We start from the raw sequence: 105017 nt of genomic DNA, 5'->3' as shown, positions 1-105017 counted from the left end.
CGGTTGTGTTTGAGGACCTGGTCTACGGCTCGTTGTCTTCCCTCAACGGTCAGTGGGGCGTTACGGTGGGTCATGGAACGGGTCTCCTTTCGGACGACGGATGTTTTCGACACCACCCATCGTGCCGGTCAGAGGCCCGTTCCTTCTACCCACACTCCGGTGGCCACAACGTCATGGCCCACAACATCTAGCAGCACCGGTTCGCACCAAAAACAGCGTGGGCCGGTGCCCGAGCAGCACCGGCCCACACGACATGTGCCACAGTTGGCGGGGCTATTGTGCGGCGCGTTCGAGAATGATTTCGCGCACGCGGCCGGCATCGGCCTTGCCCTGCATGGCCTTCATCACCGCACCGATGATCGCACCGGCGGCCTGCACCTTACCGTCGCGGATCTTTTGCAGCACATCGGGCTGGGCCGCGAGCGCTTCATCCACTGCGGCAACCAGTGCGCCGTCGTCTGACACCACGGCGAGGCCACGGCTGTCGACCACCTCACGCGGCGAACCCTCACCGGCAAGCACACCCTCGAGCACCTGGCGGGCGAGCTTGTCGTTCACAACGCCCTCGCTGATGAGCGCCTCGATTTCGGCAACCTGCGCGGCGCTCGCGAGTTCGGTGGGGTGTACCTGACGCTCGTTGGCGATGCGGCTGAGCTCACCCATCCACCATTTTTTGGCACCCGCTGCCGTGGCACCAGCGGCGACGGTGTCGGCAACCGCGTCGAGCAGGCCGGCATTGACGATATCCATGAACTCCTGGTCGCCAAAGCCCCATTCGCCCTTGAGTCGACGGCGGCGCAGCACTGGCTGCTCGGGGAGCTCGGCGCGCAGCTGTTCGACCCAGGTGCGGTCGGGGCGCAGCGGCATCAGGTCGGGTTCGGGGAAATAGCGGTAGTCGTCGGCGTCCGACTTCACCCGACCCGGCGAGGTGCGCCCGGTGTCTTCGTGCCAGTGGCGCGTTTCTTGCGTCACCGTACCGCCGGCTTCAAGGATGGCGGCCTGGCGCTGAATTTCGTAGCGCACGGCTCGTTCGATCGAGCGGAACGAGTTCACGTTTTTTGTTTCGGTGCGGATGCCGAGCTTTTCGGTGCCGCGCGGTCGCAGCGAAACGTTGGCGTCGCAGCGCAAGTTACCGCGCTCCATGCGCGCTTCTGAAACACCCAGCGCACGCACGATGTCGCGAATGGTGGAGACGTAGGCGGCGGCGAGTTCGGGGGTGCGGGATTCGCCGCCGAAGACCGGCTTGGTCACGATCTCAACGAGTGGCACACCGGCGCGGTTGTAGTCGACGAGCGAGTGATCGGCTCCCTGGATGCGGCCGGTTGCGCCACCGATGTGGGTGAGCTTACCGGCGTCTTCTTCCATGTGGGCACGCTCGATCGGCACCGAGAACACCGTGCCGTCCTCGAGCTCAACCTCGACCTCACCATTGAACGCGATCGGGTCGTCGTACTGCGAAATCTGGTAGTTCTTCGGGTTGTCGGGATAGAAGTAGTTCTTTCGCGCAAAACCCGATTCTTCGGCGATTTCGCAGCCGAGGGCGAGCCCCAGGCGAATCGAGTGCTCAACCGCCTGCTGGTTTACCACCGGCAGCGTGCCCGGCAGGCCGAGGTCGACCGGGCCCACGAGCGTGTTGGGCTCGGCATCGTCGTACTTGCCATTGGCGGGGTTGGGCGTGGGCGAAAACATCTTGGTGTCGGTGTTGAGTTCAACATGCACCTCGAGGCCGATAACCGGCTCGTATTTTTCGAGCGCCGCCTCGTAGTCCATCAGATCGGGACGAGCCATTATCGTGCGCCTTCCTTGAGCTCGGGAGCGGCGGCCAGCAGCGTGCTACCGCGCTCGGTGTCGAGCGCGCGTTCGATCGCAGCGCCCACAGTGTAGAGTCGGGCATCTTCGCGGGCCGGGGCCATCAGCTGCAGCCCCACCGGCAGCCCGTCAGCAAGCCCCGAGGGCAGCGACAGGGCTGGCACGCCCGAGAGGTTTGCCGGGATAGTGGTGAAGTCGGCGTAGTACATGGCGGTGAGGTCTTCCACACGCTCGCCGAAGCGGAACGCCACCGAGGGCGAGGTGGGCGCGGCCAGCACATCGACCTCGCTGAACGCACGCTCAAATTCGCGCTGCACCAGCGTGCGCACCTTCTGAGCCGAGCCGTAATAGGCGTCGTAGTATCCGGCCGACAGCGCGTAGGTGCCGAGCAGGATGCGGCGCTTGACCTCGTCTCCGAACCCGGCCGCGCGGGTTGCCGACATGACGGCTTCGACATTGGCGGCGCCGGCGTCGTCGACGCGCAGACCGTACCGCACCGAGTCGTAGCGAGCGAGGTTGCTCGATACTTCGGCGGGCATCAGCAGGTAGTAGGCGGCGACGGCGTATTCGAATGTGGCGGTGTCGATCCAGCTGATTTCGGCGCCAAGTTCACGCAGCGTCTCGAGTGCTTTTTCGAAGCTCTCGCGCACGCCCGGCTCGCAGCTTTCGGCATCGGCGAGCTGCTTGGGTACGCCCACGCGCAGCCCCTTGACTGCGCCCGGCTCGTGTCCGGCGCGGGCAGCGTCGGCAAATGACGGCCACTCGGTGTTGAGTGAGGTCTGGTCGCGCTGGTCGCGACCACCGATGATGTCGTGCAACAGTGCGGCATCGAGCACGGTGCGCGCGGCGGGGCCGATCTGGTCGAGCGACGACCCCATGGCGAGTGCCCCGTAACGGCTCACGCTGCCGTAGGTGGGTTTCATGCCGACGGTGCCAGTCAGGGATGCCGGCTGACGAATCGAACCACCGGTGTCGGTGCCAAGCGCGATCGGCGACTCAAATGCCGCCACAGCCGCTGCCGAGCCACCGCCCGAACCGCCTGGGGTGCGGTCGAGGTCCCACGGGTTGTGGGTGGGGCCGTAGGCCGAAAACTCGGTCGAACCGCCCATCGCAAATTCATCGAGATTGGTTTTACCGATGATCGGGGTGCCCGCGGCACGCAGCTGCTCAACGACGTGGGCATCGTACGGTGGTTTCCAGCCCTCGAGGATGCGGCTGGCTGCGGTGGTTTCAAGACCGCGGGTGGCGATATTGTCTTTCACCGCCACGGGCACACCGGCCAGCGGTGAAAGCGTTTCACCGGCAGCGAGACGACGGTCAACTTCGGCGGCCTGTTCGAGCGCGCCCTCGGCATCGACCTTGAGAAATGCGTGCACCGCGCCGTCGACCGCGTCGATGCGGTCGAGGTGGGCCTGGGTGACCGCAACCGAGGTGGTGTCGCCGGCGCGAATCGCGGCGGCGAGCTCGGCGGCAGAGCTGCGAGTGAGTTGTTCAGTCATGCGCCTACTCCCCTACTGTTCTTCGCCAAGGATTGCGGTGACCCGGAAACGGGTTTCGTCGTGGTCGGGTGCTCCCGCGAGCGCGGCATCGCGGTCGAGGACCTGGCCCACTTCATCGGGCCGAGTGACGTTGTATTCCACCAGCGGGTGGCTTGCCGGGGGCACCTCGGGGGTGGCTACTTCTTGCACTTTTTCGATGATGTGCTGCAGGTCGACGAGCTGCTCGGTCATACGCGCCACCTCTTCGTCGGTGAGGTTGATTCGCGCTAGGCCGGCCAGGTGCTCGACGTCGGCCGCGGTGATGTCAGACATTGCGCTCCGTAATCGATATCGGATGGGAACTGGTCAATTCTAGTTCGCCATCTTCGCGATGGAGCTTAATGCGGCTGATACGGGGGCGGGGGCTGCTGGCCAAACGGACCGTAGGGGTTCTGCGGATGCTGCTGTGGGCGCGCTTGGCCCGGCTGCTGCTGTGGCCCAGCCTGCTGTTGCTGCCCAGCCTGCTGCTGTGGCCAGGGAGCTTGCTGCTGTGGCCCGGCCTGCTGTCCGGCCCGCTGTGGGGGCCAGGGCGCCTGTCGCGGCGGCTGTTGCGGTGGATACGGCTGGTTGAACCGCTGCTGCGGCCCAGGTACCTGTTGTCCGGGTGCCTGTTGACCGGGTACCTGTTGCTGAGGCTGCTGTGACTGCCACGACTGCTGCGGAGGCCACGATTGCTGCCCCGGTGTGGGTTGGGAGGGCGCTGCCTGGAATGCCCCGGGCTGCCCCGGTTGCCCAGGCGCCGGCTGGAATGGTGCTGCCTGGAATGGCGCTGGCGGTCGTGGCTGCGACCACTGCTGCGGCGGCTGATCAAACTGTTGCTGGCCAGGCTGCGGGCGCGGGCCCGCGGGTTGCTGGCTAGGCGATTGCGACCCGGGCGGTTGGAAGAATTGTTGCGGCTGACGCTGCTGTTGCGGTAGCTGCGGTTCTTGCGGCGGACGCTGCTGCCCTGAACCCGGATGCTGCGGCAGCGGTGGCAGCTCGGGCAGCCCCGGCATTGCGGGTTGGCTCACCGGCGCAGGTGCCGATGGGGGCGAGACCGGCTCGGGTGCCGATGGCGGCGCTGCCGGCGGTGCTGGCGGTGCTGCAGTCGGGTTCGAAACCGCAGGCTGCGCATCGACAACCCCAAAAATATCGGTGGCGGTGAACGCCGGCTCATCGGCATCATTCTCGGCCGGCTCATCCAGCTGCGGTGCATTTATAGGCGTGGATGCAAAAACAAATGGTGAGGGACCAAATGGCGATTCGTCGTCGAGTTCAAATTCCGCGACCATTCGCTCGGTCGACTCGCGCGCCGAGCGCTGGTCGACCGCATCCTGTTCACGATTGATCGACAGGATGCGTCCCTCGGCATCGAAGGTGGCGATCACCGTGCCATCGGCAACTGAGACGCGCATCCCGTTCTCATCGAACGTTTCGCTGGCGGCACCCAATTGTTTGAGGTAGGCCTCGAACGCGGCACGATGCCGGTCGCTGATCTGCAGCGCAACACCGCTCATCACAATGTCGACCAGTGCGTTTGCGCCGGGCGTTTCAAGCTCGCCGGCAGCCACGCTCAGCACTGCCAATTTGCCCGGCTCGGTCTCAATGCGTAGCCAGTGGGATGCATCACTCAGGCTCTGCGCCGCCAGTTGCAACGGCAGCGAGGCGGTTTCGTGCAGCTGCACCTGCGGGGTGGTCAGCGGCGCAATTGCGCGCTGTTCGCCAACCTCGCGTACGCGACGGGCGAGCTGCAGCACCGCGTCGGAAACCCCGATGGCTTCCTGCCATGCCCAGGTCCACATCCCCGCGGTTTGATCAATAGTGGCGATGAACTGTGCCGGAAAATCGTGCGAGGTCTCGCCGAGGTGAACCGTCACGGCTGCGTGCGCGGGGTTAAAAGTCCAGGTTGCGTCAGGGAAGCGTTCGGCCAGCTCACGCTCGGCCTGGACATGCGCGAAGATCGCGTCGGTAGCCAGGTCGATCAGCGACTCATCCTGCACGTTGCGCTCCCCTCTTATCCGGCGTGGTCGAACCTCGGCAAGGGTATCGAATAACCTCGGCTCAAGGCTCGGCATCAACCGATAACTGGCGGTGAGAGAATAGAACAACTCCGTCTGTGTTGTCGAAGGAGATCGCCGCCATGCACGACCGCATCACGCTTCGTTTTCTTGCCGCTCCCACCGACGAGACCCGTGATGGGCTGAGCATTCAGGCGGGGCGCGTTCTCGAATGGATCGACAAGGCCGGTTACGCCTGTGCCGCCGGCTACAGCGGCCACTATTGCGTGACCGCGTACGTCGGCAATGTGCACTTTTCGCGACCGATCCGCCCCGGCGAACTCGTTGAGGCAACCGCGCAGCTCATTTACACGGGACGCACCAGTATGCACGTGCTGGTTACCGTCGAGTCGGCCAGCCCACGCACGGGCGAGTTCTCGCTGGCCACGCGATGTCTGCTCGTTTTTGTCGCCATGGATGACGACCGCAAGCCCGTCGAGGTGCCCAAGTGGCGACCCCGTACCAGCGAGGATGAACGACTCTCGGCGGATGCCGTCGAACGGCTCGAAGCCCGCAAAGAGATCCACCAGATCACCCTCGACCAAAAATTCAGCGACGAGGGCACGACCCCGTCACTTACGCTGCGGTTTTTGGCGAATCCGACGGATGTGAACTGGGGCGGGAATGCGCACGGTGGCATTGTGATGCGCTGGCTCACCGAGTGCGCGCAGACACTTTCTACGAGCTTTGTCGGTAAACAAACGGTGTGCGTGTACACCGGCGGTATTCATTTTCAGGCACCGGTGCACATTGGTGATGTCGTGGAGGTTGATGGCCGAATCATCCACACCGGTCCGCACTCGGTGCACATGTCGCTGCGGGTACGTTCGACCGATCCGCGCGATATGCGGTTCAGGCTCACCACCCGCTGCACCATGGTGTTTGTGCGCGTGGATGGGGACGGTAAAGCCGCCGAGGTGCCGCAGCTCGAACTCAAGAGCGAAGAAGACCGCCGGCTCGATGCACACGCGCTCGATCTCATCGCCCGCCGCAAACGCCTCAAGCCGCTACCTACGCCGCGCCGCTGAGCCCGACTCAAACCGACTTGCCGTTATTGGCCAGCCTTGCCGTTATTGCCCCGCCTAACCGTTACTGATCAGGTGCGCGACCGCATCCGGCCCGCCCTCAACCAGCAACGCAAAACCGGCCGCATCCAATACCGGGATGCCCAGCTCTTCAGCCTTCGCGAGTTTTGAGCCGGCACCCGGACCGGCAGCAACATAATCGGTCTTTTTTGACACGCTTGATGCTGCCTTACCGCCGGCCTGAATAATCGCTTCTTTTGCCGATTCACGCGAGTAGCCCTCGAGCGTTCCGGTAGCCACCACCGTCAGGCCGCTCAACGGGCCGCCGGTCTGCGCCGCAGCGCCCGGCCCCGGATGCCCAGGAATTTCCCACCGCACCCCGGCTGCGGTCCAGCGCTCAATAATTTCGATATGCCAGTCGACCGCGAGCCATTCGGTAATCGACTCGGCGATGATCGGCCCCACGCCCTCAACCGAGCTCAGCTCGGCAACGCTCGCCGCACGAATCGCCGCCAGTGAACCAAACCAGTCGGCCAGCGCTCGAGCCGCGACCGGGCCCACGTGGCGAATATTCAGCGCCACCAACAGTCGCCACAGCTCTTTGGTCTTCGCTTTTTCGAGCTCGGCAATCAGTTTGGTTGCCTGTGCAGACGGTTCGATAATTCGATGGTCTTTTTTGATGCCTGCCTGGCGCCGCTGCGCCGCGGTCATCCCCTCGGCCTCGGGCGGGTACTCGAGCCGCGAGCGCTGGAATGGCGCGCGACGCACCGGCTCACCGCTGTCGTCAACGCGCTCCTCACCGGTTTCGCCGTCGCGCACCACCACCACGATCGGCACGAGCTCTTCGACAGTGAGATCAAATAGCCCGGCCTCGGTGATCAGCGGCGGCTCAGCGGGATGCTCGGGCTGGGTCAGCGCGGCCGCGGTCACCTCCCCGAGCACCTCCACATCGAGCGCTCCCCGCGAGCCAATGTGTTCGATTCGGCCGTGCACCTGAGCGGGGCACGAGCGAGCGTTCGGGCAGCGCAGGTCGATATCGCCCTCTTTCATGGGGCGCAGTTCGGCGCCACACTCTGGGCAGTTTGTGGGCATCACAAACTCGATTTCGCTGCCGTCACGGGCTGACATCACCGGGCCGAGGATCTCGGGGATCACATCCCCCGCCTTGCGCAGCACCACGGTGTCGCCGATTTTGACGCCCTTGGCGCGCACCACATCCTGATTGTGCAGGGTCGCCTGCCGTACCACCGTACCGGCAACCTGCACCGGGGTCATCACGGCATACGGGGTGGCACGGCCCGTGCGGCCCACACCGATGCGGATGTCTTCGAGCTTCGTGTGCACCTCTTCCGGCGGGTACTTATAGGCGATCGCCCAGCGCGGCGCACGCGAGGTGGCGCCGAGTTTGCGGTGCTGCTCCAGTTCATCCACTTTGACGACAATGCCGTCAATTTCATGCTCAATGCTGGCGCGCTGTTCACGGTACTGTTCAACAAAATCCACCACCGCATCCGCGTTCGGCAGCACTCGCACATGCGGGCTTGTTGGCAGCCCCCAGCCGGCCAACAGCTCATAAATCTGCGATTGCCGCTGCTGGGGCGGATTGGGCCAGTCGCCGATACCGTGCACGAACAGCTGCAACGAACGAAGTCGCGCCACACCCGACTCATGTTCGAGGCCGGTTTTTTTGTCGATCTGCTGCCGCAGACCACCGCTTGCCGCATTACGCGGGTTGGCAAAGGCGGGGAAACGGTTTTCGGCGCGGCGCTGTGCCTGTTTTTCGGCAGCAGCGTCCCACTCGCCGCGATGCTGCGAACGCAGCTGCGCCACCACTTTGTCGCGCAGCTCAAGCTGCAATTGGTTCAGCTTTTCGAAAGCGGCCACCGGGATGAATACCTCGCCCCGCACCTCAAACGCATCCGGGTGCCCATGACCTTCGAGCCGCTGCGGAATAGCCGGAATATGCTGCACATTCGCGGTGACATCTTCACCCGTGACGCCGTCGCCGCGAGTGGCTGCGCGCACAAGCCTGCCGTGCTCGTAGCGCAAATTGATCGCCAGGCCGTCAATTTTGAGTTCGCTCAGCCACTCGACCTCGCCACCAATAGCCGCCTGGGTTTTCACCAGCCAGTCACGCAACTCGGCAACCGAAAACACATTGTCGAGCGAAAGCATCCGCTCACCGTGCACCACCGGCGCGAACAGTTCTGCCACGCCACCGCCCACGCGCTGAGTTGGTGACTCGGGATCAACCAGCTCTGGATGCTGCGCCTCAAGTTCACGCAGCTCGGCCATCCGTGCGTCATATTCCGAATCGGGAACGATCTGCTCATCACGCTCGTAGTATGCCGCTGACCACTCGTCGAGCTGGGAACGCAATTGGCTTGCGCGGGCCGAAGCTACCGCGCGCTCATCCTGCAGCTGATCGCTCATACACCGGTCCGCTCGTCAAGGAAGCCGGTGAGCTGCTTGCGGCCCGCGCCAAGCAGCCACTTGGCTTTTTGGTCGGTCTTTTTTTCGGCGTGCGCGGCGTTGGTGGTGTCGTAGTAGACATAGCCCACTCCGATACCAAAGATCGCCACGGCCACCCCCACAAAAATCCAGAACCAGAGCATGTCGGGCTGCATCAGCAAAATCGACAGTGCCAGCACGATGCCCGCAACAATCAGCCACATCAAAATCGCCGCGATCCAGTCGACCACGGCAAATTTGCGAGCTTTAGGGGTGCACTTCGCCGCGAACTCGCCGGCGGTCTCGGTGAATCGTGCCTCATAGTCAGCTCCGGCACGTTCGCGATCATGGGGATGCGGATACCGCTTTGCCCAGCGCTCAACCTGCGTCAAAAACTGGTCGAGTGCCTCGCCATCACGCAATTGTGGGGCACCCTCGCGCGCTCCCCCGGTGCTCATTGACACGGTCGCAAACCCATCCCTTCCCGCTCGGCCCGGCGACGAACAGTGTCGCCACGCTCGGCCAAGTCTAGTCGGCCCCCCGACAAGTTTTGCTGCCGCTCGGCACCCGACAAACGCCCGCTCGGCGGCCGCAGTCAGGCCGCCGGCGCTGATTCGCCGGTTTCGACGGCCGACTCGGTTCGGTCGATGGTGAAGGCCCCCACAACGCGTTCGCCGTCGTACACGACGGCCGTCTGCCCCGGAGCCACACCGTGAATCGGCTCGGCCAGCCGCACCGCCACCTCGACTCCGGGTTCGGTCGCGTCGGGGCGGGTGGAGATCTCGGCGGCACGTCGGATGAATACCCCCGGCACAGCTTCGCCGTGCGCGCGTACCTGCACGAGGCAGTCAAAACGATCGGCCTGCGGAGCCGGGCCGGCCCAATTGAACCGCTGCCCCGAAACCTCGCCGATCGCGAGCGCAGCCCTCGATCCCACCGTCACCTCGTTGCGTTCGGTGTCGATGCCAAGCACAAATCGCGGCGAACCATCGGGGGCGGGACGACCAATATTGAGGCCCTTGCGCTGGCCAATGGTGTAGGCGGCGGCCCCAGCATGTTCACCGATCTGGTTGCCTTCCGCATCCACGATGGCGCCGGGGCGCATCGGGATGTGGTCTCCCAGCCAGGTGCGGGTGTCACCGTCGGGGATAAAACAAATGTCGTAGCTATCGGGTTTATTGGCCGTCACAAAGCCTCGACGCTCAGCTTCCGCCCGCACCTGTGCCTTCGACTCGTCATCACCCAGCGGGAACCAGCAGTGCTGCAGCTGCTGCTCATTCAGCACCGCCAGCACATATGACTGGTCTTTATCGTGTTCGGCGGCACGGCGCAGCTCACGAGTGCCATCGGGCTGCTCAATCAACCGGGCATAGTGCCCGGTGACCACGCAGTCGAAACCAAGATCGAGCGCTTTTTCGAGCAGGGCCGCAAACTTAATTTTTTCGTTGCAGCGCAGGCACGGGTTGGGAGTGCGCCCCTGGGCGTATTCCGAAATGAAGTCGTCGACCACGTCTTCGCGGAACCGCTCCGAAAAGTCCCACACATAGAAGGGAATATCGAGCTCATCCGCAACTCGGCGCGCATCCACCGCATCTTCAATAGTGCAGCAACCGCGCGACCCGGCACGCATGGTGCCACCGGCGCGAGAGAGCGCCAGATGCACACCAACCACGGCGTGCCCCGCGTCGACGGCGCGCGCAGCTGCCACCGACGAATCGACTCCACCGCTCATTGCCGCCAGTACCTTCATAGGTACCAGTGTAAGAGCCGCTACACCTCGCGGTACGAAAAACCTGCCTTGCGGGCGCGCTCATACGCCTCGGGCAGCACTTTGGCGAACGTTTCGAGTTCGTCGTCACTGGTCTGCTCACCCACGGTCATCCGCAGCGCGCCAAGCGCCTGCTCGTTCTGGTAGCCGCAGCCAATTACCGCGTGGCTCGCCTCGGGGATACCTGCATGACATGCCGAACCGGTTGATACCGAAACACCCGCCATATCCAGCAGGTACACGAGCGAATCGCCCTGACAGCCGGGGAAAAGAAAATGCGCATTACCGGGCACTCGCGCCGGAACCTCAACACCACTGTCGTTGAGCAACGCATCCGGGTCGGCACCAGTCAGCGTGGCATCGGGCACCGCCTGGCGCACGATTTCGATCATCCGGTCGCGCCGCTCACGCACTCGGGCAGCGTGTTCGGCCAGCCACTGCTCATCAGCAATGAGCTCGGCAACGGCACCGAACGCCACCGCGCCGGCCATGTTCTGGGTGCCCGATCGCAGTCCGTACTGCTGTCCACCGCCGTGGATGAGCGGGTCAAGTTTGGTGCCGCGGCGCAGTGCCAGCGCGCCGATTCCCACCGGGCCGCCAACCTTGTGCGCTGAAACCGCAACCGAGGTCACACCCCACTCGTGCAGCGACACCGGCAATGAGCCGTAGCTCGCTACCGCGTCGATGTGCACCGGCACTCCGGCCGCGTTCGCAAGTTTGGCGACCGAGCGCACCGGCTGCACCGTGCCGATCTCATTGTTGACGTGCAGCATGGCCACCAGTGCCGTGCGATCGTCAAGCTCGCGCTCCAGCGCATCCAGATCAATCACACCGGTCGTGTCAACCGGCACGATCACCACCTCGGCTCCGTGGTGGTCACGCATCCAGGCCACCGTGTCGAGCACGGCATTGTGTTCGATTGCAGTGGTGATGATGCGTGGCCGCTCGGCATCGCGGTTGCGTGCATGCCACAGCCCCTGAATTGCGGTGTTATCGCTCTCCGTGCCGCCCGAAGTCAAGATCGTCTCGACGGGCTCGGCTCCGAGCGAAGCCGCAATCGAGGCACGGGCCCGCTCCAGGGCCCGACGGGCGTGTTGGCCGTGCGTGTGGATCGACCCCGGATTTCCGATCTGATCAACCGCAGCTACCAGCGCGGCTTTTGCAGCCGGATGCATCGGTGCGGTCGCGGCGTAGTCAAGATAAGCAACCATGCATGACATTCTGACACCTGCAGCCGGTTAAACTCTTGCGGTGTCCGCTGACGGCCGAGCAGTTTGGCCGTGACGTGCTGAGGATTTTCATGACCACACCAGACTTTGCCGATCTTGGCGTTACGCTCACCGAGTTTGGCGGCCGCCTGCGAGTGTGGAGCCGCCACGCCACCGCGATGGATCTCGTGCTTTTCGAGGGCGGCGCCGAACAATTTTCGCTGCCCATGCAGCGCAGCGGCGAAACCTGGGAGATCACCACCGCAGAACTGCGCCCCGGCCGCCGTTATGCGCTGCGGGTTGACGGACCCGAGGGCGAACAGCATCGCTTCGACCGCTTCACCACGAGCCTCGACCCTTACGCTCGCCACGTCGAAAACATCGGTAGCGCCAGCACTCCCCGCTGGGTTGCCGTCGTGGTGGCCGATGACAAATTCGATTGGGGTGAAACGCCTCGCCCCAACACCCCGATGCGTGACGCCGTCATCTACGAACTCCATGTGCGCGGTTACACGCAGCTGGCGCAGTTCGTGCCCGAACCGCTGCGCGGCACCTACGCCGGCCTGGCCAATGAACGCGTCATCGCACATCTCAAGAACCTCGGTGTCACCGCGGTTGAGCTTCTTCCCGTGCAGGCGTTCGGTAACGAGCAACACCTGCGCCAGCAGCAACTCACGAACTACTGGGGCTACAACACGCTCGGTTTTTTTGCGCCGCACGCACCCTATGCATCCGAAGCCGCCCGCCAAGCCGGACCCGAAGCAATTGCGCGCGAATTTAAGCAAATGGTGCGCACGTTCCACGAGGCCGGCCTCGAGGTCATCCTCGATGTGGTGTACAACCACACCGCCGACGAGCACGACAACGCCCCACAGGTGCTTTTCCGCGGAATCGACAATGCCGTTTACTACCGGCTCGGTGAAAACGGTCGGCTGAACGATGTCACCGGATGCGGCAACTCGGTAAATACCTCACAGCCGGTGGTGCAACAGCTGGTGATCGACTCGCTGCGATACTGGCACGAAGAGTTCGGCGTTGACGGGTTCCGTTTCGACCTCGCCCCGACGCTCGGCCGCGACGAACACCACGAATATCACCGCGACCATCCGCTACTGCAGGCAATCGCTTCCGACCCGCGGCTGGCCGACGCCAAAATTATTGCCGAACCCTGGGATGTGGGCTTCGGCGGTTGGCAAACCGGCAATTTCCCACTGGGATGGTCGGAGTGGAACGACCAGTACCGCAACCGCGTGCGCCGGTTCTGGGTTTCAAGTTTTGCCCAGGCCCGCATCACCGGCCACCACCGCGAGGGCGTCGGCAAACTGGCAACCGCGCTGGCGGGCTCATCCAACCGCTTCGCCGACGAGCGGGGCCCGGTGGCGAGCATCAACTTTGTCACCGCGCACGACGGGTTCACCATGCAAGACCTGGTGAGCTACAACACCAAACACAATCTGCTCAACGGCGAACTCGGCCGCGACGGCAGCAACGACAACCACTCGTACAACTTCGGTTACGAGGGCGACACCACCGACGAGCAGACACTCTTTTTGCGCCGACTGGCCGTGCGCAACCTTTTTGGCACACTGCTCATCTCGGCCGGAGTACCGATGATCACCGCTGGCGACGAGTTCGGCCGCACGCAGCGAGGCAACAACAACCCTTACAACCAGGACAATGAACTCTCGTGGGTGCACTGGGATTGGAATGAACAGGCCCGCGAGCGCATCAACCACGTGCGGTTGCTACTCAAAATTCGTGCCGAGCATCCGGTGCTGCGCCCCACGAATTACAACCACGGCCGCGAGCTGAGCGACCACTCCACCACACTCGAATGGTTCGACGCGCTCGGCGAAACTATGCCCGAGTGGGAGTGGAACTCACCACAAACCCGTTCGGTGCAATATCTCGCCTCGATGAAACTCGCCGAGGGTGTCGACCGGCTGCTCATCCTGGTGCACGGCGTCAACGATCCGGCGCCCTTCCGGCTTCCCAACATCGACGGTATCGCGGAATACCGACTGCTGTGGGACTCGGCCGTCGATGATGTGCAGCACCTGCACACCGATTCGATGGCAATCGCCACGCCCGGCCAGCGAATGCACGTTACCGGCCCCTCGATGCGGGTTTACGCCGTGCGCCACCGCGCCATCACCGGGAACACCGCACCGATCCAGTTGCCATAGTGCGCGTTCAGGTAGCGCCCATGCGCGGTCACCCGAACTTGCTAGCGTCGAAACCGTGGCTGAAACACCTGCATCGAACCAGTTCCATCCCAGTCTTTCGCTGAACCGCCCCGCAACGAGCGCAGCGACCGAACCGAATGCGGCATTCCCCGGCAGCGGATACGAGCCGGTAATGGGGCGCATTCCGATCCTTGAGCTGCGCTCCCAGATCACCGACAACCTCTTCCCCGCCAAGGCCTACCAGGGCGAAGTGGTGCCGTTCTCATGTGTCGCATTCCGCGAGGGACATGACGTAATCGGTACGCAGCTGGTGCTCACTGATCCGCACGGCGAATCACGTCGCATTCGGATGCACGCGGGTCGCCCGGGTCTCGACGAGTGGGTGACCACCGTTCAGGTGCGCGAGACCGGCGACCACCACTGGTATGTGGAGGCGTTCGGCGACGACTACGCCACCTGGATGCACAACGCCACTATCAAGGTGCCCGCCGGTATCGATGTGGAACTGATGCTCGAAGAGGGCGCCCGCGTCGTTGAGCGAGCGGCCGACAACCGCGAAGCCTTCGCCGCTGCTCCGGCCATTGGCGACCAGCTGCGCGACGCCATCAAACAGGCCCGCGACACCTCCATCCCCGCAAACACCCGGCTGGCAGCGCTCACCACCGCGGCGATCCAGCGGCACCTGCGCGAACACCCGGTGCGGTCGCTCGTGACAAAGTCGGCCGAGCGCGTGCTCAAAGTCGAGCGCCTGCGCGCCGGATTCGGTGCCTGGTACGAGTTTTTCCCCCGCTCTGAAGGAGCCCGCCCCAATGGCGACGGATCGTGGACCTCGGGCACCTTCGCCACCGCCAGCAAGCGCCTCGACGGGGTCGCCCAAATGGGATTTGACGTGGTCTACCTGCCACCGATTCACCCCATCGGGCTCACCAACCGCAAGGGCCCGAACAACACCCTCACCGCCGGGCCCAACGACCCCGGATCGCCCTGGGCAATCGGAGCCGCAACCGGTGGGCACCGGGATGTGCATCCCGACCTCGGCACCATTGACGATTTTGTTGCCTTCCGCCGTCGCGCCGAAGAACTCGGCCTCGAAATCGCACTCGACCTCGCGCTGCAGGCAACCCCAGACCACCCGTGGGTGAGCGACCACCCCGAATGGTTCACCACTCTCGCCGACGGCAGCATCGCCTACGCCGAAAACCCGCCGAAAAAATACCAGGACATTTATCCACTCAACTTCGATAACGACCGCAACGGTCTGTACACCGAGGTGCTCGAGACGGTGCAGTTCTGGATCGAGCACGGCGTAAAAATTTTCCGCGTCGACAACCCACACACCAAGCCGTTGCAGTTCTGGGAGTGGCTCATCCACGAAATCAATGCCGAACACCCCGAGGTGATCTTCCTCGCCGAGGCCTTCACCCGACCGGCCGTGATGACCTCCCTCGCCAAAGCCGGGTTCCAACAGTCGTACTCGTACTTCACCTGGCGCAACAGCCGCGACGAACTGCACGAGTTCATGAACTGGATTTCGCACGAAACCAGTTCATTCATGCGGCCCAACCTCTTCGTGAACACCCCCGACATTCTCACCGAATACCTTCAGCACGGCGGCCGCCCCGCCTACGAAGCACGCGCGGTAATCGGGGCGATGGCCGGCACAAACTGGGGGGTGTACTCGGGCTTTGAACTCATCGAAAACGTTGCCCGCCCCGGCTCAGAAGAAAACATCGACAACGAAAAGTACGAGTACAAACAGCGCGACTGGGAAACCGCCGAAGCCACAGGTCAATCAATTGCACCGCTGATTCGCCGGCTCAATGAAATCCGCCACAGCCAACCGGCGCTCGCCCAGCTGCGCAACTATGTGGCGCACTACGCCGATACCGACCAGATCTACGCCTTCTCGAAGCACCTCGCCGGCGCCCACACCGAATCGGGCGCCCCGAACTCGATCATCGTGGTCGTCAACCTCAACTTCCGCGACACTGTCGAATCGAGCCTGCACCTCGACCTCACCAGCTTCGGCCTCGTACCCGGCAGCCGCTTCCTGGTGGAAGACCTGCTGTCTGGTTCGGTTTGGGAGTGGCACGACGCGAACTATATTCGCCTCGGCCCCGGCCAAGCCCACATCCTGCGCGTACAGCACTAATACGCATCCCTAACCGAGCGCCGGGCGGCTGCAATCGTGGTCGGCCGGCGCTCAACTGCGAACGCTAGCCTGAAGTCAGATGCTGACGAGAGGACTCCCATGAGCACAACACCGAACCTCACCCCTCCCCTCATCCCCGACGCCGAGCTGCTCGCGCTCGGTGAGGGGCGACACAGCGGCCCGCACGGTGTGCTCGGTCAGCACCTGCTCGATCCCACCGATGCGGTGGGTGACACCGCGGCCCCGGTAGTGCTGCGAGTGCGTCGCCCGCTGGCGGAGTCGGTCACCGTCATACTGGCTACCAGCGGCGAGCGGGTCACTCTCAGCCACCTCGCGCACGGTATCTGGCAGGGCACCCACATCCACGGCCTCGACGACTACCAGATCGCCACCGAGTATGGCGATGGCGTCGAGCACCTCGAAGATGACCCCTACCGTTTCCTACCCAGCATCGGCGACCTCGATCTTTTTCTCATCGGCGAGGGCCGGCACGAACGGCTCTGGGAAGTGATGGGATCGCATGTGCGTGAGCACTGGGGCACCCACGAAGCGGTCGCCGGCACTTCGTTCACGGTCTGGGCCCCGCACGCCGCCGCCGTGCGAGTGGTCGGCTCGTTCAACGACTGGGATGGTGCCAAGCACGCCATGCGCCGCCTCAACGAGGGCGGCATTTGGGAGCTATTCATCCCCGGTGTCAGCGCACACGCCACCTACAAATTCCAGATCCTCACCGCCGAAGGCGTCTGGATCGATAAGGCCGACCCGATGGCCCGCCACACCGAACGTCCGCCACACACCGCATCCGTTATCGCATCCACGAACGAATACGAGTGGAACGACAGCGACTGGATGAACCGGCGCGCCGCCACCGACCCGCACAACTCGCCCATGAGCGTGTACGAGCTCCACGCCATGTCGTGGCGGCCGGGGCTCAGCTACGTCGAGCTCGCTGATGAGCTCATCGAATACCTCGACCAAACCGGTTTCACGCACGTCGAGTTCATGCCGCTGGCCGAACACCCCTTTGGCGGCTCGTGGGGCTACCAGGTCACCGGCTATTTTGCGCCCACCTCCCGGCTCGGCTCACCCGACGAACTGCGCTACCTGATCGACCGGCTGCACCAGGCCGGTTATGGCGTGCTGATGGACTGGGTGCCCGGACACTTCCCGAAAGACTCGTTCGGTCTCGCCCGCTTTGACGGCCAGGCGCTCTACGAGCATCCCGACCCGCGTCTGGGCGAGCAGCTCGACTGGGGCACGCTGGTGTTCAACTACGGCAACTCGCAGGTCCGTAACTTCCTCGTCGCTAACGCGCTGTACTGGCTGGAGGAGTTCCACATCGACGGCCTGCGCGTCGACGCGGTCGCGTCAATGATCTACCGTGACTATTCGCGGAATGAATGGCTGCCGAACGCTGACGGCGGCCGCGAATACTACGAGGCCATCGACTTCCTCAAAGAAGTCAACGCCACCGCCTATAAGCTCTACCCCGGCATCGTGATGATCGCCGAAGAATCCACCAGCTTCCCGGGCATCACCCGCCCCACCGACTGGGGCGGCATCGGATTCGGCCTCAAGTGGAACATGGGCTGGATGAACGACAACCTGCGCTATATTTCGCGCGACCCCATCCACCGCAGCTACCACCAGGGCGACCTCACCTTCTCATTCGTGTATGCCTGGAGCGAGCAGTACATGCTGCCGATTTCACACGACGAGGTGGTGCACGGCAAGGGCTCAATGTGGACAAAGATGCCCGGTGACGACTGGCAGAAAGCCGCAAACATGCGCGCGTTCTACGGCTACCAGTGGGGTCATCCCGGCAAACAGCTGCTGTTCATGGGGCAGGAAATCGGCCAGCCCAACGAGTGGAGCGAAGAGCGCGGCATCGACTGGTGGTTGCTCGAAAATCCCACTTTTGCGGGCATCCAGCGGTGGGTGAGCGACCTCAACCAGCTCTACCGCGACACCCCGGCTATGTGGGAGCTGGACAACGATCCCGCGGGGCTGCAGTGGGGGTCAGCCGATGACGCCGGGCACAGTGTGATCACCTTCATCCGCCGCGACCGTTCCGGTGGCGAGCTGCTGTGCGTGTACAACTTTTCGAACTCGGCACTCGACGACTACCGCATCGGTGTGCCCACCGGCGGTGCCTGGCGCGAGGTGCTCAACTCGGACGATCTGCGCTACGGCGGCTCGGGGGTTGTGAACCCGAGCGATCTGCTGACCGACTCGGCGATGCCGTTGCAGGGCCACGCGCAGTCGCTGGCGCTGCGCATCCCGCCGCTGGGCGCGACGTTCTTGAAGCCGATCGATTAGCCTGGCAATTGGTTGACGAGCGACCGTAGTCGCTCGCAAACAATTGGGCCGGTTCCGCGAGTTGGATGCGGAACCGGCCCAATTGCGTTCAGCTGCGAACTAGGCGAACAGCAGGTTTGTCAGCTGCTGCCGCGCCCGCTGCACACGCACATCCTCATTACCGACCACCTCGAAGTATTCGAGCAGTCGCTCACGAATCGCCGTCTTGCCGTCTACATCCACGCTGCTAAACAGCGACAGCAGTCGGTTGCAGGCGTCGTCAACGTGCCCGCCCGATAGGTCGAGGTCGGCAACCTCAAGCTGAGCTTCGAGGTCGTTCGGGTTTTCAGCCGCGCGCTCACGAATCTCAGCGAGGGTCTTCCCCTGCAGGCGGCCCAGCAGCCTCACCTGCGCGAGCCCGGTGCGAGCGGCATCATCGCCTGGCTGTTCGGCGAGGGCTTTTTCATAGGCCTGCTGCGCGGCAGCAATATCGCCGCGCTCAAGCGCATCCCGTGCCGCCTGGTGAAGCGGGGGCAGTTCGGGTTCGGGAGCCGGCTCTTCCGGCGCTGCTCCGGTGGCAATAGTTGCGGTCATGCCGCGCTGAGCGGCCGCCTGGATCAGCTCGGCCACGAGCTGCTCGATCTGTTCGCGCGGCGGGTTGCCATTAAAGAGCGGCATGGGCTGGCCGCCAAATAGCGCGATCGTCTGCGGTTGTCGGCCAAGATGCGGGTGTGCATCGAGGTTGATGCGCAGCAGTGCGATGCGGCCATTAGCGGCACGAACAATTTGTTCGAGCACCGGCACCAGCTCGGTCGATTCGTGTGACCATCCCGCATGCATCTGCACCAGCACGGGCAGCAGGCTCGACAACTGGGCGAATTGCTCGAGCTCGGTGTCAGAGCCCTCGATAACCACATCCGGCAGCGGAATTTGCTGCGAGCCGCCGGGCTGTCCCGGGTGCTGGGATGCGCCAGCCGGCTGTGGCGCGGGCTGCTGGGGCCGAGCCTGAGCTTCCTGCGCGCCTGCAGCGCCAGCAAGCGTGCTCAGATCAACCGCTCCCCCGCTTCCAGCAATCGCTGCCGAGCGGTCGTTTACCTGTTCATCAGCCATTCGTGTTGACCTCATCCTTTGTCAGTTGACGTGCGCTGGTCATCGCCTGCGAAGTGCCGAGGAACGACACCTTGCCACCGGTTGCTTTCGGGGGGATGTAGAACAAAACCTGGTCGGTGTAGACCCGCTCAAAACCAAACTCTGAAGTGTCGGTGCCCGCGAGCGCGGCCGTGCGGCCAGCCACCGATATACGTGAGCGGTCGTTAACGGCGCTGAGCGTTTCGGTTTCGTGGATCGAAACCGCCACGATCGCACCACCATCAAGTGCGGTTACGCCGACGGGTTCGCTATCGGTGGCCGCATAGCTGAAGTCGAGTTTGGCGACCTCGGCATCGAGACCGTCGCGTTCGCTCTTGCGATAGTCATCGTTCACCTGTTTGCGCAGTGCGTCATGTTCGGCAGTGAAATTCTTTGCGTGCTCCGACTTATCGCCCTTTGCGATGATGTCGGCGTAGGCTGCGGCAATTTTGTCGGGGTTCTGGGCGAGTCCGTCTGTCAACTCCGGTAGCGGTGTGGCACCGATCTCAACCGGTGCAGCATCGGGTAGTTGCACGCCGGGTTCAAATTGCACCAGCGAAGTGATTCGATATCCCTCGCGCGGTGATTGCTGCACCAGCATGGCGCCGAACGGCACGGCATCGGCCGAACCGTCGGAGGTGGCGTTGACCACAGCGAATGCGGTGCGCGGCCACTCCTGCGTCGCATCCGGAATCAAATATGCGACTTTGCCCGTGGGAAAAGGCACCGGCCCGGGGAGCTCACCGTCGGCGCTCTGGGCCTTATACAGTGCCTTGCGCTCGGCGAGAGCATCACCGGTAAAGCGCGGCTCGAGCAGCTTCGCGTCGCGGTTTTTGTCGGCTTCTTTGGCGCGTGCCCCAGCATCAGCAATGATTTTGTCGGCCCGCTCTACCGAGAGCACCGGATAGTGCGCACCCTCATCGATGATGGCCGCGTCTGCCTCAGAAGTCGGGGTGCCGGTGGGGGCAATTTCGGTGCCGGTCCATGATTGCGGCCAGTACTGCGGCGCACAGCCGGCGAGGGTGAGTGCTCCAACAAGCAGCGCGGGCGCCACAAAAAACACCCGTTTCGGCGCCTGCGAGCGATTACGGCCGCGGGGACGTTTCCACTTCGATTCATCGTCGTCAGAACTGGGCGCGGCGGGGGTTTCGATGACCGGCTCCGGTTTGTCGGCAGATTCTGGACTGTCGGCAGGTTCGGGCTCTTCGGCCTGCGTTTCGGGCTCGGGCTCGGCTTGTGGCTCGGTTTGGGGTTCCGGCTCAGCCACGGGCGCTGCGGAATCGGTAGCCGACTCGGCCGCATCCTGTGCACCCGGTTCATCAACCACGGCCGGTTCATCAATCACGGCCGGTTCAGCGTCGTCGCTCGCCGCATCCTGTTCGTTCGCTTCCGGTGCAGCACTGCGGATGATCGGAATCTCTGAGGTCGGCAGCGGCTCTTCCTCGGCATTGCGCGGTTGGAATGGTTCGGAAAGGTCAAGATCGGGCGCTGATTCAAGCTCGGTATCAATCTCGTGATCACGCTGCGCGTCCGCGGCAGCGGCCACGACGCTCTCGGCCAACTCGTCGTCCCACTGCACCGCCGTCCATTGCTCGTGGTCGCGAGCGGCGTGTTCCCGCTGCGCAGCGTCCACGGGCTTCGCTGGCGCCACGGGCGCAACCACCGCGCGACGCTGCGCGCGTCGACGCCCGGCAAGCGCCCACCACAGCAACAGTCCGGCTACCAGCAGCAGCACCGCGCCCGCAACAATCAACGGCCCCGAAAGGGGTGCGTACCCTCCGAATGGCCAGGTGATGGCGACCTTATTTGGTGCCGGATGCGCACCGTCGCTAGCGATCAACATCGAATAGCCGGGAGCCACCACGGTGTTGATCGTGAGCTCACCATCGCCCTCGATCGTTTCCATCCACAGATCGCTATTGAGCGGATCTGGTACTTCCGTTTCAGAACCGGTGACAGTGAACTCCAGTGATTCTTGATCGGGATGCCCGTCAACACTCGGTCCGACACTGATCGCGTCATGCTTGGCCTCGCCAACCCAGCCGTGCACATCATTCGTGCGACCAATCGCCACGGTAATCGGGCCGTCACCAGAAATCACGATTGACTGCGCCCCGGCGTGCGATGACAGCACCTTTTCATCAAGCACCATCACCGGCGCATCAGACTGCGATTCGCCGCTGGCCGTAATCGAATCGATCGCGGCCGCCTCCGAGAACTGCAGCAGCCCAATCATCAAAAGCACGGCACCGGCCACCGCAGCAAGCGCAGACAGAATAAATCGCACCAGTTCTCCTCCGTATCCGTCCGATTCGGCAGTGAGCCCCAGCTTTTGATTACCGAACGGATGCTCAATTTTAGACCAGCGCCCTGTTTCCACCTGGGCGGGCAGTCAATATCACCGGAGGCGATCAATTCTGCGCGCGCATCCAAACTTCGTCGGAAGGTCGCACTAGGCTTTTGCCAGAGCGTGGACGCAGGGCGTCGACAACGTGACCGGGAGGTTTGATTCGAGTGAATGGCTTCAATTTCACCATGGCTATGCGCGGGTACAGCCGTGAAGAGGTAGATGAGGCAATCGCGCAGCTACAGCAGCGCATCCAGCAGCTCGAACAGCAGTCACAACAAACCTCCCGCACACTAGAAGAGCGCAACAACGAGCTCGAGCAGCTCACCAGCCGTGCGGACGAGCTGCAGCGGGCCCTGAAAGAAAGCGATGCCCCAACCTATGCCGGGCTTGGCACCCGCCTTGCCGGCACCCTCGCCACTGCGGAAGAACAGGCGGCCCGGCTGATTGCCGACGCGAACCGCGAAGCCGACCGCATCCTGAGCGAGGCCCGCCAAAATGCGCTCAAGGTACAGGAAGACGCCAACGACTATTCCGAGCGCGTGACCAATGAAGCTGACGCTTCCGCCCGCCGAATCCAGGCCGAAGCGCAGTCAACTGCCGACCAGCTCGTCGAAAATGCCACCCAAGAGGCCGAACTCACCCGCCAAAACCAAGAGAGCGAAATCGAGTCGGTAAAAAACCAGATCACCGCTGAGCTGCGCGAGCGGCGACACTCAACCGACCGTGAAATCGCCGCCGCCCGCGCGGTAGCGAACGAAGAAATCGCTCGCCAGCGCCAACAGCACGAAACCGAGCTGGCCGACTCGCTTGCCAAGCTCGCCGAACAGCAGCGCGGGTTCGAAGAGTTCAAACTCAACGGTACTGCCGAGGTTGAGCAGGCACGCGAAGCAATGCAGCGCGAGCTGGTCGAACGCCGTGCCGAACTCGAAAACGAGCTGGCACAGCGCCGGCACCAGCAAGAGCAGGAGCTCGGCGAAGCCAAGACTCGGTTCGACCGCGAAACCAGCACCGCACGCGAAACTCTTAACGCCGAACTGACTCGCCTGCGCAGCGAGGCCGAAACCGACGCGCAGTCACTGCGTGAGCAGGTCGAGCGCGAGACCACCGCGCTGCGAGAACTCGCCGAGCGCGAAGTGGCAGATCTGCGCGCCCAAGCAGAGCTCGAAACCGACGAGGTGCGCCGCGCGCTCGAGCGCGAGCAGAATGAGCTGCGCAGTCGCCTCAACGCAGAACTTGGTGAGCAGCGCGAAACCGTCATGCGCGAACTCGCTGAAGCGCGCTCGGCGCAGGAGGTCGAGCTGACCACCAAACGAAACGAATTCGAAAAGCAGCTGGTGGCTGCCGGGCGCAATGCCGAGGCTGCGGCCAAACGCATGATCGACGAGGCTACCGAGCAGCTCGCCGACCTTAATCAGCGCAGCGAACAGGTGCGCCGCGACTCAAGCAAGATCTCGGCCGATGCCCGCGCCCGCGCGCAAGAAACCATCGAATCGGCCGAACGCCGTGCCGCAACCCTGCTCGAGCAGGCGAACCGGCAGGCGCGCGAGCGCGCCCGTGAGCTCGAAGAGCGTAGCCGCACCGAAACCGCCGATGCCGAGCGCCGTCTGCGCGAACTGCAGGATGAACGCGACGAGGTAATCGGTTACCTCGACCAGATGCGCGCGGTTTTCCAGCAGCTCAATATCCCCACCCCGCAGCAGACCACCCAAACTTCGGAGCCAGCGACTGAAAAACCCGCTGCAGCTAACGAAACCGACGAGTCATAATGCAGATCGAAAACCCCGTCCGCGTCGGATTTTTCGGCGCAATCGGTGTGCTGCTGGCAATGTTCCTCGCCGGCATGCTCACCTCGTTGTCGACAGTGCTCACCTATATCGGTGCCGCACTCTTCCTCGCGCTCGGGTTCGAGCCGCTGATTTCATGGCTGGAGCGGCGCCGCTGGCCGCGGCCCGTAGCCATGTTGGCCACAATCGTGTTCGTCGCCGGAGCGGTGGCGCTCGTGGTGTGGGCAATCGTGCCCTCGGTGTCCGAGCAGGTGAACGAGATCGGCGTGCGCTACGGCGCTATCGTGAACGATCTCATCAACTCCAACATTGCCGATTGGGCTCGAAACACCTTCCCGCTACTCGATATCAATAAGATCATTGCCGAGGCCACCGCCTGGCTGCAAAAAAATGCTGGCGCGATCACCGGCGGCGTCCTGCAGGTGGGTGTGGGCATCGTAAACGGACTGTTCGGCGCGATGATCGTGTTCATCCTGATGACCTACTTCATCACCAGCATGAACTCGCTCAAGCGGGCGTTCTATCGTCTGACTCCCGGCTCCAAACGCGCAACCGTCGCCAAAATCACTGAAAAGGTCACCGGTTCGGTGGGCAAATATGTGATGGGACAGATTGGTCTCGCCGCGGTTAACGGTGTGCTGTCGTTCATTTTCCTCACCATCATCGATGCGGCCATGCCGATGGTGTTCGCGGTGCTGGCGTTCGTCGGTTCACTCATTCCGATGGTGGGTACGATTTCAGCCTCGGCACTCATCGTCCTCGCCCAATTGCTGTTGGCCCCGCCGGGAACCCCGGTGTGGTGGATCTGCGCCATCTACTACCTCGTGTACATGCAGATCGAGGCCTATGTGATTTCTCCGCGCATCATGTCGTCAGCGGTGAAAGTGCCCGGCTCGGTTGTGGTCATTGCTGCGCTCACTGGAGGTACGCTGCTGGGCCTACTCGGTGCCCTCATCGCCATTCCGGTCGCGGCCAGCATCATGATCATCATCGAAGAGGTCATCATCCCGGTACAGGACGAGCGCTAGCCCAGCCGCAACCCCGCAGTCGCTACCAGCGCTGCCAGCACGGCGTGTGCCAGTGTCGCCGATCTGCCAGTGCCGATTCTCATCCCCCAGCACGCTATCGGCGCGCCACACCGCCACATGGGCCACACCCACACCCACCTCTCTGCCGCACCCGGGGCAGCGATAGGGCTTCTGGGCGCGTTCCGAACGGATTTGCTGCACCGTCCACTCAGCCCCGTGACGTGCCTCGACGCGCCGGGTCGCGCCCCGAATCCGACCAATGTCAAGCGGTTCGGGTTCGACTTGCCACTTATTGTGCCGTCGCCTACCGCCGCGACTCGACCGGTTACGCTGCCCTGACATGGCTGCCAGTGTACTGAGGCCGCATTAGAGACAGCACCGACAAAAAACTCGGGCACAGCGTTGCTGTGCCCGAGACAAAGGAGTTTCGCGTGACGGCCTAGTACCACCCGTTCGCGTTGCTGTGTGCAAGCGCTCCGTTCCAGCCGCCGTAGCGCGCATTCACGTAGCCATTGCCCCAGCGCAGCGCGTCAACCGGGTTGTTCCATTGGCCCGGGATCTTGCTGCACGGCAGTGCTTGCACCAGACCGCAAGCACCACTCGATGCGTTCATTGCGTCTGGGTTCCAACCCGACTCGCGTGAAATCAACGCGTCAGCGGCGCCCCACTCGTTTTCAGGAATTCCCGCGGCAGCCATCCACTCGCTCTTCGAGCCGCCGCCGCTGTAGGGAACGTAGGCCGGCTCGGCCGATTCTTGACCAGCGTCATCGCTCGCAGTAGCCGAGCTATCCGAACTGACAGGCACCGGCTCGGGCGTGGGCTCGGGCTCAAGTTCGGTAGTAACCGCTTCTTTTCGCTCAACCGATGCCACCGCGCCGAGGTTCGCCTGGTACGACTGCGAATTTGCCGCCGAAATATCGGCCACCGAGGGCAGCTCAACTGCCTGAGCGGCAGGAGCCGGAGCGCTCGCCTGGACGATCGCAGTGAGGGCGATACCGGCGGTCACACAGGCGCCGATCGACCCTGCGATGACACGATTGCGGCGGGCCGCAGTGAGAGCAGCAGGACGCGCGGCTCGGGTCGCACCGGTACGCTGCAGCTGGCTCATATGGGGTCACCTTCCGTTTGGGAGCAACACTATCTACGGTAACGGAAAGGTCACGGAATGACAACGGAATGGTAGCCACCACGGGGAACTCTCAGGATGCAGCCCGGTGGATACGCTCCGCACCGAACGCCGGTCAGATCTCGCTAACGAATCGCAAGCATCACGTCGACGAGCGCATCAATCAGCAGATCTACCTGGCCCTCGTCATAGCCGCGACGCTTTGAGGTGAATGCCACACCGCGCGCCTGGCGCAGCGTCATCGACTGCTTGCCACGCAAAAACTGGTCGATCTGGTCACAAAACTCATCGACCTCATCCACTGAGTAGCCGCGCTGCAACACCGAAACCCGACGAAAACGCTCGCCCTTCTGGCGCTGCACGCGCTTGAGCACCGCGCGAGCGGCCTCTTTCACCTCAGAGTCAAATTGCTGGCGGCCAAGCTGTGAGATGCGCTCCTCGCGCTCACGCACCGCAACCGCATCCTCGAGCCGCTCGAGCGCCGCATCCACATGCGGAGCCGAATAACCACGCTTACGCATGGTGAAAGCCGTGTGACGGATACTCTTCGCGGTCAGACGTTTGCCGCCCGAACCGTTGTCAAAATTCTCATAACGTTCGCGAGCCACTCGCAGCGCCCGATCGACCTCATCACAGTCGTATCCGAGCTCGCCACGCGGCGCGATGGGAAACGGAGTTTGATTCGTCACGGTCCTATTGTGCCATTCCTCAACTAGGCAACCACTCGCATCAGCGGTGCCGACCAAAAATACAGCGCGAATGCCATCGCACCCGAAGGCAGCATCGAGTCAAAACGGTCAAAAAATCCGCCGTGGCCGGGCAGCCAATCAGAAATGTCTTTGATGCCCAGATCGCGTTTAACCATCGACTCGGTGAGATCACCCGCCACCGCCGTGATGGTCAGCATCGGCCCCATGATGAGACCGAACCACCACGGCAGATCGAGGATGAACGTGCAGGCGATCACGGCAGCCACCATGGCTGTGATGCCACCACCAATGATGCCTTCCCAGGTTTTGCTTGGGCTGATGCGGGGAGCCAACGGCGTGCGTCCAAATCGCATCCCGAACACATAGGCGCCGGTATCAACACACACCACCACAGCGCCGAAGGTCAATACCCACAGCTCGCCACGTGGCTGGGCTGCCAGCAGTACGGTGAATGACCCGAGGAAGGTGAGGTAGAGCTGCACGAAGGCGCTCGACGAAATATCCAGCCCAATCCCCCGCCGAGTGCGAAGCGAGGCATCAAACCAATTGGCGGCCAGCCGCCAGGCACTCACCAGCAGCAACCCCAGCAGCAGTCCCGCCCACTGCCAGGAGGGGCCGTAGAAGTAGCTGAGCGGCACCACCGCGATGGGCACCAGAGCCGACGGGATGCGCGGCACATACAGTCCCACCCCGCGCATCGCGGTGCTGAGCTCCAACACCAGCGCCAACACAAACGCGGTGCCGACCAGCACAAACCAGCGCTTATCAAACACCAGGCTGACGGTCATAATGACGATCAGCCCGATCCCCACCGCAATGGCTTTGAACAGATCACGGCCACTGCGCTCGTTGACGCGTGAATTAAATGAGCGCACCCGAGCAGCGATTCGCTGCCGCTCGCCCACTAGCGGGCTGCGGTTCATATCGGGTGCGCTCATGTAGACGGTCCTGGCTGGCTGCTAAACCTCGAGCAGGTCGGCTTCTTTAGCCTTGAGTGCCTCGTCGATCCGGTCGACGTACTGCTTGGTGATCTTGTCGAGTTCTTTTTCGGCGCGAGCAATATCGTCGTCGCTGATCTCACCCTCGAGTGCCTCGAGATCAGTCTTTGCCTTGCGACGCACGTTACGGGCGGCGATGCGAGCATCCTCAGCACGGTCGCGTGCGAGCTTCACGTACTCCTGGCGACGCTCCTTGGTGAGTTCGGGCATCACCACGCGGATCAGATTGCCGTCGTTGGTGGGGTTCACGCCCAGGTTCGGTTGCGCAACGATTGCCTTCTCGATCTCCTTGATGACTGACTTGTCATAGGGAGTGATAACGAGCATCCGAGCTTCGGGAACCTGCAGCGAGGCGAGCTGACCGATCGGGGTCGGGGTGCCGTAATAGTCGACCGGGATCTTGTCGAACAGGCCGGGGTTGGCGCGGCCGGTGCGGATGTTGCCGAATTCATCCAGGGCGTGCTGGACAGCACCTTCAAGCTTGTCTTTGGTCTCGGCAAGAATGTCGGAGATCACTGATATTCCTTTCGCTGCAGCGGATGAAGCCATCCTAATCATTAGCACAGCCTCAGCGAGTCATTGTGGGGGTTCAGTTGGGTCTTCCGAGGGCACAGAGCCAGTGTTTGGATGCGGCTGGGCCGACTCGGGTAGACCAAAAAGCCGGTCAAACACCCACGCAAACACATAGGTATAAATGAGAAAAAAGACGAGCACGCCGGCTTCCAGCACCAGCGCCTCCCAGAGCGAAATACCGAACCAGAGCGCAAAAAACGGCACGATCATCAGTGCCAGCCCGCCCTCAAACCCCAGCGCGTGCAGGATGCGCCGGCCGATACTGCGACCGCGCCGCGTTTGCCGCGCTTCCCAGCGTTCAAATAGCCAGTTGAACACCAAGTTCCAGAACACCGCGGTGATCGAAACGACTGCGCTCGCCAACGCCGAGGCCCCGAGATCCTGGCCCATGGCCATCATGTAGCCGGTGGTGAGGATGAGCGCGATCAGCTCGTAGGCCGCCACATAGACAATGCGGCGAACCGGCCCCTGCAGTGAATAGATCATCGCTCAATAGCGACACCGGGCCAGCGGTGCGCTGACAGCACCGCTGGCCCGAATGTGCCGAACTAGACTGTTTCGATTTCGGATACCGAATTGGATACCAGTGTGCCGATATCGGCGCCGCGAATGGCCCGATCAATATTGCCCTCAGGCTGCATCCCGAACACTCGCATCGACATATTGTTGTCTTTGCAGAGGCTGAAGGCGGTCGAGTCAACCACCTTCAGGCCGCGCTGTAGTGCATCCTGGTACGAAATTTTGCGGATGAGTTTTGCATCTGCATCCGTGCGCGGGTCGGCGGTGTAAACACCGTCCACGCCATTTTTGGCCACGAGCATGACATCGGCGTGAATCTCAAGTGCGCGCTGTGCCGCAACTGTATCGGTCGAAAAATATGGCAGCCCGGCGCCGGCACCGAAAACAACCACGCGCCCCTTTTGCATGTGCCGCTCGGCTCGCAGCGGAATATAGGGTTCGGCAACCTGCCGCATCTCGATAGCCGATTGCACGCGCGTGGGTGCCCCCGCCTGCTCGAGAAAATCCTGGAGTGCAAGCGCATTCATTACGGTGCCCAGCATCCCCATATAGTCGGCCCGGCTGCGATCCATCCCGGCATCGGCCAGCTGTGCACCGCGGAAGAAGTTGCCGCCACCAACCACGATCGCGATTTCCACCTCTTGCACCGCGCTCGCGACTTCCTGGGCGATCGCACGCAAGGTGTTGGGGTCAACACCGAGTTTTCCACCACCGAACGCTTCACCCGAGAGTTTCAACATGACGCGTCGACGTTTGCCATTGATCGACATAGATCTCCTTTGCTGCGCCGCGGAATTCGTGCCGCCTTTAGGCGCACGTTCCGCAGGGTGTTCGTTTTCGAGCCTACTCAGTGCTTCCGAGCCACTTGCTCAGCTAGCGGTGAGCAACCCGGCTCGCACTCCTAATAGCGGAAGGGGATGCTCTGCAGAACATCCCCTTCCGGCCAGTTGCGTCAGATTTACGCTTCGTCGGCGGTCTCGACGCCGGCGCCCACCTTGAGGCGCGCGAAGTCAATGACCTTGATTCCGGCCTTGTCGGCAACCTGAGCAATCGTGAGCTTCGGGTCACGAGCGTATTCCTGCTCGTTCAGCACGATCTGCTTGAAGAAGGCGCCGAGGCGACCCTCGACGATCTTCGGCAGTGCAGCTTCGGGCTTACCCTCGGCACGGGTGATCTCTTCAACAACGCGACGCTCGCTGTCGATCGCGTCCTGCGGCACATCCTCACGGTTGAGGTACGAAGGGTTCGCGAAGGCAATGTGCTGCGCGATACCGTGTGCGGTCTCGGTGTCGTCACCCTCGTAGCCAACAACCACACCAACCTGCGGGGGCAGGTCCTTCGAGGTGTAGTGCAGGTAGATGTCGAACTTGTCGCCCTTAACGAGGCGGACGTTGCGCAGTTCGAACTTCTCGCCGATAACCGCAGCAACCTCGTCGATCAGCTCGGCAACAGTCTTGTCGCCAGCCGGCGCGGCAAGCGCAGCCTGGGCGTCAGTGGCGCCGGCAGCGGCGGCAGCTTCAAGCACCTGGTTGGCCAGTTCGATGAACTTGTCGCCCTTGGCAACGAAGTCGGTCTCGCAGTTGAGTTCGATGATGGTTGCGGTGCCGTTGCCGTTTTCCTTGACGGCAATCAGACCCTCAGCGGCCGAGCGGTCAGCGCGCTTGGCGTTACCCTTGGCACCCTTGAGGCGCAGGATTTCCGTGGCCTTTTCGAGGTCGCCGTCGGCTTCCTCGAGGGCTTTCTTGGTGTCGGTCAGGCCGGTGCCGAGCTGTTCGCGCAGCGCCTTTACGTCAGCAATCGTGAAGTTCGCCATAAAAGTTGGTCTCCCTACTTGGTTTCGTCGGCCGCGGCAGCAGCCTCGGTCGCGGTTTCAGTCTCGGGGGTTTCGGTTGCCGGCTCCTGAGCGGCCTCGCCCTGCTTGAGCAGTTCGAGTTCCCACTCGGCCATGGGCTCGGCAGCTTCACCGGTTGCGCCGTCCTTCTGGTGACGCTTCATCAGGCCCTCAGCCGCGGCGTCAGCCACGATGCGGGTGAGCAGTGCCACCGAGCGGATGGCGTCATCGTTGCCCGGGATCGGGTAGTCGACGTCATCGGGGTCGCAGTTGGTGTCGAGGATGGCAACCACCGGGATGCCGAGCTTCTTGGCTTCGTCGACCGCGAGGTGTTCCTTGTTGGTGTCGACGATCCAGATGGCCGAAGGGGTGCGGCTCATGTTGCGGATACCACCCAGGGTCTTTTCGAGCTTGTCGCGCTCACGACGCTGGATGAGCAATTCCTTCTTGGTGTAACCGCTCGAGGTGTCGTCGAAGTCGACCATGTCGAGTTCCTTGAGGCGGTTGAGACGCTTCTGAACGGTCTGGAAGTTGGTGAGCAGACCGCCGAGCCAGCGCTGGTTAACGTAGGGCTGGTTGACACGGGTTGCCTGCTCAGCAATGGCTTCCTGGGCCTGCTTCTTGGTGCCCACGAACAGGATGGTGCCACCGTGCGCGACGGTTTCTTTCACGAAGTCATATGCCTTGTCGATGTAGGCAAGTGACTGCTGCAGGTCGAGGATGTAGATACCCGAGCGCTCGGTGAAAATGAAGCGCTTCATCTTGGGGTTCCAGCGACGGGTCTGGTGGCCGAAGTGCACACCAGCGTCAAGCAGCTGACGCATTGAAACGACTGCCATGGTCGTTCTCTCCTTGTTGTTTGGGCGCATCAAAGGATGCGCAGATGCGGTTATTACTCCCGAACCAGCCGGGAATCCTGGTGTTCGATGCCGTCACCGCTCAGACGCCGTGCGAATGAGACCGTTGGTAGCGACACGTTCCGAACACGCGAAGTCAGCTCGCCGGAGCGAACTGCTGGGTTGATTCTAGCCTGCCCGCAGGGGCTGTGGAAACCGCTTTACCCAAAGAGAGTTCCCCCACGCCCGCGCCGCGACCGAATTTCGACCACGCTTTGCGGCATGCACTCCCCACAACACACTCGGCTAGCTGGCGCAGTCTGGTGCGCGCTGGCGTTGTATTTCTGCCTGTCCCCACCGCAATTAGCGTTCGCCGCGGCATCCATTTCATTGCCCACACCTGCCATCACAACCGCAGCGCCGCGGCCGCAAGAAATGCCGGCCGCCCGCTGGGAGTGGCCGGTGCCACACCCAGCTCGTGTCACCCGCACATTCAATCTCCCCCACCGCTATGCGGCGGGCCACCGCGGCATCGATCTGGCGGCCGAGCCCGCATCAACCGTTACCGCGGTTGCCGACGGCACGGTTCGCTTCGTCGGCAGGGTGGTGGATCGACCAGTGCTATCTATCCAGCACTCCGACGGACTCATTTCCACCTATGAACCGGTGACCAGCGACCTTCGACGCGGCCAGCAGGTCACCGCTGGGCAGCCAATCGGCAAAGTCGCGATGCATCCCATCCATCAGCCCGATGGCGGCTTGCATCTCGGTGCCCGAATCGGTGACGACTATCTCGATCCGTTGACGCTACTTGACCGCCCGCCGCGAGCAGTGCTGCTGCCGCTGCACGACTAGCAACCACGCCATTTGTTCGCCAAACCCAAGATCCGATTCATTCCAGCTACCGCCACCATTTGAAAGGAATTCCCCGTGTCCAGTATTTCTGACCGCCTCCCGGTGAGTATTAATCGTCCGGTCAGCGTTGTCGTTTTTGCCATCTCTACCCTGCTCGCTATTCCGCTATTTGTGTGGCTCGGTGCGAACCCGGCCCTGGCCGCCGAGCGTGGCCCCGGTTACGGCCTCACCGCAGCCCTGAAATTTGCGGATGCAAATGCCTACTGCGTGCAACTTTCCCAACCTTCGCCCGTGGGCAAAGAAACGCGGGAGTTACGCGCCGACGAGCCCCTGCCCGAGCCGCTCTCTGGTATGACCGAGGATGATCGTGCCCGACTGCACTGGGCGGTGGCAACCACCGGAGCTTCAACCGACCCACGCGATACCGCGGCAGTCGCACTTTACGCCTGGCACCTGGCTGAGCCGCGGGTGTTCAAGAATTACGGCGCCGATACTGGCGCGCTCATGAACGCAATTCCCGCCAATGAGGTGGAACAGGTGCGTTCTCGCTTCAAACAGCTACAAACAGACGGCAGCAAAATGCGCGCGGCACGAATCTCCGGTTCGGTAACGGTGCAGCTGCGCCGTATCGATGGCGAGCTGCAGCTGCACGTGTCACAGCCGCCCCGGCACTCCGAGGTGCGGGTAGAACTTGTCGGGGCAGAGTTCCCCGACGGCGTTCAGCAACGCAGCTTTGCCAGCGCCACAACAGTGGCACTGCAGCAGCTGGCGGCCGAGCCGACTATCGCGACGCCGCTACACACGAGCACGACCGACGGGACGCACAATGGAATCGTCGCGCGGGCGCAGGGAGAGCGGACAGTGACGGCCAGCTATCAGCTGCAGTACGCGCCCGGTTATTGGTCACCGGATGTGCGGCCGCTGGTTACCGATGATGCGCAGCTCATCGTGGCTGCGGCGGATGGATTCCCGAAGCAGCGAATCGAGGTGAAAGAGGAGTCAGCGCCGGCACCGACAGCAACGCCAACTCTGACGCCGACCCCTACCCCTACCCCTACGCCCACGCCCACAGTAACGCCGACTCCAACAACGACGGAACCGACCGGCGACGATGGTGATGCGAGCGCGGTGCCAGAGCCGCCGGCGACCGAAACCGAAACCACTGCACCACCGGAGCCCGAGGTTTCGACGCCTGAATCCACGCCGAGCGAAAGCGTGCCGGATGAGAACGTGCCGGATGAAAGCACCCGGGCTCCCGAGTCTGCCGAACCGGACAGCTCTTCCGAGGCACCGCAGCCACCGGCAACCACCGAGCCGGCCGCGCCGCACACTTCCGATCCCGCGCCCATTTTGACCTCGCCAGCGGTGACGCCCACCGGTCAACCCGAGCCGCAACAAACGAGTGCGCAGTCGGGGCACACCGAGGAACGGCCCGGGCAGCCCTCTGCTGATGCCCCACAATCGCAGCTTCCCGAAACCGGTGCGAGCTTCGACTCATCCAGCATCATGCTGCCGCTGGGGTTGGCGATCGCACTGATTGCGCTGGGCGGTTATGCACTCACCCGTAATCGTGCCGCCGGCGCCGACACAGATAGCGGCTGGTAGCGGCAGCGGTTCACCGCATCCGATCGCTGTCGCCTCGGGTTTGCGCACAGTGTTGCGGGGCCCGAGTCGACGGTGATCGGTTCGCTCTCACGCACAGCACCTGTGTCTTAGGCGCGAGGATGCGCCCGCCGGTAGGTCTCCCGTAGCCGCTCACTCGACACATGCGTATAAATCTGTGTGGTGCCGAGATTGGCGTGACCGAGCAATTCCTGCACGCTGCGCAGATCGGCACCGCCATCAAGCAGATGCGTCGCCGCGGTGTGCCGAAACGTGTGCGCACCGGCTGGCCCCGACCCCGGTGAGTGCTCGAGTTCACGACGACTGAGTTCATACACGGTTCGCGGGTTCAGGCGGCCGCCCCTGGCACCGAGAAACAGTGCCTCGCCAGAGCGGTCATTGGCGATTTCGGTGCGGCCGCGAGCGCACCACTCGGCCAGCGCCTCCGCGCAGGGGCGCCCAAACGGCACCACCCGCTCGCGGTCGCCCTTGCCGATGACTCGAACCGTGCGGCGTTCAAAATCAACCGAGTCGAGGTTCAGGCCGCATAACTCGCTGACTCGGATACCCGTGGCGTAGAGCAGCTCGACGATGGCTTCATCCCGTAGCGCCACCGGATCGCCCGTGGCGCTACGCGCTCGCAACTCGGCAAAAATTGCATCCATATTGTCGGCCGACACCATACGCGGCAGCGAACGACCGATTTTGGGTGAGCGAAGTCGACGCGCCACATCCTCACCGCGCCCGCTTGTGCGCAACCAGGCAGTGAACCCACGCGCGCTCGATGACCGACGGGCCAGAGTGCTGGCGGCATGGCCCTGTTCAGACTCGTGCCACAGCCAGTCACGAAAGAGCTCGAGGCTGAGATCAGCCAGGTCGGATGCGCCCTGGCCGTTCGCAAAATCTGCAAACCGGCGCAGATCGCCACCAATCGCTCGAATTGTGTGGGGCGAGCGACCCCGTTCAAGATCGAGGGCCCGCAAATAGGCATCGATGGCGGTGGCTAACGAACTCATACCCCCAGTCTGACAGTGTCGGCGGGCCAACCCATCACCCGCGCGCCAGCGTGGCGGCAGACCTTGCGGCTGACGCTGAGCTCCCAGCAAAACCCACCCACGCGCGCACCAGCGCGACGGGCACCGCCACTAATGGCGTTGCTCACCACGCCGCCAGCCGGTGTCGCACGGCACCGCCAGACCACCCATTTCAAGTTCAACGAGTGCGGCTCGCACCTCATTCATCGACATCCCGGCGTGGGCTGCGAGCGCTTCCGGCGGTTTGGCACTGCGTGGCCGCAGCGCGTCGTAGATGCGGCGAGCAGCATCACTGTGCGCTGTCGCGAGCCGGGCATAGTCGCTGCGCTGCGGTGTGGCCGGTTCGTCAATGTCGAGCTGCAGTTCGGGACTGCACCAGCCGAGCCCAGTGCTTTCTCGCCAAAGCTGCATGATGTCGTCGGCGCCGGTGACCAGTTGCGCCAGCCCATCACGAATGAGCTGATGACATCCCGCTGAAGCAGCCGAGTGAATCGGGCCCGGCACTGCCCCCACCGCGCGGCCGATCTCGAGCGCGCTGCGTGCGGTGTGCAGCGCGCCCGAACGCCGCCCGGCTTCGACGACGACGGTGACTGCTGCCAGTGCTGCGATGATGCGATTGCGTTGAATGAATCGCCAGCGCTCGGGGGCCTGCCCCACGATGAGCTCTGATATCACGGCACCCGAGCCGATGATTTGGGTAAAAAGCCCGCGGTGGGCGGCGGGATAGAGACGATCGACACCGCCAGCGAGGACGGCCACGGTCGGGGCATCGCTGGCGATTGCGGTGCGGTGCGCGGCCGCGTCAATGCCGTAGGCGCCGCCCGAAACGATCGTGCAGCGCTGATCACTCAGCCCGGAAGTCAGATCGGCGGTGGTTTCGACACCGTAATTGGATGCGGCGCGGGCACCGACTATGGCGACGCTCTGCTCGCATCCCGCGAGCGCATCAAGCTGGCCGCGCACCCACAGCGCGTGTGGCTGGCTCTCGCCGAGCGCATCCAATCCCTTGGGCCAGGCCACATCGCCCGGCACCACCACTGTGGCATTCACCTGGGCGGCATTGCGCAGGGCGGCATAAATTCGCTCGGGATGCAGTCGCGGTCGCCAGCGCGCAAATGCCGCCGGCCAATCATGCTCGTCGTGCAGCTGATATTCGCTGAGTGCTTCAACCACCACTCCGTCATGGCCGGCCAACAGCGGGAATATTGCCTCAGGCCCGAGATTTGCAATCAGCGCTCCGGCGGCGCGGTCACCGGGTTCGCAGATCCCTGACCAGCACACTCTGGCGAGCAGTGCTGCCGGATCAACAGCCTGCAATTGTGTGCGCAGCGGAACCAGCAGCGGCTGTGCTGCGGCGAGTATCGGGGCGGCGTCGCGCAGGAACGCGTCGGTGTGTGATTGCCGGGTTTGAGCGGGCATGTTGGTCCTCTCTGAGAGCGCTGGCGACTCGGGTTAGTGCCGTGAGGCGGTGCGAAACCACAGCGATTCGCTGATGTGGTCGCGGTTGGGGCGGTCGGCGCCGGCGAGGTCGGCTATGGTCCAAGCGGTTCGCTGTGCGCGCGTGTATCCGCGCATGGTGATGAGCCCTCGTTCAAGGGCTCGGTCGAGCGGCTGGCCGGCGCCCGGTTCGGGGCGCAGTTCCACGCGTCGCAGCGCCGCCGCGTCGATCTCGGCATTCACTCGAAATCCGAGCGGGCTAAGCCGGGCAGCGGCTCGTTCGCGAGCGGCAAGCACCTGTTCGGCGGCGATCGCCGTTGACACACTCCCCTGGCTACCGGCTGCTGCCAGCCGCATTGCCGCGACGCTCGGTGGCACCACGCGCACTTGCAGGTCGATGCGGTCGAGCAGTGGCCCGCTCAAGCGCCGCAAATAACGGTGCCGCACACTCGGTGCGCAGCTGCACTCGGCACCCGGCACGTCGGCATTGCCGCACGGGCACGGGTTAGCAGCCAGCACAAGCAGTGGGTTTGCGGGGTAGGTGGCGCTTGCGCGTGCGCGGTGGATGGTGATTTCGCCCGACTCGAGTGGTTGGCGAAGTGCGTCGAGCACACTGCGCGAAAACTCGGGGGCTTCATCAAGAAAGAGCACTCCGTGGGACGCGAGCGAAATCGCACCGGGGTTGATGCGGTTACCGCTGCCTCCCCCGACGAGCGCGACCTGAGTGGCGCTGTGGTGCGGAGCTTGGAGGGGCGGGGTGCGGTTGAGTTCGGTTCCAATCGGGATACCGCACAGCGATTGCAGGGCGGCGACGGTTACTGCGGCCTGGGCATCGAGTGGTGGCAGGATGCCCGGCAGTCGTTCGGCGAGCATAGTTTTACCGCTTCCCGGCGGGCCGATCATGCTGAGGTGGTGGCGTCCCGCTGCCGCGATCAGTAGCGCGCGCACCGCGTCATCCATGCCCAGCACATCGGCCAGATCTTTCGGACTGCAGGTGGGGCTTGGCGGCACGATCTGGGTGAGTTCATGTCGCTGGGGTGCCGGCACCTCGATGTCAGCTCCGTAGTGTCGGGCGAGCTCGTGCAGCGAACCTACTGCCACCACTCGAATCCCGGTCACTAGTTCGGCCTCAGTGGCGCAGGCCCGTGGCACCACCACGGTGCTGAAGCCGGCTTCGCGAGCCGCGACCACGGCTGGCAATACCCCGCGCACCGGCAGCACGGCACCGTCAAGCCCGAGCTCACCAATGTGCACGGCACGCTCGGCCACCTGCGAATCAATTACACCGCTCACCGCTAATAGTGCCACCGCCATCGCGAGATCGAATCCGGCGCCGTGTTTGGGAAGATCCACCGGCGAGAGATTGAGGGTGATGCGATGCGGCGGCAGCGTTTTGCCGAGCGCACCAAACGCCGCGCGGATGCGGTCGGTGGCCTCACCGATTGCCACGTCCGGCAGCCCCACCACAATGACTCGCGGCAGCCCCGACAGCACCACCGCCTGCACTTCAATGGGCTGTCCGCCCAGGCCCTGGAGCGCCATTGCCCAGGTGCGTACCGGCACCCCGAGCATCAGTTTCGTGCTCCCAAACCGACGATGTGACGCAGCTTCGGTTCGCCTGCTCGAGTGAGCAGCACTCCGATGGCGTCAAGGCGCAGCAGTCCCGAAAATTCGGGATGCTCACCTCGCCACGCGAGCGCAAGATCGCGCATCCGGGCGAGTTTGTCTGCGGTGAGCGATTCGAGCGGGTCACCAAAACCGATGCCGCTGCGAGTGCGCACCTCTACGCAGATGAGGTAGTGGGCGTCGCGGGCAACGATGTCGATTTCACCGGCCCGGCAGCGCCAATTCCGGTCAAGGATCTCGTAGTTCGCGTCTTCGAGGTAGGCGAGCGCGAGGTCTTCCCCGCGACGGCCGAGTGCGATGCGTTGGTTCATGACACCTCCTGGATGAATGTGCCAGCAGCTTGCCGCAGCAGAAACGTTTGGGAGCATCGCGCAGAGGTCTCTGTGGATAAGCCTCTTTCCACACGACCAGCGAGCGCTCGACACAAAGGGTGGCGGCGCCACCGCGCGAACCGGCGATGTGCATTAAGCGAGCTATGCGCATCGGCAAGTGAAGTGCATCCGCAACATCATCAATCAGATAATTCTCAATTAGTGAGAATTATCTCTGGTTGGCAGGAGACAGGATCCCTATTCTGATCGCATCGCAGCCGAAGCAGTCTGTGCAAAAAATCGGAGCAAAGGAGCCAGCGTGAGCACACACGAAACGCATCGCCGCGTCACCGACCGTGTGCTCGCAGTACTCAACGCACTGTCAAAAGCAGACGATCTTGACGTCCACGAACTCTCCGAACGCACCAAAATCCCAGCCAGCACCATCTACCGCATCCTCGCCGCCACCAATGACGCCGGATTTACCCGACGGGTCGCAACCGGGCGCTATTCGGCCGGGCCGGGCTCAATCCCCCTCGCGCAGCGGTATCGCGAACACGCTCTCAAACACAGCGCGGTGGCGCCGCAGCTCGAAAAACTCGTTGCTGATAGCGGTGAATTGGCTGCTTTTCTCATCCCCTACGGCAACGAAGCGCTCTGCGTTGAGGCGGTCGAAACACATCGCACCCTCCGCTGCAGTTTTTCGACCGGCGCCACGCAGCCGCTACTGCACGGCGCCACCGCAACGGCGCTGCTGTCACGGCTCTCGCAGGCTCGTCGTCAGCGCACCTACGCCCACTATGACCTCGATACGTCAACTATCGAAACGATTGAACACGAGTGCAATCGGGCCATCACCGACGGTTATGCCGTCAGCACCGGAGTGCTCGATCCCGGTGTGTGGGGCGCGAGTGCACCGGTGATCGACGCCGACGGCGCGCTGCTCGGTACCGTCACCATCATGGCGCCCGAACTGCGCGTCCAGGGCCGAACAAACCGCTTAATTGACATGGTTTGCAGAACTTCCGATGAACTGAGTGGAGGAAAAGCATGACCCGAATCGAACCAAACCGGTGGACCGGGCGGGATGATGGCCCGGGAGCACCGCACGCACGCTGGCACTCAACAATCCGCCCCTATTCTGAAGCCGACGCATCCGGCGCGGTGCTCATCGGCTTCGCCAGCGACGAAGGGGTACGCCGCAACGGCGGCAGAGTCGGCGCAGCAGACGGCCCCGAAGCGCTGCGAAAGGCGCTTGCGCCACTGGCGATTCACGATGACCTCCGCCGCTACGACGCCGGCAATATCGTCGTTGACGGCACCGACCTCGAAGCAGCCCAAGCTGAACTGGGCGAAGCGGTCGCGCAGGCGCTACAGGCCGGCCACTTCCCTCTCGTTCTCGGCGGCGGTCATGAGGTGGCCTACGCAAGCTATCTCGGTGTCAACGCCGGGCTCGGCATCGATCGCCGGCGCACCCTCGGTGTGCTCAACCTGGATGCACATTTTGATTTGCGCGCCGCCGACCAGCCAACTTCGGGAACGGGATTCGCCCAGATTGCGGAGGCTGAGCTTGCTCACGGCCGCCAGGTGAAATACCGCGTGATTGGCATCGGCCGCGCAACAAACACCCGCACGCTCTTTGAGCGAGCAGACAGCATCGGGGCACGATACCTGCTCGATGACGAGTGCCGAATTGACCGGATCGATCAGGTGCTGGCTTTCGTTGATGACCACCTTGCCGAGATCGATGATCTGTATCTCACCATCGATCTTGACGTCCTGCCGGCCGCGGTGGCTCCAGGTGTGAGCGCGCCCGCAGCCCTCGGCGTGGTTCCCGAAATAATTCAGGCGGTCGTCGACCGCGTGGCATCGTCTGGCAAGCTCCGCATCGCCGATATTGCTGAACTCAACCCCCGTTTTGACATTGATGGTCGCACGGCACGCATTGGCGCGCGCCTTATCGACCGCATCATCTCGCAAAGGAATTGCACATGACCGTTGAAGTCAATCTCGTTCAAACAACCGCACTCGCGCTACTGCTACTCGTTTTGGGTGAATCAGTGCGCGCCCGATTTGCGGTGCTGCGCCGTTTTGCGATTCCCGGGCCGGTAATCGGCGGGTTCTTTTTTGCGCTGCTAACCCTGGTGCTGCATCAGACCGGCGTTGCCAGCTTGGAGTTCGACACCTCGCTGCAGACCCCGGCAATGGTGGCATTTTTCACCACGGTGGGACTGGCCGGTAGCTTCGCCCTCTTGCGCAAGGGCGGACGGCTGCTCATCGTCTACCTCGTTGCCTGCTGGACCCTCGCCATCATGCAAAACCTCATCGGTATCGGCATGGCACAGGTCGTCGGTGTCGACCCGCTGCTGGGCATCATGGCCGGCGCGGTCAGCCTTGAGGGTGGACACGGCGCGGCAGCAGCGTTTGGCCCCGAGGCGGAGGCAATGGGCGCGCAGGGTGCAAACGCAGTCGCACTCGCCGCGGCAACGTTCGGGCTGATCGCCGGTGGTCTGCTCGGTGGCCCGATTGCCGGCTGGCTCATCGAACGTCGGAAGATCGAAATCCCGAAAGCCACAGCGCAGGTCGCAGCGGGCCACCACCAGCATGTACGTGGCGCGTCGCTACCGGCTAGTGCCGGCACCCGCGCGATCGAAACCGTGGATGAGGAACTCGGGAACTTTGAGGACGCCGAATTTGAGGATGCTCCCGAAAAGGGTGCCTTCTACCGCCCGCTGCTGAACGCGACCGTGGTGATCGCGGTCATTATGGTGCTCGGCACGCTGTTGGGTGAATGGTTTAGCGACGCCACCGGTTTTTCGCTGCCCGGATACGTAGGGGCTATGGTCGTTGCCGTCGCCTTCCGCAATATCAACGACCTCACGAAACTGGTCAAACTCGACGATGCGGCGCTCGGGCTGATCTCCAAATTCACCCTGGGCTTTTTCTTGACGATGGCGATGATGACGCTGCGGATTTGGGACCTGGCATCGCTCGCGCTGCCGCTCATCATCCTGCTGGTGGTGCAGGTGATTTTTATCATCCTGTTCACCCTCTTCGTCGTCTTCCCGCTACTCGGTCGCAACTACGACGCCGCCACTATGGTGGCGGGCATGCTCGGCCACGGGCTCGGTGGCACACCGAACGCAATGGCAAATATGGATGCACTCAACCAGCGTTTCGGGGTGCGATCTGAACGGGCATTCCTGATCGTGCCGCTGGCAGGTGCGGTACTCATCGACATCGTCGCACTGCCCTGGATTGTGTTCTGCATGAACTGGGTCGGCTAACAACATCCCGACACCTGACAGTTCGCAGCGAACACGAAAGATTCTGTTAACAGGCTGTACCCGCAATCAACTGATTCGGGTACAGTCTGCACAGAACAATTCCGCAACGACGCGAAATTCAGGAGTCACTATGCCCACGGTCGCCGAGCGCGTTGCCCGGGTACTCGCCGCCCACGTCTCCGAAGTGTTCGGACTGCTCGGCAATGGCAACGCTTTCGTAGTGGATGCACTACTGCAGCACACCGATGCCCGCTATACCGCGGTTCGGCACGAGGCCGGAGCCGTCGCATCCGCCGATGCCTACTGGCGCGCAACCGGCAAGCTTGCCATCGCCACCACCACCTATGGCGCGGGTTTCACCAACACGCTCACGGCCCTCGCTGAAGCTGCCCTTGCTCGCAGCCCCATGATCGTGCTGGTCGGTGATGAACCCACCGGCGGTCGGCGACCGTGGGATGTCGACCAGGCCGCGCTCGCCTCAGCCTGCGGTGTACCCACCGTCACAGTCACCATCGACACACCCGGTGCCGACACCGTGCACGCACTCAGCAGGGCGCTGCGCGAGCGCACCCCGGTGATACTTGCGCTTCCCTACGACCTGCCCACTGTCGAGACTGCCGAGCCCGAGTTCATCCCCGAGCTCGCACCCGGAAACCTCCTGTTGCCGGACGCTGACGCGCTCGCAAAACTTGTCGGCCGGCTGCGTGAGTGCAAGCGTCCGATCATCCTGGCCGGCGTGGGTGCGCGCGACGCCGGGCCCGCGCTTTCCGAGCTCGCCGACCGTATCGGCGCAATTACGGTCACTACCGCTCCCGCACGCGGGCTCTTCGCGGGCCGGCAGCTCGACGCCGGCGTGTGTGGCGGATTTTCGTCGCCACGCACCGCGGGCTATCTCGCGCAGGCTGACCTGGTCATTGCCTTCGGCGCGGGCCTCAACCAGTTCACGATGGGGTTCGGGCGTCTTTTCCCGCAGGCTGAGCTCGTGCAGGTGGATATTGCCAAACGCCCCACGCATCCGGCCGTGACCGCGCACATTCGTGCCGACGCGAGCGCCACTGCGATGGCACTGTTGACCGAGGTTGCCTCCCGCGAGAGCTGGCCCGGCGTCGACCCGGCTGAGGTGGTGGACGCCCAGTTCGATCGCGGCGATACACCCGAGTTCGCGGAGGATGGCCGTCTTGACCCGCGCGGGCTCATCGCCGCCATTGACGCGCAGCTACCGGATGCGCGGCTGGTGTGTACCGATGGCGGCCATTTCATCGGCTGGCCGAACACCCACCTGCGGCTGCCGAGTGCCGGCAGCATGCTGCTGGTGGGCACCCACTTTCAGTCGATCGGGCTCGGGTTCCCGGCCGCTGCTGGTGCCGCCCGAGCGGCCGGTGAGCGGATGCTAGTGGTAGCCACCGGCGATGGCGGCGGGCTGATGGGCCTGGCCGATCTCGACTCGCTCGTGCGCACCGCCCGGCGTGCCACCGTGATCGTATTTAACGACGCCGCCTACACCGCAGAAACCACCCAGTACGGTTCACTCGGGCTTGATGAGCGCCCGATGCGCATTGACGAGGTGGATTTCGCGCAGCTCGCACTCGGCGTCGGCGCCCACGCTACCGTGGTGCGACGACTGAGCGATCTCGACTCATGGGCCACCTGGTGCACCGCCCGCGGCGAGGGCACCTGGGTGCTCGACTGCCGCATCTCGGGCAGTGTCATCGCCCCTTATCAGCTTGAGATCATGGCGAATCTGCGCGATGCGGTAAACCATCCGGCCGCCGACTAGTCGTCGAGTGAGAGTTCTTTCGGCAGCTCAAAATCGTGGGCGTTGAGCTCTTCAACGTTGACATCTTTGAAGGTGAGCACCCGCACCTGTTTCACGAAGCGGTCGGAACGGTAAATATCCCACACCCACACGTCGCGCATGGTGAGCTCAAAGTAGAAGTCGTTGGCGGCATCCTGACGAGCAAATTCCACCTCATTGGCAAGATAGAACCGGCGCTCGGTTTCGACAACGTATTTAAATTGGTTGACGACATCGCGGTATTCCTGAAAAAGCGCAAGCTCGAGCCCGCGCTCATAGTCGTCGAATGCCTCTTCGTTCATAACTTTCGATGGTACGCCAGCGCGCAGCCGCCGGCCAGGATGCGTTAGATGATCTTCGTGAGCCAGGTGCGTCGATGCTGGGGGCAGGGCCCGTGCTGCTGAATTGCGGTGCGATGTTTGACCGACCCATAACCAACGTTGCTATCCCAGCCGTACACCTGCCACTCGGGTTGGGCGGTGAGTAGTTCGTTCATGTGCCGGTCACGAGCGACCTTGGCGATCACCGATGCTGCCGCCACGGATGCGCAATCACGGTCGGCTTTCGGTCGTACGATCACCGGCAGCGGATGCTGCATCGCGCCGGTGAGCCAGTCGTGGGTGCCGTCGAGCAGGATGACCGCACGGTCGACCGGGATGCCCTGCTGCCACAGCTCAGCGAGGGCGCGAATGGCGGCGCTGGCAAGGCAGCTGCCGATGCCGTACTCGTCGATTTCGGCGGCGCTCGCCCACCCCAGTGCGCTCGCGAGCGCCCAGGCACGCGCCTCGGGTTCGATAGCGAGGCGGCGTTTGGCGGTCAGTAGCTTCGAATCACGCAGACCGGCGGGCGCGCCCTGTTCGAGTTGGGCGGCGCCGATCACACAGGCTCCCACAGCTACCGGCCCGGCGAGGGCTCCGCGCCCCACCTCATCGACCCCGATTACGAGTTCGTGTTCGGTGAGCAGCTGCCGTTCAATTTCGAGTGTGGGCTCGGTCACGGCTGCGGCTCGCGCGATGGCACATTCACGAATGTTTGCGACGAGCTATCAATCCAGCTAAACCGGTCGAGTGGCCAGTTAATAACGAAAGCCTGCCCGACAATATCGTCATAGGGCACGAACCCGCGTGTCGGGGTATTTTCGTGAAAACGAGAGTCTTCTGAGTTGTAGCGGTTGTCGCCCATCACCCAAACCGACCGTTCAGGAACCGTCACATCAAAGTTGATGCCGCTCGCGTTTTCGCCACTGGGCCGAATGATGTAGGGCTCATCGATTGCCACATCATTAATTTCGAGCTGCCCGTATGCGTTGCAGCACACAACGTGGTCACCGGGCAGACCGATGACACGTTTAATCAGGTGGCCGGTCGATTCTTCGGCTTTCAAACCAACAAGCTCGAGCGCGCCATCAATGATGGCTGTAGGGAAGGGCTTTTCGGGCTGGGACATCTCCGGCAGCCAGCCGCCGGGGTCTTTGAACACGATCACATCGCCACGATTGATGTCGATGACGTTCGGCGAGAGCAGATTGACCAGTACGCGGTCGCCTTCAACGAGCGTGTTGCGCATCGACCCGGATGGGATCGCGAAGGGGCGCAGGAAAAACGTTTTGACGACAATCGAGATCACGATTGCCAGCGCCATGATCACGAAGACATCCCGCAAAAACGAGCCGCCGCCGTCGGCCCGGGTCACTTTGCCGTTCGCGTCAAGCTGCAGGTGTTCGTTCGCGCGGTGTCGGTTGCCGACACCGTGCCGGTACGGGGCGAGCAAGTCTGGCCCACCGGGTTCATCCGGCGACAGCTCAGGCAATTTGTAGCCGTCGCTCAATCCATCTCCTCGCTCTTAGGTGGCCACCGCAGTCTAATGTAAAGCGACGGCCACCGCGGGTATTGCTGCGGTGGCCGTCGATTTTTTGTTGGATACCGAATGAATATCGGCATCCCAAGCAACTAGTTGGCGCGCTTCTCGCGAATCTTCGCAGCCTTGCCGTGGCGGTCACGGAGGTAGTAGAGCTTCGCACGGCGAACGTCACCGCGGCTAACAACCTCGATCTTTTCGATGATCGGCGAGTGAACGGGGAACACACGCTCCACACCCACCTGGAAGCTCACCTTGCGCACGGTAAAGGTCTCGCCGATGCCGGCGCCCTGACGGCCGAGCACAACGCCCTGGAACACCTGGACACGCGAACGGTTACCTTCAACGATGTTGACGTGCACCTTGACGGTGTCACCGGGACGGAAATCGGGGACGTCCTTCAGCGACTGTGCGTCGATCTGGTCAATGAGATTGGCCATTTTGGTCATTCACTCTCTCGCCCGCCTCAGGTCGGCGCGAATAAAAAGACTGGTGTTGTGCGCTCGTCGGCTGATTGTCCCCTGAGGCAGAGTCGAGCCGCGGCACAAGCGATTATTCTTCCACAATTTGCAGGCTCGAGGCAAGAGCTGACGGGGGCTTATTGCCCCAGTCGGAGGTAAATAATCGCCCTAGCTGTCGCGGTGAGGGCGCGCCGTCCACTCATCCGGATCGTCACCGCGTCGGATGCGCGGGTTGGGTTCGTCAATGATTTCACCATCGACCACTTCCATTTGGTGCCCCACCGAGTCGCCCCGGCGGGTGGGAGTGGTGTTGATGGTGATGATGCGAGCGTGCCCCCAGCCGGAGGGCGAATCGGCCGCCGGGTCGCCAAATTGATCCGAGCCACCCTGCTCAAAGCGGTGCCGCATGGCGTTAACGTTTTCTTCCTGCGCGCTGCGACCAATGCGGTAGATCGCCACCGCACCCACGAGGAATGCCAGAATCTGCACCAGCCCCGCCGCCGCCGCTGAGGGCATCACCGCTCCGATCAGCCACAGCGCGAATGTGCCGAAATACCAGAGCAGGTCTTCGGTGCGGTAGCTGCCTGACAGCCGCGCACTCGGCCGCAACCAGAACAGGAAACCGAGGGTCGCCAGCTGCAAAAACCCGACCGGCACCGTAATAAACAGCGCGAGGAAGCCGGTGGCACTCTGTCGCATCACGAGCCATGCACCCACGGTCCAAATCGCAACAATGAACGGCGCCGCCGGACGCATGAACTGCATCACACGCGCCATAGCCGAAGAACGAGCACCGGAAGTCATGCTTTTACGCTACCCGCCCATCCCGTGTGCCGGCGGCAATTTTCCCCAGTTTCGCTCTGGGCACAGTCCATTTGTTGCCGTGCTACTGCCGCAGTGCGGTGCGCATCGCCTCAATCATGCCGCTGCGACTGTGCGTGCGCATCGGGCTGCGCTGGTGGTCGGCGCCATTACTCTCCGCAACGGCCAGTGAGTTCACCAGTTTTGAGTCGCATCCCAAATCGTTCGCGATCGGCAGCAGCTCGTCGATTCGCCGCGCCATCAGATCACGGCCCGGCTCGAGCCCACCGTCGGCATTGATGATGAACTCGGTGTCGAGCCCGTATCTGGCCGCCCGGAATTTGTTTTCAATCACCGCCCACTCCGGCAGCGCCCGCAGCGGCCGACCGCGCTCGAGCGCTCGCACCGTTTCTTCAACGACGCACTGCACGAATGCGGCTGCCGCGCCGACCTCGGTTACGGTCGACGGCGCATCAAACACCCGCACTTCAAGGGTGCCGAAACGGCCGGCTGGCCGCACGTCCCAGCGCAGTTCACGCTCATCCAAGAGCGCACCCGAGGCGAGCATCCCCGAAACGGTGCGGTCAAGCTCGTGCCAATCATCCAGCCGCGGTGGCAGCCCCGCCGATGGCAGCTGCTGAAACAGCATGCTGCGATGCGAGGCAAAACCGGTGTCTTTCCCCTCCCAGAACGGGCTGGATGCGGTGAGCGCCAGCATCAGCGGCAGGTCGGCCAACACCGCGTGCATCGCTGGCACTACGTGATCGCGCGAGGTCAGCCCAACGTGAATGTGCAGTCCCCAAATCGAAAGCTGCCGCCCCCACTGGCGGGCTCGATCAACGACGCGCAAATAGCGGTCGTCGGGGGCGAGGGTCTGCAATTGCCAATCGGCCCAGGGATGCGTACCGGTGCCGATTGCGCCGAGACCCAGGCGGTCAAGCGTGACCATCAGCTCATCACGCAGCTGGCGCAGCTCGGCGGTAGCTGCCGGCACGGTGTCACACACACCGGTAACCAGTTCGACCGTGTTGGTGAGAAATTCGCCGGCGATGTGCTGATTGGCTGCGGCTGCCACAACCTCGGCGCCGCGCCCCACCAGGTCACCGGTTACGGGGTCGACCAGCGCCAATTCCCACTCAATCCCGAGAGTGGAACGCCGTGAATTCGCGAAATGCATGACATTCATCGTAGGCGCTCATGCACCGCGTTCGTTTTGGTCTGGCAGAACTGGGTGGAAATCTGCAACAATAGACAGCTGAGTCTGTGTCAACGACCCTCTCTTCGTAACGCGCAGCAGTCCAGAGCCCCAGAATGATGGCGCCCCACGCCGTTGATTGTGATGCTCAGAATTTTTCATCAACACCTACAGGAGACACGTGTCTGTCAAGATTCGTCTGAAGCGGTTCGGTAAGATCCGGTCACCGTTCTACCGCGTCGTTGTGGCCGACTCGCGCACCAAGCGCGACGGTCGCGTTATCGAAGAAATCGGCAAGTACCACCCCACCCACCAGCCTTCGGTCATCGAGATCGACTCGGAGCGCGCTCAGTACTGGCTTTCGGTCGGCGCTCAGCCCACCGAGGCCGTGCTCGCACTGCTCAAGCTGACCGGTGACTGGGGTAAGTTCACCGGCGAAGGCTCGACCGAGTCGACCGTTCAGGGACAGCCCGAGAAGGAGATCTTCGAGGCTGACGCCAACAAGAAGCCGGTGCTCAAGCCCAAGGCTGAGGCTGAGGCTCCCGCCGCTGCCGAAGAAGAAGCAGCTGCCGAGGGCGAAGCCGAAGCTACTGAAGCAACTGACGACGCCGAGAACACCGAGGCGTAGTCATGCTCGCGTCCGCACTCGAACACCTGGTACGAGGCATCGTCAATCGACCTGACGATGTCCGAGTGGACGCGCGCGAAACCTCTCGCGGCGAGGTCCTCGTGGTACATGTCCATCACGAGGACCTCGGCCGCGTCATCGGCCGTCAGGGCCGCACCGCCAAGGCGTTGCGTACCCTGGTGACCGCGCTCGCCGATGGCCGCCGCGTCCGCGTCGACGTGGCGGATGACTAACCTTGACTCCCAAGCAGTCCGGTATCACGCAGCTTCGCGTCGGCCGGCTAGTCAAGGCTCACGGCCTCAAGGGCGCGATCAAGCTCGAGCTGTACACCGATGAACCCGAGCGTCGTTTCGTACCCGGAGCCTCGTTCTCGCTGCAGGTGCCCATCGATTCACCCTGGCGGGGAAAGTCGATTGTGCTGCGCGAGTTGCGCTGGTTCAATGACGCGCCGGTTGTTTTTTTCGAGGGTGTCGAAGACCGCACCACTGCCGAGACGCTCATCCGCGCGATTCTCTGGGTTGATAAAGACGACACCGAAGAGCTTGACCCCGACACCTGGTACGACCACGAACTGATCGGCCTCACCGTCATGGTTGCCGGCGAGGCCGTGGGTACCGTCGTCCGCGTCGACCACTTCCCCGCCCAAGACCTCATCGTGGTCAAAACCGATACCGGCGATGTCTTCGTGCCGTTTGTCAAAGAAATTGTGCCCGAGGTCAACATCTCAAACAGCACCATTACCGTGACTCCGCCCGGGGGACTGTTCGACATAAATACCGACTAGTGTTGCTACCAGCACTTTCTCAGGAAGCGCTTTCACAAGAAGCACTTTCGCAGGAAGCACTTTTACAGATAGATCGGTGAGTTGACGGATGCGTTGGGTTACGTTCGCGACAGTGGGCTCTGGGGTGCTCGCCTACGTTGTCGTATTTATTGCAGCGACCACGCTCACGGCCGATCGGTTCACCGAATTCATCGTGCTCTGGTCGCTCTGTTTCGCGGTAATCGCCTCGTTGCAGGGTTTTATGCGCACTACCTCGGCCGGTGTGCGCCGCGCGGGCGCGCAGCAGGGCCGACCGATCATTGATGCAAATGACAACGGCATCGACGACGCCGAAGAACTCGTTATTTCAAGCGGTCCGCTCGGTCTCACGGTTATTGAAGATCGCACCGCCGATGAAATCCTCGCGGGGCGCGAACGAACCGTTCCCGACCCGTTTCCGACCAGTCCAAACGAGCCCGGCGCGCGGCCGGTGGTTGCCGCACTGTGGGCGGGCACGCTCGTAACGGCACTGACCGCCGCTGCATCCCCGCTGTGGGCGCCGGTGCTGCTTGTGGGAATGGCGCAGCCCCTGGCCACCCTGCTATTTGCAGTTTCGGCGGGGCTGGTGGTGCTGCAGGCGGCCCTGGCGGGACTGCTCAGCGGCACTGGCCGCTGGCAGGCGTTCGGCTGGTTGATCAGCGCTGAGGCTGCCGCGCGGCTGCTCGTGGTGATTGTTGCCGCCTGTTTTGGCGATATTGTTTCGGGGCTCATGTATGCCGCGATCGCCGGCGCCATCGTCACTCCGATCATGCTCTTTGCCACACCGGCCGGACGAGCCTGTCGTAAGCTGCGCACCGATCTGCCGATGCCGCAGTTTTTGCTGGTTGCACTGGCCGCCACTGGTCGGTCGGCGATACCCAGCGCACTGATTGCCGGGGCCCCGGCTCTGCTGCGGTTTTTGCAGCCGGATATCGAACCGCTCGTACTCGGAAACCTGATGCTCGCACTCACCATGGTGCGCGGCGCTATGCTCACCCCGGTAACCTCCTTCCAGAACGCGCTCACCGCCTACTTCCATGAGCGACAGCACCGCGGGATCGCCGCACTGTTGGTCCCAACGATTTGGGTGGTCGCGCTCGGTCTCCCGGTAAGCGCCCTGCTGTGGTTCCTCGGCCCGATCCTGCTGCAGCTGTTCGGCCCCACCTATTCGCTCAGCGGCGAGGCCATTTTGTTGCTCAGCCTCGGTGCGGCGGCAACCGCGATGCTGTACATCACCTCGGCCGCGGTGCGCGCCCATCACAACTATCGGGCCGATACTGCCGGTTGGTCGGTAGCCCTGCTCACCACCGTCGCGGTGCTGCTGGTGGTGGCAGATCCGCTCACCGCCACTACTACTGCGCTGCTCACCGGGGCACTTGCCGGCGTCATCACCCAGCTTGCCACCGGGATGCGTGACGGCATCACACCGGTCACGCCCCACCCCTCCCCCTCGCCCGAACCCGCCAAATATTTGAGTCACTAATGCGCGTCGATATCATCACGATCTTTCCCGAGTTTTTCGACATCCTCGACATTTCGCTTTTGGGCAAAGCGCGCGAGCGCGGCATCATCGACCTGCACGTGCACGACCTGCGCGATGCCACCCACGATCGACACCGCACCGTTGACGACACCCCCTACGGAGGTGGTGCGGGCATGGTCATGAAACCCGAGCCGTGGGGTGAAACACTCGATGCGATCTTGCAGGCGAGCGAGTCGGACGAGCCGCCGCTGATTGTTTTTCCATCCCCCGCTGGCGAAGTGTTCCGACAGCCCACCGCACGTCGATTCGCCGCCGAGTCGCACATCATTTTTGGATGCGGCCGCTACGAAGGTATTGATCAGCGCGTGTTCGATTGGGCGGCCACTCGCGCACGGGTCGAACTGATTTCACTGGGCGACTATGTGCTCAACGGCGGCGAGGTGGCGGTGATGGCCATGATCGAGGCGTTTGGGCGGCTGGTTCCGGGCGTGGTGGGAAACCCCGAATCACTCGTTGAAGAATCACACGAGCAGGGGCTGCTCGAATATCCGAGCTACACCAAGCCTGCCCAGTGGCGCGGCTACGAGGTGCCCGAAGTGTTGCTTTCGGGGCATCACGGTCGGGTGGCGCAGTGGCGTCGCGAACAGCAGGTTGACCGCACCCGACGTGTGCGCCCCGATCTCTACGAGGCCTGGCAGCGCGAACAGCAGTAGCCGAGCTGCTTCGCTACTGCTTGAGGAAGCGCTGCAGTTTTTCGAGCTCTTCCGGGGTTGGTTGACCCGATGCGGCACCAGCCCCGGCACCGGCACCAAAGGCGCTGCCGCCAAATGCCGCACCAGACTGCTTCGTCGCGGCTTGTTCAGCGGCCGCCTCGCGCTTGGCGGGGTTGCCTGACACTCGCCGCCCCTTGCCCTTGTTTTTTTGTTTCGCCGCCTGCTTGCGCTGCGCGGCACGCCCGCCGCCGGGCATCCCCATCCCCGGCATCCCGGGAATCTGCGGCATTCCGCCACGAGCGACGTTTTTCATCATTTTTGCCATCTGCTCGAAGCGCTTCACAAGGTCGTTGACCTCGCTCACCGAGGTGCCCGAACCGCGGGCGATACGAGCCCGGCGCGAACCGTTAAGCACCTTCGGCTGTTCACGCTCGAGCGGGGTCATCGACTGAATAATCGCCTCGATGCGCACGAGTGCCGATTCGTCGAAGTCGTCAACCGCGGCCTTCATTTCTTTTGGCACGCCCGGCAGCATGGCGATCATCTTCTTGAAGTTGCCAGCCTTGCGGATCTGCTGCATCTGCTTCAGGAAGTCATTCAGCGTGAACTGCTCATTGGCAAGTTTTTCGGCGGCTTTGCGCGCCTCTTCCTCATCGAACGCCTTTTGCGCCTGCTCAATAAGGGTGAGCACGTCACCCATGTTGAGGATGCGCGATGCCATCCGGTCTGGGTGGAACACCTCGAAATCGTCAAGCTTTTCGCCGGTGGACGCGAACATAATCGGCTGCCCGGTGGTCTGCGCCACCGACAGCGCGGCGCCACCGCGCGCGTCACCGTCGAGTTTGGTCAGCACAGCACCGGTGAAGCCGACACCGTCATGGAAGGCTTTTGCAGTTGCGACCGCATCCTGACCGATCATCGAGTCGATCACGAACAAAATTTCGTCGGGCTGGGTGACATCGCGAATATCGCGGGCCTGCTGCATCAGCACCTCGTCAACACCGAGCCGACCGGCGGTGTCGATGACGACCACATCGTGCATCTTGTCGCGTGCGATCCGCATCGATTCGCGCGCCACCCGCACCGGATCGCCCACACCGTTACCGGGTTCGGGCGAGAACACCGGGACGCCTGCCTGGTCACCGACAATCCGCAGCTGCGTCACCGCGTTGGGACGCTGCAGGTCGGCAGCCACGAGCATCGGCGAGTGCTTTTGTTCAACCAGCCACTTGGCGAGCTTTCCGGCCAGCGTGGTCTTACCGGCACCCTGCAGACCCACCAGCATGATGACAGTGGGCGGTTGTTTTGCCAGCTGCAGCGCTCGGGCCTGGTCGCCGCCGAGGATGCGGATGAGCTCCTCGTTCACAATCTGCACGACCTGCTGGGCGGGGTTGAGCGCCCGGTTCACATCGTCGCTCAGCGCTCGCTCGCGCACATGCGCAACAAACTCTTTCACCACCGGTAGCGCGACGTCAGCCTCGAGCAGCGCGCGACGGATTTCACGAACGGTACCGTCGACATCGGCTGCCGTGAGCTTGCCCTTCGAGCGCAGATTGCCGAGGGCTTCAACGAGACGGTCAGAGAGATTCCCGAACATGGCCATAATGACCCGATTCTACCCGCTTCTACCGCGCGCGTGCAGCGTGAGCTTGGCTGCTTCCCCCGCCGTGATCAGCCACACATGCCAGACTCGGCGGCATGACCGCTCAAGTATCTGCTGCCCAACCGCTCATCCTGCCCTTTGCCGGTAAATTGCCGCGCATCCATCGCAGCGCCTGGATCGCTCCGAACGCGACCATTATTGGCGATGTTGAAATCGGCCCCGATTCGAGCATCTTTTACGGCTGTGTGCTGCGTGGCGACTCGGGCGGCATCCGCATCGGCGCCGGCACCAATGTGCAGGACGGCACCGTGATGCATGTGGATGCGGATGCTCCCTGCGTGCTCGGTGACGGCGTCATTGTTGGGCATGCGGCGATGCTGCACGGCACCACCGTGGCCGATGGCACGCTGGTGGGGATGCGCGCGGCGCTGCTGAGCCACTCGCGGGTCGGCGAACAGTCGCTCATTGCCGCCGGTGCGGTGCTGCTCGAGGGTGCCGAGGTGGGTGATGGGGTGCTTGCCGCGGGCGTTCCGGCCAAGGTGCGGCGGGAGCTGACTGCTGAAGAGCGAGCGCGATTCGCGCCCCACGCACGGTCATATGTGGCACTCGCCGGGCGTCAGGCCGCCCCCGCCGAAGCGGTAACGCTCGAAACGGTTTGGTACGAATAAACAGCGTGAGCTTCGGCATGACTGCAGGGCACGCGCGTGCTCATCAGCTTAAGACGCCTCAATTTGCGCAACTCTTTTGTACATATCCGCAATTCCTCTTGGCACAGGCTGCACTCAGGCGTACGGTGTAGCTAGGCCCTCGCCATTCGGTCTGCGACGAAGTTGCCCGCTACGAAAGAGGACCATCCAAGCGGCTCGGTATCTCAAAGCTGTTCCGGCCGCACTCACGGCGCACTGCGCATTCTGGAGAGTTACGCAATGTCGAATGGTTCTAAAGATTCGGCTCGCCCTGCAACCGAGGCAGCCGACAATACGAAAAAACTCAGTAATCGTCATGTGACGATGATCACCCTCGGCGGAATTATCGGTGCCAGCCTGTTTGTCGGCTCGGGCAACGTGATCCGCTCGGTTGGCCCCGCGGCTCTGGTCTCGTACAGCATCGGTGGCCTGCTGGTCATTTTGGTGATGCGGATGCTCGGCGAAATGGCCGTCGCATCCCCCGCCGTGGGTTCGTTTATGGAGTACGCTCGCCGCGGCCTCGGCGAGTGGGCCGGCTATCTGATTGGCTGGCTGTACTGGTATTTCTGGGTCGGCGTGATCGCATTCGAGGCGGTGGTCGGTGGTGCAACGCTGCACGGCTGGTTCCCGATGATCCCCGACTGGGTGTTTTCAATCGCCGTGATGCTTATTTTCACGATCGCCAACCTGGTTTCGGTGCGATCATTCGGTGAGATTGAATTTTGGCTGGCGAGCATCAAAGTCGCCACGATCGTGGTGTTCCTCAGCCTCGGCCTGCTGTTTGCCTTTGGCCTGTGGCCGGGCGCCAGCTTCTCGTTCGGCAATATCGTTAACGCCGAGGGTGGTTTTGCGCCCTACGGCTGGTGGGCCGTGATCTCGGGCGTGGCGCTGGTGATCTTCTCGTACTTCGGCACCGAGATCGCCGTGATGGCTGCCGCCGAGTCGGAAGACCCCAAGAAGGGCGTCACCCGCGCCACTAACGCCGTGGTGTGGCGAATCATGCTGTTCTTCATCGGTGGTGTGACGCTCATCCTGGCCATCGTGCCCTGGAACCAGCTGCCAGATCCCGACCAGATCAGCCCCTTTGCCTATGTGTTCGGTCAGATTTTTGCACCGTTCTTCGGGCCCGGTGCGGCACAAGTTGCCGAGATCATCATGAGCGCGGTGCTGCTCACCGCGGTGTTCTCGGTGCTGAACTCGGGTATTTATTCGGCCTCGCGAATGTTCGCGGCCATTAGTGATGAGGGTCTGGCCCCGAAGTTCATCGGTAAGCGCGCCAGCAATGGCGTGCCGGTGATGGCGGTGCTCGCCTCCACCATCGGCGGTTACGCCGCGGTGGTCATCAACTTCCTGCTGCCCGACAGCGGTATTTTCACGTTCATCATGAACTCGGCCGGCCTGGTGGCGCTGCTGGTGTACGCGTTCATCGCGCTCACCCAGATTCGGATGCGCCAGCAGATGACCAAACAAGAGGTCGACCGCCTCGAGCTCAAGATGTGGTTCCACCCGTGGCTGGCGATCCTCACCATTCTCGGAATTATCGGCGTCGTCGTGATCATGATCATCCTGCCCGAAACCCGCGTGCAGGTGTGGTCGACCCTCATCTCGGTGGCGGTGCTGGTGGTGTTCTGGCCGGTTGCCCGCCGCAACCTGCAGAAGATCGGCAAGCTCGGCCAGAAGCCCGAAACTCGACTGCTGCGCACCGTGCAGCGCAACCAGCCCGCCGCCAGCGTGGGTCAGGGCCCGAACGATGGCGAGGTGTCGAGCGAGACGCGCGCTATCCGCACTGCAAACCGCGAGCAGCGTAAGCAGCGGCACAAGCAGTAGCCGCCACAGCCAAAATCATCGGGTGCGAGTTAGACAGCAATTGTCGACTCGCACCCGATGTGGTTTCCGCATCCGGCGCAGGTGCGGCAAGCGATTAGGCGGCCGGTGCGGCAGGCTACTAGGCGTCGCCGACGAGTTTTTCGGCGAACACGTGCGGGGTGAAACCGCTCAGATCGTCAATTCCCTCACCGGTGCCGATGAGTTTGATGGGCAGCCCGGTACGTTCCTGCACCGAGAGCACGAACCCGCCCTTGGCCGAACCATCAAGTTTGGTGAGCACCAGACCGGTGACGCCAGCGTGCTCAATAAAGGCTTCGGCCTGTGACACCCCGTTTTGCCCGGTGGTGGCGTCGAGCACCAGCAGTACCTCGCTCACCGGGGTGATTTTTTCGACCACCCGATGAATTTTTGTGAGCTCATCCATCAGCCCGGCCTTGGTCTGCAACCGGCCGGCGGTGTCAATGATGACCATTTCGATGCCCTCGCGTACCGCGGTTTCGACCGTCTGGTAGGCAACCGAGGCCGGATCCTGACCGAATTGCTGCGGGCGCACGATGCGCACATCCGCCCGCATCGCCCACGTGTCGAGCTGCTCAACCGCAGCCGCGCGGAAAGTGTCGGCGGCGCCAAGCACAACGGTGCGGCCATAGTTGCGCAAAAAGCGCGCGAATTTGCCAATAGTGGTGGTCTTACCAACGCCATTAACGCCGACGATGATTGACACGGCCGGCCGGGCAGAGAGGTTGAGCGTGGTGTCAAATTTGCTGAGCCGCTCCTCGATGAGATCGCGCAGCATCCGTTTCAAATCGGCCGGATCAGTGGTCTGGTAGCGGGCGACATCATCGCGCAGCTGTTCGATGATTTCGTCGGTGATCACCGGCCCGAAGTCGGCGGTGAGCAGCGCATCCTCGAGGTCTTCCCACGTCGACTCATCGATTGTGGGACGAACGAACAGATTACGGAGTGCGCCACCGAGTGACCAACGATTTCCTTCAGCCATGCAGCCAGGTTACGCGACCGGCGAGTGCCGCGGTGAGGATTCGATGCCAAGATAGACAGACAGCTTATTTTTCGGATGGGGGCAGCATGCGAATTGGACTGATACGTCACGGCGAAACCGATTGGAACGCACAGTCTCGTTTGCAGGGCACCACCGACATCGCACTCAATGAGCGCGGGATGGAGCAGGCACGCGAGGCCGGGCGGCTGCTGCAACACACAACCTGGACACGGCTGTACTGCTCGCCACTGGTGCGCACCCGCACCACCGCTGAGCTGATCGCCCGCGAGGCCGAGCTACCGCATCCGGTTGCGGTGGATGAGTTCATCGAGCGTTCTTTTGGCGAGCTTGAGGGGCTGAGCGTCTACTACGAAGACGGCAGCCGCCGCCCGCTCGATCACCCGAGCATCGAACCAAAATCGGCCGTGGTCGATCGCGTACTACCGAAACTGCAGCAAATCGCCGGTGAACATCCCGATGAGGATGCGCTGGTCATCACTCACGGTTCGGTGGTGCGTCTGGTGCTCGACACGCTGCTCCCCTTCCCGGCACCGCACATCACCAATCTTGGTTTTTCAGTGCTTGAAACAAACCCCACGATGCCGCACGGATTCGCGGTGGTCACCGCCAACGGCTACCCCGTTTTGCATCCGACACAGGTGGCACCGGCGGCATCTGCCAGCGGCACCGAGCAGGCGAGCGTGTAACCTTAGGCTTCGAGAAGGGGAGTATTCCCGAACGCGATGCGCTCGTCATCACGGGTTCCAAGGCTGGAACCCCGGGCGCTTCGACCGTGGCTGCGGTGGAAGAGACCTTCAGGTAGTGCAACGACCCTGGAGGCTGTGTGAACCACGTGGAAATTTGGATCTGGGCGATTAGTGTCGCCGTGGTCATCGGTTTTTTCTTCTTCGATTTTTATTCGCATGTGCGGCACGCGCATGTACCGACGATGAAAGAAGCCGGCCTGTGGTCGCTGTTTTACATCGGTATGGCCTTCGTGTTCATGTTCCTGGTGGCCTGGCAGTGGGATTGGAATCACGCCGGTGATTTCATCGCTGGTTATGCCACCGAGAAAGCACTCTCGGTCGACAACCTGTTTGTGTTCCTGCTGCTCATGACGAGCTTCAAGGTGCCAAAAATCGCGCAGCAAAAAGCGCTACTCATCGGTATCGCCATGGCGCTCGTAATGCGCACCGCGTTCATCCTCGCCGGCGCCTGGGTGCTCGAGCAGCTGTCGTGGGTGTTCTACATTTTTGGTGCCTGGCTGTTGTTTATGGCAGTGCGCCAGTTCATCGAGTCGTTCGATGATTCCGACCCCGAGATGCCGGGCTGGGTGATGCAGCTGAAAAAACTCATTCCGGCGAGCGAAAACTACGACGACGACAAGTGGACCATCGTCGAAAACGGTAAAAAGATGGTCACCCCGCTCGTGCTTGTTGTGGTGGCGCTGGGGTTCACCGACCTGCTGTTCGCGCTCGACTCGATTCCCGCGATTTTTGGTATCACGCAGGAGCCCTACCTGGTGTTCATGGCGAACGCACTCGCACTACTGGGGCTGCGTCAGCTGTACTTCCTCATTGACGGGCTGCTCGAAAAGCTCCGTTTCCTCGACCTGGGGCTGGCATTCATCCTCGGCTTTATCGGCGTGAAGCTGGTGTTCCATGCCCTGCACGTCAACGAGCTGCCGTTCATCAATGGTGGTCAACCCGTCGAGTGGGTGCCCGATATTCCCACCTGGTTCTCGCTGGTGTTCATTTTTGGCACCCTCATCATCGCCACCGTCACCTCGTTCATCTACGCCAGCAAAGAAGAAAAGGCCGAGGCGAGCACCGAGGCCGAGTAGCCGGAGCCACTCGACCTCGGGCCGGCACTGTCGGAGTGCGCCCTAGTGCTGTCCGTAAGCGTTCGCGGCGGCGGCAACGCGGTTGATGTAGTCGACCGGCGAGTTGTAGGCGCCCACCGCGGCGATCCAGTTTTCGGGCACGGTGAGATCCCCACCCACGTGGCACAAATACCGTGCCGCCGCGAGCGCGGCATCATCGAGCTGCTGCGGGTCGCTCACACCATCACCATTCCCGTCGGCGCCCCACTGCGCCCAGGTATCCGGCACGAATTGCAGCGGCCCCATGGCGCGATCCCACTGTCCGTCGCCGTCAAGCGCACCACCGTCGGTGTCGGGCAGCTGCTCGGTGCCGTGCTGTCCGCTCAGCGGCACACCGTAGATCGGCGGCTTAGTATCCCCGTTGCCAGCGATATGGCCGCCATGCAGGGTGCCGTGTTCCGACTCGACCCACCCGATTCCGGCGAGAGTGTTCCAGCCCAGCCCACACTCGGGCAGTTCTTCTCGCACTCTGATTGCGGCGCCGGAATATGCCGCGAGCGCCCGCGGAGGGATACCGGTGGTTTTTGCGGTGTGCCCCACCCATTGTGAGTCGGCCAATAGCGCAATCGATTTGGATTTGGTGTTGGTCTCGGTTTCGGTCGGGGCGTCGATCGCTGTTGGGGCAATCGGCGCCGGGCCCGGAGTTTGGGTCGAGGCCGCCACCGCTCCGGCAGGCACCGTTGGCGCGGTGCTACCAAGCAGCGGAAGCGCCACCGCACCGATCACGGTCACCCCGGCCAACACCATCCCGGCAGCCACCAGCAACGGTCCGTAGCCAGCCGCTTTTTTAGCGTTACTGCCACGCGGCGCTGAGCGTTTTTGGCGAGCTTTGGGGGCGGAAGTGGCCGGAAGCAGCGGGGCATCATCAAATGCGGCCGCCGCTTCCGGCTGTGAGTGGTCGCCTGCGTTAGTTGAGTTCAACCGGCTCACTGCCTCACCACTATTCAACGCCTCGCAGCCGTCGCAGATACCAGAGGGTGCCGTAGCCGATACCGCCAATTGCGAGTGCACCGCCACCGATAGCGGCCCACAGCAGCAGTCGCTCGCGTTCGGGGTCGATGACCGCTGCCGCAGCATCGCTGGCATGTTCGCTGTCGGCCTCAGCGGCAGTGACTGCCTCTGCAGCGCGCTGGCGAGCTTTTTCTTTTTCTTTTGCCTTGGCCTGCTTGGCCGCTTCGGCAGCTTTGGTTTCTTGCTCGTTGATGCTGTCGTTGACGGCTGCCGATGCTGCTCGCGAATCAGCGGATGCAGTCACCTTGCAAAACACATCCCCCAGCGGCACATCGCCAACCTGGAACACGTAGCGATGGGTGGTGGTCGTGGCGCTCTGGCCGTTGCTGGGGTTCGTTGCGGTAGCGCTCACGGTGAGCACATAGATGCCGGCTTCTGAAAATACCCACTGGGCGTGCGTGTGCGCCGGTGTCGGTTCGCGCAGGCTACCGGGGAGGCGGGTGCTACCGCCATCGAGCAGCGGTTTGAGATCGCCGAATGAGCCCATCGAGTAGAGATGTACGCTGCCGGGCCCCTCAACGCTGTGAATGTTGATGGTGACATCGGTATAGCCGCTACCGGTGGTGCGGTTGGTATCCCAGCCCGGCCAAACCAAATCTGATCGCTGCGCGAGGGGCAGCACATAACCGGAGGGCGAGCCCGGCAACGACGCTGGAATATTACCTTCGTAGGCCGACTGGTTGACGCGCAGCAGCACGTCTTCGGCTTCATGCAGCACGTGTGAGCCGGTGACGTCCTCTTTCAACTGCAGCACGGCCTGGCCACCAGTGCTGACGCTGACATTAAATGCGTCAACGTGGCCGGTATCGAGCACGAGTGACGGTTCGCAGGTTTGCGCGGCCGAGTCTGGTTTTTGGCTCGGTTGCTGGCCGCTATCGTGTCCACCCCGATTGTTGGAGCCGCCACGGGGCGGCTGCGGCACCTCGCCAGGGGTGACATCAAGCTGACGGATGGTGAACGCATCCCAGCCAAGCAATTCACCGCTGGTCGACTTCAGCACCAGCTTGGCCGCGCCGGGTTTTGCATCCGCCACTCGAACCGTGAGGCTACCGTCGGCACCAACCTGCACCCAACCGAGCCACTGCTGGCCCTGTGCGGTGTGCTGCCAAACCGACACCCACTGGCCCGCTGCTTGGCGTGCCGAGGCGGTAACGGTGGCATGCTGGTCGACTGTTTTTGCAGACTTCGGGATGCGCACCACCTGACCACGATTGGCATCGGTGAGCGATGCATCCGGTACCGGCGTGCCATCCTGTTGTTCGGGTCGCTCAATAACGTCACCGGTCACCTGAATTGGCAATCCGCTACCGGCTTTGAGCACGACCGGCTCGTATTCATCCGCCCACTGCGGGATGAACCGGGCGGTGATCTCGTGCTGGCCCGGGTTGAGTGCGCTGGTCGCCAGACGCGCCACGCCGTTTTTTACTTCGGCGACACCGAGCACCTGACCGGTTGCTGCGTCACCGTATTCAACCCAGCCGCGAGCGCTCACGGGATCGAATTCGGCGCGCAGCTGCAGCGATTCGCCCGGTGCGAGCTGGCCGCGATCAGCCGCCACGAGCATCCCGGTGCCCGAGGTCATCTTGTTTTTTGGCCCGACATAGAACGAGTAGGTACGCTCGGCGGTCTGGTTTTTGCCGTTGATTTTCGCTGTGGCCCGGAAGGTGAGTTCGTAGCGGCCCTGGGCCCCAAACGCCCAGTTCATATGCGTGTGTTGGCGCATCCCCATACTCCACGCCGGCAGTTTGTCGGTGGATGAAAATATCCGATTGAGCTCGCCGAAGCCGCCCGACAGAAACAGCTCAACACGACCGGGACCCTTGGTATTTATCAGCTCGAGGCTCACTTTGCCGTCATCGGCAGCGTTCACAAGCGGATCGTGTTCGGTGCTGAAGCCCGGCCAAATCAGTGCCGGGTCTTGGGTCTGGGGCGCCAGCCACATGTCGTTGCCCAGGCGGCGCAAAAACTCTGGGGTGTTGGCGGTCGTGGTGTGCGATGCCGCTTCGAGGTGGAATAGCGTGCTGTCGGTATCGATGCGGTAACCAGGGCCGTTGATATCGGCTTTCGAACCGAGCACGAGTTTACCGTCGTCAACGAACACCGAAACCGTGTCGGTGTGCACGTTTTCGATGATGCGGCGCTCAAGCGTGACCGGGGCGGTTGGCGCCGCTGACGAACTAGCAGTCGTCTCGGTAGCCGCGGGCTCGGCCGCAGCTGCGCCCTGCAGTGACGCCAGGGGTGCGGCGATAAGCGTTGCGGACGCCAGCGCCAGCCCAATTGCGGAGGCGGTGATCCGTTTCAGCACTGAGTTTCGACGTTTCACGACGCCACCTCCAATTGCGGTTGAGTGCGAGCTTCTTCGGCGACTTCGCGGCGGCGTGCGAACTGGCCGTGTTTCGGTGCAAACAGCCACGCGAGCAGGAAGCCCGCGGTGCTCACGAGCACGATGGTGCCGCCGGTGGGGAGCCCAGCATCGATGCTCCACGAGAGGTAGAGGCCGATTACCGCGGCGCTCATCCCGAGCACCGGAGCGAGGATCATCATGTGCCCAAGCCGGTCGGTGAGCAGTCGTGCCGTTGCGGCCGGGGTTACCAGCAGCGCCAGCACGAGGATGTTGCCGATCGTTTGAATCGAAATCACCACTGCGAGCGCGACCGCAATGTAGAGCCCGAGGTCGAGCATCGTCACCGGCAGACCGCTCGCCCGTGCTGTTTCGCGGTCGAGGCTCACCGCCACCAGTTCTTTACGGAAGGCACTCACCACGATGAGCAGCGCCAGCCCGGTCAAAATGACGGTCAGCACATCCTCGTCGGGAATACCGGTGATCGAACCAAAAAGGAACTGCGTGAGCGATCCGGCATATCCGGGGGCGAAACTGATGATGACGATACCCAGCGCGAAGGTGGCAACAAAGAGCACACCGATCACGCCGTCCTCTTTTAGCCGCCGGTTCTGTGAGAGCAACGCCACGAGCATGGCGGTGACCACACCGGCGATCGCGCCACCCAGCACCAGGTTGCCCTGAATAAGAAAGGCAATCGCCAGGCCCGGGAAAACCGCGTGCGCCACAGCATCGCCGATGAACGCCATCCCGCGCAGCACCACAAAAGTGCCGATCACCCCGCAGACGATGCTCGAACACACCGCCATCACGAGCGCCTTCATCAAAAATCCCAGGTCGGGATTAAACAGGTCTTGGATGAATTCAATTGGGCTCAGCATGTACCGGCACCTGCCTTTTGCGTTGCGTCGACCGATTCGTTTGCGTCTAGGTCGGTGGCTCGACCCGCTCGGTTATGAGCGCCAGCGTCGGTCGCCTCAGTCACCTCGGTCTCGGCGAGCTTGGCGGCGACCGCCGTGAGCGCGGTGAGCAGTGGATGCTCATCACCCACCCCAAATGCCCGCTGCCACACCGCCGGGTCACCCAGTTCACGCGGGGCACCGTCGGCAATGATCGTGCGGTTGAGCAGGCACAGTCGCGAACAGTCATGCATCGCGCCGATCAAATCGTGCGTGGTCATCAGCACCGCGTGGCCCTCTTCGGCCAGCCGGGCAAAGAGTTTTGACAGCAGTTCTTGGGTGGGCAAATCGAGTCCGGTGAACGGCTCATCAAGCAGCAGCACCGACGGGTTCAGTGCGAGGGCACGCGCTACGAGCACGCGCTGGCGTTGCCCGCCCGATAGCTCGGCCACCGGGCGTCGCGCCAGATGATCGAGCTCGACGCGGATGAGCGCATCCATTACCGCCTCGAAATGGCGCACGGTCGGGCCGCGCAACCAGCCGATTTTGCGCACTAAGCCCGACATCACCACATCTTCGACCGTGATCGGAAAATCCCAGGCAAATTCATGCCGCTGCGGCACATAGCCGGGCCGCCCGCCGCTCACACGGGCACTTCCCCGCTCGGTTTTTTGCAGACCAAGGATGCTCCGCAACAGTGTGGTCTTGCCGGCACCATTGGGGCCAATCAGCCCAACAAACTCGCCGCGGTCGATCGACAGGTTCAGGTCTCGCAGCACCTGGCGGCCGCCGAGCCGCACCGCAAGGTCGGTAACTTCGAGCGCCGTCATTCGGTTGCCTCGCTCTCAGGTGCGGTGGCTGCGTCACGCTCTTGCGCCGCTTGTTTTGCGCGGGCTGTCGCCACGCGACGCTTGGTGCGTGCCGTTGCCACGGTGATGATGATGAATGCGATCACCGCTACGGCACCAACAACCCCGGCCACGATCCAGATCACGCCACCCAGGCCACTGTCGGCATTCGCTGCCTGCGGTTCGGTTGCAGCCGGTTGTGCAGCCTCGGGCGCTTCGGGGGCTTGGGCTGCGAAGGCCGCATCGATATCAGCGTTTTCACCAACTGCAAAACGCAGGGTGTCGGTGGCGCGTACCTCGCTGCCGTCGCGCAGCGTCGCACTAAATGCCACCTCTACGGCATACACGCCGGGTTCGGTGAACACCCAGTTGGCGTGAGTGTGCGTGTTCGACTCGATCCAGGCCTGCTGCGGCAGCTGGTCATAGGTGGAGTACAGCTGCTGCGGTTCACCAAAGTTGCCGTTTTGCAGGTACACCACCAGCTGCCCCGGCCCGTCAACAGCGACGATTTCGAGGGTGGCGCCGAGATCAAGATTTTCAAGCACGCCGGGTTCTTGTGTGTTCCATCCCAGCCACACCACGTCGGGGTGCTGAGTTTGCGGCACCACATACACTTCGGTGCCGGGGTCGACGCCGAGGAAGCGATACTTCTCATCATCGGGAACCGTGAGTTTCGATGCTTCGTTCACTTTGAGCACCACATCGGCAGGCATCCGCCAATAGCGGGGAACGCTGGTGTCGTCGTGCAGCTGCACTCGCCACTCACCAGTGTTGAGTGTGGGGCCAATGTCGACGTGCCCGGCGTCAATGACCACTTGGCCGGTGCCCTGTTCCTGGTTTGGGTCGATCACCTGGGTCAGGCCCGAGTCGTCGTCGTTCGAGTCATCATTCGCTGCCAGCGCCGCGGCTGAGGCGCCGCTTGGTGCGGCTACCAGCGCCGTGGCGCACAGCAGCGCGGTGGCAGTTGTTGCGAGTACTGCGAGCGAGCGTCGCATGGGCTTCCTTTCTCGGAGGTCGGTTGGGTTGCGTAGTGCGAACAGGGTCGGCATCACTCCCCCAGACAATCGACGAGCGAATGCGCGTTAAAGCGCATGAGTTTGATGTAGGTATTGGCTTCGGGGATGAACGAGTCACCGAGAATCGGACAGACTCGCACGCCCTTTTCTTTGGCGATTTCGTTGAGCGTCGACGACCGCTGCGCCAGATTCGGTTCGAGGAACACCGCCGGAACGTGCAGGTTTTCGATGGTTTCGCCCAGGCGACGGCGTTCGATCAAACTGGGCTCGGTCGCCGGGTTCGGGGTGACAAAGCCGGCAACTCGCAGTTCGTAGGCCTTGGCGAGATAGGCAAACGAGTCGTGGGTGGTGATGAGGGTGCGGCGACTCTCGGGAATCTGCTCGATTGAGCTGCGCATTTCATCGTCGAGTGCTTCGAGTTCTTTGATGTAGGCGGCGGCGTTGCGCGCGTAGGCGGATGCGTTCGCCGGGTCGATCTCGATGAGTTTGTCGCGGATGATCTGCACGTAGGCAATCACATTGCTGACGTCATGCCAGAGGTGCGGGTCGATTTCGCCGTGCACATGTTTGCCGAGCACGGCCTGTGGCAGCTGGAATACTTCGCTGCCGGCGTGCCCGAGAAACCGGTAGCCGGGATCGGCGGGGATGGGCACGAGGGTGCTGTTTGGCACCGCGATCACGACATTTTCGATGCCGTAGTAGTCGCGGTTTGTCTCCCGGTCGACGAGCAGCCGCAGCTCACGATTTTCGAGGCTGACGTCAATATCGGCGTGGCCGGCATCCAGCACGGTCGCGCCGGGCCGGTTCGGTGCCGAGTAGGGGTCAACTCCAACCGCGAACACGAGCGTTCCGGTGGCAACCGGTTCTGGCTGGTCATCGGTCGGGGCTTTGCGCAGCTCGCCCTTGAGGTCGAGCTCGTAGTAGCCGGGTGCGGTGAAGGTCCAGCTCAAATGCGTGTGAGCGTCAGCGGGCAGCGTGACCCTGTCGGTGTAGGGGTCGGCACCGTCGCTCGAGTCAAAATAGCGTTCGACGTCGCCAAAACTGCCGGTGAGATAGGCGTGGAGTGCGCCGGGCCCCCGCGCTCCGGTGGTCGAAAGCTCAACCTTTGATGAGCGGTCGATTCCGTCAACGAATTCGCCACCCGAGGCACGAAAGCCGAGCCAGATTGAGTCGAGTGACACATCCTCAACCAGTGGAATCACTTCGGCGGCATATTTGACCGCTTCTTCGGCGAGTGACACCTGCACGGCGTGCTCGGGGAGGTTGGCGTCGATGGTGCTGATCACTCGCTGCTCTTCGAGCATGAGGTAGTTGGTGAACGCGAGGTCGGAATACACGACGTCGCGCACATCGCGCAGCGTGGGTTCGTAGCTGTGCGGGTCGGCGCCGTCGGGCACTAGCTGCACCACATCTGCTTGGTCGCCGGCGACGTTGCGCACCAAATCTGCCAGGATGCCGGTGGTCGTAACCACCTGGATGCGGTCGCGCGAGCTGGCAGCTTCAGGAATAGCGGCACAGCCGCCGAGTAGGGCGGCGGTGAGGGTGAGCGCGGTGGCAGCAGCGAGTCGTCGTTTCAAGTCAGGTTTTTCGCTCGAGTTACGGAGATGTTTACGGAAATGCTTGTGAGCTGATGGCTGATCGGTTCGGGGGTGTTGGCCAGGCGCTCTGCCCGGCCAACACCCCTTCGAATCAGGGAGTGCTACTCAGCACGCATGGTGCGGCGCAGCAGCGCGACACCGGCGGCGCCCAGAACGAGTGCGCCGAATGCAATCGGCAGCATCGGTTCGGCACCGGTGGCGGCGAGGTGGTTGCCGCCGGTGTTGGCGCCCGGAGTGCTGGTGGCACCACCAGCGGCGGCTTGACCGTTGCCGGCCTGGTTTCCGGCACCGTTCTGGTCGGCGCCGGCGCTGTTATTGCCGCCCGAGCCCGCGGGAGGTTGCTGGCCGGGGCCGCTGCCCTCCGAGCCGCCGCTCTCGTCTTCGGAGTTTCCGGGTGCCGAGGTGACGGATGCGGTGGGGCCGCCGGTGGGCGGTGCGCTTCCAGTGGGCTCCGGTGTGTTGGTCGGCTCCGGTGTGCTGGTCGGTTCGGCCGTTGGCTCGGGCGTACCGGTCGGTTCTACAGTTGGCTCGGCCGTTGGCTCAGCGGTAGGCTCCGCGGTGGGTTGCGGTGTTTCGGTCGGATCTTCAGCGATCTGAATCGACACGGGTTCCGAAGTCACCGAAACCGGTGCGGCGTTGTTGCCGTAGTCTTTGCCGCCGGTGACCGAAACCCGGTATTCAACACCGGCCTTGGCCGGCACCGAAATCGATGCGCCCTCGCCAGCGGCTTTCCAATCGCCTGCGGCACGCTCACCACCGGATACCTCGCGCGACTCCCACTGGTAGGTTTCAAAACCCGCACCTTCGGGCGACTTTGCGGCCGAAAGCGTGACGTTTTGGCCAGCCTTCACCGGCTTTTCAGCACCGGTCACTGAAACCGATTCGGGGGCGGGCTGGACGACGATGGTGTAGGTCTCTTCCTCGGTGGTGGAGGTGAGTTTGCCGTCTTCGCTGGTTACCGTTGCCTGCACCACGAGCTTGTAGGTTCCCGGCTTCGAGAAGGCCCAGTTGGCGTGCACGTGCGCGGCCATATCCTGCTGGATCGTACCGGGGAAGGTGTAGTCACCGTCTTTCATGAGGGGCGTAACGCCACCCCAGGTACCGCTGCTCCAGATCGAAATTTCACCGGGACCGTCAACACTCTTGACATTGATATCGGCCTTGAGCTTTGCCCCGTATTTCGGCTGCAGCTGCAGGCTGTCCCACCCCGGCCAGACCAGGTTGTGATCCTGGGTGATGGGGAGGAAGTAGGCCGCGTCACTGGGCACGGATTGCGGGATGGCCTGGGCCGGAAGATTTTGCACCAGCGAATCCGCTTTGACAAAAAGTACGAAGTCGCCGGGTTCGTGCACAACGTGCTGCCCGGTTACGTCTTCTTTGAGGTTGAGCCCGGCGTTACCGTCGTCTTTGAGGTGCAGGTTGAACAGGTCAATGTGCCCCTTGTCGAGCTGCAGCGGTTCATCCGCTGCCATCGCGGATACGCCACCGAGCAGCGATGCAGCAACAAGCGTTGTTGCACCGAGCATTGCGGCAGCGCGCGCCCGCAGTGTGCGAGTCATGTCATGCCTTTCCAGCGGCAGCTTGAGCACCACCGCAATAGCTAATGATAACGGTTTGCATTACTCTACACGAGCGACAGACCCACTGATGCCGCCTGCACCCACAGAGCAGGCTGCCGAGCGCCGCAACACAACCCTCTGGTGCCGATGCGCACGAAATGAAGGCCCGCTCGCTGCGAATTCAGCGACTAATCGCAACTCTTTGCGGAGGGATGCACCATTAACTGGCAGCTGCTGCTACCACCGTTTCAGGGCAAATCAGAGCCGTACAACGGCAGTCACCGTAACTATCGCTTCGCCAGCTTCGGCCGACGCCGCCAGGTCAACTTCGGCGCGGATGCGCCAGGCAAGGTCGCCTTCGGGATCGACAATCGTCTGCTCCGCATCCCAATAGCCCTGCGACTCGCGCGTCCGATCAATGCGGCAGTGCTGCGGTGAGCGCGCAGCAGCGTCGATCTCAATCGCCTCATATTCTTCGTAGTAGTCATCAAGAACGCTCGGCCAGCCGATCTCAGGGTCGAGTGCCTCGAGCTCAGCATCCCGCTCATGGGCAGCCAATTGCACCCGTCGCCACATGGCATTACGCACCAGCACCGTAAACGCCCGCTGGTTCGCCACCACGCTCGCCGGAGCCGGCGGCACCAACGACTCCTCATCGCCACTCGCTGTCGGAGCCACCAGATCAGCCCATTCATCCACCAGCGACGAGTCAATCTGGCGCACCAATTCACCGAGCCATTCGATCAGATCACTGAGCTCGTCGTTGCGATACTCTTCAGGCACGGTGCGGGTGAGCGCCCGGTAGGCATCCGAGAGATAGCGCAACACGAGCCCCTCGGAGCGCGCCACCTCATAGCGGGAAACAAAATCAGCAAAGCTCAGCCCCTGCTCGTACATATCGCGCACCACCGACTTTGGCTGCAATTCAAAATCACGCACCCAGGGCTGCGACTGCGCAAAGTCGTCATAGGCCTGCTGCAGCAGTTCTTCAAGCGGCTTCGGCCAGGTAATCTCTTCGAGCCGGTCCATCCGCTCGTCATAGTCGACGCCGTCAGCCTTCATCGCCGCCACCGCCTCGCCGCGTGCCTGGTGCTGCTGCGCCATCAACACCGAGCGGGGATCATCGAGCGTGGCCTCAATCACACTCACCACATCGAGCGCATAGTTGCCGGTGCCCACCGAACCGGGGCCGGGTTCGGGATCGAGCAGTTCGAGCACCGCAATCGCCAGCGGCGAAAGCGGCTGATTGAGTGCAAAATTCGGTTGCAAATCAACAGTCAGCCGCAGCTGCGGACGGCCGTTTGGCAGCAGATGCTCGCGGTCAATCTCGATAATGCCCGCGTCGAGCAGTGTGCGGGCAAGCTCAAGCGCACGGCGTGCCAGCTCATATTGCCGCACCGGCGGCTCGTGGTTGTCAAAGCACAGCTGCCGCACATGCTCCACCACATCACCACCGCGTGCGGCAACGTTAACGAGCATGGCGCTCGTCATTTGCAGGTGGCTCGTGAGCGATTCGGGTTCGGCCTGAGTGATGCGCTCAAAAGTCTGCTCGGTCCAGTTCACAAACCCCTTCGGGGGCTGTTTCCGCGTGATCTTCCGCTGTTTTTTCGGGTCACCCGCAGCCTTGGTCATTGCGGCCTCGTATTCGACCACGTGATCGGGCGCCTCCACCACCACCGTGCCGTGATCGTCATAGCCGGCGCGACCGGCGCGCCCCGCAATCTGGTGGTACTCGCGGGCGGTGAGGTGCCGCATCCGCTGACCGTCAAATTTGCTGAGCGCGGTGATCAGCACCGACCGAATCGGCACATTAATTCCCACCCCGAGCGTGTCAGTGCCACAGATCACTCGCAGCAGGCCGCGCTGCGCGAGCACCTCCACCAGGCGGCGATAGCGCGGCAGCATCCCGGCGTGGTGCACGCCGATCCCCTGCCGCAGCCAGCGCGACAGCGATTTCCCAAACGAGGTGGTGAAGCGGAAATCGCCGATCGCCGCCGCAATCTCGTCGCGCTGCTGTTTAGTCGCAACTTTCATACTCGACAGCGCCTGCGCTCGCTCAACGGCCGCAGCCTGCGAAAAGTGCACGATGTAGATGGGCGCCTCGTCATCTTCGAGCAGCTTCTCGACGGTCTCATGCACGGGTGTGAGCACATACGAAAACGACAGTGGCACCGGGCGAGTGGCACCGGCCACGAGCTCGGTTTCGCGGCCGGTGCGGCGAGTGAGATCGGTGCGCAGCCGCTCGGTATCACCGAGTGTGGCCGACATCAGCAAAAACTGTGCCCGCGGCAAAAGCAGCAGCGGCACCTGCCAGGCCCAGCCGCGCTGATCGTCTCCGTAGTAGTGAAATTCATCCATCACGACCTGGTCGACCGCCGCATCCGGGCCCTCACGCAGCGCGAGATTGGCAAGAATTTCAGCCGTGCAGCAGATGATGGGCGCATCCGGGTTCACCGACGAGTCGCCGGTAACCATCCCCACCCGTTCCGCACCGAAGGTTTCAACCAGACTGAAAAATTTTTCGCTCACCAGCGCCTTGATGGGCGCCGTGTAATACGTGCGCCCGCCCGCGGCAATTGCAAAGGCGTGCGCGGCGATCGCCACCAGCGATTTGCCGGTACCGGTGGGTGTTGCCAGCACCACGTTTGATCCCGCTGCCAGGTGCATCACGGCTTCTTCTTGCGCCGGATACAGCTCAATACCGCGCTCGAGGGTCCAGTCGAGGAACGCCTCGAGGGCATGGTCGGCTTCGTACGGGGCGTCGGGATCGCTCAGCGTGGGGATGAGGTCGGGCAGGAATGCAGTCATGACCCTCTGAGTTTGTCATGCGCCAGCGACAAGTGCTGTATGCGTGGGCAGTGTCACCCTCGGTTACCACCCCACGCACCAATTGAATTCGACTAGTGCAATTAACTCACTACGACTGCTATGCTACCTAACTACGACGCGTCGAACATTTTAGTTATGCCTAACAAGAAAGACGTTCAATGCACATTCGCTCACGTTTCAAAGCCCTCCTGGGAACGGTGGCGGCCGCCGCACTCCTGATCACCGGCTGCTCGGCCAGTCCCCAGACAAGTGGTAGCGATGCACCCCTCACGGTGTATGCAACCACCGGCTATCTCGCCGATGCGGTCGCGAATATTGCCCCCGACGCGGAAGTCACCACCATGGTCGGGCCCGGCGGAGACCCCCACACCTACCAACCTTCAACCCAAGACATCGAAAAAATTCAAAATGTCGATCTGGTGCTGTGGAACGGGCTACATTTGGAAGCGCAGATGACCGACCTGCTCGAAAGCCGTGGCGACCGACAGCTCGCAGTGGGTGAGCAACTCCCACAGGAGCTACTGCTGGCGTGGCCCGAAACCGACGACGAGGGCAACGCCCTGCACGATCCTCACGTGTGGAACAGCCCCGAAGCGTGGTCACTCATCGTCGGTTACGTCGCCGACAAGCTCGGCGAAATCGACCCTGAAAATGCGGAGCTCTACCGCAAGAACGCTGTCGCATATCAGGAGCAAATCGCTGAGACCGCCAGCGAGGTGGAGTCGCTGCTGGCAACCGTGCCGGAACCGCGAATTCTTGTCACCGGCCACGACGCGTTTAATTATTTCGGCGACACCTACAACCTCAGGGTGCATGCCACCGACTTTGTCTCCACCGAAGCCGCACTCAGCGCCGGAGAACTGTCGGAGCTGGCTCAAATGATCGCCGACAACAAAGTACCGGTGATCTTTCAAGACAACCAGGCGAACCCGCAGGCCATCAAGAGCCTGCAAGAGGCAGTTCGTGCGCGTGGCTGGGAGGTCGAGATTTCGACCGAAGAGCTCTACGCCGACTCCCTCGGTGCAGAACCGGGAGTCGACACCTACCTCGGGGTGCTCCGCCACAACGCTCAGGCAGTATCCGACGCCCTCGGAAGCGACGCACAGTGACCGACACCATCTCGACACGAGCAACTGCCGACGAACAAAAGCTCCAGTTCGCCTGCTCGACTCAAAACCTGTCGGTCGCCTACCGGGATGCACCGGTGCTGCGCGGCGTTGATTTCCTCGTACCGCAGGGGGTCGTGATGGGAATTGTCGGCCCCAACGGCGCCGGTAAATCAACCCTGATCAAAGCGATGCTCGGACTTGTAAAGCCCCTCACCGGAACGAGCGAGTTCTTCGGCAGTCCACTTGAACGCGTACGCCAGCGGGTCGGTTATATGCCGCAGTCAATGAGCGTCGACTGGGACTTCCCCACCACGGTGCTTGATGTTGTCACTATGGGCACCTACGGTTCGCTCGGCTGGCTGCGACGCCCCGGAAAGGCCGAACGGGCCCGTGCCATGGCCGCTCTAGAGCAGACGGGAATCCCGGAGCTTGCCGCGCGCCAAATTGGCGAGCTTTCTGGCGGACAGCGCCAGCGAGTGTTTCTCGCCCGCACCCTCGCGCAGGAACCCGACCTCTATTTCATGGACGAACCGTTCCAGGGTATCGATGCCAAAAGCCAGCAGGCGATCGTCAACGTGCTCCACTCGTTGCGAGCCCGTGGGAAGACGGTGGTCATTGTGCATCACGACCTTGCCACAGTGCGCGACTACTGCGACCACGTGACTCTGTTGAACCGCCGCATCGTTGCCTCTGGAGCGGCGGCACGGGCGTTCACGAAAGACAATATCCGCACCGCCTACGACGTCACCGCCGAAGACGATGCCTTCCTCGAGTTCACATCATGAGCCTGATCGAGTTTTTTGATAACCACACCTACCGCATGGTGCTGTTCGGCACTATGACGATCGGTCTGGTTGCCGGGGCACTCGGCAGTTTTGCCTACCTGCGCAAGCAGTCGCTGATCAGCGATGTGATTTCGCACGCGGCCCTTCCCGGTACGCTACTGGCCTTCTTGACCGCCGTTTTGGTGCTCGGCGCCGACGGCCGCAACATGATCACCCTGATCATCGGCGCGGTCGTCATCGGCACCCTCGCAGTGCTGTTCGCCAACGACATCACCCGCACCTCAAAAATCCGTATCGACACCGCAATGGCGGTTTCGCTGACGATCTTTTTTGGCGCGGGGATGCTGCTCATGCGCATCATCGCCAACGGTGCTTTTCCCGGCAAGGGCGGTATCCAGGACTACCTTTTTGGCAATGCATCGGTGATCACCATCGCTGACCTCACCACGAGTATCACGGTCGGCGTCTTCGCCCTCATTTTGATGATCGTGTTCTGGAAAGAGTTCGCGCTGCGCACCTTCGACCCAGATCACGCCACCGTACTCGGATTCCGAGCCCACACGATCGACACCCTCATGTTCACCACGATCGTGATAGCCACCGTGATCGGGGTGAAGGCCGTCGGGCTCGTGCTCATGGTGGCGTTCGTCGTCACCCCGACGGCCGCGGCACGGCAATGGACACGCACTCTGCCGGGCATGGTGACGCTCTCGGCCATCTTCGGTGCGGTGGGCAGCGGGATCGGCGCATACCTGTCGATCGCGCTGGGCAATATCCCCACCGGGCCGCTGATCGTGCTCACACTGTTCGCGATCTTCATGGTTTCGCTGCTGTTTTCACCTCGCCGCAGCATCATCACCCGCGCCCTTGCGCGCAGCCGCGCTCGCGCGGCGCTGAAGCAGGAGCTGGTTTCGGAAGGGGCCGCGCAATGAGTTTCACCCTCGGCACTATGCTGCTCGCGGTCATCACCGCCGTCGCTTGCGCGCTCCCCGGTACCTTCGTGGTGCTGCGCAAGGGGTCGATGCTCGTCGACGCGATTGCTCACTCGGTATTCCCCGGCATCGTTGTCGGCTACTTCATCACCCGCAATTTCGACTCTCCCCTGCTCATTGTCGGCTCTGCGCTGGCGGGCCTGCTGGTGGTGCTCGGCGCAGAGTGGCTTTCGCGCACGGGGCTGCTCACCGGGGATGCCCCGCAGGGGCTCATCTTTCCGGCCGTGTTCAGCGGCGGGGTGATTTTGGTGAGCATGAACTTCGCGAACCTGCACCTCGACACCCACACCGTGCTCGCGGGCGACCTGAACCTCGCCGCGTTCCGGCACCTCACCATCGGCGAGGTCTCGCTGGGGCCGTCGTATATGTATGTGATGCTCGCGGTGCTGCTCGTCAACGCGGCTTTTGTCACCGTGTTCTATCCGAAACTCAAGGTCACGACATTCGATCCCGAGTTTGCCGACACGCTCGGCATTCGTGGCGGGCTCATCAACACCGTGTTCATGTTCCTGGTCTCGGTGACCGTCACCGCCGCGTTCCATGCCGCGGGTGCGATTCTCGTGATTGCACTCGTGGTCGTGCCACCGGCCACGGCCTACCTGCTCAGCACCCGATTGCCAGTGATGATCACGCTCACCGTGGTGATCGCGGCAGTCGGTGCTGCCGTGGGCTTCTGGCTCGCGTATGTGCTCGATGCCGCCACCAGTGCGGGCATGGCGGTGTTTTACGGACTCATGTTCGCGGTGGCATTAGCTGGCACGAAGCTTGCGCAACAGCGTCGGCAGCTCGCACACAACTATTTGAGCAGCGCCACCCAGACCACGTCGGTTGCAGCACGCCCAAGCGGCAGCACCGTATCGTGATCCACAACCGCTACCTCGATGGTGTCGGTGTACGGGGCTGAGGCCCTCGTCTCGAGCAGCGTGCCGTACACGATGCCATGATCTGCGAAGTACTGCAGCAGGTTCGAGTCGTCGTCAGAGATCCGCTCCACCCGCACCCGAGTGCCCGCTGCAATATCTGTCAGCGGCACCGCATCGGGTTTGGTCACGGTGCCGTCGCGTGCGGGGATGGGGTCACCGTGCGGGTCTCGCTGCGGGTGCCCGAGCAGTTCATCGATTCGGTCGATCATGAAATCTGATACGGCGTGCTCGAGCATGTCTGCTTCTTCATGCACCTGGTCCCACCGGTAGTGCAGCACCTCCACCAAAAAAGTTTCGATCAGTCGGTGGCGGCGCACCATCGCCACTGCGTGAGCGCGACCTTCTGGCGACAAACTCACCGCGCTATACCGGGTGTGTTCCAGCAGCCCCTGCGCGCTGAGCTTTCGAATTGCATCGGATGCGGTCGACAGCGCCACTCCCGTGCTTGCCGCAACCATCGACGCGGTCACCGGAGCATCCGACCACTCCTGCAGGCCCCACACTGCTTTGAGATAGTTCTGAGTACTGTCCGACAGCGCAGATACCGACATGTTCGCAGCCTACCAAACGTCAACTACGGCGCAGCGAACCCTCGCACACAGCGTAATGACGCCGAGTCGGCCGCCGAACTATTCGGTGAGGTCGCGGATGCGTTGCCCGACAACGGTCGAAATACCGTCACGATGCATCGACACCCCGTAGAGCGCGTCCGCAATTTCCATCGTGCGTTTTTGGTGGGTGATGATGATCAGCTGGCTCGACTCGCGCAGATCGGCAAACACCTCGAGCAACCGCCCCAGGTTGGCATCGTCAAGGGCAGCCTCAACCTCATCCATTATGTAAAAGGGGCTGGGGCGGGCCTTAAAAATTGCCACCAGCAGCGCCACCGCGGCAAGCGAGCGTTCACCGCCCGAAAGCAGCGAGAGTTTGTCGATCTTTTTGCCCGCCGGACGAACCGCCACCTCAATACCGGTGGTCAACAGATTGTCGGGGTCGGTGAGTCGAATATCGCCGGCACCGCCAGGAAAGAGCGTGGGAAACACCTCGTGGAACGCCGCCCGGGTGTCGTCAAATGCGGCCGCGAACACTTCCTGCATCCGATTGTCGATGTCAGAAACAATTTTCATCAGATCGGTTCGGGTGCGCAGCAGATCATCGAGCTGTTCCTGCAAATAGGCATGCCGCTGCTCGAGTGCCGAAAACTCCTCGAGCGCCAGCGGGTTGATGCGGCCAAGCTGCTGCATTTCACGTTCGGCGCGCTTGAGCCGGGCCTGCTGTTCAGCGCGATCGAACGGTACGGTTTCGATCTCGATATTGATGGATGCATCGGGCTCGGATGCAGTGGGCTCGGTTTCGGCAGTCTCGTCACCGGTGGCTTCGGTGTCGACCGCACCATCACCTTCAGTTTCGATGCTCGGCGCAGGTTTGCCCGCAATCGTCGCCGCGTCTGCCGCCAGCTGCACCGCCACCTGTTTCGTTGCCTCAGCCTGCGCTCTGATCGCGGCTCGCTGCGCTGCCGCCTCGGAAACCGCGGCATCGTCACGCGGCACCGGCTGATCGGGCCCGTACTCGGCAACCAGCACGGCTTCGGGCAGTGAGAGCTCGCTCGCGGCGCGTTCAAGCAGGTTTGAAAGCTGCAGTTTGCGTTCGTAAATCTGCAGTTCGAGTGCGTGCACATCCTCGGTGATTTCCTGCACCCGCTTGCGCAGCTGGGCCTCTTCATCACGCAGCTCACGCAATTCGAGATCCTGTGCTTCACGGGCGCGCTCGGCGGCCGCGAGCTCGTTTCGCGCCTCGGTCACGCTGCGCTCCAGCGATGCCAACAGCGGCGGGATGGCTGCCAACACCCGCTGCGTGCGCGCCAGCTCAGCGCGGCGCACCACCTGCTCGCGAGCGGCCCGATCGGCGGCTTCCTGCTCAGCGGCACGTTTGTGCTGCAGCTCGGTCACCCGCAGCTGCTCTGAGCGCATCCGCTCACGCAGCGTCTCGAGAGCCAGCCGCGCCTCAACCTCCGCTTCACGGCAGCGCTCGACGGCGTTCGCGAACTCATCGCGACGCGAAGCATCAAGCATTGGCCGCGGCTGCTGTTCGTGGATCGCCAGTGCCTGTTTTGCCTGCTCGGCTTTTGTTTCAGCCTCGTCAACATTCCCGGATGCGAGCCGATACGATTTTTCGGCCCGTTCGAGCTCACCCCGTGCCGATTCCACCCGGGCCCGGGCCCGGTTGAGGGCCTCGCGCCGTTTCGCGAGCTCAGCATCAAACCCGCGCAGGTCGCTCAGTGCCGATTCGGCACGCGCTTTCGCGGCCGCCAGTGCCGCACGCCGATCCGCCAGTTGCAGGGCAATGCGGTCGGCCTCGGCACGCACCTGCGCCAGCTCGCTGGTGGCCCGCTCGCGTTCTGCCACCAGTGCAATCCGGCTCGCACCGGGTTCTTCATCGGCGGCCACACCCGAGGTGGTCAGGGTGGATGCGGTGAGCACATCACCGCGCAGCGTCACGATCTGTGCCGCAGCCGGCAGCAATTCAAACGCGCTGGCTGCTCGCTGCGCATCCGGCAGCTCGGTCACGAACACCGTGGCCGCAAGCATCCGTTCTGCCGCTGGCACGCCCGAGACCCGCTCGCTCGCCGCCACCGGCCGCTCACCGAGCACCTGTTCGAGCTGGTCGAGCATCCCCACTACAGCCGAATCTCGACCCGTAGCGGTCAACTCGGCAACCAATTGCACCTGGCCGAGTGAGGTCGCCGCATCCGCGAGCGAATACAGCTGGTCAGCTCCCGTCGCCAGCAGCGCGTCAGCAAACCCGCCGAGCGCTGCGGCCACAGCGGTTTCGTATCCCGCCGTGACGCGCAGGTGGTCGCTCACACGGCCCGCAATACCGTCGGGATGCGCGGCCAGGAGTGCTTCGGCGCCATCATTTACCTCGGCGGCCAGTGCCAGGGCGGTGGCGCGGGCATCGAGCGCGTCGCGTTCGCGTTCAAATTCGTGCAGTTTGTCGCGCAGCTCATCTACCGTCTGCTGTTCGTCGCGCACCTCGTCCTGTGCCTGTTCGTAGGCATCATCGAGACCGGATGAGTCGGCCTCACCGGCGGCGGTGTCCGATTCGACCTCGGCCAGCTCTCGTTCGGCAGCTTCGAGTCGTTCGGCTGCTGAGCGGCGCATGTTTTCGCCCCGCAGCACCTCACCGCGCACGGCGGCGAGCCTGCTGGCAGCCGCATCCGATTTGCCCTGCAGTTCGCTTCGTTTGAGGTCGTGCTGCGAAAGCAGTGCTGATTGTGCCGCGATCTCGCGGTCGAGTTCGTCGAGTTCGGTGCGCGCTCGCTGGGTGTCGAGCTGCGTCTGCTGCCACGCCTGCTCGGCCGCCGCAGTGCGTTGCTGCAGCTGCTCGATTTCGGTGCGAGCATCGGCCAGCTGCTGTGCGCTCACCGTCACCTGCAGTGCCGGTTCGTCGAGTCGGGTTTGCAGCATCGACTCACGCTGACCGGCAAGCAATTGCAGGTTGTGGAGCCGCTCGCGAACACTTTCGAGGTCGAAGGCAACGCGCCGCGCCTGATCCACCGCATCGCCGCGCTGCGCGGCCTGCAGGTGCTCGATGCGCAGCAGGGCACGGTCGAGTTTTTCACCGAGCACCATGCGTTCGGTCGAGCGCGCCTGTTCGGTGCTATTCGCATCCCGCAATTGCGCGCGCAGCGTCACCACCTCGTCGGCCATCAGTCGAGCCTTCGCATCGCGCACAATTGCCGCGATTCCCTGCGCTCGCCGCGCCACCTCGGCCTGCCGCCCCAGCGGTTTCAGCTGGCGCCGCACCTCGGTCACCAAATCGCGCAGCCGCTGCAGGTTTTGTTCCATACCCTCGAGTTTGCGCACGGTTTTTTCTTTGCGGCGGCGATGTTTCAAAATCCCGGCGGCCTCTTCGATGAAACCGCGCCGGTCTTCGGGGCTGGCGTGCAGCACACTGTCGAGCCGACCCTGACCGACGATTACGTGCATTTCGCGGCCAAGACCCGAATCGCTCAATAGTTCTTGTACGTCGAGCAGCCGCACCTGCTGGCCATTAATGGCGTATTCGCTGCCACCCGAACGGAACATGGTGCGTCGAATGGTCACCTCGGTGTAGTCGATCGGCAGCGCACCGTCGCTGTTATCGATGGTCAGCGACACTTCGGCGCGGCCAAGCGGACCACGAGTGGCGGTTCCGGCAAAAATGACGTCTTCCATTTTGCCGCCGCGCAGTGTTTTTGCGCCCTGTTCACCCATCACCCAGGCGAGCGCATCCACAACGTTTGATTTGCCCGAACCGTTCGGGCCGACAACACAGGTGACGCCCGGTTCAAACTCGAGCGTGGTGGGTTTCGCGAACGACTTAAACCCCTTGAGCGTCAGGCTCTTGAGGTGCATACCTAAACCCTTAGTGTTTGTCGTTGTTTGTCACGCGGATGCGCTCCCCTGAGTTTACCGGCGAGGCGACAGTCTGCGGCGTCAACGGGCCGCAGCCGAGGAGTACGCTGAGAGCGCGAGCACACGAAAGGATGGCGTTGACCGACTGGCTCAATATCACCCGCATCGTCGCGGTCTGCATCCTGATGGCCGCCGTAGCGACCTGGCTGCTGTGGCAGGCCCGGTCACGGCACGGCTTCGCTCCGCTCACCGCGATTTTGCGCGCGGCCGTCCAGCTGGCGGCACTCGTGGTCATTTTGCAGTTCATGATCACGAGCGTGTGGTGGGTGCTGCTGTGGCTTGTTGTGATGCTGGTGGTGGCCGCGCTCACCTCTACCCGCAGTATCGGGTTCGACCGCACCGTGCTACGAGCGGTGCTGCTGTCAATACTCAGCGGAGCCACCGTCGGAGTGCTCGTTGCGTTCGCTACCGGCGCGGTGGAGTTCGGCGCCCAGTATTTGCTGGCAATCGGCGGCATCGTAATCGGCAACTCGATGAGCGTTGCCACACTGTCGGCAAAACGGATGCGCGAACAGTTGGTTGATCATCGGGATGAAATTTTCGGTTGGTTGGCGCTTGGCGCAACCATGCGCTTTGCCACGGCCCGTTTTCGTGCCGAAGCTGTTCGGCTGGCGACAACGCCAAATATTGACCAGTCAAAAACAACCGGACTGGTGGTGTTGCCCGGAGCCTTTACCGGCGCCGTGTTCGCGGGTGCGAGCCCGGTTGAGGCGGGCCTGTTTCAGATCGTCGTGCTTTCCACCATCATGCTTTCGAGCGCCATCACCGCGGCGCTCGTCACCGAGCAGCTCGGCTCGCCACAGCAGCTACCGGTACCCGAGCAAAGCGCCGCTTAGGCGATTTCGGCGGGAGCAGCTGGGATCAACTCTCGTGCGGCAGTTCGATCCGCACGGTCACCCGTGGTGCCGGGGGCTTGAGCGCGGCGGGCCAAAAATGGAGTTTTCGCGCGACCGCGCCGAGTCGTCATCGCGCGCCGCATCATCTGACGCACCGTCGGGGGCGCCGGCCCGATCGGGCTGGTCGAGTTCGGCCTTCACACTGGGGCGTGGGTCTCGCGCTCCGTCCATCGCGGGGGTGCTGTTGTGCTGTGCGGAGCCCGCGGGGTTGTCTTCGGGTTCAAGAACGGTCGAAACCACGGGTGCGAGCACGCATCCAGACAGCACTGCCGTTGCAAACGCGGCGACGGCTGCGGCGCCTAGCAGCCGTCGACCCACATTCGCTTGCGTTCGCATATTCATGAGCGTAGTGAGCCGCAACCCGAATTGCATCATGCAGTAGGACTAGCCGCGTGCATCCCGCAGCCGATAGCCAGCAAAATATGCACTGTGCTACTCGATCAGCGCAGACGCTGACAGCGCGGGCAGCGGAACGATGACCGGTTCGCAAACGACTCGCGCAGCAGCAACCGTCCGCAGCGATCACAGGGCTCACCGGCTCGACCATAGGCGTGCAGGCTGCGGCTGAAATACCCTGATTCGCCGTTGACGTTCACGTAGAGCGAATCAAACGAGGTGCCGCCCTCGACAAGCGCCCGCTCAAACACTGCGCGCACTTCGCGCAGCAGCTCCCCCGCTTTGCGTGTCGAAACCGTATTCGCCGGCTGCGCCCAGTGCAGGCGCGCCGCCCACAGCGCCTCATCGGCATAAATATTGCCGACGCCCGACACCACCGACTGATCCAGCAGCACCGCCTTGATCGCGCGGCGCCCGCGCCGCAAGCGGGCGGCTGTCGCGGCGGCATCGAACTCGGGATCGAGCGGATCGCGGGCAATATGCGCCACCTGCGATGGTGTACCGGATGCTGTCAGCGAGTCGATTGCCAGCGACCCGAACCGGCGCTGGTCAACAAATCGCAGTTCGTGTTCGTCGCCGGCCGGCGTCACCAGCCGCAATCGGATGCACAGCTGCCGTTCGTCGGTGGCGCCAACCGGTTGAATCAGCAGCTGCCCACTCATTCCCAGATGTGTCATCAGCACGCGAGTGGGCGCATCGGCATCCGCCAGCGGCAGCCATAAAAATTTGCCGCGCCGCTGCGGGGCCAGCAAGACCTGCCGCTCAAGGCCGTCAACAAAATCGAGTGCATCGCCGCGATGCCGTTTCAGCGCCCGCTCGTCGAGCACCTCGACGGCGGTCACCGTGGAGTCGGTCACAAAGCGCTCAAGGCCGCGCCGCACCACCTCAACTTCGGGAAGCTCGGGCATACCGGCTACCGCTTGCGGCGCTCGGTTCCGGTCACCTCGTGCCAGGCGTCAAGTGCCGCGGCCAATTCGGCCTGCTTCTTGGTCGTGGCCACACCGGTGGTGCGCAACACCACGGTGTCACCACGGCGCACTTCCAGCCGCGCGGTGAACACCCGATTGTGGTCGGGGCCGGTGCCGGTCACCGTGAAATGCTGTGTACCGCCACCGCGCTCGGCAAGCGCCTCTTCGAGCGCCGTTTTTGGGTCAATTGCCGCGCCAAAACGGTTGGCATCATCTTTAAGCGGCTCCACCAGCCGCAGCACCAGCGCATCCGCCACTTCGTGACCGCATGAAAGATACGCGGCACCAATAATCGCTTCCACGGCGTCGGCCAGAATTGAATCTTTATCCCGACCACCGGTGATTCGCTCACTCTTACCGAGGTACAAATAGTCGCCCAGGTCGAGCCCGCGAGCAATCTCGGCGAGCGAGACGGCCGACACCAGCGCGTGGTGACGGCGCGACAGGTCACCCTCTGAAAGCTCTGGGTGGGCGCGATAAAGCATGGCAGCCACTGCCAGGCTCAGCACCGCATCACCCAAAAACTCGAGCCGCTCGTAATCAGCCACCCCGTGCTCGTAGCCGTATGACGAGTGCGTGAGCGCCTGTTGCAGCAGTTCGGGAATGAACTCGACCCCGAGTGCCTCCGCCAGTTTTGCTGACGGGGCCACCTCGGGGTCGGGAGTTACTGAGTGTTTCACCACCGATTAGGCGTCCGCGATCTTGCGGCCCTTGTACTCGTAGTGCGAGGGGTTGCCGGCGGCGTCCTCAACGAGCTTGGCGCGGTGCGGAAGGCTGTAGGTCACCTTGCCGTTTTCGACGGTCTTCACGAGGGTCGGGGCGGTTGCCTTCCACTGCGAACGACGCGAGCGGGTGTTTGAGCGGCTGAGCTTGCGCTTGGGCACTGGCATTGTTTGATTCCTGTTCTAAATTTTCGGTCACTACCGAGTCTGTCTGCTGGCGGCTATCTGACTTCGCCGTCCAGGTGTGGGCTGCGGCGGCGCGGTGCGTTTTCGCACGCGCTCGGCCGGATGCGGATCAGCGGATCGATAATCCCAATCGCACCTTCAACACATTTGCGCCCGGCACAGCCCTCAATCTTACGCGAGAACCTCGTCGCGCGCGACCCGGGTTTGCGGCCGCGAGCTATTTTTCGCGACTATCGTCCGCGAGCGCATCCGATCCGAGCAGCTCCTGCAGCTTTGCCCAGCGCGGATCCACCTCTGCTTCGACCTCTGGCAGCGGTTCAACCAGCGGCGTGCCGTCATTGGGGCTGAGCCCGAGACAGTCTTCTTTACACAGCGGCTGGAAGGGAAGTTCGAGCACGAGTGTGTCGCGCAGCGGACCCTCGAGATCAATTTCGTCATTGCGCACGAAATAGTCGAGGGATTCATCCTGTTCATCAAGCCCGAAAAGTTCAGTGATCTGTCCGCTCCACTCTTGTTTGAGCGGCTGCAGGCAGCGACTGCACTCCCCCACGAGCGTGCTGGTGCACTGGGCGGTTGCGAGCACGCCGTCGACGAGGATCTCAATGCGCAGTTCGATCGTCAGCTGCGTGCCGGCATCAAGGTAGAGCATCCCCTCACCGATGCGTTCGGGCACCGCGAATTCGAGGGTGAGCTCTTCCATGGCTCCGGGGCGGCCAAGCAGCGTGGCCACATTTACAACATAAGGAGAGGTTGCCATGCCCCAAGTCTACGCAGCGGCGGCGCGCGCCGATCGACTAGGCGGCGTTCGGATCGCTCTCGCCCTGCAAAAACTCGGCCACCACCGGCGGCACATATGGCGAGACATCGCCGCCGAGGCCGGCGACCTGGCGCACCAGCGAACTCGATACGTGGGCGTGCTGCGGGTTGGGCATCATGAACATGGTCTCAATGCGGCCGAGGTGCCGGTTTACGATCGCCATCGGCGTCTCATAATCGACATCGGCGGCCGAACGGATCCCCTTCACGATGACATTGGCGCCCACATCGGTGCAGTAGTCGACCAACAACCCCATGCTCCACGAGCGCACGATGACATTGTCGCGCGGCACACCCATCGCGATCACGCGCTCGATGAGGTCGACGCGGCGGGCAATTGGCAACATCGCCGATTTGTCGGGGTTGTGTACCACCAGCACATGCACCTCGTCAAAGACGTTTGCGGCGCGCATGATGACGTCCAGATGCCCCAGAGTGATCGGATCGAAGGATCCGGGTACGACAGCGATTTTGCTCATGGCTGCCATGCTATTTGTGATTTCCCGAGTATCACCAGGATGTAGTTGGTCAGCCACAACTATTTTTACGCTTCAAAGAGCGTGTCGCCAATGAATCCTCCAGCCGAAGCTGCTGGCGGAATGGCAAACACGGCCGAACCCACCGGCACCGTCCAGGTGTTCAGCAGGTCACCCTCGTCGAGGCGCTGCTGAATCGGCACAAATTGTTTGAGCGGGTCGGCCTGCAGCGAACCGAACAGCAGCCCGGAGTCGGACACCTCGGCACCCATACCACCGACGCCCGAGACGGGGTGATCGTAGTTGTAGGTGTGGCGCACGATCCGAATATTCGGGTCGTCTGGACGCGCCCGGCGAACGTGACTCATGGGGTTAATCACCGTGAATCCCACCGAGGTGCGGGCGTTGAAGTCGGGCTCATCGTGTTCGTTGACACCGGTAAGTGGTGCGCCAGTGTCGAGGCGGCGACCAATGGATGCTTCGCGGCCCGGCAGATCAACCTCATCCCAGGTTTCCAAATTCATATGGATGCGACGCAACACGAAGCTGGTGCCGCCCACGAGCCATTTCGGCCCGGTCTGGTCATTGATCCACACCAGGCGGTCATATTCGTCGGTGTCGGCGGCAGCATTCACGGTGCCGTCGAGCTGCCCAAACAGGTTTCGCTGGGTGGTTCCTTCCGGCAGGCTTTGGTGCGCGTTGCGGAAGCCGGTTTGTTGCCAGCGAATGGTCGAATAGGCGCGCACGTCTTTCAGCATCATGCGCTGGGCGTGCGCCACGGTGAGGGGGTCGTCGCCCGCCACCAGGATCAGCAGGTCGCCGTGGCTCCAGCGGTCTTCGAGCCGGTCGATCGAAAATTTTGGCAACGGCGCCAGCCACTCGGGTTTGCGGTCGGGCGCAACGCGATCAACCAGTCCCGGACCAAAACCAAAGGTGATGGCGAGGTTGGCGGGCGCCTCTGCCATTGAGGGTTCTTGATCGCCCACCGGCGGGTTGCCCGCCATCAATCGATAGGCGTCGTCGCTGAGAATTTTCAGCAGGGAGCGGATGCGGTCGCGGCCAACCTCGGGTGCCAAATCAACGCCGATGAACACTCCGTGCGCGCGGGGCCGGTCGAGGCCGGCTTGATGCCTGCCCGCGGTGCTCGTGCGAGAGCGCCCGAATTCCGCAGGCTCGGCGGTTGCCGCCTGCACTGCGGCAGCCGCGCCGAGCGTGGCTACCGCACCGACGCCGATACCGGCGGCGCCCACGAGCACATCGCGTCGGCGAACTCCCGAGTTCTGCTGCGCGGCCGCATCCGTTCTCTGCCGTTTAGTCACTTAGTGACCAGTCTCCTCACCCATTTCGTCGTGACCGTCGTGGTTGATTCCGCCCTCTTGGTCGGCATCGTCGCCGTGGTCACCGTGGTCCATGTCACCGTGGTCACCGTGTCCGCTGTGGTCCATACCGCCGTGCGGGTTGTTCCCCATCGACCCGTCGGGTGCGTAGGTCTCCTTACCACCGGTGTACTCCTTCACTTCGAAGGTGATATCGGCGGTGGTGTCGTCAGCAAATTCAATGGTGATCTTCACCTCATCGCCGGGCATGAGCGACTTCTGCAGGTGCATCAGCATGATGTGGTTGTCGCCGGGCTTGAGTTCGAGGGTGCCACCAGCGGGAATCTTAAAACCGCCCTCGGTCTCCTGCATCATGCTCGAGCCATCAGCCTCGACGATGGTTTCGTGCAGTTCGACCATGCCGGCAACTTCTGCCTTGGCACCGACAATGTTGACCTCGGCGTCGGTGTTGTTCTTAATCGTGCCGAAGGCACCGGTCATCCCGTGGTCGTTCTTGTCGATGTCGACGGCCTTGATCCAGGGATCGGTCACGCTGATGGGGCCCGCTTCAACCACATCGGCGGCTGCGGCCGAGTTCTCGGGCTCAGCACCCTGGGCACCACAGCCGGTGAGGGCGAGGGATGCGACGATTGCGGCCGAGATAGCGAATGCACGGGTTGCACGCACAGGCAGTTTCATTTGGATTGCTCCTCATTGGTTTCACTCGTTTGAGCGATGGTCACCGAATCGGCCGAAGCGGTGTCATCGGCCGTTTTGCTGTGGCGCGAGGCCCGCACGATCACAAACACCACAATCGCCGCCACTACGATTCCGGCGCCGATCAGCAGACCCATCATGGGCCCGGCGTTCGACTCCATTTCGTCCCCGGTGGCAGCGGCCCGCGGCACCTCGGTGATGACCTCAGTGCCGATGGCGAAATGGATTGCACCGGATACGGGGTGCCCGTCTTCCGAGACCACGCGCCAGTTCAGCACGTACGCACCCTGATCAAGCGGCACCAGTGGCTGCGTGACAGTACCTTCAGCAACACTCGGCTGCTCCGGCAGCTCGAGGTACTCACCGGTTTCAGCGTCAAGTAGTGCCAGCTCGGTGCCTAGTTCGAGGATGTTCCCCGAAAACGACATCGTTATTTGCTCCGGTGCAGCGTCGAGTGAGACACCGTCGGCCGGATCTGAGTGGATGAGCCAGTCGTGGGCGGATGCGGGCGGGGCCGCGGTGATTGCGAATGCGATTGTGAGCATGACGGTGGCGATCACTGCGGCGATCGCGCGGGAGACACGCGTTGCAGCATGATCCCATCGCTCCAACAGCATGCGAGTAACTCTACTACATGTAGTAGATACGGGCAATTTCCCTCCAACGAACCGGCAGCAAGATCAGGCCATTGCTCCATCATCTCACCGATCCATCGCCGGTCACCCCATCTGCAGGTGTTCTCGCTCCCCCGAACCCAATCGAGCCACCGCATCCCGCAACGCCGGATGCTCCGCCAGCGTCGGATCGGCCGCAACGATACGTTCAGCCTCGGCGCGTGCGGCCGCAATGATGTCGGTATCGCGAGTCACCCGCAGCAGCCGCAGCGAAGAAGCGCCGCCCGATTGCGCGGTGCCGAGCACATCCCCCTCGCTGCGCAGCTCCAAATCACGCTCGGCAAGCACAAACCCATCAAGCGTTGCCGCCACCGCGTCTAGCCGCTCACGCGCGAGCGATCCGGGCGGCGCGCCGGTAACCAGCAGCGCCAGCCCCGAGTGTTCGCCCCGACCAACGCGGCCGCGCAACTGGTGCAGCTGCGACACCCCAAACCGATCGGCATCCAGCACCACCATGACGCTCGCATTGGGCACATTCACGCCCACCTCAATCACGGTGGTGGCAACCAGCAGGTCAATATCCCCCGCTGCAAACTCACGCATCATCGCATCTTTTTCGGCCGCATCCATCGCACCGTGCAAAGGTGCCAACCGCATCCTGGCAAACTCCGGCAGCCGCTGCAAATACTCGAGCACCTCCACCACATTGGCAATCGGCCGCCCCTCACCCGCTTCAGCACGCACCTCAGCCGGATCAATCGCCGGGCACACCACAAAGGCCTGCCGGCCTCGGCCAATTTCTTCAGCGGTGCGCTGCCACACTCGGCCAAGCCAACCCGGATGCTCGCTCGTGGCCACGACAAACGACTCGATCTCGCCGCGCCCGGCCGGCAGCTCACGCAGCGTCGACACTTCAAGATCACCGAACACCGTCATCGCCACCGTACGTGGGATCGGAGTTGCGGTGAGCACCAGCGTGTGCGGATCGGCGGCGCCACCCTTTCGGCGCAGCATCTCGCGCTGTTCAACACCAAAGCGGTGCTGCTCATCCACCACCACCAGGCCAAGATCCGCGAACTCAACCCCCTCGCTGAGCAGCGCGTGCGTACCCACCACAATTTTTGCGTCACCGGTAACCAGGTCGAGCATCGTGCGCTGCCGCTCACGCCGCCCCAGCGATCCGGTGAGTAACCGCACTCCCAGCTGCCGCGTGAGTTCGGGGCCGAGGGTGTGCTGAATCGACCGCAGATGTTGCCCGGCAAGCACCTCGGTGGGGGCAAGTAGCGCCGACTGCCCACCGCTTTCGGCCACCTGCAGCATCGCCCGCACCGCCACCAGAGTCTTGCCCGATCCAACCTCGCCCTGCAGCATCCGATACATCGGCGCATCCGCCGCCAGGTCGTGAGCGATCGTCTCGCCCACCCGCTGCTGATCACCGGTGAGCGCAAAGGGCAGCGCGGCATCAAACCGAGCGGTCAAGCCATCGCTCGCACGAATTCGCGCCGTGGCCACCCGTGCGCGAGTGCTGGCGCGCTGCTGCGCAATTACGGTCTGCAGCTCAAGGGCTTCGGTAAATCGCAGCGACTGCTGTGCTGCCACCACCTGCTGCTCATTCGCAGGCTGATGAATCGCCCGCACCGCCGCATCAAAACTCAGTTCACCGCGCTCGTGACGCAACCGCTCGGGCACCGGATCGGGCAACTCCGGCACCCGCTCCAACACCAACTGCACCTGCTCGGCAATATCCCAGGTGCGCAATTTTGCGGTCGCAGGATAGATCGGCAGCAGCCGGCCGGCGCCCCAATCGGCAGCCGCCGCCACCGCATCCTCATCATCTGCCAGCAGGCGATAATCAGGCTGGGTAAGCTGCAGATTCGTTCCGTAGCGGCCAACTTTGCCGCTGAACATGCCAACGGCACCCGGAACGAGTTCGTTTGCTCGCCACGGCTGGTTAAAAAATGTCAGCTGCAGCGTGTCGTGACCGTCACCAATCACCGCCCTGGTGAGCGACCCGCGCCGATTACGCATCGGGTTCGATTCGCAACTGATGACCGTGGCCACCACCGTGGCGTACTCGTCTTCCACCAGGTCGGCAATGCGGGTGCGCTCACCACGCTTGGCATAGCGGCGCGGTAGGTGTGCGAGTAGCTCGGCCACGGTCTGCACCGAAAGCGCGCGTTCGAGTCGTTTCGCGGCTTTTTCATCAAGCACCTGCCGCAGTGGCAGCGCCAGCGGAGTTTCAACCTCGCCGGTCATCATTTTCTCCGCCGGATGCGCCCACCGGTGCGACGCCGCGCGTTCGCGGCCCGCAGCGAGGCCGGGCGACGCTGCGCTCGTCGGCGCTGCGCGGGTGCGCACACCTGGGCAATCGCCTCACACACTGTGCGCACATCCGCCTCGGTGGGATAGCGTGCCGCAGCGTCCGGCTGCGCAAATGCGGCGTGATCCCACACCGCGGTTACTCGCTGCAGTGCCGCGCGCACCGACTGCAATTGCGCATCCGATAGTGACGTTTCACCGCGCTGCAACTGTCGCAATAGCTGGCCGCGTTCGGTGCCGATTGTGCCGGGTCGCAGCGTGAAGCCGTGGTCAATTGCCGTGGCCCGAATCTCTCGCCAGGCGGCTGCCGCCGCGTGCAATTCTGCATCAGCGCCGGTCATCGCACCGCTGGCACCAGCACGCACCCGATCGAGTCGAATACGTCGTTGCCGCTGCCGCAACCATCCCGGCAGCCGCAGGGCCACCACCACAGCCGCCGCAACGACCAGTACCGCAGCCGCAATCGGCAGCCATGCCGCTATAGCTGCGCCCCGGTCTGAGCGGCTGTCGACAGCATCGGTCTCGGGGGTATCGGAGGGAGCGGTCGTTTCGCTGGGAGTCGGCGTGGGTGTCGGTGTCGGTGTGGGCGTTGGGGTCGGCGGGGCAACCGTCGGGTTGGCTTCGGTTTCAGCCTCGTCGGTGGTGCCGGGCTGCGGCGCCGGGATTTCTCCGAGGCCTGATGCCGGCGTGGTTTCAAACGGCACCCAACCGTATCCGGGCACCCAGAACTCCGCCCAGGCGTGCAAATCGTCACTGGTCACTTCAAACACCGACTGCCCCACCGAGTTCACGCTCGTTTGAGAGCCGGGCGTGAAGCCCACCTGGATGCGCGTGGGGATGCCGAGCATCCGCCCCATAACCGCCATCGAACTGGCAAAATGCACGCAATAGCCACTGCGCATCTCAAGAAAACGGTCAATAACCGCGACACTCGTGCCGTCATAGCCGCCCGATACGGGAGCCCGCTCGGAATAGTCGAACGCGCCGCCGGTAAACCACTGCTGCAATTGCAGCGCCTGGGTGTACGGGGATGTACCCGGGTCGACGACCTCATTGATCGCTGCGCGAATATTGCTGAGCCGATCTTCGTCGGGCAGCTCAAGATAGAAGTCGAGTGCCTGCGGGTACTCGGCCGAAATCGACGCGAGTTCCTCGTCGCTCGGGCGCAATGGCGCCGTGCTCACGTAATACGACTGCTGCAGCGACTCACCATCAGCCTGGCGCACATCACCGGTTGTTTCATCGCGCCGATAGTCGCCCGACACTTCGGCATAGCTGTCGACAGCGGTGAAATGCGGCAGGTATGCCGAAACACCGGGCTTGAGGATGATGTTGACGTTCTCTTCCACGCCGCGGTTCCACTCACCCGACTCGAGGTTTCGCGGCGGCGACACCGGCTGTTCGGTGGGGAGCGAGCTATCGGCCGCAAACTCGCGCGGACGCCACTCGGCGCCGTCGTGGAAATCACTGAGCGAAACGAGCGACAAATACGGCAGCGTGCCCTCGGTTTGCGAGGTGGCATAGCTCAGCATTGTCACCGGCTTACCGCGGCGCAGGTCATCACCCAGGTCGATGATGGGGTTGACGCGGTTGGTGGCCAGCGAGGTGGTTGGCGCAACCGCATCCCACCACAGCCCGGAAGCAGGCGGGAGCAGCACGGCAACGAGCGACCCGGCCATAAGTGCCGCCAGCGCCGAGGTTGCCCCCGCAAACAGGCCGCCGGCGCCCCGCCGGTCGGCCGCATAGCCGAGCTCGGAACGGGCCTGATCTTCGCAGGCTCGCGCCCAACGCGCCGAAACGTACAGCAGCACCAGAATGAGTGCGAGCACGGCAAGCCACGCCTCCAGCGGCGCGGCGGGGCGACCGGCGGCGAGGTTGAGCGCTGGAAACACCAGCATCGGGATGATCGCGGTGAGTGGAGCGCGCAGCGCAAAGGCACACAGGTCGACCAGCACCGTAACAAGCTGGACGAGCACGACCGCCACAAAGGTCACCGCGGGCGAATTTTGTAGCGGTGGCAGGTCACTCGCCAGCTGCTGCACAAATTCGACCACTCGTTCAATCACGGCGGTGAATGCACCCAGCGGCGATGCCGGTTGTGCCGCGATCAGCAGCGTGATGAGCACAGTGGTGTAGGCGGCGAGCGCCGACCAGCCAACCGACGCGGTGAGCTGACGCACCAGCTGCGCCACAAGCAGCACCGCGGCCGAACTCAGCACCGCCGGCACGAGCCACTCCGGCGTCGAGGTGATGGGGGTAAGCAACGCTGCTGAGGCGGCGATGAGCGCGGTCAGGGTCATCGCCAGCGGCCACGACCCGCGGGCCGCAGCTTCGACAGCGCGGTCGCGCAGCAGCGGGCTGCGACGCGGATGCAGCATGGTCAAGGCGCTCATGGTCGCACCTGCCAGGGGTCGCGGGCGGATGCATCCATCGCCACCACTCGCCAGCCGGCATGATCGAACCGAGCGGCTTCACGAGCGGCGAGGGATGCATTTGCGGCCGAACGAATGAGCACCGCTACGGCGCTACCGGCACCGGCGGCAAGTTCGAGCAGCTCGGTGGCTGCGGGTTGGTCTCGCACGATCCCCACGTACACCACCGGAGTCTGTTTTGGCGGCAGTGCGGGCAGAGCTTCAGCGTCTGGGCCCGCGGGCTGCACCAGCATGTAGCGGCGCATCACCTCATCCAGCGGCGTGGCTGCCGGGGTGCGGATCTGGTCGAGGGTTGCGCCCTCAATATCTTCGGCGGGATGGGTGGTGAACACTTCGGTGTCGTAGCCGAGATCGTGCAACCGCTGATGCACCGATGCGGCAACCGAAACCGCCAGCTCGAAAGCTGCTTCATCGGCACCTGGTGCGGTGTCGAGTAGCACCCGAGCGACTGTTTCACTGTGGTGTTCTTCTTGCCGCACCTGCAATTCGCCCACGCGCGCGGTGGCGCGCCAGTGCACCCGACGCATGGCATCACCGCGCCGATATTCACGAGTCATCACATCATCGGCTTCACCGGCATGGCCGAGCGCCACCTCGGTTTCAATACCCTCCCGCTGAGCCGGAATTTCGAGCGCGGCAACATCGCGGATGCTCGGCCAAACCTCAATCGTTTGGGCGTCGCCAAGTTCGCTCACCCGGCGGGTTATGCCGAGCCCGTCAATGTGTTCCAGATAGAGCGGCCCTACGGTTTGGATACCCCGGCGCAGTTCGCTGAGCCCGTAGGCGATGCGGCTGCGACGACGCCCTTCACGAGGATGCAACCGGCTCCCGATTGCCCGCAACACGCCGCCCACCGAGCGAGCCTGCGCACCGGTGATGGTGTCGGCATACGCGGCCGCCGGAAGCGGCACCACCGACTGGTTTTGCACCTCAACAACCACGCGCAGCCGGTCACCGGCCGAAACTGTCGCGGGATAGACGGTCCGGGTGATCGTCAACCGCGGTGGAAAAACCATGCCGAGCAGGTACACCACCACGGGTACGGCGGCGATGACCACGCCGCAGTACCGCAGGGGCTCATGTTTGAGCAGATCTGCCACCAGCGCGAGCACCACGCCGCCAATGAGCAGCCCCCACCCGCGGCGGGTGAGGCGCAGTCGGGTTTCGGCCCCCACTGCCGCTACGCTCCCGTAGGTGCGGGCACCTGCCGGGCGATCTGTTCGAGCACGCGCGCCGCATCCGCAAACGAGCTGGCGGCACGCCCACCACGGGTGCCGAGCACCAGGCGGTGTGCAAACACCGGCACCAGCAAATTGCGAATATCGTCGGGCACCACATAGTTGCGACCGGCCACCGCCGCCGATGCTTTCCCCGCCCGCAGCAGGTGCAGGGTGGCGCGCGGGCTCACCCCAACTCGCACCGCTTCGTGTTCGCGGGTGGCTCGGGCCAAATCAACGATGTACTGCTTCACGCTGCCGGCAACAAAAATACCCTGCACCTGGCTGATTGCCTCGCGGATCTGTGCCGCGCTCACCACCGGCTGCAGCTGCGCGAGCGGGTCGACCCGGTCGCGGCCCTCGAGCATGGCGAGTTCGGCACCGCGGTCGGGATACCCCATCGACACGCGGGCCATGAAGCGGTCGCGCTGTGCCTCGGGCAGCGGATAGGTGCCCTCCATCTCAGACGGGTTTTGCGTGGCAAACACTGTGAACGGTTCCGGTAGCCGGTGGGTGACACCGTCCACCGAGACTTGCCGTTCTTCCATGCATTCCAGCAGGGCCGACTGGGTTTTGGGCGAGGCACGGTTAATTTCGTCACCAATCACGATGTTGGCAAAAACCGGGCCCGGCTGAAACTCAAATTCGTTGTTGCGCTGGTTGTAGATCGCCACGCCGGTGACATCGCTCGGCAACATGTCGGGGGTGAATTGGATGCGGTTTACATCCGCGGCCATTGCCCGCGCCAGGGTCTTGGCCAACACGGTTTTACCAACACCGGGCACGTCTTCGAGCAGCAGGTGCCCACCGGCAAGCAGCACGGTGATTGCCAATTGCACTCGATCGGCCTTGCCGATGATTACCTGTTCGACTGCCTCGCGGTAGCGAGTAATCAGGTCAAACAGCGCGGCCGGGGCGTCGGGATGCGTCGTCATGCTGTCCATCTTACGATCGAGCCATGACTCGAATCATTGCGGGCGCCGCAGCCATGACCCGGTTACGGGTACCTGCCCGTGGCACACGTCCCACCAGCGACAAGGTGCGTGAGGCGCTTTTTTCAGGGCTGGAAGCGAGTTTTGAATTCGAGGATGCTCGCGTGCTCGACCTGTATGCCGGCTCTGGCGCGCTCGGGCTTGAGGCGCTTTCGCGCGGTGCCGAGTCGCTGGTGGTGGTGGAGCGTTCGCGGCAGGCGGTTGAAGCCCTGCGCGCAAATATCGCGGCGGTGCAGCAGCGGATAAACGCGCCGGCACGGATGGCAGCCGAATCGGTGCAGCATTTTTTGCGGGCGGCCGCGGGCGAGTTCGACCTCGTGTTTATTGACCCGCCCTATGAGCTCGACAATGCCGCGGTCACCGATGATCTCGAACTGCTTCTGCCACTGCTGTCGCCGGATGCGCTGGTGGTGGTCGAACGGGATGCGCGCTCGGGCGAGTTCACACTGCCGGCCGGGCTCACGCTGTGGCGTCAGCGCAGCTACGGCGAGACGGTGCTGTTCTTTCTTGAGGTGCAGGCGAACGCGAACAATTAGCTCCGCCGGCTCTGCTTTCGACTGGGCCGTGACGCCGGATGCGCTTCCGGCTAGGTAGTCACCCCAACAAACGGGTCCCAACCCGCAGGGTCGGCAGGCTCGCCGTCAACGAGGGTGCCGCATCCCTGGCGAACTGTGTCGATGGGGCGAACTGTGCCGATGCGACGAAATGGCCGCGGTAGTTCGGCATCGCCCGCAAAAGTTGCCAGCAGTGAGTGATCTTCACCGCCGCCGAGCACGAATTGTTCGGCCAGCTCGAGACCAAAACGCTCGGCAAGCGGGGCGATATCGGTGTGCAGCAGTTCGCGGCTGAAATCGAGTGCCACACCCGAGGCTGCCGCCATCCGGTCGCCGTCGAGCAGCAGCCCGTCCGAAAGATCCATCATCGCGGTAGCGCCCGCGAGCGCGGCCGTAACTCCGGCGGAGATGGGCGATTCGGGTGCCAGCTGGATGGCAGTCAGCGGGTCGGCTTCTCCGCGGAACAGCAGATGCAATCCGGCCGCAGCACGACCGAGTGTTCCGGCCACCGCAATCTGATCGCCGGGACGCGCCCCCGACCTGGTGATTGGGTCGCGCCCCTGCAGGTCACCGAATGCGGTCACCGAGATCGTGATGTGTTCGGCTGTTGCCAGATCTCCGCCGACGACCCCGCAACCGGGTGCGAGCCGCCGCAGCTGTGCGGTAACGCCATCCGCGAACTCGGCAACCCACGAAACTCGAGTGTCGCGCGGCACCGCGAGCGCGATTACCAGCGCGCTCGGCACCGCGCCCATCGCGGCAATATCCGACAGGTTTGTGGTGACGGCCTTGCTGCCGAGCTGCCGCGCCGTCGACCATTCGCGACGAAAATCGGGGCCCTCAATCATGGTGTCGACCGTCACCGCAAAGCGGCCGTCGGGTGCGGCCACAATTGCGGCATCGTCACCGGGGCCGAGTAGTGGCGTGCCGGTGGGGATGCGCGACAAAATTTCGGCGAGCACGCGCCGCTCCCCCGCCTGGGCGACAGTGAGCGACTCGATTTCGGTGCGGTTCGCGGATGCGCCAGCGGTGCCAGATATATCCCCGGATGCGGCGCGGTGCGGCTGTGCGGTCATGCGGCTACGTTACCGTCGCCAGGGGCCGCCCGGCTGACGGTGCTGTGCTCGCTGCCGGCGACTACACTGGTTCGGTATGCGTAGAGGTGTCATGGCCCGCGGACTCAGCGTGGGGGTGGGTGTGCTGCTGGTTGCAGCTTCGCTCACCGGATGTAATGCGCCCACCGGCCCGACAGTACCCATGGAGGCTGCGCAGGATGCGGCCGATCCGGCCTGTGCCGAGACGATGGTGCGGCTGCCGATGAACCTCAACGGGCTTCCCAAGCGCAGCACCAATGCGCAGGCAACCTCGGCCTACGGTAAACCGGCGGCCGTACTGCTGCGGTGCGGGGTGCCCACGCCCGAGCCGACCACTGATCGCTGCATCAGCATCAACGGCATCGACTGGGTTGAGCGCACCACCGATAACGAGGTCTATATCTACACGACCTACGGCCGCACACCGGCGCTCGAGGTGGTTATCGACACCACCAAAGCATCCGGTGAAGTGCTCACCGGCATCACCACCCCCGCGAGCTACCTGCCGAAAACCGGTGGCTGTGTGGGAGCCGAGGATGTGCTCGGTGAGACCAGCGTCCCCGAACCGGCAGGCACAGAACCGGCAGGCACCGACCAGCCTCGCTAGCCGGCAGCGCGGCTGATTGCCACCTCGATGAGTTCGGTAATGAGCTCGTCATAGGGCAGCCCGGATGCGCCCCAACACTTGGGGAACATCGAAATCGGAGTGAATCCGGGCAGGGTGTTGACCTCGTTCACGAGAAAACCCTGCTCGTCGAGAAAAAAATCAACCCGGGCTAGGCCCTCGCAGCCAAGCGCATCAAAGGCGCGCACGGCCAACTGCTGCGCGCTGGCAAGCTCGTCATCGCTCAGTTTTGCCGGGCAATCGAGTCGCACCGCACTGTCGTCGAGGTATTTGGCAGCAAAGTCGTAAAACTCTGCCCCCTGCATCACGATCTCGCCGGCAACGGATGCGCGCGCCGGTTCACCGCGGCGGCCACCGAGCACCGCGATCTCGATCTCGCGGCCGGTGATTGATTCTTCTACCAGTACGTGATCGTCCTCGGCGAATGCCACCCGCATCGCCTCGTCAAGCCCGGATGCATCCGCAACTTTGCTCACGCCAACTGATGATCCAGCACGAGCCGGTTTAACAAAAACCGGCCACCCCAGTTCGGCAATCTGCTGGGCAACCGAATCACGTGCATCCCGCCACTGCTCTGCAAACACGGTGATGCCGCCGGCTACCCTCAGCCCCGCGGCGGCCAGCAATAGCTTGGTGTAGTGCTTGTCCATCCCCGCCGCCGATGCGAGCACGCCCGAACCCACAAACGGCAGGCTGGTCATCGCGAGCATGCCCTGCAGGGTGCCGTCCTCGCCGTAGGGGCCGTGGATGAGCGGCAACACCACATCCACCTGGGCAAGTGGTGCAACTGTGTTGTCGCGAACCACCCGCAGCTCGCGGCTACCGACGCTGTCGGGCAGCAGCACGCGGGTGCCGTTGTCGAGCACCTCGGGCATTCGTTCGGGGTTGAGCTGGAATTTCGCGGGATCGTCTGATTCGAGCACCCAGGCACCCTCGCGGGTGATGCCCACCGGAATGACATCAAATTTTTCGCGATCGATCGCGCCCAGCACCCCGGCGGCGGTGGCACACGAAATGGTGTGTTCGCTTGATCGTCCCCCGAACAGAACAAGCACCGTGCGGCGGTTCGTTGCGGTCATTCCCGATCTCCTGTTTCAGTAGCGAGGTGTGGGGCCAAGTCGGCCGGATGCATCTGCCCCTCGAGCACGGCCGCAATCTGGGTGACGATCGGCATTGGCACCGAGTGCTGCTGCGCAATCAGCAGAATCGAGTGCACCGATCGCAAACCTTCCGCGGTCTGCGCCATCCGGCTGGTTACGTCACTGTAGCTGTATCCCTGCCCGAGCAACCGGCCCGCCGTAAAGTTTCGTGAAAGTGGCGACATACAGGTGGCGATGAGATCGCCAAGGCCCGCCAACCCCATCATGGTGTCGCGCTGCGCTCCCATCGCCACCGCGAAGTCGGTGATTTCAGCCAGGCCGCGGGTCATAATCGCGGCCTTGGTGTTTTCACCAAAACCAACGCCGTCGGCGATACCGGTGGCGATAGCGATGAGGTTTTTGAGCACCCCACCAAATTCGGTGCCCACCACGTCTGCGTTTACGAAGGTGCGCAGATACGAGTTGCGGGCAAGCTGTGCCACCTTCACCGCCAGCTGCTGCGAAGCTGAGGCCACCACGATTGCGGTGGGCTCTTCGCGGGCGATTTCGAGGGCGATATTTGGTCCCGAGGCCACCGCCACCCGGTCGGCTGGCAGGCCAGCCACCTCCATAATGACCTCGCTCATCCGTTTGCCGGTCGAGCGTTCCACGCCCTTCATGAGCGAAATAATGGATGCATCCGCACCCAAATGACTCTTGAATCCCTCAAGATTTTCGCGCGCCGACTGTGCCGGAACCGAAAGAAAAATCAGCTCGGCAGCGGCCACCGCTTCGGCCACATCCGCCGTCGCTCGGATGCGTTCGGGAAGATTCACGCCGGGCAGATATGCAGTGTTGCGATGCGCATCATTGATCTCATCGGCAAGCTCGGGGCGGCGCACCGCGAGGGTGACATCGTTACCGCCGTCGGCGATGATCTTGGCGAAGGTTGTGCCCCAGTTACCGCCACCAATCACGGCGACTCGTCCGCGTGGCGGAAGCGAGATCGCCCCGGTCGTCGGATACCACTCGGTCACTTCACATCTCCATCGCGCTGAATTTCCGACCGCTTCGGGTCGGCCGTGGGCATACCGAACTCGGTCTGGCCATAGCGCACCGGATCGTACAGTTCGGCGGGTGCGGTTTCGCCCCGGATTTGTTCCAGCAGCTTGGTGATTTCGCGCATGACCTGCGCCGTGGCCGCATCGATAGTGGCACGATCGTCGCGCTCGCCCACCAGTTCGCGCACCGAAATTGGTTCACCAACCCGCATCACGATGGGCGTGCGCAGCCGAAAGCGAAACTTTTTTTGGAAGCGCGGCACCAGTCGGTCAGCGCCAGTGGTTGCCACGGGAATGATCGGAATATCACCCGCGAGCGCAAGCCGAATCGCGCCCGACTTACCGCGCATCGGCCAACCGTTCGGTTCGCGAGTGAGCGTGCCCTCGGGATACACAATCACGCCGCGGCCGTGTTCGACGAGCGTCTGGGCTGCCTCGAGCGCAGCCCGTTTACTGTTTCCGTGCCCGCGGCCACGCTCCACCGGGATTTGACCGCTACGACGCAGGAACCAGCCCACCACCGGAATTTTGAACAGCGAAGCCTTCGCCATAAATCGCGGTGCCCGGCCGAGCTTCCAAACCCCAAAACCAACCACCACCGGGTCGATGTCGGAGTAGTGGTTGGGGGTGAGGATGAACGGCCCCGTACGCGGCAGTTCACCCTGAATGTCGTATTTGAACAACAGCGTCGACGGTAACCATCCCAGCCCCGCCATCAGCCAAAAAAACGACGGCCGGCTTTTTTCGGGAGACCAGCGTGCCACAGCGATTAGCCCTCGACCGTGAACTCGGCGCCGAGCATCCTAAGCTTGCCGAGAAAGTTCTCGTAGCCGCGGGCGATGATGCCGACATTCGTCACGGTCGATTCGCCTTCTGCCATAAGCGCTGCAATCAGGTGGCTGAAGCCGCCGCGCAGATCCGGCACCTCAATATTGGCCCCGTGCATCTTGGTGGGCCCCGAAATGACCGCCGAGTGCACGAAGTTACGCTGCCCAAACCGACATTTTTGGCCGCCAAGGCATTCGCGGTGCAGCTCGATCGTCGCGCCCATCTTGACTAGCGCGTCGGTAAAACCGAAGCGCTGCTCATACACGGTTTCGTGCACGATCGAAACGCCGGTGGCCTGCGTGAGCGCCACCACCAGCGGCTGCTGCCAGTCGGTCATAAACCCGGGGTGCACATCGGTTTCGATCACCACCGGCTTGAGCGGTGTGCCGGGATGCGCAAACCGAATGCCGTCATCAAACACCTCAAAAATGCCGCCCGCTTTGCGGAAGACGTTGAGGAAGGTGAGCATCTCGGCTTGCCGCGCGCCCTCGACAAAAATCTCGCCGCCGGTGGCGAGTGCCGCAGCTGCCCAGCTGGCGGCCTCGTTACGGTCGAAGAGCGAACGGTGGTCATAACCGCTGAGCCACTCAACACCCTCAACTCGGATGACGCGGTCAGCATCCACCGAGATCACGGCACCCATCTTCTGCAGCACATTGATGAGGTCCATAATTTCGGGCTCGATGGCCGCGTTCGACAGTTCAGTGAGGCCCTGCGCTCGCACCGCGGTCAACAGCACCTGCTCGGTGGTACCCACCGACGGGTAGTCGAGCCGGATCTTCGCCCCGCGCAGGCCTTCGGGGGCAGTCAGGTGGATGCCCTCGGGCAGCTTGTCGACCACGGCACCGAATGAGCGCAGCGCCGACAGGTGGAAGTCGATGGGACGGTCGCCGATGCGGCAGCCACCCAGGTCGGGGATGAATGCCTCACCCAACTGGTGCAGCAGCGGCCCGCAGAACAGAATCGGGATGCGGCTGGAACCGGCGTGCGCGTTGATCTCGGCCATGTGTGCCGACTTGACGTTCGTGGGGTCGAGTCGAATGACGCCGCCATCAACATCGCGTTCGATCATGACGCCGTGCGCGCCAAGCAGGCCCGAGACCACGCGCACATCCGAAATATCGGGAACATCGCGCAGGGTGCTTGGCGAATCACCGAGCAGTGCGGCGACCATGGCTTTGGTGACAAAGTTTTTTGCACCGCGCACCACGATACGACCGTTCAGCGGGCGGCCTCCCGTGAAGGTGATGGTGTCGGAGGTTAGTCCGACCGACTTGCCCGCTGCCGCAGCAGCCTCACTCAAACTGTTCACGCGTTGACATCCTCAGCTGCATCATTGGCAATAGTGCCGGGTTCGGTACCGCCCAGCGCCGGCAGAGTTTTTGGCATCCAGCCGGGCCGCTTGGCTTCAAAGTCGGTGATGGCCGCCTCATCGCGCAGGGTGAGCGCAATATCGTCGAGCCCCTCCATCAGCCGCCAGCGGGTGTAGTCGTCAATTTCAAAATCAAAACTCAACTCGCCCACGCTCACGGTGCGTGCGTCGAGATCGATCGTGGCTGTAATGCCGGGGTTCGATTCGATCGCGCCCCACAGCTGTTCCACTTCCGACTCGGCAATCTGCGCGATCAGCAGCCCCTGCTTACCCGAGTTACCCTTAAAAATTTCGCCGAAACGCGAGCCGACAACGGCGCGAAAACCGTAGTCGCGCAGCGCCCACACGGCGTGTTCGCGGCTCGAGCCGGTACCGAAATCGGGGCCGACAACGAGCACTCGCGGGTTCGCATAGGCGGGGTCGTTGAGCACGAACTCGGGGTCTTGACGCCACCGCGCAAACAGGGCGTCATCAAAGCCGGTTTTGGTGATCCGCTTGAGATACACCGCGGGAATAATTTGATCGGTGTCGACATTCGAGCGGCGCAGCGGCACCGCGGTGCCAACAACAGTGGTTACAGGCTCCATTTAGGCGACCTTCCCTTCCTGCTCGGTAGCTTCCAGATCCCAGGGGCTCGAGAGCGTCCCGCGCACCGCGGTTGCAGCGGCAACCAGCGGTGACACCAGGTGGGTGCGGCCGCCCTTACCTTGGCGGCCCTCAAAGTTGCGGTTAGAGGTGGATGCACACCGCTCGCCAGGCTCGAGCTGGTCGGGGTTCATCCCGAGGCACATTGAGCAGCCGGCAAACCGCCATTCGGCACCAAAGTCGCGCACGATTTTGTCAATGCCCTCGGCCTCGGCTTGCAGTCGCACCCGAGCCGAACCGGGAACGACCATCACCCGCACGCCATCGGCCTTCTTTCGTCCCTGAATAACACTGGCGAAGGCACGCAAATCTTCAATGCGCGAGTTCGTGCACGACCCCATAAACACGGTGTCAACCGCGATCTCCTTCATCGGGGTGCCGGCCTCGAGCCCCATGTATTCGAGCGCCCGCTCAGCGGTGGCTCGGTCTACCGGGTCGCTGAAATCGGCGGGGTTCGGCACGCTCTCGCTGAGCGATACACCCTGACCCGGATTGGTACCCCAGGTCACAAAAGGTTCGAGCTCGTTCGCGTCGATGTTGACCTCGGCATCGAACACCGCACCCTCATCGGTAGCGAGCGATCGCCAGTACTCGACCGCTGCATCCCAGTCTGCCCCCTGTGGGGCGTGCGGGCGACCTTTGAGGTACTCAAACGTGGTTTCGTCCGGTGCCACCATGCCGGCGCGGGCGCCGCCCTCGATCGACATATTGCAAATGGTCATCCGGCCTTCCATCGACAGCGCGCGGATGGCCGAGCCCCGGTATTCAAACACGTAGCCGGCACCGCCGCCGGTGCCGATCTTCGCGATCACTGCGAGGATGATGTCTTTGGCAGTAACGCCGGGGCGCAGCTCGCCCTCAACGTTGATGGCCATGGTCTTAAACGGCTTCAGTGGCAGCGTCTGAGTGGCCAGCACATGCTCTACCTCGCTGGTACCAATGCCGAATGCCATGGCGCCGAAGGCGCCGTGGGTCGAGGTGTGTGAGTCACCGCACACCACGGTGATACCCGGCATCGTCAAACCCAGCTGCGGACCAACCACGTGCACGATGCCCTGTTCGACGTCACCGAGCGAGTGCAGTCGAATACCGAACTCTTCAGCGTTGCTGCGCAGCGCGTTGATCTGCTTTCGCGAGGTTTCGTCGGCAATGGTGCCGAGGATGTTCTCGGTTGGCGTGTTGTGGTCTTCGGTGGCGATGGTGAGGTCGGGACGTCGCACCTGACGCCCCGCCTGGCGCAGGCCGTCAAACGCCTGCGGGCTGGTGACCTCGTGCATGATGTGGAGGTCGATATAGAGCAGGTCGGGATTACCGTTCTCGCCCTGCTTCACTACGTGCGAGGCCCACACCTTTTCGGCCAGCGTGCGGGGTTGAGCATTGTTCGTCATGTCTAAGGGGATCTCCTGATCGTGCGAGTTCAGGCGCGGAAAGCCTCCGCGGCGGGAGTTGCCCGTGGTTACCACCCGCCGCGGCAAGAAAGTCGCCGCTGCCAGAAACGCATGCCAGCAATGCTAACACCGAGCATTGTGCCGGCCGCGTAGCGGTGTGGCAGTGGCGGCATTATGAAGAGCGCGAACTCCCCGGCAGCACCTCATAGATGCGATCAACCACCGATCGGAGCCGTTTCACAAGCTCCTTGCGTTTGAGTTTCAACGTCGGGGTGACCAGACCACCAGCGTCAGTGAGGTCAGCAATTACCAGTTCAAATTTGCGGATCTGCTCGGCCCGCGACAGTCGCGAGTTCGCTTCATCGACAACTTTGCGCACCGCCTCGTGCAGCCGCTCATGCACCACACTCAAATACCCACCCAGGTCGGGCAGATCGAGCGACGGTAGGTCAGAGATGCGTTCGCGCAGGGCCCACTTTTGCACGGCTTCAGGATCGAGGACGATCAGTCCGCCCAAGAAGGGTTTCCCCTCGCCCACCACAACCGCGTGCGCTACGAGATCAAGCGATTCAACGGCCCGTTCCCACTCGGTGGGCAGCATGTTTTTCCCGCCCGCCGTAATGATCATGTCGCCGCGTCGGCCACGGAGCATCAACCGGCCGCGTTCATCCAGTTCGCCATAGTCACCGGTACGGAACCAGCCGTCCACGAATGCCTCTGCCGTCGCCTCAGCCGAGGTGTATCCGCGACACACGCCCGGGCCCTTAGCGAGCACCTCACCATCATCGGCAATCCGCACCGACGACCCGGGCATCGGATACCCAACCGTCTCGGATACAAAATCGTCCAGCAGGTTGCCGGTAAGCGGCGCCGTGGTTTCGGTGAGTCCGTACCCCTCAATGATTGGAATGCCGAGGCCGCGGAAGGTGAGCGCCAGATCGGGTGACAGCGCCGCCGCCCCCACCAGAATCTGCTGCATTCGGCCACCAAGCGTGGCGCGGATGCGGCGATAAAACAGCCGCTCATACAGCTGATACCGCAGCCGCTGGCGGGCTGTAATTGGCGCCACCGGTCTACCCGCATCAACGGCTTCCATCCGCATACCCCGCAGATGGGCAAATTCACGGGCCCGCTCCCACAGCCAGTACAGATGTTTTTCACGAGCCGCATCGCCGGCGGCAATGAGGATCTTCTGCAGCACGCGTGGGACCACCATCACGAAGGTGGGTTTCAGTGTCGCCATCGCCGCCACCGCCTGCTTCGGGTCGCCTATGAGCGCCACCCGCACACCGGATGCCAGGCAGATATAGAACACCCCGCGCGCCAGCACATGCGCCATCGGCAAAAACAGCAGTGTGTTGGCCTGTTCATTAGCGAAGCCGCGATATTTGTCGGCAACGGCCATCACCTGGCCAAGAAAATTGCCGTGCGTGATGAGCACGCCCTTGGGGCGAGAGGTGGTGCCAGAGGTATAAACAATGCTCGCAAGACTCTCGCGCGTGGGAAGCTGGCACAGCCGCTCAATTTCCGCATCCGACACTTCGGCACCGGCCGCGCGCAGATCGTCAAGGGTCGGCGCACCTTCGGCATCCATCCCCCACACCTGCGCACCACTGCGCCCCAGCTCGGCGAAGGCCTGCCGCAACCGGTCAACATGATCGCTGCTGGCACCAATGGCCGCCACCGCATCGCTATCGTCCAGAATTAGCTGCACTTGCGCGAGCGCTGAGCTTTCGTAAATCGGCACCACAGCGGCGCCGATTACCTGCATCGCGAGATCGAGCAGCGCCCATTCAAACCGGGTTGGTGAAAGGATGGCCACTCGCTGCTCGGGCTCAATACCCGACGCAACCAGGCCCTTGGCCACCGCAACCACCTGCGCTTTGAACTCGGCGGTGCTGATCTGAGTCACCTCACCGTTTTCGCCCGGCACCTCGAAAATGATGTGATCGGGGCCGGCTTCCGCGCGCTGCCACAGCAGATCGCCAAGATTGCGGTAGCGCTCAAGGTCGAGATTCAACGGTGTGGAGATTTCACGCATGATGGTTTTCCCAGTCGGTAAAGCTCCCCAGCTGCGGGGTGCGAGGTAATGATGCAGCGGTTGCTATTCGGATTCCGAAACCGATTCGGTTGGGGATTCCACTCCCTCACCTGAAACCGGCGTCGATTCCACCGCCACAACGGTGATGTTGTCACGCCCGCCACGTTCGATCGCCCGATCAATGAGCGTCTGCGCGAGCGTTCGAGTCGCCCCGGTTTCGACTGCGTAGTCCTGAATGATCGCCCCGATCTCATCGTCCGAAAGCTCCTTAGTGAGCCCATCCGAACAGATCACGAACAGCTGGTGTCCCTGCACCGGCATCAGCCACAGATCGGTCTGCACCTGCGTGTCAGACCCGACAGCCCGGGTAATGACATTGCGGTCGGGGTGAACGAGCGCCTCTTCCTCGGTGATGATGCCGAGATACACGAGTTCTTGCACCGCCGAGTGATCGACGGTGATCTGCACTACCGATCGCCCATTCCAGCCATACACGCGAGAATCGCCGACGTTAAAAATCATCCAATAGGGCGCAACGTCCGTCTCCCCGTCGGGGTCGACATCTACGAGCGCAACGCCGCTTACGGTGGTTCCGGCGATCGCACCCGGCTCACCATCGTTGGCCATCAGTTCTTGGATGCGTGTGTTGGCAGCATCGACTGCCGCAATCACATCTTCGGGCGTGGTTGGCCGCCGGTGATCATTGAACGTTTCACCGAACACCTCAGCGACCGTATTCGAAGCCAGATCGCCGTATGAGTGCCCGCCCATACCGTCAGCGACGAGGTAGACCGGCGCGCCCGCATAAAATGCATCCTCGTTCACGGCACGCACAAGACCAACATCAGTCGCAGCGGAGCCGCGAATTTCAAGCTCCCCTGCTGAAGTGGCAATGCTCGCCGCAAAGTCCGAACTCATCTCGCCCCTTAGCGCTTGGTTAACTCGGCCACTCTATCGCGCATTTGGTTATAAAACAGAACCCGCCAGCCAGCGAATTATTGCGGGCCGAAAACTTGCGTCGATGTACCGCTTTCGGAATCCTAGCCCGGATGCTGTAAGAAAGCGCCAGAGCCCAAGGGAACCGCGTGCGAGAAAACGGGGTCCCCGGGCATCGTGCAAGAAAAACAAAAGTGCCGAGTCAGGATTCCTAACTCGGCACTCGCACTGGTGACCCCAGCGGGATTCGAACCCGCGCCGCTGCCGTGAGAGGGCAGTGTCCTAGGCCGCTAAACGATGGGGCCTCACCTTGGTTGCCGTGTGGGCAACTCTCATAGTTTGCCATGGCTATATGTGCGTGTCAAATCAGGCTTCACTTGAATTTCATGGTGCGTCGCTACCCTGCCTCCATGCAGATCACAAAATTCGAGCACTCCTGCATCCTGCTTGAGCAATCGGGCCGCCGCCTCTACCTCGACCCCGGCAAATTCACAACGCCCCTCACCGAGTGTGGCAGCGTGGATGGTGTGGTCATCACCCACGAGCACGACGACCACTTCGTTGTCGAACAGCTGGCTCGCATTGCAAAACAATCGCCAAATGTGCAGGTGCTCACCACGGCCCGCGTTGCCGATCTGATCGATGCAGCCGAGCTCGAAGATATCGGCACCGTACACATCGCCGCACCCGGTGAGACCGTGCAACTCGGCGCCTTCAGCAT

91 protein-coding genes and 1 tRNA gene (1 of these 92 only partly in view) are annotated in these 105017 nt (G+C 62.9%); 29 read left to right on the top strand and 63 right to left on the bottom strand.

From position 1 onward, the window contains the following. Nucleotides 1–273: 273 nt before the first annotated feature. The 4 genes from gatB to JMV54_RS10755 form a co-directional block, all read right to left on the bottom strand. Nucleotides 274–1788 (bottom strand): Asp-tRNA(Asn)/Glu-tRNA(Gln) amidotransferase subunit GatB, encoded by a 1515-nt coding sequence (gene gatB / locus JMV54_RS03255; RefSeq protein ID WP_201517467.1) that lies wholly within the window; start codon nucleotides 1786–1788, stop codon nucleotides 274–276. Next, nucleotides 1788–3308 (bottom strand): Asp-tRNA(Asn)/Glu-tRNA(Gln) amidotransferase subunit GatA, encoded by a 1521-nt coding sequence (gatA, locus tag JMV54_RS03250; protein ID WP_201517466.1) that lies wholly within the window; start codon nucleotides 3306–3308, stop codon nucleotides 1788–1790. The genes gatB and gatA overlap by 1 nt, the downstream gene beginning before the upstream one ends. A gap of 12 nt (nucleotides 3309–3320) precedes the next feature. Beyond that, nucleotides 3321–3620, bottom strand: a complete 300-nt coding sequence (gatC, locus tag JMV54_RS03245; RefSeq protein ID WP_201517465.1) for an Asp-tRNA(Asn)/Glu-tRNA(Gln) amidotransferase subunit GatC — start codon at nucleotides 3618–3620, stop codon at nucleotides 3321–3323. A 65-nt stretch (nucleotides 3621–3685) separates the two neighbouring features. Beyond that, nucleotides 3686–5326, bottom strand: coding sequence for a DUF6882 domain-containing protein (locus JMV54_RS10755; protein ID WP_201517464.1), 1641 nt, complete (start codon nucleotides 5324–5326; stop codon nucleotides 3686–3688). A gap of 140 nt (nucleotides 5327–5466) precedes the next feature. Here JMV54_RS10755 and JMV54_RS03235 point away from each other — a divergent pair, with 140 nt between their 5' ends. After that, on the top strand, nucleotides 5467–6411 hold the full coding sequence (locus tag JMV54_RS03235; protein WP_201517463.1) for an acyl-CoA thioesterase: 945 nt from the start codon (nucleotides 5467–5469) through the stop codon (nucleotides 6409–6411). Nucleotides 6412–6465: 54 nt separating this feature from the next. Here JMV54_RS03235 and ligA read toward each other — a convergent pair whose 3' ends face one another. The 4 genes from ligA to JMV54_RS03215 form a co-directional block, all read right to left on the bottom strand. Next, nucleotides 6466–8841 (bottom strand): NAD-dependent DNA ligase LigA, encoded by a 2376-nt coding sequence (ligA, locus tag JMV54_RS03230; RefSeq protein ID WP_201517462.1) that lies wholly within the window; start codon nucleotides 8839–8841, stop codon nucleotides 6466–6468. Then, nucleotides 8838–9323, bottom strand: a complete 486-nt coding sequence (locus JMV54_RS03225; RefSeq protein WP_201517461.1) for a hypothetical protein — start codon at nucleotides 9321–9323, stop codon at nucleotides 8838–8840. Before JMV54_RS03225 ends, ligA begins: the two co-directional genes overlap by 4 nt. 131 nt (nucleotides 9324–9454) lie before the next feature. Further along, nucleotides 9455–10609, bottom strand: coding sequence for a tRNA 2-thiouridine(34) synthase MnmA (mnmA, locus tag JMV54_RS03220; RefSeq protein ID WP_201517460.1), 1155 nt, complete (start codon nucleotides 10607–10609; stop codon nucleotides 9455–9457). Between the two features lie 20 nt (nucleotides 10610–10629). Then, on the bottom strand, nucleotides 10630–11838 hold the full coding sequence (locus tag JMV54_RS03215; protein ID WP_201517459.1) for a cysteine desulfurase family protein: 1209 nt from the start codon (nucleotides 11836–11838) through the stop codon (nucleotides 10630–10632). Nucleotides 11839–11927: 89 nt separating this feature from the next. On the opposite strand from JMV54_RS03215, the gene glgX reads away from it, so the two are divergent. The 3 genes from glgX to glgB all read left to right on the top strand — a co-directional run bounded on the left by glgX (nucleotide 11928) and on the right by glgB (nucleotide 18492). Next, nucleotides 11928–14021 carry a glycogen debranching protein GlgX gene (gene glgX / locus JMV54_RS03210; RefSeq protein ID WP_201517458.1) on the top strand — a complete coding sequence of 698 codons (2094 nt, stop codon included), beginning with the start codon at nucleotides 11928–11930 and terminating at the stop codon, nucleotides 14019–14021. A 172-nt stretch (nucleotides 14022–14193) separates the two neighbouring features. Further along, on the top strand, nucleotides 14194–16173 hold the full coding sequence (locus JMV54_RS03205) for an alpha-1,4-glucan--maltose-1-phosphate maltosyltransferase (RefSeq protein ID WP_201517480.1): 1980 nt from the start codon (nucleotides 14194–14196) through the stop codon (nucleotides 16171–16173). 99 nt (nucleotides 16174–16272) lie between these two features. Beyond that, nucleotides 16273–18492 carry a 1,4-alpha-glucan branching protein GlgB gene (glgB, locus tag JMV54_RS03200; RefSeq protein ID WP_201517457.1) on the top strand — a complete coding sequence of 740 codons (2220 nt, stop codon included), beginning with the start codon at nucleotides 16273–16275 and terminating at the stop codon, nucleotides 18490–18492. A 99-nt stretch (nucleotides 18493–18591) separates the two neighbouring features. Here the strand turns inward: glgB and JMV54_RS03195 are convergent, their stop codons facing one another. Both JMV54_RS03195 and JMV54_RS03190 read right to left on the bottom strand, forming a co-directional pair. Continuing rightward, nucleotides 18592–19581 carry a tetratricopeptide repeat protein gene (locus JMV54_RS03195; RefSeq protein ID WP_201517456.1) on the bottom strand — a complete coding sequence of 330 codons (990 nt, stop codon included), beginning with the start codon at nucleotides 19579–19581 and terminating at the stop codon, nucleotides 18592–18594. Beyond that, the gene (locus JMV54_RS03190; RefSeq protein ID WP_201517455.1) at nucleotides 19574–21886 is read right to left on the bottom strand and encodes a DUF8094 domain-containing protein; all 2313 of its coding nucleotides are present in this window, start codon (nucleotides 21884–21886) and stop codon (nucleotides 19574–19576) included. Before JMV54_RS03190 ends, JMV54_RS03195 begins: the two co-directional genes overlap by 8 nt. A 227-nt stretch (nucleotides 21887–22113) precedes the next feature. On the opposite strand from JMV54_RS03190, the gene JMV54_RS03185 reads away from it, so the two are divergent. Together JMV54_RS03185 and JMV54_RS03180 are read left to right on the top strand one after the other, a co-directional pair. After that, nucleotides 22114–23715 (top strand): DivIVA domain-containing protein, encoded by a 1602-nt coding sequence (locus JMV54_RS03185; protein WP_201517454.1) that lies wholly within the window; start codon nucleotides 22114–22116, stop codon nucleotides 23713–23715. Continuing rightward, a complete protein-coding gene (locus tag JMV54_RS03180) occupies nucleotides 23715–24761 on the top strand; it encodes an AI-2E family transporter (RefSeq protein WP_201517453.1) in 1047 nt (348 codons plus the stop codon). Before JMV54_RS03185 ends, JMV54_RS03180 begins: the two co-directional genes overlap by 1 nt. A 439-nt stretch (nucleotides 24762–25200) precedes the next feature. Here the strand turns inward: JMV54_RS03180 and JMV54_RS03175 are convergent, their stop codons facing one another. The 8 genes from JMV54_RS03175 to rpsB form a co-directional block, all read right to left on the bottom strand. Next, entirely contained in the window at nucleotides 25201–25869 is a 669-nt protein-coding gene (locus JMV54_RS03175; protein WP_201517452.1) for an aggregation-promoting factor C-terminal-like domain-containing protein, read from the bottom strand. A gap of 143 nt (nucleotides 25870–26012) precedes the next feature. Further along, the gene (locus JMV54_RS03170; RefSeq protein ID WP_201517451.1) at nucleotides 26013–26576 is read right to left on the bottom strand and encodes a DivIVA domain-containing protein; all 564 of its coding nucleotides are present in this window, start codon (nucleotides 26574–26576) and stop codon (nucleotides 26013–26015) included. Between the two features lie 23 nt (nucleotides 26577–26599). Beyond that, complete coding sequence (locus tag JMV54_RS03165) at nucleotides 26600–27535, bottom strand: phosphatidate cytidylyltransferase (RefSeq protein ID WP_201517450.1); 936 nt, start codon at nucleotides 27533–27535, stop codon at nucleotides 26600–26602. Between the two features lie 21 nt (nucleotides 27536–27556). Then, nucleotides 27557–28111, bottom strand: a complete 555-nt coding sequence (gene frr / locus JMV54_RS03160; RefSeq protein ID WP_201517449.1) for a ribosome recycling factor — start codon at nucleotides 28109–28111, stop codon at nucleotides 27557–27559. Between the two features lie 60 nt (nucleotides 28112–28171). Continuing rightward, entirely contained in the window at nucleotides 28172–28654 is a 483-nt protein-coding gene (locus tag JMV54_RS03155) for a PACE efflux transporter (RefSeq protein WP_201517448.1), read from the bottom strand. Between the two features lie 62 nt (nucleotides 28655–28716). After that, complete coding sequence (gene pyrH / locus JMV54_RS03150; protein WP_201517447.1) at nucleotides 28717–29457, bottom strand: UMP kinase; 741 nt, start codon at nucleotides 29455–29457, stop codon at nucleotides 28717–28719. Nucleotides 29458–29645: 188 nt separating this feature from the next. Next, a complete protein-coding gene (gene tsf / locus JMV54_RS03145) occupies nucleotides 29646–30500 on the bottom strand; it encodes a translation elongation factor Ts (protein WP_201517446.1) in 855 nt (284 codons plus the stop codon). A 14-nt stretch (nucleotides 30501–30514) separates the two neighbouring features. Further along, a complete protein-coding gene (gene rpsB / locus JMV54_RS03140) occupies nucleotides 30515–31357 on the bottom strand; it encodes a 30S ribosomal protein S2 (RefSeq protein WP_201517445.1) in 843 nt (280 codons plus the stop codon). 459 nt (nucleotides 31358–31816) lie between these two features. Here rpsB and JMV54_RS03135 point away from each other — a divergent pair, with 459 nt between their 5' ends. Both JMV54_RS03135 and JMV54_RS03130 read left to right on the top strand, forming a co-directional pair. After that, entirely contained in the window at nucleotides 31817–32209 is a 393-nt protein-coding gene (locus tag JMV54_RS03135; protein ID WP_230972789.1) for a murein hydrolase activator EnvC family protein, read from the top strand. 75 nt (nucleotides 32210–32284) lie between these two features. Further along, a complete protein-coding gene (locus tag JMV54_RS03130) occupies nucleotides 32285–33814 on the top strand; it encodes a hypothetical protein (protein ID WP_201517444.1) in 1530 nt (509 codons plus the stop codon). A 107-nt stretch (nucleotides 33815–33921) separates the two neighbouring features. Here the strand turns inward: JMV54_RS03130 and JMV54_RS03125 are convergent, their stop codons facing one another. The 4 genes from JMV54_RS03125 to JMV54_RS03110 form a co-directional block, all read right to left on the bottom strand. Beyond that, entirely contained in the window at nucleotides 33922–34827 is a 906-nt protein-coding gene (locus tag JMV54_RS03125; RefSeq protein ID WP_201517443.1) for a tyrosine recombinase XerC, read from the bottom strand. 129 nt (nucleotides 34828–34956) lie between these two features. After that, on the bottom strand, nucleotides 34957–36264 hold the full coding sequence (dprA, locus tag JMV54_RS03120; RefSeq protein WP_201517442.1) for a DNA-processing protein DprA: 1308 nt from the start codon (nucleotides 36262–36264) through the stop codon (nucleotides 34957–34959). 33 nt (nucleotides 36265–36297) lie between these two features. After that, nucleotides 36298–37824: a YifB family Mg chelatase-like AAA ATPase gene (locus tag JMV54_RS03115; RefSeq protein ID WP_420842076.1), complete on the bottom strand. Its 1527-nt coding sequence runs from the start codon at nucleotides 37822–37824 to the stop codon at nucleotides 36298–36300. A gap of 29 nt (nucleotides 37825–37853) precedes the next feature. Further along, on the bottom strand, nucleotides 37854–38219 hold the full coding sequence (locus JMV54_RS03110) for a YraN family protein (RefSeq protein WP_201517440.1): 366 nt from the start codon (nucleotides 38217–38219) through the stop codon (nucleotides 37854–37856). A gap of 319 nt (nucleotides 38220–38538) precedes the next feature. On the opposite strand from JMV54_RS03110, the gene JMV54_RS03105 reads away from it, so the two are divergent. From JMV54_RS03105 to JMV54_RS03090, 4 genes are all read left to right on the top strand, one after another. Continuing rightward, entirely contained in the window at nucleotides 38539–39273 is a 735-nt protein-coding gene (locus tag JMV54_RS03105) for an IclR family transcriptional regulator (RefSeq protein ID WP_201517439.1), read from the top strand. After that, complete coding sequence (gene hutG, locus JMV54_RS03100) at nucleotides 39270–40214, top strand: formimidoylglutamase (RefSeq protein WP_201517438.1); 945 nt, start codon at nucleotides 39270–39272, stop codon at nucleotides 40212–40214. Before JMV54_RS03105 ends, hutG begins: the two co-directional genes overlap by 4 nt. Next, nucleotides 40211–41506: a sodium/glutamate symporter gene (locus JMV54_RS03095; RefSeq protein WP_201517437.1), complete on the top strand. Its 1296-nt coding sequence runs from the start codon at nucleotides 40211–40213 to the stop codon at nucleotides 41504–41506. Before hutG ends, JMV54_RS03095 begins: the two co-directional genes overlap by 4 nt. A 130-nt stretch (nucleotides 41507–41636) precedes the next feature. Continuing rightward, a complete protein-coding gene (locus JMV54_RS03090; protein WP_201517436.1) occupies nucleotides 41637–43283 on the top strand; it encodes a thiamine pyrophosphate-binding protein in 1647 nt (548 codons plus the stop codon). Here the strand turns inward: JMV54_RS03090 and JMV54_RS03085 are convergent. From JMV54_RS03085 to JMV54_RS03060, 6 genes are all read right to left on the bottom strand, one after another. Then, nucleotides 43280–43603: a DUF2469 family protein gene (locus JMV54_RS03085; protein WP_201517435.1), complete on the bottom strand. Its 324-nt coding sequence runs from the start codon at nucleotides 43601–43603 to the stop codon at nucleotides 43280–43282. The two genes, JMV54_RS03090 and JMV54_RS03085, sit on opposite strands and share 4 nt — an antisense overlap. Before the next feature lie 44 nt (nucleotides 43604–43647). Beyond that, complete coding sequence (locus tag JMV54_RS03080) at nucleotides 43648–44298, bottom strand: ribonuclease HII (protein WP_201517434.1); 651 nt, start codon at nucleotides 44296–44298, stop codon at nucleotides 43648–43650. Then, nucleotides 44295–45128 carry a signal peptidase I gene (gene lepB / locus JMV54_RS03075; RefSeq protein WP_230972788.1) on the bottom strand — a complete coding sequence of 278 codons (834 nt, stop codon included), beginning with the start codon at nucleotides 45126–45128 and terminating at the stop codon, nucleotides 44295–44297. Before lepB ends, JMV54_RS03080 begins: the two co-directional genes overlap by 4 nt. A 122-nt stretch (nucleotides 45129–45250) precedes the next feature. Continuing rightward, a complete protein-coding gene (rplS, locus tag JMV54_RS03070) occupies nucleotides 45251–45598 on the bottom strand; it encodes a 50S ribosomal protein L19 (RefSeq protein ID WP_201517433.1) in 348 nt (115 codons plus the stop codon). Between the two features lie 189 nt (nucleotides 45599–45787). Next, on the bottom strand, nucleotides 45788–46423 hold the full coding sequence (locus JMV54_RS03065; protein ID WP_201517432.1) for a hypothetical protein: 636 nt from the start codon (nucleotides 46421–46423) through the stop codon (nucleotides 45788–45790). A gap of 82 nt (nucleotides 46424–46505) precedes the next feature. Then, a complete protein-coding gene (locus JMV54_RS03060) occupies nucleotides 46506–47597 on the bottom strand; it encodes a carboxylate-amine ligase (protein ID WP_201517431.1) in 1092 nt (363 codons plus the stop codon). 199 nt (nucleotides 47598–47796) lie between these two features. On the opposite strand from JMV54_RS03060, the gene rpsP reads away from it, so the two are divergent. The 5 genes from rpsP (at nucleotide 47797) to trmD (ending at nucleotide 51241) form a co-directional block, all read left to right on the top strand. Then, nucleotides 47797–48243: a 30S ribosomal protein S16 gene (gene rpsP, locus JMV54_RS03055; protein ID WP_201517430.1), complete on the top strand. Its 447-nt coding sequence runs from the start codon at nucleotides 47797–47799 to the stop codon at nucleotides 48241–48243. 2 nt (nucleotides 48244–48245) lie between these two features. After that, nucleotides 48246–48476 (top strand): RNA-binding protein, encoded by a 231-nt coding sequence (locus tag JMV54_RS03050; protein ID WP_201517429.1) that lies wholly within the window; start codon nucleotides 48246–48248, stop codon nucleotides 48474–48476. A gap of 2 nt (nucleotides 48477–48478) precedes the next feature. Continuing rightward, nucleotides 48479–49027, top strand: coding sequence for a ribosome maturation factor RimM (rimM, locus tag JMV54_RS03045; RefSeq protein ID WP_201517428.1), 549 nt, complete (start codon nucleotides 48479–48481; stop codon nucleotides 49025–49027). Between the two features lie 88 nt (nucleotides 49028–49115). After that, entirely contained in the window at nucleotides 49116–50528 is a 1413-nt protein-coding gene (locus tag JMV54_RS03040) for a polysaccharide biosynthesis protein (RefSeq protein WP_201517427.1), read from the top strand. After that, nucleotides 50528–51241, top strand: a complete 714-nt coding sequence (trmD, locus tag JMV54_RS03035) for a tRNA (guanosine(37)-N1)-methyltransferase TrmD (protein WP_201517426.1) — start codon at nucleotides 50528–50530, stop codon at nucleotides 51239–51241. The genes JMV54_RS03040 and trmD overlap by 1 nt, the downstream gene beginning before the upstream one ends. 13 nt (nucleotides 51242–51254) lie before the next feature. On the opposite strand, the gene ffh is transcribed toward trmD, so the two are convergent. After that, nucleotides 51255–52844 (bottom strand): signal recognition particle protein, encoded by a 1590-nt coding sequence (gene ffh / locus JMV54_RS03030; RefSeq protein ID WP_201517425.1) that lies wholly within the window; start codon nucleotides 52842–52844, stop codon nucleotides 51255–51257. A 95-nt stretch (nucleotides 52845–52939) separates the two neighbouring features. Here ffh and JMV54_RS03025 point away from each other — a divergent pair, with 95 nt between their 5' ends. Both JMV54_RS03025 and JMV54_RS03020 read left to right on the top strand, forming a co-directional pair. After that, the gene (locus JMV54_RS03025) at nucleotides 52940–53512 is read left to right on the top strand and encodes a gamma carbonic anhydrase family protein (RefSeq protein WP_201517424.1); all 573 of its coding nucleotides are present in this window, start codon (nucleotides 52940–52942) and stop codon (nucleotides 53510–53512) included. 258 nt (nucleotides 53513–53770) lie between these two features. Further along, nucleotides 53771–55357, top strand: coding sequence for an amino acid permease (locus JMV54_RS03020; protein WP_201517423.1), 1587 nt, complete (start codon nucleotides 53771–53773; stop codon nucleotides 55355–55357). A gap of 118 nt (nucleotides 55358–55475) precedes the next feature. Here the strand turns inward: JMV54_RS03020 and ftsY are convergent, their stop codons facing one another. Continuing rightward, a complete protein-coding gene (gene ftsY, locus JMV54_RS03015) occupies nucleotides 55476–56357 on the bottom strand; it encodes a signal recognition particle-docking protein FtsY (RefSeq protein WP_201517422.1) in 882 nt (293 codons plus the stop codon). An 86-nt stretch (nucleotides 56358–56443) separates the two neighbouring features. Between ftsY and JMV54_RS03010 the strand changes: the two genes are divergently transcribed. Both JMV54_RS03010 and JMV54_RS03005 read left to right on the top strand, forming a co-directional pair. Beyond that, nucleotides 56444–57064, top strand: coding sequence for a histidine phosphatase family protein (locus tag JMV54_RS03010; protein ID WP_201517421.1), 621 nt, complete (start codon nucleotides 56444–56446; stop codon nucleotides 57062–57064). A 137-nt stretch (nucleotides 57065–57201) separates the two neighbouring features. After that, nucleotides 57202–58200 (top strand): TerC/Alx family metal homeostasis membrane protein, encoded by a 999-nt coding sequence (locus JMV54_RS03005; protein ID WP_201517420.1) that lies wholly within the window; start codon nucleotides 57202–57204, stop codon nucleotides 58198–58200. Between the two features lie 42 nt (nucleotides 58201–58242). Here the strand turns inward: JMV54_RS03005 and JMV54_RS03000 are convergent, their stop codons facing one another. The 8 genes from JMV54_RS03000 to JMV54_RS02965 all read right to left on the bottom strand — a co-directional run bounded on the left by JMV54_RS03000 (nucleotide 58243) and on the right by JMV54_RS02965 (nucleotide 70319). Next, complete coding sequence (locus JMV54_RS03000; protein ID WP_230972787.1) at nucleotides 58243–59160, bottom strand: lytic murein transglycosylase; 918 nt, start codon at nucleotides 59158–59160, stop codon at nucleotides 58243–58245. Between the two features lie 19 nt (nucleotides 59161–59179). Continuing rightward, a complete protein-coding gene (locus JMV54_RS02995; RefSeq protein ID WP_201517419.1) occupies nucleotides 59180–61573 on the bottom strand; it encodes a choice-of-anchor M domain-containing protein in 2394 nt (797 codons plus the stop codon). Next, nucleotides 61570–62472 carry an anchored repeat-type ABC transporter permease subunit gene (locus JMV54_RS02990; RefSeq protein WP_201517418.1) on the bottom strand — a complete coding sequence of 301 codons (903 nt, stop codon included), beginning with the start codon at nucleotides 62470–62472 and terminating at the stop codon, nucleotides 61570–61572. The genes JMV54_RS02995 and JMV54_RS02990 overlap by 4 nt, the downstream gene beginning before the upstream one ends. After that, entirely contained in the window at nucleotides 62466–63320 is an 855-nt protein-coding gene (locus JMV54_RS02985; RefSeq protein ID WP_201517417.1) for an anchored repeat-type ABC transporter ATP-binding subunit, read from the bottom strand. The genes JMV54_RS02990 and JMV54_RS02985 overlap by 7 nt, the downstream gene beginning before the upstream one ends. Further along, nucleotides 63317–64333 (bottom strand): choice-of-anchor M domain-containing protein, encoded by a 1017-nt coding sequence (locus JMV54_RS02980; RefSeq protein WP_201517416.1) that lies wholly within the window; start codon nucleotides 64331–64333, stop codon nucleotides 63317–63319. Before JMV54_RS02980 ends, JMV54_RS02985 begins: the two co-directional genes overlap by 4 nt. 53 nt (nucleotides 64334–64386) lie before the next feature. Continuing rightward, nucleotides 64387–65931, bottom strand: coding sequence for an anchored repeat ABC transporter, substrate-binding protein (locus JMV54_RS02975; RefSeq protein ID WP_201517415.1), 1545 nt, complete (start codon nucleotides 65929–65931; stop codon nucleotides 64387–64389). A 122-nt stretch (nucleotides 65932–66053) separates the two neighbouring features. Then, nucleotides 66054–67511 carry a choice-of-anchor M domain-containing protein gene (locus tag JMV54_RS02970; RefSeq protein WP_201517414.1) on the bottom strand — a complete coding sequence of 486 codons (1458 nt, stop codon included), beginning with the start codon at nucleotides 67509–67511 and terminating at the stop codon, nucleotides 66054–66056. A 258-nt stretch (nucleotides 67512–67769) separates the two neighbouring features. Next, nucleotides 67770–70319, bottom strand: coding sequence for a DEAD/DEAH box helicase (locus tag JMV54_RS02965; RefSeq protein WP_201517413.1), 2550 nt, complete (start codon nucleotides 70317–70319; stop codon nucleotides 67770–67772). Between the two features lie 179 nt (nucleotides 70320–70498). Between JMV54_RS02965 and JMV54_RS02960 the strand changes: the two genes are divergently transcribed. From JMV54_RS02960 to JMV54_RS02945, 4 genes are read left to right on the top strand one after another with little or no spacing between them, the layout of a single operon-like run. Next, nucleotides 70499–71449 carry a metal ABC transporter substrate-binding protein gene (locus JMV54_RS02960; RefSeq protein ID WP_201517412.1) on the top strand — a complete coding sequence of 317 codons (951 nt, stop codon included), beginning with the start codon at nucleotides 70499–70501 and terminating at the stop codon, nucleotides 71447–71449. Beyond that, nucleotides 71446–72234, top strand: a complete 789-nt coding sequence (locus JMV54_RS02955; protein WP_230972786.1) for a metal ABC transporter ATP-binding protein — start codon at nucleotides 71446–71448, stop codon at nucleotides 72232–72234. Before JMV54_RS02960 ends, JMV54_RS02955 begins: the two co-directional genes overlap by 4 nt. Beyond that, nucleotides 72231–73166, top strand: a complete 936-nt coding sequence (locus tag JMV54_RS02950; protein ID WP_201517411.1) for a metal ABC transporter permease — start codon at nucleotides 72231–72233, stop codon at nucleotides 73164–73166. The genes JMV54_RS02955 and JMV54_RS02950 overlap by 4 nt, the downstream gene beginning before the upstream one ends. After that, entirely contained in the window at nucleotides 73163–74089 is a 927-nt protein-coding gene (locus tag JMV54_RS02945) for a metal ABC transporter permease (protein ID WP_201517410.1), read from the top strand. Before JMV54_RS02950 ends, JMV54_RS02945 begins: the two co-directional genes overlap by 4 nt. Here JMV54_RS02945 and JMV54_RS02940 read toward each other — a convergent pair. Both JMV54_RS02940 and JMV54_RS02935 read right to left on the bottom strand, forming a co-directional pair. After that, nucleotides 74023–74700: a metal-dependent transcriptional regulator gene (locus JMV54_RS02940; RefSeq protein WP_201517409.1), complete on the bottom strand. Its 678-nt coding sequence runs from the start codon at nucleotides 74698–74700 to the stop codon at nucleotides 74023–74025. The genes JMV54_RS02945 and JMV54_RS02940 overlap by 67 nt on opposite strands. Before the next feature lie 78 nt (nucleotides 74701–74778). Continuing rightward, complete coding sequence (locus JMV54_RS02935) at nucleotides 74779–78546, bottom strand: AAA family ATPase (RefSeq protein WP_201517408.1); 3768 nt, start codon at nucleotides 78544–78546, stop codon at nucleotides 74779–74781. A gap of 137 nt (nucleotides 78547–78683) precedes the next feature. Here JMV54_RS02935 and JMV54_RS02930 point away from each other — a divergent pair, with 137 nt between their 5' ends. Then, the gene (locus tag JMV54_RS02930; RefSeq protein WP_230972785.1) at nucleotides 78684–79442 is read left to right on the top strand and encodes an ABC transporter permease; all 759 of its coding nucleotides are present in this window, start codon (nucleotides 78684–78686) and stop codon (nucleotides 79440–79442) included. 57 nt (nucleotides 79443–79499) lie between these two features. On the opposite strand, the gene JMV54_RS02925 is transcribed toward JMV54_RS02930, so the two are convergent. The 13 genes from JMV54_RS02925 to JMV54_RS02865 form a co-directional block, all read right to left on the bottom strand. Continuing rightward, nucleotides 79500–79838, bottom strand: a complete 339-nt coding sequence (locus JMV54_RS02925; protein ID WP_201517406.1) for a hypothetical protein — start codon at nucleotides 79836–79838, stop codon at nucleotides 79500–79502. Nucleotides 79839–79942: 104 nt separating this feature from the next. Continuing rightward, on the bottom strand, nucleotides 79943–80806 hold the full coding sequence (mutM, locus tag JMV54_RS02920) for a bifunctional DNA-formamidopyrimidine glycosylase/DNA-(apurinic or apyrimidinic site) lyase (RefSeq protein ID WP_201517405.1): 864 nt from the start codon (nucleotides 80804–80806) through the stop codon (nucleotides 79943–79945). Between the two features lie 5 nt (nucleotides 80807–80811). Beyond that, nucleotides 80812–81549: a ribonuclease III gene (gene rnc, locus JMV54_RS02915; RefSeq protein ID WP_420842075.1), complete on the bottom strand. Its 738-nt coding sequence runs from the start codon at nucleotides 81547–81549 to the stop codon at nucleotides 80812–80814. A gap of 3 nt (nucleotides 81550–81552) precedes the next feature. After that, the gene (gene rpmF, locus JMV54_RS02910) at nucleotides 81553–81756 is read right to left on the bottom strand and encodes a 50S ribosomal protein L32 (protein WP_201517404.1); all 204 of its coding nucleotides are present in this window, start codon (nucleotides 81754–81756) and stop codon (nucleotides 81553–81555) included. Between the two features lie 235 nt (nucleotides 81757–81991). Beyond that, nucleotides 81992–82531 (bottom strand): YceD family protein, encoded by a 540-nt coding sequence (locus tag JMV54_RS02905; protein WP_201517403.1) that lies wholly within the window; start codon nucleotides 82529–82531, stop codon nucleotides 81992–81994. 37 nt (nucleotides 82532–82568) lie between these two features. Then, nucleotides 82569–83069, bottom strand: a complete 501-nt coding sequence (coaD, locus tag JMV54_RS02900; RefSeq protein WP_201517402.1) for a pantetheine-phosphate adenylyltransferase — start codon at nucleotides 83067–83069, stop codon at nucleotides 82569–82571. 65 nt (nucleotides 83070–83134) lie between these two features. After that, nucleotides 83135–84385: a Dyp-type peroxidase gene (locus tag JMV54_RS02895; RefSeq protein ID WP_201517401.1), complete on the bottom strand. Its 1251-nt coding sequence runs from the start codon at nucleotides 84383–84385 to the stop codon at nucleotides 83135–83137. Beyond that, a complete protein-coding gene (locus tag JMV54_RS02890) occupies nucleotides 84386–85081 on the bottom strand; it encodes a copper chaperone PCu(A)C (protein WP_201517400.1) in 696 nt (231 codons plus the stop codon). Continuing rightward, entirely contained in the window at nucleotides 85078–85716 is a 639-nt protein-coding gene (locus JMV54_RS02885) for a copper resistance CopC family protein (RefSeq protein WP_201517399.1), read from the bottom strand. Before JMV54_RS02885 ends, JMV54_RS02890 begins: the two co-directional genes overlap by 4 nt. 102 nt (nucleotides 85717–85818) lie before the next feature. Beyond that, nucleotides 85819–87969, bottom strand: a complete 2151-nt coding sequence (locus tag JMV54_RS02880; RefSeq protein ID WP_201517398.1) for an ATP-dependent DNA helicase RecG — start codon at nucleotides 87967–87969, stop codon at nucleotides 85819–85821. After that, on the bottom strand, nucleotides 87969–90425 hold the full coding sequence (locus JMV54_RS02875) for a transglutaminase TgpA family protein (protein WP_201517397.1): 2457 nt from the start codon (nucleotides 90423–90425) through the stop codon (nucleotides 87969–87971). Before JMV54_RS02875 ends, JMV54_RS02880 begins: the two co-directional genes overlap by 1 nt. After that, entirely contained in the window at nucleotides 90422–91639 is a 1218-nt protein-coding gene (locus JMV54_RS02870; protein ID WP_201517396.1) for a DUF58 domain-containing protein, read from the bottom strand. The genes JMV54_RS02875 and JMV54_RS02870 overlap by 4 nt, the downstream gene beginning before the upstream one ends. Before the next feature lie 5 nt (nucleotides 91640–91644). After that, a complete protein-coding gene (locus JMV54_RS02865) occupies nucleotides 91645–92616 on the bottom strand; it encodes an AAA family ATPase (protein ID WP_201517395.1) in 972 nt (323 codons plus the stop codon). A gap of 23 nt (nucleotides 92617–92639) precedes the next feature. Here JMV54_RS02865 and rsmD point away from each other — a divergent pair, with 23 nt between their 5' ends. Further along, a complete protein-coding gene (rsmD, locus tag JMV54_RS02860; protein WP_201517394.1) occupies nucleotides 92640–93209 on the top strand; it encodes a 16S rRNA (guanine(966)-N(2))-methyltransferase RsmD in 570 nt (189 codons plus the stop codon). Between the two features lie 50 nt (nucleotides 93210–93259). Here the strand turns inward: rsmD and JMV54_RS02855 are convergent, their stop codons facing one another. Continuing rightward, on the bottom strand, nucleotides 93260–94303 hold the full coding sequence (locus JMV54_RS02855; RefSeq protein WP_201517393.1) for a thiamine-phosphate kinase: 1044 nt from the start codon (nucleotides 94301–94303) through the stop codon (nucleotides 93260–93262). A gap of 76 nt (nucleotides 94304–94379) precedes the next feature. On the opposite strand from JMV54_RS02855, the gene JMV54_RS02850 reads away from it, so the two are divergent. Then, nucleotides 94380–94928, top strand: a complete 549-nt coding sequence (locus JMV54_RS02850) for a DUF3515 family protein (protein ID WP_230972784.1) — start codon at nucleotides 94380–94382, stop codon at nucleotides 94926–94928. Here the strand turns inward: JMV54_RS02850 and JMV54_RS02845 are convergent. The 9 genes from JMV54_RS02845 to JMV54_RS02805 form a co-directional block, all read right to left on the bottom strand. Next, the gene (locus JMV54_RS02845) at nucleotides 94925–96025 is read right to left on the bottom strand and encodes a D-alanine--D-alanine ligase family protein (protein ID WP_201517392.1); all 1101 of its coding nucleotides are present in this window, start codon (nucleotides 96023–96025) and stop codon (nucleotides 94925–94927) included. The genes JMV54_RS02850 and JMV54_RS02845 overlap by 4 nt on opposite strands. Next, nucleotides 96022–97062 carry an NAD(P)H-dependent glycerol-3-phosphate dehydrogenase gene (locus tag JMV54_RS02840; protein ID WP_201517391.1) on the bottom strand — a complete coding sequence of 347 codons (1041 nt, stop codon included), beginning with the start codon at nucleotides 97060–97062 and terminating at the stop codon, nucleotides 96022–96024. The genes JMV54_RS02845 and JMV54_RS02840 overlap by 4 nt, the downstream gene beginning before the upstream one ends. After that, nucleotides 97059–97850, bottom strand: coding sequence for a lysophospholipid acyltransferase family protein (locus tag JMV54_RS02835; RefSeq protein WP_230972783.1), 792 nt, complete (start codon nucleotides 97848–97850; stop codon nucleotides 97059–97061). The genes JMV54_RS02840 and JMV54_RS02835 overlap by 4 nt, the downstream gene beginning before the upstream one ends. A 5-nt stretch (nucleotides 97851–97855) precedes the next feature. Next, entirely contained in the window at nucleotides 97856–99226 is a 1371-nt protein-coding gene (gene murA / locus JMV54_RS02830; protein ID WP_201517390.1) for a UDP-N-acetylglucosamine 1-carboxyvinyltransferase, read from the bottom strand. Then, nucleotides 99223–99873 carry a 3-isopropylmalate dehydratase small subunit gene (gene leuD, locus JMV54_RS02825; RefSeq protein ID WP_201517389.1) on the bottom strand — a complete coding sequence of 217 codons (651 nt, stop codon included), beginning with the start codon at nucleotides 99871–99873 and terminating at the stop codon, nucleotides 99223–99225. The genes murA and leuD overlap by 4 nt, the downstream gene beginning before the upstream one ends. Next, entirely contained in the window at nucleotides 99874–101319 is a 1446-nt protein-coding gene (leuC, locus tag JMV54_RS02820) for a 3-isopropylmalate dehydratase large subunit (RefSeq protein ID WP_201517388.1), read from the bottom strand. A gap of 172 nt (nucleotides 101320–101491) precedes the next feature. Beyond that, nucleotides 101492–103360 carry an AMP-dependent synthetase/ligase gene (locus tag JMV54_RS02815; protein WP_201517387.1) on the bottom strand — a complete coding sequence of 623 codons (1869 nt, stop codon included), beginning with the start codon at nucleotides 103358–103360 and terminating at the stop codon, nucleotides 101492–101494. Between the two features lie 63 nt (nucleotides 103361–103423). After that, complete coding sequence (locus tag JMV54_RS02810; protein WP_201517386.1) at nucleotides 103424–104278, bottom strand: PP2C family protein-serine/threonine phosphatase; 855 nt, start codon at nucleotides 104276–104278, stop codon at nucleotides 103424–103426. 247 nt (nucleotides 104279–104525) lie between these two features. Further along, nucleotides 104526–104601, bottom strand: a tRNA-Glu gene (locus JMV54_RS02805). A gap of 105 nt (nucleotides 104602–104706) precedes the next feature. Between JMV54_RS02805 and JMV54_RS02800 the strand changes: the two genes are divergently transcribed. Further along, nucleotides 104707–105017, top strand: the 5' end (the start) of a protein-coding gene (locus JMV54_RS02800; protein ID WP_201517385.1) for an MBL fold metallo-hydrolase. 358 nt of this gene lie beyond the right edge of the window; 311 of the gene's 669 nt are visible here — the first part of the coding sequence; it begins with the start codon at nucleotides 104707–104709; the stop codon falls past the right edge of the window.

The sequence above is a fragment of the Gulosibacter hominis genome (assembly GCF_904842695.1).
In the GTDB taxonomy this organism is placed as follows: domain Bacteria; phylum Actinomycetota; class Actinomycetes; order Actinomycetales; family Microbacteriaceae; genus Gulosibacter; species Gulosibacter hominis.
Note: the sequence above shows the minus strand (reverse complement) of the source record. Positions and strands in the feature narration are given on the sequence as shown.

What these genes read in the sequence shown, in the direction of transcription:
- dprA (WP_201517442.1), bottom strand. Translation starts at nt 36,264, where the DNA reads ATGCCCGCTCAAACCCGGCAATCACACACCGACGCGTTCCTGCGCGAC.
- glgB (WP_201517457.1), top strand. Translation starts at nt 16,273, where the DNA reads ATGAGCACAACACCGAACCTCACCCCTCCCCTCATCCCCGACGCCGAG.
- JMV54_RS03020 (WP_201517423.1), top strand. Translation starts at nt 53,771, where the DNA reads ATGTCGAATGGTTCTAAAGATTCGGCTCGCCCTGCAACCGAGGCAGCC.
- JMV54_RS03090 (WP_201517436.1), top strand. Translation starts at nt 41,637, where the DNA reads ATGCCCACGGTCGCCGAGCGCGTTGCCCGGGTACTCGCCGCCCACGTC.
- JMV54_RS03115 (WP_420842076.1), bottom strand. Translation starts at nt 37,824, where the DNA reads ATGGCGCTCCAGGGCCTGGGCGGACAGCCCATTGAAGTGCAGGCGGTG.
- JMV54_RS02990 (WP_201517418.1), bottom strand. Translation starts at nt 62,472, where the DNA reads ATGCTGAGCCCAATTGAATTCATCCAAGACCTGTTTAATCCCGACCTG.
- JMV54_RS02815 (WP_201517387.1), bottom strand. Translation starts at nt 103,360, where the DNA reads ATGCGTGAAATCTCCACACCGTTGAATCTCGACCTTGAGCGCTACCGC.
- rplS (WP_201517433.1), bottom strand. Translation starts at nt 45,598, where the DNA reads ATGGCCAATCTCATTGACCAGATCGACGCACAGTCGCTGAAGGACGTC.
- JMV54_RS03095 (WP_201517437.1), top strand. Translation starts at nt 40,211, where the DNA reads ATGACCGTTGAAGTCAATCTCGTTCAAACAACCGCACTCGCGCTACTG.
- trmD (WP_201517426.1), top strand. Translation starts at nt 50,528, where the DNA reads ATGCGCGTCGATATCATCACGATCTTTCCCGAGTTTTTCGACATCCTC.
- rpmF (WP_201517404.1), bottom strand. Translation starts at nt 81,756, where the DNA reads ATGCCAGTGCCCAAGCGCAAGCTCAGCCGCTCAAACACCCGCTCGCGT.
- JMV54_RS03110 (WP_201517440.1), bottom strand. Translation starts at nt 38,219, where the DNA reads ATGAACCAACGCATCGCACTCGGCCGTCGCGGGGAAGACCTCGCGCTC.
- rsmD (WP_201517394.1), top strand. Translation starts at nt 92,640, where the DNA reads ATGACTCGAATCATTGCGGGCGCCGCAGCCATGACCCGGTTACGGGTA.
- glgX (WP_201517458.1), top strand. Translation starts at nt 11,928, where the DNA reads ATGACCACACCAGACTTTGCCGATCTTGGCGTTACGCTCACCGAGTTT.
- JMV54_RS03010 (WP_201517421.1), top strand. Translation starts at nt 56,444, where the DNA reads ATGCGAATTGGACTGATACGTCACGGCGAAACCGATTGGAACGCACAG.
- JMV54_RS02935 (WP_201517408.1), bottom strand. Translation starts at nt 78,546, where the DNA reads ATGCACCTCAAGAGCCTGACGCTCAAGGGGTTTAAGTCGTTCGCGAAA.
- JMV54_RS02925 (WP_201517406.1), bottom strand. Translation starts at nt 79,838, where the DNA reads ATGCGAACGCAAGCGAATGTGGGTCGACGGCTGCTAGGCGCCGCAGCC.
- JMV54_RS02855 (WP_201517393.1), bottom strand. Translation starts at nt 94,303, where the DNA reads ATGACCGCACAGCCGCACCGCGCCGCATCCGGGGATATATCTGGCACC.
- JMV54_RS02845 (WP_201517392.1), bottom strand. Translation starts at nt 96,025, where the DNA reads ATGACCGCAACGAACCGCCGCACGGTGCTTGTTCTGTTCGGGGGACGA.
- JMV54_RS02980 (WP_201517416.1), bottom strand. Translation starts at nt 64,333, where the DNA reads ATGCGACGCTCGCTCGCAGTACTCGCAACAACTGCCACCGCGCTGCTG.
- JMV54_RS03065 (WP_201517432.1), bottom strand. Translation starts at nt 46,423, where the DNA reads ATGACTTCCGGTGCTCGTTCTTCGGCTATGGCGCGTGTGATGCAGTTC.
- leuC (WP_201517388.1), bottom strand. Translation starts at nt 101,319, where the DNA reads ATGACGAACAATGCTCAACCCCGCACGCTGGCCGAAAAGGTGTGGGCC.
- ftsY (WP_201517422.1), bottom strand. Translation starts at nt 56,357, where the DNA reads ATGGCTGAAGGAAATCGTTGGTCACTCGGTGGCGCACTCCGTAATCTG.
- gatC (WP_201517465.1), bottom strand. Translation starts at nt 3,620, where the DNA reads ATGTCTGACATCACCGCGGCCGACGTCGAGCACCTGGCCGGCCTAGCG.
- JMV54_RS03155 (WP_201517448.1), bottom strand. Translation starts at nt 28,654, where the DNA reads ATGATCTATTCACTGCAGGGGCCGGTTCGCCGCATTGTCTATGTGGCG.
- JMV54_RS03215 (WP_201517459.1), bottom strand. Translation starts at nt 11,838, where the DNA reads ATGGTTGCTTATCTTGACTACGCCGCGACCGCACCGATGCATCCGGCT.
- JMV54_RS03180 (WP_201517453.1), top strand. Translation starts at nt 23,715, where the DNA reads ATGCAGATCGAAAACCCCGTCCGCGTCGGATTTTTCGGCGCAATCGGT.
- JMV54_RS02940 (WP_201517409.1), bottom strand. Translation starts at nt 74,700, where the DNA reads ATGTCGGTATCTGCGCTGTCGGACAGTACTCAGAACTATCTCAAAGCA.
- JMV54_RS02810 (WP_201517386.1), bottom strand. Translation starts at nt 104,278, where the DNA reads ATGAGTTCGGACTTTGCGGCGAGCATTGCCACTTCAGCAGGGGAGCTT.
- ffh (WP_201517425.1), bottom strand. Translation starts at nt 52,844, where the DNA reads ATGGCCATGTTCGGGAATCTCTCTGACCGTCTCGTTGAAGCCCTCGGC.
- JMV54_RS02950 (WP_201517411.1), top strand. Translation starts at nt 72,231, where the DNA reads ATGAGCCTGATCGAGTTTTTTGATAACCACACCTACCGCATGGTGCTG.
- JMV54_RS03040 (WP_201517427.1), top strand. Translation starts at nt 49,116, where the DNA reads ATGCGTTGGGTTACGTTCGCGACAGTGGGCTCTGGGGTGCTCGCCTAC.
- JMV54_RS02985 (WP_201517417.1), bottom strand. Translation starts at nt 63,320, where the DNA reads ATGACGGCGCTCGAAGTTACCGACCTTGCGGTGCGGCTCGGCGGCCGC.
- JMV54_RS02890 (WP_201517400.1), bottom strand. Translation starts at nt 85,081, where the DNA reads ATGAAACTGCCTGTGCGTGCAACCCGTGCATTCGCTATCTCGGCCGCA.
- JMV54_RS02970 (WP_201517414.1), bottom strand. Translation starts at nt 67,511, where the DNA reads ATGACTCGCACACTGCGGGCGCGCGCTGCCGCAATGCTCGGTGCAACA.
- JMV54_RS03050 (WP_201517429.1), top strand. Translation starts at nt 48,246, where the DNA reads ATGCTCGCGTCCGCACTCGAACACCTGGTACGAGGCATCGTCAATCGA.
- JMV54_RS03205 (WP_201517480.1), top strand. Translation starts at nt 14,194, where the DNA reads ATGGGGCGCATTCCGATCCTTGAGCTGCGCTCCCAGATCACCGACAAC.
- leuD (WP_201517389.1), bottom strand. Translation starts at nt 99,873, where the DNA reads ATGGAGCCTGTAACCACTGTTGTTGGCACCGCGGTGCCGCTGCGCCGC.
- JMV54_RS03125 (WP_201517443.1), bottom strand. Translation starts at nt 34,827, where the DNA reads ATGAGTTCGTTAGCCACCGCCATCGATGCCTATTTGCGGGCCCTCGAT.
- tsf (WP_201517446.1), bottom strand. Translation starts at nt 30,500, where the DNA reads ATGGCGAACTTCACGATTGCTGACGTAAAGGCGCTGCGCGAACAGCTC.
- mutM (WP_201517405.1), bottom strand. Translation starts at nt 80,806, where the DNA reads ATGCCCGAGCTTCCCGAAGTTGAGGTGGTGCGGCGCGGCCTTGAGCGC.
- JMV54_RS03025 (WP_201517424.1), top strand. Translation starts at nt 52,940, where the DNA reads ATGACCGCTCAAGTATCTGCTGCCCAACCGCTCATCCTGCCCTTTGCC.
- JMV54_RS03085 (WP_201517435.1), bottom strand. Translation starts at nt 43,603, where the DNA reads ATGAACGAAGAGGCATTCGACGACTATGAGCGCGGGCTCGAGCTTGCG.
- JMV54_RS02880 (WP_201517398.1), bottom strand. Translation starts at nt 87,969, where the DNA reads ATGACCGGCGAGGTTGAAACTCCGCTGGCGCTGCCACTGCGGCAGGTG.
- JMV54_RS03195 (WP_201517456.1), bottom strand. Translation starts at nt 19,581, where the DNA reads ATGGCTGATGAACAGGTAAACGACCGCTCGGCAGCGATTGCTGGAAGC.
- JMV54_RS02885 (WP_201517399.1), bottom strand. Translation starts at nt 85,716, where the DNA reads ATGCTGTTGGAGCGATGGGATCATGCTGCAACGCGTGTCTCCCGCGCG.
- JMV54_RS03235 (WP_201517463.1), top strand. Translation starts at nt 5,467, where the DNA reads ATGCACGACCGCATCACGCTTCGTTTTCTTGCCGCTCCCACCGACGAG.
- JMV54_RS02875 (WP_201517397.1), bottom strand. Translation starts at nt 90,425, where the DNA reads ATGAGCGCCTTGACCATGCTGCATCCGCGTCGCAGCCCGCTGCTGCGC.
- JMV54_RS02960 (WP_201517412.1), top strand. Translation starts at nt 70,499, where the DNA reads ATGCACATTCGCTCACGTTTCAAAGCCCTCCTGGGAACGGTGGCGGCC.
- JMV54_RS02850 (WP_230972784.1), top strand. Translation starts at nt 94,380, where the DNA reads ATGCGTAGAGGTGTCATGGCCCGCGGACTCAGCGTGGGGGTGGGTGTG.
- gatA (WP_201517466.1), bottom strand. Translation starts at nt 3,308, where the DNA reads ATGACTGAACAACTCACTCGCAGCTCTGCCGCCGAGCTCGCCGCCGCG.
- coaD (WP_201517402.1), bottom strand. Translation starts at nt 83,069, where the DNA reads ATGAGCAAAATCGCTGTCGTACCCGGATCCTTCGATCCGATCACTCTG.
- JMV54_RS03175 (WP_201517452.1), bottom strand. Translation starts at nt 25,869, where the DNA reads ATGAGCCAGCTGCAGCGTACCGGTGCGACCCGAGCCGCGCGTCCTGCT.
- JMV54_RS02905 (WP_201517403.1), bottom strand. Translation starts at nt 82,531, where the DNA reads ATGGCAACCTCTCCTTATGTTGTAAATGTGGCCACGCTGCTTGGCCGC.
- mnmA (WP_201517460.1), bottom strand. Translation starts at nt 10,609, where the DNA reads ATGAAGGTACTGGCGGCAATGAGCGGTGGAGTCGATTCGTCGGTGGCA.
- pyrH (WP_201517447.1), bottom strand. Translation starts at nt 29,457, where the DNA reads ATGTCGATCAATGGCAAACGTCGACGCGTCATGTTGAAACTCTCGGGT.
- JMV54_RS03060 (WP_201517431.1), bottom strand. Translation starts at nt 47,597, where the DNA reads ATGCATTTCGCGAATTCACGGCGTTCCACTCTCGGGATTGAGTGGGAA.
- ligA (WP_201517462.1), bottom strand. Translation starts at nt 8,841, where the DNA reads ATGAGCGATCAGCTGCAGGATGAGCGCGCGGTAGCTTCGGCCCGCGCA.
- JMV54_RS02865 (WP_201517395.1), bottom strand. Translation starts at nt 92,616, where the DNA reads ATGACGACGCATCCCGACGCCCCGGCCGCGCTGTTTGACCTGATTACT.
- JMV54_RS02965 (WP_201517413.1), bottom strand. Translation starts at nt 70,319, where the DNA reads ATGACTGCATTCCTGCCCGACCTCATCCCCACGCTGAGCGATCCCGAC.
- hutG (WP_201517438.1), top strand. Translation starts at nt 39,270, where the DNA reads ATGACCCGAATCGAACCAAACCGGTGGACCGGGCGGGATGATGGCCCG.
- JMV54_RS02945 (WP_201517410.1), top strand. Translation starts at nt 73,163, where the DNA reads ATGAGTTTCACCCTCGGCACTATGCTGCTCGCGGTCATCACCGCCGTC.
- rpsB (WP_201517445.1), bottom strand. Translation starts at nt 31,357, where the DNA reads ATGGCAGTCGTTTCAATGCGTCAGCTGCTTGACGCTGGTGTGCACTTC.
- JMV54_RS03165 (WP_201517450.1), bottom strand. Translation starts at nt 27,535, where the DNA reads ATGAGCGCACCCGATATGAACCGCAGCCCGCTAGTGGGCGAGCGGCAG.
- gatB (WP_201517467.1), bottom strand. Translation starts at nt 1,788, where the DNA reads ATGGCTCGTCCCGATCTGATGGACTACGAGGCGGCGCTCGAAAAATAC.